Raw genomic sequence first — 115,343 nt, forward strand, 5'->3', positions numbered from 1 at the left:
ATTGCTACAGCATCAAGAAATGAATCAAAAGAATGGGTAAAATCTCTTGGTGCCGATTATGTTATAAACCATTTTGACAGTTTAGAAGAACAAATTCATTCTGAAAAAATACAGGCTCCTAAATATGTATTTTCCACATCTAATACAGATTCCTACTTAGATCAAATAGTTAATATTATTGAACCACAAGGGAAAATCGTACTCATTGATGATCCAAAATCATTGGATATTTTAAAGTTAAAAGGGAAAAGTTTGACGATTTGCTGGGAATTTATGTTTACTCGCTCCTTGTTCGAAACTGACGATATATCAAATCAGGGCAAAATATTAGATGAAGTAGCTATCCTTTTAGATAAAGGAAAAATAAAAACAACAAAAAATAAAGAATTTTATGGAATAAATGCATCTAATTTAAAAGAAGCACATCAAATAATAGAATCAAATAGAACCGTTGGCAAGATAGTTTTAAATAAGGATATTTAAGATAAATGGTTTTTTAATTCCTTGTTCGTTACATTAAGATATCTGGATAAAATAAATAGGGATCATGGTTCATTTATCTATGAAAATAGATAAAAGTTAATTAATGTCCTAAATAAATCAGAAAAAACTTATTAGATTTTTCAGCAATAAATGTGGCAAAGCTAGATACCTTTCATTATAAGGTTTTGTAGACTTTGAAAGTATCTAGCTGATCAACAGGAAGTATCCATTGATTAAAGTCATGGATACAACCAGCTAGGTTTAACTGATATATGGCATCGGGAGAATATCCTGAATTTTTTGGTATTCACCGCCTATCAGCAGCAAGTAAATTTGCTATCCACAGCTTGGTATCACTGATTTTGCAATATTGTTCAGCTAGAGGAGATTCACATGGCTTAGCCAATATGTAAAACTTGAATAATCGTTTGAGACGCCCATCACGAGTCGTATTTATGCGTCAATTCAAAGAGGGGTTTTTGTGCTAGTGTCAGATAACTTTTTATAGCCGCTAGCATGATTTGATTTGCAGGGAAAATCAAGAGCTTTCTATGACGACCAATATAGTCATGCTATAGTCTGCAAGACAGTCTGTAAGGGTGTGAATAAAAGAAGATCATTTACATATCATAATGATATAAAAAATCTTCTTTGTTATTCTTAAACCAATCTTCCATCGAAATAAAAATAGGGATAAGTTCCTCTCCATATTTAGAAAGAGTATATTTAATTCTCAATGGTTTCTCCTTGATAATAATCTTATTAATGATTCCTTTTCTTTCTAAAAAATCTAATTGTAAAGATAATGTCCTACGGCTTAATTTCTTATGTTTATTAATTAACTCAGAAAACCCTGCGCCATTGTTTTTAGCAATATGATATATTATTACTCCTCTCCATTTTCCTCCCAACAGTGAAATGGCAGCTTCTACAGGACAGCACAAAAAAAAGTCAAAATCAGTGTGTTTTTTCATGTGATTTAATATTAAACTTAATAATAACATTAGGAAATTTTCATACTATAAAAATTTCCTATTACCTTATATTACGCAACTACATTTATAATCACGTGATATTATACATTTTTTGTATTCATATCAATTCATAAGCATATACGCATTAAACTTTAAGTTGCAATTTACAACACGTTATGAAACCTGATTTTTCCCCGCTTTGCGGGGAAAAATCACAAGCATCTTGAAGTTAGATTGGTATATACATTATTTTAATAATCTTCATTGAATTAATAATGACGTTTCTCTTTTCTAGATACAGCAATGAATACCGAAGTCAACAACAGCAATGTCCCCGCTGCGATCAACACCGACAGGAATGAGTGATTGAAAGCCTGTTTTGCTGCCTGGAGCAGCGACAGTGCGATCTCTCCCTTTAGTCCTTCTGCGACAATAAGAGCCTCATCAATACTGTTTCGTGCCAGTACTGGGATGCCCCTATCCGCCGGAAGAGTGAATGAGGCAGAATAGACCGCTACCATTAAACTGCCGAGAGCGGCTATCCCGATTAAACTTCCCAATTCATAGGCGACTTCTTCGATAGAGGCGGCGGTGCCAGCGCTGCTTTCTGGGGCATTTAACATGATGGATGTGGAAGCGGCGGTCATTGCTGCACCAATACCAAAGCCAATGATGCAAAATGCAGTGATTTGCACAAAAAGCGATTGCAGGCCAGCGAGATAAACAAAGCTCCCCAGTCCGGCAAGGGCGAGCGAAAGCCACATGATCCGCTCAGAGCCAAATTTTGGTATCGCAATCCCGGCTAGGGGGCCAGCAATAAAAGAGGCCGCGGGAATAGGTAAAATAAATAATCCCGCCAGCAAGGGAGATAGACCCATAGCGAGTTGGAAGCGTTGACTAACAGCAAGCTCTATCCCGACTAGCGCTGCTGTGGAAACGAAAGCAACGACGATTCCCGCGGTGAACGTGTGATTACGGAAAAGCTTGAAGTCGATCATGGGGGTTGATGAACTTAACTGGCGACGAATGAAGAAGGCCGTGAAAATAATTCCTATGATGCCGACTATCGCGGTGGTCAGCAATGAAGGTGCTGGTTTGCTTAATTCTTTGATCGCATAGGTGATACTCACCAGGCCAATCAGGATTTGCACAGAGGCAATAAGGTCAAAAGAATGGCCTGGATTGTTTGGACTTTTAGAAATAACGACCAGTGCAAAACCAAAGGCAATGAGGGCAATCGGGACATTGATCAGGAAAACCGATCCCCACCAATAATATTCGAGCAGGAATCCGCCGATAACCGGGCCAAGCGCGGCGCCGCCTGAAGCTATGGCGGACCAGATACCAATGGCAAGTGCCCTTTCGTTTGGATCTGCAAATGCTTGCCGGACTATTGCGAGCGTTGCAGGCATCATCATTGCCGCGCCAAAAGCAAGCACCACACGCGCAGCAATCAGGGTCACAGGGGTGGGGGAAAATGCCGCCATCAGCGATGCCACACCGAAAATGGCTAACCCGTTAGTAAACAGTTTCTTTGCACCAAAACGGTCACTCAACGCCCCCATAGCGGGGAGTAACCCTGCAATAGCCAATGTATAAGCATTCATGATCCACAGTTTTTCTGAAGCAGAAGCATGTAAATCGTGTGTCAGCCGAGGCAAAGCGGTGTATAGCACGGTCATATCAATAACAACTAAGAAAAGTGCACTGGAAATAATAGCGAGCACAAGCCAGCGGATATTCAATTTCATAAGCAAATTCACCAATGCGGTTCGGCAACCTTGCCAAGCCTTGACTAAATTGTTGGCGATTATTATAAATACATACGTATTTAATTAAAAGGAGGTTCGCATGGGACGACGTAAAACAATTGATCGGGAAGTTCTGTTGGATGCAGCGGAACACATTGTCACAACACATGGTGCCGCGGCTCTCACGATTGATGCGCTGGCGAAGGCAGTTGGCATTACCAAGGGGGGGAGTGCAATACAGTTTTAGCACAAAAGATGGGCTTATTGATGCGATGTTTGAACGTTGGGAAGCGAGTTATAACGGACAATTTCATGAAATTGCTGGAGATAACCCCCACCCGCTAACGGCTGTGCGTGCGCATATTGAAGCGACCAGTCGGTTGGATGAAGCATCAACGGCAAAGGCGGCGGGTTTAATGGCTGCTTTATTACAAACACCGGAACATCTTGAATCGACCCGTATCTGGTATCGACAACGCATAGCAGGCTTGGATACAACGACGGAAGAAGGTCGTCAGGCACGTTTGGCGTTTTTAGCTACAGAAGGGGCATTTGTTCTGCGCTTTTTTGGCTTAATGGATATGACAGAGGATGAGTGGAGAGATATCTTTAACGACATTCTTGTTGCTATGTCACCCTGAATTGCTTTTGCCAGATTAATCACGGACAAATCGAATAAAATATCGTCACAAAATGAATTCCCTCAATAATCATGGCGTTATTTAACCTATTGATTACACGTATCGCAAACGTTTTCTTTTTTTGCCATTTCAGGGTAACGATTTATATAGGTTTCCTGTAGGATAAGCCGAAAACTTCGTTTTTTGGGAAACAATATACATGAGCACAATAAATTCTGGCTCTGCTCATCGTCAGGGCTTGCTTCAGCGCGTGTTTAAATTAGGGGAACATGGCACGACAGTTCGTACTGAAATCATTGCCGGTTTAACGACGTTTCTGACGATGGTTTATATCGTCTTTGTTAACCCGCAAATTCTGGCGGTGGCAGGTATGGATATTAAAGCCGTATTTGTCACGACCTGTTTAATTGCCGCCGTTGGCAGCATTATGATGGGATTGGTAGCGAATCTGCCTGTTGCCGTTGCACCTGCGATGGGATTGAACGCGTTTTTTGCCTTTGTTGTGGTCGGTGCGATGGATATTTCGTGGCAGGTTGCCATGGGAGCCATTTTCTGGGGGGCAGTGGGACTATTTATATTGACTCTCTTTCGTGTCCGTTACTGGATGATCGCCAATATTCCATTGAGCCTGCGTGTGGGTATTACTAGTGGTATCGGCCTTTTCATCGCCATGATGGGGCTGAAAAATGTCGGCATTATTGTGCCTAATCCCGACACGATTGTCTCAATCGGCAACTTTGCTTCCCATAATGTCTTGTTGGGGACATTGGGTTTTTTCATCATTGCCATTTTAGCGGCACGTAGTTTTCATGCGGCGGTGTTGGTTTCAATTATTGTGACAACGGGTATCGGCTTGCTGATGGGATATGTGGAATATCACGGTATTTTTGATCTGCCACCCAGTGTGATGAGCGTGGTAGGTAACGTTGATGTCAAAGGTGCACTGGATATTGCGTTGGCTGGTGTGATTTTCTCATTTATGTTGGTGAACTTGTTTGATTCTTCCGGCACATTGATTGGTGTGACGGATAAAGCGGGTATTGCCGACAGTAATGGCAAATTTCCACGCATGAAACAAGCCTTGTACGTAGACAGTATCAGTTCTATGGCGGGTTCTTACATAGGAACTTCTTCGGTTACCGCGTATATTGAAAGCTCGTCTGGCGTTTCTGTTGGCGGCAGGACTGGCTTGACGGCGATTGTCGTGGGTATTTTATTCCTGTTGGTGATGTTTATCTCTCCGCTGGCAAGCATGGTGCCTGCCTATGCCACAGCGGGAGCGTTGGTCTATGTGGGCGTTTTAATGACGTCCAGCCTGACAAGGGTGAAATGGAATGATCTGACCGAATCCGTTCCTGCTTTTATCACCGCGGTGATGATGCCATTTAGTTTCTCCATTACTGAAGGCATTGCACTGGGTTTTATCGCCTACTGTGCTATGAAATTGGGTACGGGCAAATGGCGTGAAGTTGGCCCATGTGTTTTTGCTGTGACACTATTGTTTGTATTAAAAATGGCGTTTGTGGATGCCCACTGAGCACGATTGAAACAGTGATTAAGAGAAAGCCTGACAGCAACTTATGTCAGGCTTGCTGATTATCATTGAATATTCTTAGGCGCGATAAAGCCAATACAAATAGTGTCTAACCCCGCACTGGGTTGGGCTTGGAAGGAAACCTCTTCTTTGTGACTGAGCACCAATGATGGCCATTGTGCAAGCGTATGCTGGAAACTTTCCTCCGCACAATTTTTTCCTCTCTCTCCCACTAGCAAGGCACCATATTTCACAATATTTTCCTGTTTGATATGGCGGTTATAGATATTCGGTGGCACACCTTTATCTAATTCCCAGGGTTGTATCGTTTTTGGGTGATAGTGGCTATAAAATGTCAGCCATTGATGCAGATATTCGCCACCCACATAACGCAATGGTGTTGGATACAGTTCATTCCAGCGTTGATCAAGCTGGCTGGCAAGGGTTTTTATGCCAACAAACTTTTGTCCTGCATCACGGACATTTGCCATCATCACACCGACATAACCGATCAATACGAATACACCAAACACGACCAGCCCTCGTAATGTGCCTCGTAGGGGTTTGTTGGGGAATACCGTTATTGAGCCTGCCAACAGCGCCGGTGAAACGACCATAAAAGGCTGTACCCATTCAGTCATACGCCCACCCTGATTGAAGGAGAACCAGCCGTAAATAATCAGCAGGGGCAGCAGGATCACGATATTAGCCAGCGCATTGGTTTGTTGCCTGGGCCAGCCAATCCGGCCACCCAACAGATAAATAATGACACTGACGATAATTAACGGGTAGAACACGGAAAGTAGGGCGCGCGTAGTATGTAAATTGAATCCTTTTTGAATTTGGGAACCGACCCATTTAAAGGCGGCGAAATCGTTATGCACCAGCCACCAAACGTTCGGCAGTATCAGCGCGAACCAGATGACAATAGCAAGATAAAACAGCGGTTCCCGATAGTTGCGGCGTATTTTAGGCACGAACAGGGAGAGCAAAAAGACCGAGCCAACAATAGAAAGCGAAGAATACTTTGCCATCGTTGCCAGCCCTGTAGAGAGGGCGAATGCCAGCCACCATTTGGGGTGATCGTCAATGGCACGCAGGAAAAACAGCAATGACCACGGCCAGAGCATCACTAAAAGGTAATTGTCATTATAAGGAATGATATCAAAATTGATGACACCGGATAGGTTCAAAGTCAGCATGGCAAGCCATGCGAGTACAATTTTGCCCGTCAGCCGGAAAGCCAGTTGCCAAACCCCAAGCATCCCGATGGCAATAGCAACAAAGTGGGTGAAATACCAATAAAAACTGAGAGAAATGTCGCTGATAGAGATAGCGGGTAGCATGATGGCTCCCACTAGCCACGGATTTTTGGGTGAACCCCATTCCCCATTAATCCCCCAGTTCAAGGCTTCTACGGCATCATAGGGAACAGTGGGATCAAGAAAGTAACTTGCTATTATCCACAAAACGGCATAACCAGTGACCCAAAGATACAATGGCATGCGATAAGAAGAGGTATCAAAAAAACGCATGGTAGCCTGAAAATATTATTTGAGTTAAATCTATCCATAATACTAGACGAAATTTAAACAATAAGTGAATGGCATTGGATGTTAAAGGGAGTTTCTGTTAGATTCCGCCGAAAATATCTTGATAAAAATGAGTTGAGTCACACGCTATGAGCCTGTTAAAGAAAAAATCACCGGCGAAACCTTCCGCTGGTAAGCAAAAAAGAAAAAGTCGTGCAGAGCTGGATGCTGAAGGTCGCGAACGTAAACGCCAGAAAAAACAACGTGGCAAACCGTCAGGCAGCCGCCATAACGGTCATGACAGTAATAAAAAGCATTCAGTAGCCAGACAGGAAAAAGATCCACGTATCGGCAGTAAAGTTCCGGTTCCTCTGATCGTCGGTGATCAAGAGAGGGTAGTGAAACCAACGGCTAAACCGGCTGTAGAGAAACAGAAACCGCGCCTATCACCGCAGGAAGAGCTGGACATGTTGGAAAATGATGAACGATTGGATGACTTGTTGGCACACCTTGAACAGGGGGAAAAACTGTCTCAGGAAGACAATGCTTATGTCGACAATATGCTCGATCGCATTGATACCCTGATGGAAGAGTTGGGTATTGCGCTGGAAGAAGAGGACGGCGAGGAAGGATCACAGGAAGATATCATGCAATTGTTGAAGGGTAAGTAACGCCTTCATCAATGAATTGTGATCGTAAAAGGCGGGTTCATTCTGATAACCATGATATTAATAACCACAATATCAGTATGTTATTTATTGTGGTTATTGGGTAAACTATGGCGGCTATCGCAACGTAAACGTCGGTTGCGTATTATCATCATGGCACGACGTTTCGATTCCACGAAAATGTTGCGTTTTGATGGGCGAAAACAGCGGAAGGAATAAGCATGTCAGAGCAAGCCATTGTTTGGGATCTGCCTTTGATCCAAAAATACAACTATTCAGGTCCCCGTTATACGTCGTATCCAACAGCATTGGAGTTTAACCAACACTACGATGCATCTGCTTTTGCTCAGGCTGCTGTCCGTTATCCTGATCGTCCGCTTTCCCTCTATATTCATATCCCGTTCTGTCATAAGCTGTGTTATTTCTGTGGTTGCAATAAGCTGGTTACGCGCCAAAAGCACAAGGCGGATGACTATCTGAATGTGCTGGAAAAAGAGATTACTGCCCGTGCCAAATTATTTTCCCAGCGGAAAGTCAGCCAGATGCACTGGGGCGGAGGTACGCCGACCTATCTGGACAAAACGCAGATCAGTCGATTGATGTCGATGCTGCGCAGCCATTTCCATTTTCTGCCTGATGCTGAACTTTCCATTGAAATTGATCCGCGTGAAATTGAACTCGATGTCATTGATCACTTGCATCACGAAGGCTTTAATCGCCTGAGTATGGGGGTGCAGGATTTCAATAAAGATGTACAACGTTTGGTGAATCGAGAGCAGGATGAAGCGTTTATTTTCGCACTGATCAAGCGCGCCCGTGAAACAGGTTTTACATCCACCAGCATTGATCTGATTTATGGCCTGCCGAAACAGACAGCCGAAAGTTTTGCCTTTACCTTGCAGCGGGTTTTAGCCTTGTCTCCTGATCGCTTAAGTGTCTTCAACTATGCCCACTTACCGAATTTATTTGCGGCACAGCGCAAGATTAAGGAGCAGGATTTACCCACGGCGACGCAGAAACTGGATATCTTGCAAGAGACGATTGCGACCCTGACAGGGAATGGCTATCAGTTTATTGGGATGGATCACTTTGCCCGTCCTGATGATGAATTGGCGATTGCGCAACGCCAAGGCATCTTGCACCGTAACTTTCAGGGATATACCACGCAGGGGGAATGCGATTTACTGGGTATGGGGGTTTCCGCGATCAGTATGCTGGGGGATAGTTACGCCCAGAACCAGAAAGACCTAAAAACTTACTATGCGGCGGTGGACGCACAGGGCCATGCTTTATGGCGTGGTTTATCCTTGACGCAAGATGATTGCATTCGCCGTGATGTGATTAAGGCATTAATCTGTAACTTTCGGCTGAATTTTGCGGATATTGAGCGGTGTTATGGGCTGAATTTCACGGATTACTTTGCCGAAGACCTGCAATTGTTAGCCCCGTTGGCAGCAGATGGGTTAGTTGAAGTGACTGAATCGCAGATCCAGGTATCCCCGAAAGGGCGATTGCTGATACGTAATATTTGTATGTGTTTTGATAGCTATCTGCGTATTCAGATGCGGCAGCGGCAATTTTCGCGGGTGATATGAGGATTAAGCAGCTTGATTAACATTTATCAAATAATTGGTTAAAATTAATTCAGAAATCCGACTACCTGAATAGGGGAGATTTATATGAGTGCTGAAATTAAGCTCCGTATTGCAGAGCTTCCTGAAGGACTGAGAGCGGTAATCAGGGAAGGGCAAGCCATTGTTATTAAAAATGCAGGTGAAGACACTATACAGGTAAGGACCTATCGGCGCTGGCGTCGTGAACAGATACCAGAAAAAGAAAATAATAAACCAGTAGTACAGAGACCCGTTGGTGTGTTGACCAAGCCGAAAAAAACATTGAGGCCGATTGGGGTTTTGACTGGAGAGTTACCCGTACCAACAGAAGAAGAGTTTGCTAAATATGATAGCGAAATCCTTTCAATGTTTGAGGGGAGAGATCAGGGCTGATGCGCTATTTGTTAGATACTCATATTCTGCTTTGGTATTTGGCTGCTCCTTCTAAACTAAAAAGGGAAATCAAGGAATTACTAAGAGATACAGATAATGACATTTATGGCTCAAGCCATATGTGAAAGTGTGGTATTAGTAACGAATGATGAAGCGATATTGACTCAGTTCGTTGATCTCTCGGAGTATTTACTCAGTAATAGGTAGTATTGTGGAGCCTGTTATAACCCCAATTCCTTCAATTTCCGCGTTATTGTATTTCTTCCCCAGCCCAGTAAACGGGCGGCTTCCTGTTTATGTCCGTTGGTATATTCCAGTGCGCAATTAAGCAAAGTGCGTTCCAGCAATGGTAAGGCATCGGCAAGGAGATCCGTTTTTCCCTCTTTTAAGGCATGTTGTGCCCATTCAGCCAACAGTTGTGGCCAGTTTTCAGGTAGCGTGGCGCGTGAAATCGGGGCGTTTCCTGTTTGTCCTGTCGATTGGTTGCTAATCAGGTCAGCGGGCAGATCTTGTACCAGTACTTCCTTACTTGCCGCCATCACGGTCAGCCAGCGACAAACATTTTCCAACTGGCGGACATTGCCTGACCATGGCAAGCGCATCAGGGCGAGTTCTGTATCAGGATGCAGCACTTTGGCTTCAACGCCCAACTCTTTGGCAGTTTGTTGCAGGAAATGGTATGCCAGACGAGGTATATCTTCGATTCTGTCCCGCAAAGGCGGTAGCTGGATGCGGATCACATTCAGACGATGGTAGAGGTCTTCCCTGAATTTACCTTCTGTAACGCGTTGCTCAAGATTCTGGTGAGTGGCCGCGATAATACGGACATCCACCTTCACCGGTGCATAGCCCCCGACACGATAAAATTGCCCTTCAGCCAGAACCCGCAGCAGGCGAGTCTGGATATCCAGCGGCATATCACCAATTTCATCTAAAAACAGTGAACCCCCATTGGCTTGCTCAAAACGACCGTGACGTACTTGATTGGCACCTGTGAACGCACCTTTTTCGTGACCAAACAGTTCGGATTCAATCAGATCTTTCGGGATTGCCGCCATATTCAGGGCAATAAAGGGTGCTGAGGCGCGTGGACTGTGGCGGTGAAGGGCATGGGCAACCAGCTCTTTTCCTGTGCCGGATTCACCATTGATTAACACACTGATGGAGGAGCGGGAAAGGCGGCCGATAATTCGGTATACCTCCTGCATAGCGGGGGCTTCTCCGATCATATCTGAAACCGATACCGGCAACCGTGGATTGGAGGCTGATTGATGTTGTTCCCGATAATGACTCAGTGCTCGTTCAACCAGCGCAACAGTTTCATCAATATCGAAAGGCTTTGGCAGATAATCGAATGCGCCATGTTGATAAGCACTGACAGCGGCATCCAGATCAGAATGGGCCGTCATAATGATGACCGGAAGCTGTGGGTAGTTCTGCTTGATCTGGTTGAGCAAACTTAGTCCGTCCAATCCGGGCATACGGATATCCGACAGAATAACTTCTGGATGACCCTGTCCTAGCGCGGCCAATACGGTATCGGCATTTTCAAAACTGATACACTCCATCCCCGCGCCACTCAACGCCCGTTCAAGTACCCAGCGGATAGAACTGTCATCATCAACGATCCAAACTTTTCCTCGTTGCATTGTCACCCCCTACTTAACGGTTATTTCTTGATCGGCAGGTAAATGGAAAATTCTGTATGCCCTGGCCAACTGGTAAATTCAATTTTGCCCGCATGTTGGTCGATAAGATTACGTGCTATGGATAAGCCAAGTCCAGTACCTCCTGCATATCCGCTGACCATCGGGTAAAAAAGCGTGTCCTGAATATTGGGTGGAATACCAGGCCCATTATCTGCAATATCAATTCGGGCTGCCAAGCGGTAACGTTCACCCTGTAAGGTAATCTGGAATGCAGTTCGCGTTCTCAGGGTGATAATTCCTCCTTTCTCATCCAGTGCTTGTAGGGCATTGCGGGTGATATTCAGCAATACCTGTTCAATCTGGTCAGGATAATGTGCCAGTTCAGGCAAACTCGGATCATAATCTTTAATCAGCGTAACATTGGCAGGCATTTCCAGTGAGACCAGTTGACAAACCCGTTCAACCACATGGTGAATGCTCTGGCGGGTTTGGAAGCCAGGGTGCTGTGGCCCCAGCAATCGATCAACAAGGTTGCGCAACCTGTCTGCCTGCTCAATGATCACTTGGGTATATTCCCTCAAGGATGGATCTGGCAGTGCCTTGGCAAGTAACTGTGCAGCGCCCCGTAGTCCACCGAGAGGATTTTTGATTTCATGTGCCAGCCCCCGAACCAGTTCCCGCGCAGCCGCCTGCTGTGCTTGTTGGATCTGCTCTTGGCTTAACCGGCGTTGACTGTCCATAGATGCCAGTTCCAGCAGGATAAACTGTTCGGAAATTGGTTGGGCACTGAGCGACATGACATGAGAGTGATTATTAATCACTAATATGACTTCGTTATCGGTAAAGCTATGACCGTTGATCAAACTGGAACGCATCAATTCTGTATCCAGTGAAATATAGCTAAACAGGATAGGAAGAGGCGTGCCGAATAATTTACGGGAACTTTGTGCCAGAAGTTGCATAGCAGAATGATTGGCGTAGCGAATAATCAAATCATTATCCAATACCAAGACGTTGTTTATCTGTGAGTCGAGAATCTGTTCTGCTTTGGGCAAACTAACCATGGTCATTCAGTTCCTGCACTTTTTTGGTGCATTGTAGCTTATTTAAGCATAGTTCGATGAATCCTTTTGCTCAGCATATATCGCTAATCATGATGTAGTTGTGTATATGCGAGGAAAAAAGCCCATCCAAAGATGGGCCAAAAGTTTCACGGCAACAAAAAACACGAGTAATGCCATCACGTTATGCAACATTACCTAATAAAGCACTACACACTGTAATACAGTTCAAATTCCAGGGGATGTGGTGTCATGCGGACACGTTCAATTTCCCCGTTCAATAAATTGATATAAGCATCAATCGTATCATCAGTGAAAACACCACCACGCGTCAGGAATTCGCGGTCGGCATCCAATGCGGCCAGCGCTTCTTCCAAAGAAGAGGCCACGGTTGGGATCTCTTGGGCTTCTTCTGCGGGCAGGTCATACAAGTTTTTATCCATCGCGTCACCGGGATGGATTTTGTTGATGATGCCATCCAAACCTGCCATCAACAGGGCAGAAAAGGCCAGATAAGGGTTTGCTGCGGGATCAGGGAAACGCACTTCAATACGGCGAGCTTTAGCGCTGGCGACCACAGGAATACGGATAGAGGCAGAACGGTTACGGGCAGAATAGGCCAGCATCACCGGCGCTTCAAAACCAGGTACTAGGCGTTTGTACGAGTTAGTTGTTGGGTTGGTAAAGGCGTTTAACGCACGGGCGTGTTTGATGACACCGCCAATATAGTAAAGCGCCATTTCGGACAAGCCACCGTATTTGTCACCTGCAAACAGGTTAGTGCCATTTTTGGACAGTGACATATGACAGTGCATACCTGAACCATTATCGCCCACCAACGGTTTTGGCATAAATGTCGCGGTCTTACCAAATTTATGGGCAACGTTATGAACCACATATTTATAAATCTGGGTTTCATCCGCTTTTTTGGTCATGGTATTAAAGCGGGTGGCCACTTCGTTTTGTCCGGCAGTTGCAACCTCATGATGGTGGGCTTCAACGACCAAACCCATTTTTTCCATGGTCAGGCACATGGCTGAACGCAGGTCTTGGGAAGAATCCACAGGAGGAACCGGAAAGTATCCTCCTTTAATACCAGGACGATGGCCTTTGTTACCCCCTTCATAGCGTGTGCCGCTGTTCCAGGCGGCTTCCGTATCATCAATATGGTAGTAAGAGCCAGAGATGGAGCTGCCGAAACGGATATCATCGAACAAGAAGAATTCGGGTTCTGGCCCGAATAAAACGGTATCAGCAATATCGCTTGCCCGCAGGAAATCTTCTGCGCGTTTCGCAATGGAGCGAGGATCGCGGCTATAGCCTTGCATGGTGCCAGGTTCGAGGATATCGCAGCGCAGGATGAGGGTAGCGTCATTAAAGAAGGGATCCAGCATCGCGGTGCTTGGATCTGGCATTAACACCATGTCGGATTCATTGATACCTTTCCAGCCACCGATAGATGAACCGTCAAACATTTTGCCATCTTCAAAGAAGTCTTCATCAACTTGGTGGGCGGGAATAGTGATATGTTGTTCTTTACCTTTAGTATCAGTAAAACGTAAGTCAATAAACTTCACCTGATGTTCTTCAATCATGGACAAAACATGTTCAGCGGACATACTGGCTCTCCTGGTTACATTGGCCTGATAAAACGGAGCGAGAAATAAACCGTTTTATCTTAAAAGTTAAGGGCAATTGTGGATCTCGGTATGATCAATTTTATAGAACCACTATTAGCAGAGATAAATGCGAAAAGTGTGCCAATATTTAAAAATCATTTAATATCAATGTGATAAAAATGTATGGCAGAAGGGAAGAGAAATAAGATGAATAATATAGCGTGTAGCTTTAGGTGTTTTGCACCAAGTTGGTGATTTTCCATAATGTGATCGCATTATTATGGTGCAACTGGCCGACTGAAATTTCACAAATTTGCTTATCACGTAATCAATTGATATGTTGTTATTATATCAATTGAATATTTGGAGGCTCGCATGGTCTTTACTATCAAAGAATATCAGGCCACTCGTGATACCAACACCAACTTATGGAAAGCCGTTGGAATACCTTCCCGTGGTGCAAAATTGCACCAAGCCTTACGGGAAGGAATGCCCTATGCTGTCTACACCAAACTCGCTGATGTAGCAGGTCTGGAACTCAAGGAACTCGCGAAGTATGTCGCCATTCCCCAGGCTACGTTGCAGCGCCGAGCTAAACTAGGCCGATTCAAAACGGATGAGAGCGATAGGCTGTATCGCTTTGCAGAAGTTCTGAAAGCCGCGGCTGCTCTGTTTGAAGGTGACACAGAGCGAGCTTGTCAATGGTTACTCAATCCTGCTCGTGGTCTTGGTGGTCGCAAGCCTGTAGAGATGATCGCTATCTCCGCTGAGGCGGAAGCTGTGTTGGACTTGATTGGCCGCCTGGAACATGGTGTCTTTGTATGAATGAGATTGTTGCTTACCGGCTTATCAAGAGGAAATGGCGGGGGACGGCTTTCGATGGTGAGGGAGCACGTCTTTACGGTGGTCGCTGGAATAGCCGAGGACGACCTTGTGTATATCTGGCGAGTTCGGAATCATTGGCATTGTTGGAAGTGATGGTTCACCTCAATGATTACAGCCTATTGCAATATTACGCGCTATTGGAAGTAAGGTTGCCCGCGGAGGCTGTTTTGCATCTTCCCTCTGAGCAATTACCGGAAGATTGGCGGGATGAGCCGGCTCCACCATCAACAGCGGAAATTGGGGATGGGTGGTTAGAAAGTGGTGAAAGCCTTGCTTTGGCTGTCCCCAGTGTTGTTGTCCCGCGTGAGTTGAACTACATCATCAATCCAGCTCATCCTCTGTTCGAGCAGGTCGCTGGCGATGCCGCTGAACTCGACTTCCAGCCAGATGGACGCCTATGATTTAGGTGTCCCCAACTTTTAATACCCGTGCAACCATCCAAAGTGTATAATGCTGCACTTTTGTTCGGCGGCGGCCAAGTAAAACAGAATTCTTTTTATGTACGTTTGAGTACATAAATGATTTTCGCGTTATCGGAATTTTTAAATGTCAAATGAAATTAGTAAGTTAAGAAATATAGCAATTATTGCTCACGTCGACCATGGCAAAACCACGTTGGTTGATAAACTCCTGCAACAGTCCGGTACTTTTGGAGAGCGTGCTGCAACAACTGAGCGCGTGATGGATTCCAATGATCTGGAAAAAGAACGCGGTATTACCATCCTGGCAAAGAACACAGCCATCAAATGGAATGACTATCGAATCAATATCGTAGACACCCCAGGCCACGCCGACTTCGGTGGTGAAGTTGAACGTGTAATGTCAATGGTAGACAGCGTCCTGTTGCTGGTTGATGCGATGGATGGCCCAATGCCACAGACTCGCTTTGTCACCCAGAAAGCGTTTGCTCATGGCCTGAAGCCTATTGTCGTGATCAACAAAGTTGACCGTCCGGGTGCTCGCCCTGACTGGGTAGTGGATCAGGTATTTGACTTGTTTGTGAATCTTGGTGCAACCGATGAGCAGCTGGATTTCCCAATCATTTATGCTTCTGCACTGATGGGCGTTGCGGGTAACGATCATACCGATATGGCTGAAGACATGACTCCGCTGTATCAGGCAATCGTTGATCATGTTGAGCCACCAAAGGTTGACCTTGATGGCCCATTCCAGATGCAAATTTCGCAGCTGGATTATAACAACTACGTTGGCGTTATCGGTATCGGTCGCATTAAGCGTGGTATGGTAAAACCAAACCAAAATATCACTATCATCGACAGCGAAGGTAAAACTCGCAACGGTAAAGTTGGCAAGGTCTTTAGCCATCTGGGATTGGAGCGCATTGAGTCTGATAAGGCGGAAGCTGGCGACATTATCGCTATTACCGGTCTGGGTGATCTGAATATTTCCGATACCCTGTGCGAAGTCAATGCGGTTGAAGCGTTGCCAGCACTGGCCGTTGATGAGCCTACCGTCAGCATGTACTTCTGTGTTAATACTTCGCCATTCTGTGGTCGTGAAGGCAAGTACGTAACTTCTCGCCAGATCCTTGATCGTCTGAAAAAAGAGCTGGTTCATAACGTAGCGTTGCGTGTTGAAGAAACTGAAGATCCAGATGCATTCCGTGTATCAGGCCGTGGTGAACTGCACTTGTCTGTTCTGATCGAAAACATGCGCCGTGAAGGTTTCGAGTTGGCGGTTTCCCGTCCAAAAGTGATTTTCCGTGAAATTGATGGCCGTAAGCAGGAGCCTTTTGAGCAGGTCACTCTGGATATCGAAGAGCAGCATCAAGGCGATGTCATGCAGGCATTGGGTGAGCGTAAAGGTGAAATGCGTGACATGCTGCCAGATGGTAAAGGTCGCGTTCGTCTTGATTATGTCATTCCAAGCCGTGGCCTGATCGGCTTCCGTACTGAATTCATGACCATGACTTCGGGTACGGGTTTGTTGTATGCCACATTCAGCCACTATGATGACATCCGCCCAGGTGAGATTGGCCGTCGTCTGAATGGCGTATTGATTTCCAATGGACAAGGCAAGGCGGTGGCTTACGCGCTGTATGGTTTGCAGGAGCGTGGTAAGTTGTTCCTGGGTCATGGTACTGAAGTGTATGAAGGCCAGATTATTGGTATTCACTCACGTTCAAATGACCTGACTGTTAACTGTCTGACCGGTAAGAAACTGACTAACGTGCGTGCATCAGGTACGGATGAAGCGACAACGCTGTCTCCACATATCAAGAAAACCCTGGAGCAGGCGTTGGAGTTTATTGACGACGACGAATTGGTTGAAGTCACTCCAGTGTCAATTCGCTTGCGTAAGCGTCATTTGACTGAGAATGATCGCCGTCGTGCAAATCGTAGCAAAGAAGTTTAATTTCTGGATTATGCATTGCATATGACAGTTTGAATATCAATAGCTTAGGGCATTTCGGTGCCCTGAGTTCTTTTATGATACCCCCCTTCCTGCCATTTTTTTATCAGGCGCGGTTTTCCGACTAACCTGGTGTTTTCTGCTGCTCGATGTATTGCCGGATGATCGAGATCGGCGCACCTCCGCAACTGCTTGCAAAATAGCTCGGTGTCCACAGAACGCCTTTGTAGTAATAGCGTAGAGCAATATCTGGACGGTCACGCCGAAGCAGCCTGCTGGAAACGCCTTTAAGACTGTTGACCAGATTCGATACTGCGAGCTTTGGCGGGTAGTTGATCAGCAAATGCACGTGGTCGTATTCGCCGTCCATTTCAACCAGTTCAACACCAAAATCAGCACATACGCTGCTAAAGTAGCTGCGTAGCTTTTCGATGGCATCAAGATCGAATATCTTTCGTCGATACTTGGCGACGAATACCAAGTGGACGTGCATCAGGAAAACACAGTGTCTTCCGCGTCGAATATCAGTTTCTTTTGTCATAGACCAAAGTATAATGATAGTCATGATACGACTTCAAGCCTTCAAATTCCAGTTAAGACCAAATGGTCAGCAGGAGCGCGATATGCGACGCTTCGCAGGGGCTTGTCGCTTCGTTTTTAACCGTGCACTGGCACTCCAGAATGAGAACCATGAAGCAGGGAATAAATATCTCCCCTACACCAAAATGGCTTCATGGCTGATTGAGTGAAAAACGTCACGGTCAGCCAGTCATGCGGCAAATGGTACGTCAGTATCCAGACTGAATACGAAGTGACTGACCCTGCTCACAATGCAGAATCAATGGTCGGACTGGATGCCGGAGTAACAAAACTTGCCACGCTTTCAGATGGCACGGTATATCAGCCAGTAAGCAGCTTCAAAGCAAACCAACGTAAGCTGGCAACACTCCAGCGGCAGTTGAGTCGCAAAGTAAAATTCAGCGCAAACTGGCAGAAACAAAAACGGAAAATCCAGGGTTTGCACTCACACATTGCCAATATCCGGCGCGACTACCTTCACAAAGTCACCAGTGAAATCAGCAAAAACCACGCGATGATCGTCATTGAAGACTTGAAGGTCAGTAACATGTCGAAATCGGCAAAAGGCACGGCAGAGAAGCACGGAAGAAACGTCAGAGGCAAATCAGGCTTGAACCGCTCGATACGGGATCAAGGCTGGCATGAAATGCGCCGTCAGCTTGAGTACAAGCAGCTCTGGCGCGGTGGTCAGGTACTGGCGATACCTCCGGCATACACCAGCCAGCGGTGTGCCTGCTGTGGTCATACGGCGAAAGAAAACCGTCAGACGCAAAGTCAATTCGTGTGTCAGGTATGCGGCTACACCGCGAACGCGGATGTAAACGCCGCACGTAATATTTTAGCGGCAGGACATGCCGTGCTTGCCTGTGGAGGGATGGTGCAGCCAGACCGCCCGTTGAAGCAGGAACCCACCGAGGTGAGTCAGGCTCCGGTCTGAACGCTGTAGGAATCCCCGTCCTTTAGGGCGGGGAGGATGTCAACTCTTCATTCTTTTTTCTTAATAAAAATATGATAAAAGAACTAAACAATGAACGTCAGTCAGGAGGGATTATGCTGTATATTTTCGATCTGGGTAACGTGATTATTGATATTGATTTTAAAAGAGTATTGGCTGTTTGGAGTAATCTGAGTGGGGCACCACTGGCAACATTGACCCCAAAATTTTCTCAGGGCGAGACGCTTGAAAAACATGAGTGCGGGCAAATAAGTGACACTGAATTTGCAGAAATGATGTGTGATGAAATGGCGGTTTCACTCAGTTTTGAACAATTTGCGGAAGGCTGGAATACAATCTTTATCGATGTCAGGCAGGAAGTCATTGAGTTAATGAATAAATTGCGTGCTAAAGGGCATCGTGTGGTTGTTTTGTCAAATACAAATCGTCTGCATATTGATTACTGCTCAGAGCATTATCCTGAGATTGCAGCATCAGCGGATTTCCTTTATCTATCCCACGAATTGGGGATGCGTAAACCAAATCTTGATATTTTTAACCATGTGCTTGTCGCGGAAGGTGTGGAAGCGGATCAAGCCATATTCTTTGATGATCTTTTAGAAAACGTCGAAGCAGCAAAAAAAACAGGCATCACTGCACTGCATGTGGCTGACAGGAACGTCATCCCTGATTATTTTAAGTCACATGACTTCTCACTCCCCGCAAAAAATTAACATTGTTAGCTTATTGCAACGGAATAACAGGCAAGAGAAATGATCGCATTAATTCAGCGTGTCACACAGGCAAAGGTTGTTGTTGAAGGCGAGACGATTGGCGAAATTGGACAAGGGTTGCTGGTGTTGCTGGGGGTGGAAAAAGACGATACCCCACAAAAAGCGCAACGTTTATGCGACAAGGTAATGGGGTATCGGGTATTCAGCGATGAGCAGGGAAAAATGAACCTTAATGTTCAGCAGGCTGGCGGTAGTTTGTTGGTGGTATCGCAATTTACATTGGCTGCGGACACCCAGAAAGGCTTAAGACCCAGCTTTTCTGGTGGTGCTGAACCACAAAAAGCAGAAGAGCTTTATCGCGATTTTGTTGAACAGTGCCATGTAACTGGTGTAAAAACAGCAACGGGAATATTTGCAGCAGACATGAAAGTCAGTTTGATCAATGACGGGCCGGTAACTTTCTGGTTGCAAGTATGATGTGTTTCAAGAAAGGGGTTGTTTCTATGTACCATCTGAGAGTACCTCAAACAGAACAAGAGTTAGAAACTTATTACCAATTTCGTTGGGAGATGTTGCGTAAACCGCTTCATCAACCTGTTGGATCAGAGAAAGATGGTTACGACTCAATGGCTCATCACCAAATGGTGGTGGATGAACAGGGCAATCCGCTGGCTGTTGGGCGCTTATATATCAATGCGGATAATGAAGGCGCTATTCGCTTTCTGGCTGTGCATCCCAGTGTGCAGCGAAAAGGCTTGGGTACGCTGATTGCGATGGCATTGGAATCGGTAGCCAGACAGGAAGGTGTGAAACGAATTGTTTGCAGCGCGCGGGAAGACGCCGTCGATTTCTTTGACAAGTTGGGTTTTCAAAACCGCGGTTTGATCAATGGTGCTAAGGCGTCGCCGATCAACCATTTCCTCATGATCAAACCGATAATAAGCCTTGATGATATCTTGCACCGTCCTGATTGGTGTGCGGAGTTGCAGCAGGCATGGCATAAGCAAATCCCTTTGAGTGAAAAGATGGGGCTTAGGATCAGCCAATATACTGGACAACGCTTCGTGACCACGATGCCGGAAGCCGGAAACCAGAATCCACATCATACTATTTTCGCAGGTAGCTTATTTTCTCAGGCCACCTTGACGGCATGGGGATTGATTTGGTTGTTGCTACAGGAGCGCCAGTTAGGGGGAGATATCATTTTGGTGGATGCCAATATTCGTTATCGCCAACCGATTACAGGACGCCCCTGTGCAACTGCGGATTTCAATAATATGAGCGGAGACCTTGCCCGTCTTGCCCGTGGCAATAAGGCGCGTGTAACGATAGAAGTGCAGGTTAGCGGTGAACACGGCGTAGGTAGTGTGTTCACCGGCACTTATATCGTCCTGCCTCCCGAACGTCTTACTAAAGCTTAATTTTCGCGCAGGTTTGACTCTCCGTAGCAGGATTATCTACGGAAGAGGGTGCGGTCTGGGGACAACGGCTCGTTGAGATCAAACCTTGCTCAATAGATTGTGACTCTTTGTTTGATGATTTATCTTCAGCAGCCAATGTGCCGTTTATTGTTCCCTTAACGTCGTCAGCGGAGAGATCTCCCGTGATAGCGAGTGTGAAATTGCCTTCTCCCTGAATATTAAGTGGTATCCAACCCCATTGTGGCAAGATATGCAAATCCGCGTTCATTCCTTTGAAGTTAAGGTTAAAAGGGGTATGAGCAGTTTGTTGTTCCACTGAGCCTGCCACTTGCAACAGCCCTTCACCGGTAAAGCCATTTAATTTATCAATGGTAGCTTTGCCATCTGTAGCGTGCAGTTGCAGATAAGGGCGGGTTATTTCGATTTTGTTAAATGTTCCCGCAGCCGCTTGCAGTGATGCCTGACCATTCCATAATCCCCACTTGCCATTTTTCAAGATATCCATGTTGTCAATATGGGCTGCAAGCGTGGTGAGCTGGAACGGGAAATTGGGATTGGTATCAATCAGCAGCGTATTATTGATAGTAATATCATTAAGTTTTACGCCTGAAATCCATTCCGGCGCAGGCTGTTTGAAATAATCGAGCCATGTTGCTGGCAGAACATAAAGCAGCCCTGTTACAGAACTTTCTTTGAGGGTAAGGAGCCGGCTTTTGCGATCCCACTGAGACTGGACATTGAACAATCCTTTTTGATAGTGGGTTGTCAGGTTTGCGATGGTAAGGGTATCACCAGAAAAACGGAATTTTCCAAGCGTGTCACTGAACTGTGCATTATCCAATGTCATGTTCATCGCGTTAAAATCTATCAATCCATCTTCAGCGTTCCAACTGCCATTGGCTAAGCCTAAGTTTTTGATGGTGCTATCTAGATAATCAACAGACCAGTTTTGCCCTTGCAGTTTGGCATTGGTGATATTGAAATCTTTGACATACATAGTTGGTAGATGACTGATTTTTCCTTTTAACTCACCCAGTGTCATCGGGGTTTGCCAGCGAATGTCACTGAGCAGGATATTGTTCCAACGCCAACTGCCGTCAGGCAATTGCTGACCATTGCCAGAAATAGCGCCTCGCAGAAATGTTGCGCCAAAAGAATCGATAGTCAGAGCCTTATCCTGGTAACTGCCTTGCATAACGGCATTTTCAACAGATATGTCATTTAAGCGGATCGTACTGGCACTGAATTGATATTTTCCATTACCAAATGGGTTGCCCACAGCAGGAGCCCAAGGTGTAATGCCGCCCGTGATATTCTCCCCCTGAATACGCGTATTGGGACTCTCTAGCTGAATATTCATCTGGTTCAGTTGCAGGATATCCGCTTGTAAAAGAGGGGGAGTTTGATTTTCAGGTAGTATCAATGTTCCTTGTTGCAATGTCAGACGACGGAGATTTTGGGGGGACAGTAAATGCTGCCATTTGAAATCGAGATCAATGGTATCGGCATTGAGTGAGAAAGGACTTTGTTTGTCACGAATGTTAATGTGGTTAAGTGATAGGGTAGCCGGTTGCAGCCAGCTATGGTCGATGCTTTCAATACTGACTTGGTAATGTCCTTGTCTGCTGAGCCATTGACTTAATTGTTTGGCTCCCCAATGCGTCTGGGCAACAACATAGATAACTATGATTGCCAAAATTAGTAATAGTAGAAGAGTGACAAAAAATTTCCCTAACCACCTCATTATTTCACCTCAACAGTGTAACCTTCCAATAGAAGCCCTTTTATGCCGTAAAATAGGGCAGCACTCAATAGATGATTTAGATAAAAAAGAAAACTCCCGCCGGTAAGGCGGGAGAGACGTATTATACAGAAATCTGACAACTATTTTTCTTGGGGAAAAATAAGGTTAAGCAGAATGGCGGTTAACCCACCTGCGGCAATGCCTGAAGAGAATAAGTTTTTCACCCAATCAGGGGCAAACTGTAAAATTAGCGGTTGTTGAGAAACGCCTAACCCCACTGCCAGAGACAGTGCGATGATCATAATGGCACGGCGATTTAGAGGTTCACGGGAAACTATTCTGACACCAGATGCAGCGATAGTGCCAAACATCACAATCGTTGCTCCGCCCAGAACAGGTTCAGGAATGTGTTGTACAAAACCAGCCACGGCAGGAAACAACCCCAATAGGATCAGCATTGCAGCAATCATGTAACCAACATGGCGACTGGCAACACCCGTTAGTTGGATCACGCCATTGTTCTGACCAAAACAGGAATTTGGAAATGTATTGAACACGGCTGACACCATAGAATTGAAGCCATTTGCCAGTACACCCCCCTTGATACGTTTCATGTAGAGTGGGCCGCTGACAGGCTGTTCGGAGACATCAGAGGTTGCTGTGATATCACCAATCGTTTCCAGTGATGTCACCATAAAAATCAGCATCAGTGGGATCAACAGATTCCAGTCAAAAGACAAGCCATAATAGAGTGGAGAAGGAACGGTGATGATTGGTGCATCTTCTTTCGGTGTTGAAACGGGTAACATATCCATGTACCAGGCCAGCAGATAACCCACTGTCATGGCGATGACCAGAGATGCAACCCGCAAGTAAGGGTTATTTTGGCGATTCAGCAATACGATAACGGCAAGAACAGTTCCAGCGAGCAGCAGGTTTTCTGGTGCACCAAATGTGCCGTTTTGAATCGCAGAATAACCACCCCCAATCGAAGTTAATCCCACTTGAATTAACGATAAGCCAATAATCATCACCACGATACCGGATACCAGAGGTGTGATGATCCGTCTTGCCAAATGTAACACGCGTGAGAGCAGCACTTCCGTCATTGAGGCGAGCATCAGTGTACCGAACAAGGCTGCCATCATCGTTGGAATATCCGCACCACCATTTTTCAACGCCAGGCCACCCATAATCAGTGGGGCAACGAAATTAAAACTGGTGCCCTGAATTGAAAGCAAGCCAGAACCGATTGGCCCCCAAGAGCGAATTTGAATAAGTGATGCCAAGCCAGAGGCAAACAGGGACATACTGATAATGCGTTGAGTATCCTGCTCTGGAAGCTCCAGAGCCTGGCAAATCAACATTGCAGGTGTAATAACAGCTACAAACATGGCCAGTAAATGTTGGGATGCAGCAAATAAGGTATGTGGAAGTGGCGGCTTATCTTCCAGACGATAGATCAGTTCGTTATTTGATTTATTGGGGACTTCTGATGAATTGGATCCACGGGGTAAATTGACCATGTTGTGAAATTTCAGATAGACAAAAAGTGCATTTTAATGATTCTCATCATTAAAGCAATCGTTTGCGTTAAGTTTTCATCATGAATTACGGCTTAATCCTGTCACATTTTTAAATGTTTTAACTTGTGTTTATGAGAAATTTTATTTCTAATCCAACCCTTACCTGCTCTTGGCGTTTTTACAGGATGATTATAACGTCACATTAAATTCACATAATATTAACAATGGGTGAGGTACATCGATGTATCATCTAGATATTTATGGCACGCTCGTTGCTGCCACGCTGGTTTTGCTACTAGGAAGAAAACTCGTACAATCAGTCCCATTCCTTGAGAAATATACGATCCCTGAGCCAGTCGCAGGTGGCTTATTGGTTGCGTTAGTTCTGTTGGCAGTTAAACAATCTGTAGGTTGGGAAGTTAGTTTTGATTTATCTCTCCAAGAGCCTCTTATGTTGATGTTCTTTGCCACAATCGGTTTGAACGCTAATCTTGCCAGCCTGAAAGCAGGCGGAAAATCTTTGGTCATTTTTGTCTGCGTGGTTGTTGGACTGTTATTTGTACAAAACACCGTCGGCATCGCCTTGGCGAAAATGCTTGGCCTTGATCCGTTAATGGGATTGCTGGCAGGCTCCATTACACTATCTGGTGGGCATGGAACAGGTGGTGCTTGGAGTAAGGTATTCACTGAGCGCTATGGTTTTGAAAATGCTACGGAAGTGGCAATGGCATGTGCAACATTCGGCCTGGTTTTAGGTGGCTTGATTGGGGGGCCAGTTGCCCGTATGTTGGTGAAAAATACCCAAACACCAGGGTTGGAGTCTGAGGATACCGAGCTGCCGACGGCATTTGAGAAACCTTATACTGGCCGGCTTATTACACCATTAGTGATGGTGGAAACTATTGCTATGGTTTCCATTTGCTTATTGGCAGGTAAGTTTATTGAGAAACTGTTACAAGGCACAGCCTTTGAATTGCCGACATTCGTGTGTGTTCTGTTTGTTGGTGTCATTCTTAGTAACGGACTCTCTCTGCTTGGTTTTTATCGGGTATTTGACCGAGCGGTGTCGGTCTTGGGTAACGTCAGCTTATCGCTGTTTCTGGCGATGGCTTTGATGAGCCTGAAACTGTGGCAACTGGCTTCCCTTGCGCTGCCAATGTTGGTCATTCTTGCCGTACAGACTTTGGTTATGGCGTTGTATGCTATTTTCGTTACTTACCGGATCATGGGTAAAAATTTCGATGCGGCAGTATTGTCAGCCGGCCACTGTGGTTTTGGCTTAGGTGCGACACCAACAGCCATCGCGAATATGCAAGCGATCACTGACCGTTTTGGACCATCGCATGTAGCATTCTTACTCGTACCTATGGTGGGGGCATTCTTTATTGATATCGTTAATGCTGCCGTCATCAAATTGTATCTGTTATTACCGATGTTCCCATCTATAGCAGGTTAAAGTAATACACTTTTGTCCTCGCCTAATATCTTGGCGAATATGCCGCTGAAATATTCAGCGGCTGGCACCTAAGCGCGGCTATATTGGGAACTATCCGGCAACCAGCGTTCAATCAGCGCTTTGGCGTGTTCAGGATAATTCTGGTGGATATAGTGGGCGATACGCTGAACTTCGGGCAGCATACCTTGGTCTCGCAATAAATCCGCGATCCTGAATTCTGCATTACCTGTTTGGCGTGTACCCAACAGTTCACCTGGTCCGCGGATCTCTAGATCTTTCTGGGCAATCACAAAACCATCATTACTATCCCGTAAAACTTGCAGACGAATTTTCGCTGTATTGGTCAGTGGAGTTTTATAGAGCAAGACACAATGAGAAGCAATGGCACCACGCCCGACGCGCCCTCGAAGTTGGTGCAACTGTGCCAATCCTAGCCGTTCGGGATTATCGATAATCATCAGGCTGGCATTGGGCACATCCACCCCGACTTCAATGACCGTAGTGGCAACCAGCAATTGTATTTCACCTTGCTTGAACGCCTCCATGACGGCTTGTTTTTCTGCTGGTTTCATCCGCCCATGCACTAAGCCAATTTTCAATTCAGGTAATGCCAGTGTCAATTCTTCACTGGTTGCCTGTGCGGCTTGCGCTTCCAGTACCTCAGAATCTTCGATCAGGGTACATACCCAGTAAGCCTGACGGCCTTCATCCAGACAGGCGCTTTTGATACGTTGGATAATGTCGTTCCGGCGAGTATCTGGGATGGCAACGGTGGTGACAGGCGTCCGGCCTGGAGGCAATTCATCAATGATAGAAGTATCCAGATCGGCGTAGGCGGTCATTGCCAATGTGCGTGGAATAGGGGTCGCTGTCATGATCAATTGATGGGGATGGAAGCCTTGGTCGCGCCCTTTCTCCCATAATGCCAGACGTTGGTGAACACCGAATCGATGTTGCTCATCAATGATAACCAGTGCCAATCCGGCAAATTTTACCTGCTCCTGAAACATGGCGTGAGTACCGACAATCATGCTCACTTGACCGTTTGCTATCGCCTCTTGCTGTGCCTGACGTGCTTTACCTTTCTGTTTGCCTGCTAGCCAACCGACCTGAATACCCAGTGGCTCAAGCCATTGACGGAAGGTATTGGCGTGTTGCTCTGCCAAAAGTTCAGTTGGTGCCATCAGTGCTACTTGCTTGCCGTGAACAATGGCACGGACAGCCGCCAGCGCTGCCACTAATGTTTTCCCTGAACCGACATCCCCCTGTATCAGACGCATCATGGGGATATTTTTTGCTAAATCGTGTTCTATTTCTGCTACGACACGGGCTTGTGCATCTGTGGGTGAGAATGGTAACTGGCTTAGAAGTTTCTGTTTCAGTGAATCATTTGCCATTAAGGGATATGCATGAAAGCGCTGGGCTCCCGCCCTGACTGCCAACATACTTAAATGATGCGCCAGTAATTCTTCCAGAATTAACCTACGCTGGGCTGGATGTTGGCCATTTTCTAAATCGGCCAGAGAAGTATCCGGCGGGGGATGGTGCAATGTACGCAGTGCGTCGGGCAGACTGATGAGCTTCCGGCTGAATTTTTCTGGTAGTAATTCATTAATGGCGCAGGTAGCCAATATTTCCAATGCCTGATCGATTAACTTGCGCAGCGTTGTTTGACGTACTCCCTCGGTCGTGGGATAGATGGGGGTCAACGTCTCTTGCAGTTGGATACGGTTGGCATGTTGTTGGATTTTATATTCAGGATGGATAATCTCTGGCCCTTGATTTCCGCGACGAATTTCCCCATAAGCAACAACGTGCTTTCCTGCGGCCAGGTTATTTTTCATGGTGGCAGTAAAATTGAAGAAACGCAGAGTCAAAATACCTGTGCCATCACTGATTTGGCAGGTCATGATGCGCCGACGCCCAAACGTCACATTGGTGCGTAATATTTCACCTGTTACCGTAGCATAAATACTGGGCAATAATTCATGAATGGTATACAGGCGGGTTTGATCCTCATAGCGGAGTGGAAAGTGAAAAAGTAGATCCTGTAGATTGACCAACCCTAACTTAGCGAGCTTAGTGACCTGATTGGCTCCAACGCCACATAACGTGGTTAAGGGAATGGCATCAAGTAGTTGGCCTTTCATACGATTTCTCCGTCAGTGTGATTTATTTCCTTGCTGATGGTGCAATTGTTTTTTGCGCGGCGGATGTTTCTTGCATCGCTGACCACCAGGATTCACTTGCGATGATTTGCCCTTGCTTATCTATCAAGGGTTGTTCCAAGCCCTTACGGCGAGAAACGGCAGCCAATACGGGATATCCTCCTTCGAACAGTAGCCTTTGCTGTTCCTCTTCCGGCAGAATGCTTTTCTGCCACTGGTACATGCCTGCCAATTGACGCTGCCGTTGTACTTCATACAAAATCAAGGCAGATGCAACAGAGACATTCAGTGACTGCACCATACCTGCCATTGGAATAATGATATCGTGATCTGCCAGGGCGATAGCTTGTTTTGAGATACCTTTTTTCTCCTGCCCCATAATGATGCAGGTAGGCTTAGTGTAATCAATTTGACGGAAATCGACGGCTTTATCAGAAAGATGAGTTGCCAGCACTTGCATTCCATCAGATTTAAATTGGTGAATCGCCTGTTCAATCGTGGAATGCGTTTTCACCTGAACCCAACTATTGCTACCTGCTGCCGAAGAAAGCTGGGTTCTTAATTGCTCAGTAGGCCAGATAGCATGGATTTGGTGAATACCCACAGCATCCGCTGTACGAATAACGGCAGATATATTATGGGGTTTGTGGACTTCTTCTAAACAGATTGTCAGGTCAGGTTGACGCATTGCCATCATCTGGCAAATGCGTGCGTAACGTTTAGGATTCATAACCTCTAGTTTCGGTTACGGCTGACTCGCATCACGTCTGGCATGATACGTATCTTACGCATGATATTCGCCAGCTGGATACGGTCTTTGGTCGTCAGCCTGATGAAAGCACAATAGACACGGCCATCTTTCTCTTCTGTATTCATACTTTGAATACTGGAGTTTACATCGTTAATGGCCGCAGTCAGATTTGCCAGTGCCCCCTGATGGTTAAACATATCGACTTTAATTTCAGCAATAAAATCGCTATTGATATCTTTATCCCACTCAACAGGCATGAATTTTTCCGGTTCTTTCTGGTATCCACGGATATTGCGACAAGATTCGTGGTGGATCACCAAACCTTTTCCTGGGCTGATATGGGCAATAATCGGATCACCTGGAATTGGGCGACAACATTTGGCAAAGGTAATCAAAATACCATCAGCACCCTTGATAGGGAGCTTACGGGAAGAATTGCTATTGTTGTTTGGTACTTTCTCTGGTGAACCCAATAATAAATTGCGGGCGACAACCACGCTCATGGCATTACCCAATCCGATTTCCGCTAACAAATCATCCAAAGCAGCGAGCTTCATTCTTGCCAGCTCTTTGTTGATATTTTCTTGTGGAATATCGGTAATTTTCGTGCCGTTACCAAGTGCATGATTGAGTAAACGGCGCCCCAAACTAATGGAATCATCCCGTTTTAGGTTTTTCAGTAACTGGCGAATTTTGGCGCGTGCTTTGGAACTAACGACAAAGTTCAGCCATGCAGCATTAGGGCGAGCCCCTGGTGCCGTAATAATTTCGACCGTTTGCCCACTACTAAGCGTTTGTGAAAGAGGATAAGGTAGTCGATCGACACGTGCACCCACGCAGGCATGTCCGATATCGGTATGGACGGCATAGGCAAAATCAACAGGAGTCGCGCCAGCCGGTAACTCAACAATTCGTCCTTCGGGGGTAAAAACGTAAATCTCATCAGGAAATAAATCAGATTTAACGCTTTCAATAAATTCAAAAGAGCTGCCGGCACTTTGCTGGAGTTCCAGCAAACTTTGCATCCAGCGCTGGGCACGAACCTGCGCAGTCGTACCGGATTCCCCTTGCTCTTTATAAGCCCAATGTGCGGCAACCCCCATTTCTGCCATTTGATCCATATCTTCAGTACGGATCTGAACTTCGACGGGCACTCCATGCGGGCCTATCAGGGAAGTATGGAGGGATTGGTAACCATTGGCTTTGGGGATAGCAATATAATCTTTCACTCTACCGGGGCGTGGTTTGTACAGACTGTGCATTTGCCCCAATACGCGGTAACAGGTATCAAGATTATTGACGATGACACGAAAGGCGTAAATATCCATGATAGAATGGAAACGCTGCTCTTTCAGGCGCATCTTACGATAGATAGAGTAGAGATGTTTTTCGCGGCCACTGACTGTGCATTTGATACCGGCATCCGTTAACCTGCCTTCAATCTCCGACAGAATTTTCTGGATCATCTCTTTACGATTACCGCGAGCGGCTTTCACAACTTCTTTAATGACGCGATAACGGTTCGGATACAGGGCCTCAAACCCAAGTTCTTCCAGCTCGGTTTTTAGGTGATGAATACCCAGACGATGAGCCAGTGGGCTATAAATTTCCAGCGTTTCCCTGGCAATGCGCCGCCGTTTATCGGGGCGCAGGGAGCCAAGGGTTCGCATATTGTGCGTACGGTCTGCCAGTTTGATCAAAATGACGCGGATATCCTGCACCATCGCCATGATCATTTTGCGGAAGTTTTCAGCCTGTGCTTCCTTTTTGTCGCGGAAGTTCAGTTTATCCAGCTTGGATACTCCCTCCACCAATCCGGCAACGGCCGTGCCAAATAACTGTTCTATATCCTGAAATGTTGCAGGGGTGTCTTCAATGACATCGTGCAAAAGTGCCGCCATCAGTGTTTCATGGTCAAGGCGCATTTCAGCCAGAATACAGGAAACGGCCACGGGGTGAGTGATGTATGGCTCACCGCTGGAACGGGTTTGCCCTTCGTGGGCATCCCGCGCAACCACATAGGCCTGTTTAAGCAGATCAATTTGATCTTCAGGCAAATATTTCAGAACCAGCTGATTCAGACTTTCAAACAGGTACAAGGCAGACCTACCGTAAAATTAACGACGACCTTCAGCGATGGCAGAAACGGCTTTGATTTCTGCGGCTTCTTGCTCTTGCTGTTCCTGGCGCTCACGAACATCGAGAATTTTGTTGTTAATGAGGCCTTGCTCGATTTCACGCAGGGCGATAACAGTCATCTTATCGTTTTCTTCTGGAACCAGGGGATCTTTGCCACCTACTTGCAATTGGCGTGCTCGGCGAGCAGCGACCAACACCAGGTCAAAACGGTTACCAATTTTTTCTACTGCGTCTTGAACAGTTACGCGTGCCATATGAGTGCTACTCCACAGATAAATAAATGACTGGGCATAATACTGAAACTTGGTTCAGTCTGCCAATAATTTGCTGATTAAGGCATCATGCCGCTGGGTCTGACGATCTAATCGTAGACGCTCTGTACGAATAATCGATTGTAAATCGGCCAGTGCCGTATTGAAATCGTCATTGATGATGACGTAATCATATTCGTTGTAATGTTCCATTTCCGCGACAGCCTGAGCCATGCGTTTGGCAATGATTTCTTCGCTGTCTTGACCGCGCCCACGCAGGCGGCGGAGCAACTCTTCCTTAGAAGGCGGAAGAATGAAAATGCTGCGAGCTATTGGCATTTTCTGGCGGATTTGCTGTGCACCTTGCCAGTCAATATCAAGAAAAACATCAACGCCACTGGCGAGTGTGTCTTCGATGACTTTTCGGGATGTGCCGTAATAATTACCAAAAACACAGGCATATTCCAAAAATTCATCATGGTTGATCATATTTTGAAACTCATCCACCGTGACGAAAAAATAGTGTTCACCATGATTTTCGCCTGGGCGAGCTTGCCGCGTTGTATGCGAAACGGAAACCTGAGTGTCATACAAGGGTTGGGTTTTTAATAAAGCCTGAATAAGGCTTGATTTTCCTGCTCCACTCGGCGCAGAAACAATATATAACGTTCCTTGGTTCATGATGATTTCTTGACTGATTGGGTATAAATAAATGCAAGCGCAGGAATATAATATCCCACATAGTATACACGGATACGTTAATCCATGTAGCGCTACAATACATGCCAACAGGTATTTCACCAAAATATTTTCTTAACAAACTGGCATTAATGAGATTTTTTGCGACACATTTTCAGCAAAAATAGCTGTTTGCAGAAATTACACATTTATTTTTCGAAACTTCTCTCAAACTTCTTTTTTGCCACTTGGTAAAAAATTTCCTGCTTTTTATCCTCTGCCCGTGTCTTGGCATCAATTTTTAGGAAGTCGTTTTAAGGAAACCAAGGAGCAGGGATGCTTAATTTTCTCATCAGTTTTTTAATAACAGTATGGATATTGCTATCTGGTATACCAATGGCATTTGCAAACAAGGCTCAGTGTCCTGACTGGCCACAAGAAAAATTTCAGAGTGAAATTAAGCGCTTGTCACAGCAGGTGGCTAAGTGGGATCATCTATACCGTCAGCAGGGAATTACTGAAGTCGATGATGAAATTTACGATCAATTATTGGATACCTTGAGAATTTGGCAAGGTTGTTTAAATCATGGGTCAGACCGCGCTTTACTCTCTGTTAGCCCGGTTGCCGATACTTCCGTGATTCCTGTGCTCTCTTCTGAACAGTCAGGGAAACAGCGTCATCCTGTCCAACATACAGGTTTGCATAAATTGAAGGGAATACAAAAAATTAGCCAGTGGTTACAGGGGCGCACAGGGGTGTGGTTGCAACCTAAAATTGATGGTGTTGCAGTTACTTTGGTGTATGAAAAAGGTCAATTAGTGCAGCTAATTAGCCGTGGTAATGGTATTGAAGGAATAGACTGGATGGATAAAAGCGCATTTATTCCCAGTATTCCTAAACGGATTAAAAATGCCCCTGAACATTTGGTATTACAAGGTGAGCTTTTCTGGCAGCAGGAACAGCATCGTCAGTTTGTTGCGGGGAGTCAGGGGGCGCGCAGTAAAGTTGCAGGTTTAATGATACGTAAAACTCCAGCACCAGAACTGGAACACGTTGGTATTTTTATTTGGGGCTGGCCGGATGGACCAAATGAAATGGCGGTGAAACTGGAAAAATTGGCAGTAATGGGGTTTCCCATCACACAGCAATATAGTCACCCCATTGCCACAGCAGAAGATGCCGAAAAAAGATGGAAAGATTATTTTGTCCAGCCCCTCCCTTTTGCGACAGATGGGGTTGTATTACGCCAAGAGATTGAACCGACAGGCCGACAGTGGCGCTCTGGATCAAACAGTTGGGCGATTGCATGGAAATATCCCCTGCGGCAACAAATGACAACCGTAAAAGGTATTAATTTCACAATAGGCCGGACAGGGAGAATATCCGTTGGATTAGAACTGGAAAAAGTAAAGGTAGATGATCGACAGGTCAGTCGAGTCAACATCGGTTCGATCAAACGTTGGAAGCAGTGGAATGTCTATCCTGGCGATAAAATTACGGTGGCGCTGGCGGGACATGGTATACCTAAACTCGATAAAGTGGTGTGGCGTATGGCGGAACGCCCTGATATTCAACCACCTAATGAGCAGGATTATCATTTCCTGAGTTGCCTGACATTCGATCATCAAAACGAAACTAATGCTGATCATTATTGCCAGCAACAGTTTATCGCTCGCCTGACGTGGCTTGGGGTAAAATTGAAAATGAAAGGCGTGGGACAAGGAACGTGGACAGTGTTGGTAAAACATGGGCTGGTGGCAAATTTAACGGCTTGGCTGGATTTGGATAAGGAGCAGCTTGGGGCAGTGACCAATATTGGAACTAAACGTGCGGAATTAATTTTCGCCCAGTTTCAACAGGCAAAGTTACAGCCACTTTCACTATGGTACGAAGCCATTGGCCTGCCTTATGCCAGGCACTTTACTGATGAACAAGCAGATAAACTGGGATGGCAATGGGAAACGATATTCTCTGACGTAAAAGCGAAACCCGCATTAACAGTAAAACAAAGAGAAAAAATCTTGGCCTTTTTACAGCATCCTGAGATTAAGACAGTAATTCATATTTTGTCTTTACGGGATATTGAGAAAACAAGAGATATTCAATGAATAGGGGCAAAAGGCGCCCCAGAAATTCATTACGGTATTAGTGGTCTGTGCCATCGTAATTGAAGATGGGTAAACCAAGGCGATAACGAATAGCTATTAATCGTGCAGCGAGTCCGGCAACAAGTGTAATCAAGATAACGCTGTTTGGGGGTAATGGCGTATACAGTAAGGCAATATAGAGCCAGGCAGCGGCAAAAGAGACACCGGCATAAATCTCTTTTTGGAATACCAGAGGGATGGTATTACAAAACATATCGCGCAATACACCACCAAAAACGCCAGTGATGACGGCGGCAATGGCGGCAATAATCGGGCTGTAGTGCATCTCTAACGCGATTTGTGCACCTATGATGGAGAAGACGATTAAGCCAATGGCATCAAGAATAAGAAACAGACGGCGTAGATGTTTCATCATAGGAGCAACCCAGATAGTGAGCACAGCAGCACAGGCAACGGTCACTATATACTCTGGATTTTTTACCCAGCCAAGGGGATAGTGCCCCAAAATAATATCACGGACAGTGCCACCACCAATGGCTGTCACGGAAGCAATAATGATAACGCCGAATACATCCATTTTTCGACGACCTGCGGCTAAGGCGCCTGTCATGGCTTCAGCCGTAATACCAATGATATAAAGGACACTGAGTAACATAAGTTTAATTACATGAAATATAACGTAGAAGTAAAGAGTACTGTTGGAATAATAACGTCTCGACTGAAATTTTTTAGCCGAATTTGAATAAAATTAGTTTTTATTATCCGAAACCTCGCAAAAGAAGGCAGCAAAATGGTTTTTAAGGAACGTCAGATTACATTCGATAGTCGTAGCCATCAGATAACTAATATAAATGTTTGGACGCCAGACAGCCAATGGTTAGTGTACGATGTTCGTCCCGATGGTGCCTCTTTTACCAGTTTAACGATAGAAAAAATTCATGTTGATCATGGACAAACTGAAATTATCTATCAGGCAAAGGATGGCGCTCATGTTGGCGTGGTGACTGTGAGCCCGCAAGAACCCGTTCGTTATGCCTTTATTCATGGCCCGGAAAAACCAGATGCACAGTGGCAATATGATTTTCATCATCGCCGTGGTGTCATGGTTTCCGATGTACAGCCCAATGTGGCAATTAACATTGATGCCATGGATATTACTCCACCTTATACCCCTGGCGCTTTGCGCGGTGGAACACATGTCCACGTTTTCAGCCCCGATGGTAGCCGTCTCAGTTTTACCTACAATGACCATGTGATGCACGAGTTAGATCCTGCGCTTGATTTACGTAATGTGGCGGTGGCTGTTCCTTTGCAAGCTGTAATACCAGATAAAAAACATCCAAGGGAATATGGTGGTAGCTATTTTTCGGTTGTGGTTAGCGAGACTACAGCCTGCCCGCGTCCCGGCAGTGATGACATCAATCGAGCTTATGAAGAAGGATGGATTGGGCAGCTAGGATATCGCAAAGATAATGGTCAATGGCAGCGTTGGGCACTGGCTTTTATTGGGAATACCTACGCCACCAATGGCGAAAAAATACCGGAAATTTATCTCGTTGATCTGCCAGAGCACAATGATGAATATGCCATTGCAGGCAGCCAACCTTTAGCGGGTACAGAAACAGCATTACCCGCGCCCCCAGCGGGAGTAAAACAGAAACGCCTGACTTTTACGCACGGTAATCGCTGGCCGGGAGTAGTGAATGTTCCACGTCATTGGCTAAGAACATCGCCAGATGGCAGTAAAATCTGTTTTCTGATGAAAGATGAACAGGGGATTGTCCAGCTATGGTATATCTCACCAAATGGTGGTGAGCCCATGCAGATAACTTACAACAAAAACGGTATACAATCCGCATTTAGCTGGGATAGTCGTGGGCGGTTTATTGCCTGTGTTTGTGACAATAGTGTTGTACTCTGTGATAGCCAGACTGGAAAAATTCAGCGTTTAACGGGGCGTACTGATGATGCACCTTCCGCTGATGCGATAGTGATATCACCGGATGATCGTTATGTCGCTTTTATGCGTGATATTGACGGTTACCGACAACTATTTGTGGTGGAAACAGGGATTAACTGAAAACAACAAATGTAGCAAAGTGAGCATCGCAGATTAATGGCGGTGCTTGAATACGCCGATATAGTGTATAGGTTCCTAAGTATCGTGGTCACCAGGTTCTGGTACAGGTAGTATGACGATTGGTTTTTTATCTAGCTGATCTATACGATGTTTAGGGGATTGTTTTGAGCTATCTTGATCGGAGCGAACATAATCGTAGGGAAGTAGAAGCGTGTCCAGGAAAGCAGAAAACGGCAGATCGATTGTAAGTAAGGGCTTCATAAACCATCCTGTTTGGTCATCTTTTAACATACCAATATTGGCTTTTGCCCCAGAATAATAACCTTGATAGGGGCCACTGTGGGTCATGATACTGGAACAGCCCGTAACAAGTGACCATCCTAATGCAGTAAATAGTAATAGAATCTCTTTACAATTTTTCATCATTTTCATGATCTCAATGAGCTAATTTGCCAATGTTTAAAGACCTTATTCGCTATTAATGCCATTTTTCCAACGCCTGACAAATATAGTTTTTTCATGATGTTTTACCGTTTAATTCTATTTACTATAGCTAGGTAATATTCAATTTGCTATAGCACTTATCGCTAATTTTGATAATTTTTTGTGATGTGAATTTAATTTCATTTTTTAAGTTATTTTTTGGGTAAGGGAGAGCATATATACCAATATAACTTCAATATGCGTGTGATTTCTCCCCGCTTCACGAGGGAGATATCAGGTTTCATAGCGTGTTGTAAATTGCAACTTGAAGTTTAATGCGTATAGTTGAAGAAAATAGAAGGAACAATTATTTCACTAAATTTATTGATAATGGTTATCAATTATTAAGAATGATATCGATTGGATATCACAGATATTTATTTTTTGAACATTAATCTTTTTCTTCCTGTTAAAAAATAAAAATTCCCCCTGCATAAAACTTGTCATATAAAAATATGTAAAGCACACAATATGTGGTTTAAAACACATAAATGACGGTTAATTCGTGCCAATATTTCATTGGTGGCAAGGCCATCATTTATGGGGAACAAGGGAAAATGACGAATTTTCTGGATGATCAATCTTTGGTAAAGGAAGCGGGTCATGAGTGATATTGCACTGACAATGAGCTTGCTGGCGCTGTCTGCCGCATTAGGGTTATGGATAGGCAATTGGCGAATACGGGGTATTGGTTTTGGAATTGGTGGGGTTTTGTTTGGTGGGATTATTGTTGGCCATTTTGCCCAGATGTATTCTTTGTCTCTCAGTAATGACATGCTACATTTTATTCAGGAATTTGGCTTAATTCTGTTTGTTTATACTATTGGTATTCAAGTTGGACCGGGTTTCTTTTCTTCCCTGCGGGTTTCTGGCCTTAAATTAAATGGTTTTGCTGTCCTGATTGTCATTATTGGTGGATTAGTTGCTGCCATTATTCACAAATTGTTTGGTATTCCTCTACCTATTATTTTAGGTATTTTTTCCGGTGCAGTGACAAATACACCATCTTTAGGGGCTGGGCAGCAAATTCTGGCAGATTTGGGATCTGACCCTTCGTTTGTCAGTCAAATGGGTATGGGATATGCAATGGCTTATCCCATGGGCATTTTCGGTATTTTATTGGTTATGTGGTTGGTTCGGCTCTTTTTCAGAGTAAGCATTGAACAGGAGGCTAGATCGTTTGATAACCAAAATAATCAGAGCCGAGAAGTACTCCAGACAATGAATATAGCTGTACGTAATCCAAATTTGAATGGATTAATGATGCAGGACATTCCTCTGCTCAATAATAATGATGAAGTGGTATGCTCCCGCCTAAAACGGAAGGATTTGTTGATGGTTCCTCAGCCTACTACCGTGATTCAGAGTGGTGATCTGCTTTATTTAGTTGGGCAGCATGAAGCGTTGAATCAGGTTAGGCTGGTCATTGGGGAAGAGGTTGATGTTTCCTTGTCTACTGCCAGTGATATTTTTCAATCCGTCAAGGTTGTGGTAACGAATGATGAGGTATTGAGTCAGAGGCTTGGGACGCTTAATTTAAAGCAAAAATATGACGTTGTTGTCACGCGCCTCAATCGTGCAGGAATTGAATTAGTTGCCAATAATAATGCCAGTTTACAGTTTGGCGATATTCTGAATATTGTTGGTCGTCCTGAAGCTGTAGAAGTTGTTACAAAGCTCTTGGGTAATTCACAACAAAAACTCCAGCAAGTTCAGATGTTGCCTGTATTTATTGGAATAGGATTAGGGGTTTTATTAGGTTCGATTCCTTTGTTTATTCCTGGTTTTCCAGCTGCGTTGCGTTTGGGGTTAGCAGGAGGGCCTTTGATTATTGCGTTAATTTTAGGACGGATTGGCACGATCGGTAAATTTTATTGGTTTATGCCTCCTAGTGCAAACCTTGCATTACGCGAACTGGGGATTGTTATGTTTCTGGCGGTTGTAGGGCTGAAATCTGGCGGTAATTTTATTAATACACTGGTGCATGGCGAAGGGCTGGCATGGATTGGTTATGGTGCATTGATAACGATAGTTCCCTTGTTAGTTGTGAGCCTGCTGGCACGTATTGTTGTAAAAATGAATTATCTCAGCTTATGCGGAGTACTGGCAGGTGCTATGACAGATCCTCCCGCCCTTGCTTTTGCCAATGGAATTCATAGCACCAGCGGGGCTGCGGCGTTGTCATATGCGACAGTTTATCCATTGGCGATGTTTTTGAGGATCATGACTCCCCAAATTTTGGCCGTGATTTTCTGGGCCTTATGATTTAGGTATTTATACCAATCTAACTTCATAGATGCATGTGATTTCTCCCCGTTTCGCGGGGAGAAATCAGGTTTCATATCGTGTTGTAAATTGCAACTTGAAGTTTAATGCGTATAAATTAACTTTATAATAGAAAATTTATTAATATATACTGCAAAAGCATGGAAAGTTTATTTTATTAAATGCCGTATACGAAATATTTAAAATCTGTGAAATAAACTTATTCTAGTTTCCATAATGGAAAATACTTCATTCTGCCTATATCCCGTCATCAAAACCAGAAACCCAACGTGCCATTTTTTCTCCGGTGGTGACTCGCGCAACATTTGAAGTAAAAGTGTTCCCACTCGTATGAAAGGTGAAAAAGCATGAAATCAAAACTGATTATCATCAATTCGTGCGTTATACTGGTATTGGGATTATTTTCTATAGACCTTTATAATCCGGCACTACCTATAATAAAAACTGTACTCGCAATTACTGACGATCAGTCACAAAGCCTTGTTGTTTATTATCTCGTTGGTTTCGCTGCATCTCAACTTTTTTATGGGCCTCTCTCCGATAAACATGGACGTGTTCCTGTCATTGTATTTTCTTTATTATTTTCTGCTATCGGTAATTATCTGACTTCTACGGCTGGATCATTTCACACACTATCTCTATTCCGGCTTTTGACCGGTATTGGTGCAGGTGGGTGTCCAGTTATTAGCAGAGCTATACTCAGTGATACTTTCCGGGATAAGACGGAGTTATCTAAATCTCTGGCTATTTTTTCGATGGCATCACAAATTTCACCTGCTTTTGCTCCTGTCATTGGGGGGTATATTACAGAATATCTGCCGTGGAAGTTTAATTTTATAGCCCTTACCATAATGATTCTGATAGGTGCATGTTTTGTAAAAATGACGTTGCCGGAAACATCACCAATGAAATCAACAGACAATCGCCGGATAACAGGTTTTCGAATTCTGTTATCTGATATTAATTTTGTTATATACAGTGTTGTTTCTGCCGTTTTGTTTGCTATTACCATTGGTTATTTTACTGCCAGTCCTTTTGTATTCCAGACACAATTTAAATTATCTTCATCACAGAATGGATATCTGTTTATGGTTTATTCTGCTGGGATCGTAATAGGTTCATTGTTGACAAAAAAAGGGTTGTCGCATTCCACACCTGAAAAAATTCTGAAAATTTCACTTCCGTTATTAGTGTTGTTTACAGCGGTGGCGCTCATTTCTATTTATTTTACTCAGATATTGTCGATTGAATTTATTATTATTTACAGTTTTGCAGTAGGACTGGGATGTGGACTGTCTTCTCCATTATTACTTGGGATAAGTTTGCATGGACATCCGGAATTGTCGGGAACAGGCAGTGCCTTACAAGGCGCATTAAAAATGGCTGGAGCAGCCATTGTGTTATGGTTTTTCTCTAATGGTCATACAACGACGGCAACAGGCTTAATGTGGGGACTTTTTTCCCTTGCTCTGATTTGTTTCATCTTAATTGCATCTACACAATATTGGATATCTAAAACAGCAAATAGACATTTGTAAAATAATTCATGTATGGAGGAAAGTTAAAGCACCTCAAAATGAATTGGGATTATCCAATGGAGCACGAGGTGTTAGAAAGAGTAAGAAATAGCTCAGGGGCGGCTTCAACGGAAGGTGAAGCCATCCATCGGTAAGAGTCGGGGCGGACGTTTGACCAAAATTTCATTTACCCGTATATAGTGACAGCTTGCCTATCTATTTTGAGTTGTCAGGTGGTCAAACGCATGACTCATTCTTACATGAAAAGAATCATTTTCTTCTGGCAAGATTTGTCCCTAAAACGCTTTTTGAGGGAACTTATCGTTGCAACGGGCGCCAAATCAGTATCCTGCTTCTTGATGCGCTATCTCAATCTCTTCAGACAGAATACGAATACCTTCTTCGATCTTTTCAATATCAGGAACATAGTTCATTCGCATACATTGATGGGCATGTGGCCAATCGTGTTCTAGTCCCGGAAAGAAGAAGTGTCCCGGCACCATCAGCACCTTGCGTTTCTTCAACCGCTGATAAAGTTCTTCCGTCGTGATGGGTAAATCTTTGAACCAGAGCCAGAGAAATATGGCACCTTCCGGTTTATGGATAAGGCAGCGATCTTCCGGTATATGGCGCCGAATGATGGTAATTACGTTTTCTACCCGCTGCTTATAAAACGGTTGAATAACATTTTGTGACAGGCGCAAGAGGTCGTTACGCTTAATCATTTCCAGGGCGATAGCTGGCCCAACACCCCCAGGAGCCAGGCTAATAATGCCATTCATGTTGCTAATAGCACTGATAATTTTTTCGTTAGCAATAATGATACCGCAGCGAGAGCCTGGCAGACCCAGTTTGGACAGACTCATGCACAAAATAATATTGTGATTCCACAACGGGGTAGCGTCGCTGAAAATAATACCAGGGAATGGCACACCGTAGGCATTGTCGATCAATAAGGGGATTTGGTGCTGTTGAGCCAGGCTATCCAGGCGCAGTAATTCTTCATCAGTGATTACGTTGCCTGTTGGGTTGGTAGGACGAGAGACGCAAATCAGGTTAATGTCTTCGGTAATATTCAGGTGATCGAAATCGACGTGATATTTGAATTGGCCGTTGGGCAGCAGTTCAATATTCGGCTTATTAGCGACAAATAACCCTTCATCCAAACCTGAATCTGAATAGCCAATATATTCTGGAGCAAGAGGAAACAAAACACGTTTCATTGAGCCGTCGTCAGCGCGACCTGCCAGTAAGTTAAACAGATAGAAAAAGGCGCTTTGGCTGCCATTAGTCAGGGCAATATTTTGTGGGTGGATGTCCCAACCGAGCTTTTCTCTCAATTCTTGGGCCAGCGCCGCTATCAAGGTGTTTTTTCCTTGTGGCCCGTCATAGTTGCATAGGGTTTCGCTTAATTGACCGTCTAACGCCATGTCAGTCAATATCTGCTGGAAATAGGCATCCATTTCCGGGATATGTGCAGGATTGCCACCGCCTAACATAATTGCACCAGGCGTTCTCAGACCTTGGTTGAGATCATTCATCAGACGGGTAATTCCCGAATCTTGTGTAAATTTGTTACCGAATTGCGAAAATTTCATATTGGCGTTTGCGTCTGTTTTTGTATGAGAAGAAAACACCATACCTTGCTCATTACGCGGGTGCAATGGGGCAAAAGTGGTATTTCCGCTTATTTTTATACATTAATTTAAATTTTTCATCACAGTAACCGATTTTCGACACAAACAATTTACGAGGTGATCATTTACCAGGCCTGCTGCTTGCATAAACGCATAACAAGTGGTGCTGCCGATAAATTTAAATCCCCGCTTTTTCAGTGCCTTTGCCAGTGCATCGGAAGTTGCAGTTTTGGCAGGAACTTCCGATAAATCTTGCCAGTGATTAATTTGTGGAGAGTTATCAACGAAACGCCAGATAAAAGCGCTGAAGTCTTCACCTTGTTCAGCCATTTTTAGGTAAGCGCGGGCATTGTGAATAATTGCATTGATTTTGCTACGATTACGCACGATGGTTGGTTCTTCCATCAGTCTTCCAACGTCTGTTTCATCCATTTTGGCTATTTTGACCGGATCAAAATGATGAAAACATTTTCTATACCCTTCCCGTTTTTTCAGGATAGTGAACCATGACAAACCCGCTTGTTGTCCTTCCAGACAAATCAGCTCGAAAAGTTGTTGGTTATCTCTTAAAGGGGTGCCCCACTCGTTGTCGTGATAGGCCAGATAATCAAGGTCGAATGTTACCCAACCGCAGCGCGTTATTTCCTGGCTCATAAACTGTATTTGCCTCAGATAATGGTTGATAATTACATCAATGTTAGCTGTATAAATATACAAGTAAAGAGACCTGATTAAGATTTTTTTATACTGCGATAAAATTGGGGGTGATCAGTGCTGTATATCTTACGTCCAAAGGGTATACTGGCCTCTTTCGTTTAAATTCATATGCATCGCGTGCGGGTTCAACATGCAAAAGTTTGATACCAAAACCTTCCAGGGGCTTATCCTGACATTACAGGATTACTGGGCGCGTCAAGGCTGTACCATTGTCCAACCACTGGATATGGAAGTCGGCGCAGGAACCTCTCATCCTATTACTTGTCTGCGTGCTTTGGGACCAGAGCCTATTGCAGCAGCTTATGTGCAACCATCCCGTCGTCCAACTGACGGTCGTTATGGCGAAAACCCAAACCGCCTCCAGCACTACTATCAATTTCAGGTTATCATCAAGCCATCTCCAGATAACATTCAGGAGCTCTATCTGGGGTCCTTGAAAGCATTAGGACTCGATCCGACTGTTCACGATATCCGCTTTGTTGAAGATAACTGGGAAAACCCAACTTTGGGCGCTTGGGGACTGGGCTGGGAAGTCTGGCTGAACGGTATGGAAGTGACTCAGTTTACTTACTTCCAACAGGTTGGTGGCCTTGAATGTAAGCCTGTGACTGGCGAGATTACTTACGGGTTGGAACGTCTTGCGATGTATATTCAAGGCGTGGACAGCGTTTACGATCTGGTATGGAGCGATGGCCCGCTGGGTAAAACCACCTATGGTGACATTTACCACCAGAATGAGGTTGAACAGTCTACTTACAACTTCGAGCACGCCGATGTGGATTTTCTGTTTACCTGCTTTGAGCAATACGAAAAAGAGGCACAGGAATTACTGGCGCTGGAAACTCCGCTGCCATTGCCGGCTTATGAGCGCATTTTAAAGGCGGGTCATACCTTCAATTTGCTGGATGCCCGTAAAGCGATTTCCGTGACTGAACGTCAGCGCTATATCCTGCGCATCCGTACCCTGACTAAAGCGGTTGCTGAAGCTTATTATGCCTCCCGCGAGGCGCTTGGCTTCCCTATGTGTAACAAGAAATAAGAGGCCATCATGATTCAACAGACTTTCCTTGTGGAAATCGGCACAGAAGAGTTGCCACCAAAGGCACTGCGTTCATTGGCTGAGTCTTTTGCGGCCAATTTTGAAGCTGAACTGAATAATGCCAATCTGGGTCATGGTGAAGTTAGCTGGTTTGCGGCACCTCGTCGTTTGGCGCTGAAAGTCGCCAATTTGGCGGCAGCACAGGCTGATCGTGAAGTTGAAAAGCGTGGCCCTGCGATTGCTCAGGCGTTCGATGCAGAAGGTAAACCGACCAAAGCCGCAGAAGGTTGGGCGCGTGGTTGCGGTATCACTGTTGATCAGGCTGAACGCATGGTAACGGATAAAGGGGAATGGCTGCTCTATCGCGCTCAGGTTAAAGGCCGTGAAGCAAAAGCGCTGCTGGCGGATATGGTGAGTAGTTCTCTGAGTAAGTTGCCGATCCCTAAGCTGATGCGTTGGGGCGATAAACAGACTCAGTTTGTTCGTCCGGTACATACGGTCACTATGCTGCTGGACAGCGAGGTGGTTGAAGGCGAAATTCTGGGGATTCAATCGGATCGCATCATTCGTGGTCACCGTTTTATGGGTGAGGCGGAGTTTACCATTGAGAATGCACAGCAGTATCCCGCTATTTTGCAGGAGCGTGGTCGGGTTATCGCGGATTATGAAGCTCGTAAGGCGATGATCAAGCGTGATGCCGAACAAGCCGCAATGCAGCTTGGTGGTATAGCGGATCTGAGCGACAGTTTGCTGGAAGAAGTGACTTCTCTGGTGGAATGGCCGGTTGTCTTGACGGCGAAATTCGAAGAAAAATTCCTGCAAGTTCCTGCTGAAGCGCTAGTTTATACCATGAAAGGTGACCAGAAATATTTTCCGGTTTACGACAAGGCCGGCAAATTAATGGCGAACTTTATTTTTGTCACCAATATTGAATCTTCTGATCCTCAGCAAATTATTTCAGGTAATGAAAAAGTGGTTCGTCCACGTCTGGCGGATGCGGAATTCTTCTTCAAGACTGACCGTAAACAACGTTTAGAAGACAATCTGCCGCGTTTGGAAACCGTGTTGTTCCAGAAACAATTGGGAACCTTGCGTGACAAAACAGATCGTATTCAAGCCTTGGCTGGTTGGATTGCGGAAAAAATCGGTGCAGATGTCAATCATGCGACTCGTGCGGGTCTATTGTCCAAATGTGACCTGATGACCAATATGGTGTTCGAATTCACCGATACGCAGGGCGTAATGGGAATGCACTATGCACGTCATGACGGCGAAGCGGAAGATGTGGCGCTGGCACTGAATGAGCAGTATCAGCCACGTTTCTCTGGTGATGCACTGCCATCAACGGGGGTTTCCTGTGCCGTTGCTATTGCAGATAAAATGGATACTTTGGCTGGGATCTTTGGGATTGGTCAGCATCCGAAAGGGGATAAAGATCCGTTCGCTTTGCGCCGTGCGGCCCTGGGGGTTCTGCGCATTATTGTTGAGAAAAAATTACCTCTTGATCTCCAAACGTTGACAGAAGAAGCGGTGCGTCTGTATGGCGACAAGCTGACCAACGAAAAAGCGGTGGATGATGTGGTTGAGTTTATGCTTGGTCGCTTCCGTGCCTGGTATCAAGAGCTGGGGTATAGCGTGGATACTATTCAGGCAGTATTGGCGCGTCGTCCGACTCAACCGGCAGATTTTGATGCCCGTATGCAAGCGGTTACCCATTTCCGCACCCTGGATGCAGCCGTTTCTCTGGCAGCGGCCAATAAACGCGTTTCCAACATTCTGGCGAAATCAGCAGAACCGTTGAATGACACTGTCCTCGCTTCCGTATTGAAAGCCGCAGAAGAGATCCAACTGGCGACACACTTGGTGGTGTTGAAAGAAAAACTGGCTCCTTTGTTTGCCGAAGGCAACTATCAGGATGCTCTGGTTGAATTGGCTTCCCTGCGTGAAGTGGTGGATGCGTTCTTCGACAATGTGATGGTTATGGATGAAGACAGCCAAGTCAGGATCAATCGCTTGACGCTATTAAGTGAATTGCGTGACCTGTTCTTGCGTGTCGCAGATATTTCTCTGCTCCAGTAATATCGGCCACAACAGCCATGTTGGATGGTTTATCATCAAACAATCACTTATCTTGAAAAAGGTATTGACGGTTTGTGGCTCTGGCAGTAAGATGCGCTTCGTTTTCGGCGAGTAGCGCAGCTTGGTAGCGCAACTGGTTTGGGACCAGTGGGTCGGAGGTTCGAATCCTCTCTCGCCGACCAGCATCTATAGAAACCCTGCTCTTATGAGCGGGGTTTTTTCTTATATATCAACCAAAATAGTTTAAGGGATTACCCTGGATAAGAATTAAATTCCCTTTAACTATCTGCAAAAAATAAAAAAATCACAATGGAAAATGTGCTAATTTTGGGATACAAGGTGTGGATTATCAGGTCAACATGCCTATAATTTTACACATAGCATAGTCTGTAAAAAAGTTTATTGTGAACAATAGGAATATAAAGATGAAACTATTATTTAGTATATTATCTATATTAGTAATAAGTGTTTCAGGTTGTGTGTCAACGCAAAAACCATTCTCTCTGGATTATAAAACAGATAGTGAGGCTTTTCACTTGACAAAATCATGTATAGAAAGCTTCTTCCCTGAAGAAAAAAATAATGCCATTTTCATAAAAATTAAAAACAATACTAATTGCAGTGAACCGTTCAATATTTTCTGGAAAAAAAGTGTAGGCAAAAAAACATCTGTCTTATTTAACAAGAATTTTATACTTAAAGATGTCTACATAAATACTCCAATACAAACTGAAAATGGCTTTTATCAAGCTGTTGATTCTAATTTATCACTCAAAAAAATAGTTGATGCATTGAATTAATATAAACCTATGGCTTACTTTTTTTCTAAAGAAGCCATAGGTTAATTATATTAAGAACTAATAACAATTAGTCTTAATATGTTACTTCAATTGTCTGCCCTATTGAATGGCTTTTGAAACGAATTCGATCCTGACCAGCGCCATCATTACCTCTGATTTGATATGAACCTGGCCCCATTGTAGTTACAGTCCTATAACCTTCGTTTGCTGCGTATTGAATTTCAACATCAAAAGAGGAGGGAGCTTGAGAAATAGTATCGAATGAAACGGTATATACGTAAGACCCTACATGACTTTCTAATCCAATCCATGGCCCCCATGTCAATGGAGGTGCCCAAGCTGTTGTTCTCATAATAACCTCTCATTTCATTTATAACACATGATAAAATATCAGAATTTTCTTTATGATATAGATTAAGGTGGAAAAAATTTATTAATAGAGCACTCAGGAGATTAATGTAACATGAAAAATAAAAGAAAACGCAGTTTGTTTGTAATAAATAACAAAATAAAGATATCAAATAAAATAATACCAAAATAAAATATCAGGTTAAAGGAATGAAATAATACATAAAAACTCTATAATATGTAATTTGAAAAATTTCAGGAATCATTTTAATTTCCTTGTTGTTTCTAGCTCCATTTATAGAAGTGGTTTTATTATACTAAAATAGATAGGTAAAAATAACTTATTATAATGTAGTTATTATCATTCCATTATTCCGTCAACGATGAATGAATAACCCAGAATATTAATTCAATATTTTAATAATTTCATCAATGGTAAATAAATGTGGAAATTATCTATACGTATTAAACTTCAAGTTGCAATTTACAACACTCTATGAAACTTGATTTCTCCCCGCGGAGCGGGGAGAAATCACACGCATCTTGAAGTTAGATTGGTATATACCTGTTAATTGAATAAGTAACTTGATGGGAACTTGCTTTTGTTGCTTGTTATTTAATCACTTGACTACAAATGAAAAATTCTCATCACAGAGATTAATTTGTTCTATTTGCTTAATTTTTGGTTTATTTGTCTATTTAATGTGCTTCTTGTCATGTTTTTTAACCATTATTGTTAATAATTCTTTTCTTTTGTGTTTTTCTTGTGTTTCTGGTGTTGTGTTTGATGATGTTGACGTCAGGCATAACAATTGATTAATTGATAAGCGAAAAACAATAAAACAAGCTAAATATCACAAACGGGGTTCAAGTAATGACAATTTCCAAGAAAAAACAGTTCAGTTTGTTAAAACTGGGTGTCGGTTTTGTCGCACTGGCTGTGACAGCTAGCATTCAAGCAAAAACGTTGGTTTACTGCTCTGAAGGCTCTCCTGAAGGTTTCAACCCACAGTTATTCACTTCTGGTACAACTTATGATGCAACTTCCAGACAGATTTATAACCGTTTGGTGGATTTTAAAGTAGGTACAACTAACGTCATTCCAAGTCTGGCCGAAAGCTGGGATGTGAGTGACGATGGTAAGGTTTATACCTTCCACTTGCGCAAAGGAGTGAAGTGGCATAGCAATAAGGAATTCAAACCTACCCGTGATTTTAATGCTGATGATGTGATTTTTACTTTTATGCGCCAGAAAGATAAAAATCATCCGTACCATCAGGTGTCGGGGGGCAGCTATGAATATTTCATCGGTATGGATATGGGGAATATCATCAGCAAAATAGAAAAAGTCGATGATTATACCGTTCGCTTTGTCCTGTCACGTCCTGAAGCCCCTTTTATCGCTAATCTGGCGATGGATTTTGCTTCTATTCTGTCCAAGGAGTACGCTGATGTGATGATGAAAGCGGGAACGCCTGAGAAAGTTGACTTGAATCCAATTGGTACAGGTCCATTCCAACTCGTGCAATACCAAAAAGACTCCCGAATTCTCTATAAGGCATTTAAAGATTATTGGGAAGGGCCAGCAAAAATCGACCGCTTAGTCTTTTCTATTACGCCTGATGCTTCTGTACGTTATGCAAAATTACAGAAAAACGAATGTCAGGTTATGCCGTATCCAAACCCTGCGGATATATCCCGCATGAAGCAGGATAAAAATATTGCCTTGATGGAACAGGCTGGTTTGAATGTGGGATATCTTTCTTTCAATGTCACCAAGCCGCCAATGGACAACGTGAAAGTACGTCAGGCATTGGCGATGGCAGTGAATAAAGATGCCATCATTGACGCTGTCTATCAGGGCGCTGGGCAGAAAGCGAAAAACCTGATCCCGCCTACCATGTGGGGCTATAACTCAGATATCAAAGACTACTCTTATGATCCCGCCAAGGCTAAGGAATTGTTGAAAGAAGCCGGTTTCGCGAATGGTTTCGAAACCGATCTGTGGGCGATGCCTGTACAGCGTCCATATAATCCGAATGCCCGTCGTATGGCGGAAATGATTCAGGCTGATTGGGCGAAAATTGGTGTCAAAGCCAAGATTGTCAGCTATGAATGGGGCGAATACCTGAAACGAGCCAAAGATGGTGAACCGAAGACCGTGATGATGGGGTGGACAGGAGACAATGGTGACCCTGATAACTTCTTCGCAACCCTGTTTAGTTGTGCAGCGAAAGATAACGGTTCTAACTATTCAAAATGGTGTTACAAGCCATTTGAGGATGTTATCCAACCCGCGCGTACAACCGCTGATGTTAACAAACGTACAGAACTTTATAAGCAAGCGCAGGTTGTCATGCATGAACAAATGCCTGCGTTGATCATTGCCCATTCCACGGTTTATGAACCAATTCGTAAGGAAGTGAAAGGATATGTGGTTGATCCACTAGGCAGACATCTTTTCTATGATGTTGATCTCAAATAATTCTTGCTGTTGAGCTGTTGTGATTAACCATCCCCCAGAGTTTTCTGTGGGGATGGTTTCGCTTCTCTGATGGACAAGTTGACTCTGTAAACACCAAGCGGTCCGAAGAGCTGCACTGGTATTTAAAAAGGGAACTCAGGATATGCTGCAATTTATCCTCCGACGTCTGGGATTAGTGATCCCGACGTTTATTGGTATTACGCTGCTGACTTTCGCGTTCGTACACATGATACCTGGTGATCCCGTGCTGATTATGGCGGGAGAGCGTGGGATTTCTGCTGAGCGTCATGCCCAATTACTGGCTGAAATGGGGTTAGATAAGCCTCTCTGGGAGCAATATTTTCATTACATCAATGGCGTATTACATGGTGATTTGGGGATCTCGTTAAAAAGCCGCATTCCAGTGTGGGATGAGTTTGTCCCGCGTTTTAAAGCGACTTTTGAATTGGGTATCTGTGCCATGTTATTTGCCATCGCTGTCGGTATTCCAGTCGGAGTATTGGCGGCCGTCAAACGGGGTTCTGTCTTTGACCATACAGCGATTGGTTTGTCATTGACCGGCTATTCTATGCCAATTTTCTGGTGGGGGATCATGCTGATCATGCTGGTTTCCGTGCATTGGAACTTAACCCCTGTTTCTGGCCGAATCAGTGATAGTGTGTTTCTTGATGACAGCAATCCTCTAACGGGTTTTATGCTAATTGATACACTGATTTGGGGTGAGGAGGGCGATTTCACTGATGCTGTCATGCACATGATCCTGCCTGCCATTGTGCTGGGAACGATCCCATTAGCCGTTATCGTGCGTATGACGCGTTCTTCCATGCTGGAAGTGTTGGGTGAAGATTATATCCGTACTGCCAGGGCAAAAGGGCTGAGCCGCATTCGTGTCATTATTGTCCATGCGCTGCGTAATGCGTTGTTACCTGTCGTCACGGTGATTGGTTTGCAAGTAGGCATCATGTTGGCGGGTGCCATTTTGACAGAAACCATTTTCTCATGGCCAGGATTAGGGCGTTGGCTGATCGATGCCCTGCAACGTCGTGACTATCCGGTGGTACAGGGCGGGGTATTGTTGGTGGCAACCATGATTATTCTGGTCAATCTGGTGGTTGATTTGCTGTATGGCATCGTCAATCCGCGTATTCGTCATAAGAAATAGGAGCACATGATGACTCAAACAACTGAGCCTGTGGTATCGGGTGCACCGAAATTAATGACGCCGATACAGGAATTTTGGCACTACTTTAAACGTAACAAAGGCGCAGTGATTGGCCTTGTCTATATTATCCTGATGCTGCTGGTTGCAGTATTGGCGGGGGTATTAGCGCCACATGGTCCAGCAGAACAATTCCGCGATTCCTTACTGATGCCACCGGTATGGCAGGAGGGGGGAAGCTGGCAATTTATTCTCGGCACTGATGATGTTGGGCGCGATATCCTGTCCCGTCTAATGTATGGCGCACGCCTTTCATTGTTGGTTGGCTGTCTGGTCGTGGTGATGTCACTCATCATGGGCATCATTCTGGGAGTATTGGCCGGCTATTTCGGTGGCATGGTGGATACCATTATCATGCGTATCGTCGACATTATGTTGGCCTTGCCAAGCCTGCTGCTGGCATTAGTGCTGGTGGCGATCTTTGGTCCATCAATTGTCAATGCGTCATTGGCACTGACTTTTGTCGCTTTGCCTCACTATATCCGTCTGACAAGGGCGGCGGTACTGGTAGAAGTTAACCGCGATTATGTGACGGCTTCCCAAGTCGCTGGTGCGGGAGCCATACGCCAGATGTTCATCAATATCCTGCCAAACTGCCTTGCGCCGTTGATTGTGCAAGCGTCATTAGGGTTTTCGAACGCTATTCTTGATATGGCGGCCTTAGGGTTTCTAGGTATGGGGGCACAGCCACCAACGCCAGAATGGGGAACCATGTTGGCCGATGTTTTGCAATTTACCCAAAGTGCGTGGTGGGTTGTGACCTTTCCGGGGCTGGCTATTCTGTTGACAGTATTGGCATTTAACCTGATGGGAGACGGGTTGCGTGATGCACTTGATCCCAAGCTCAAGCAGTAGGGGGATTGTGAAATGGCATTATTGAATATAGACCAATTATCGGTGCATTTCGGGGATGAAGATGCACCATTCCGCGCTGTTGACCGTATTAGCTACCGTGTTGAGCAGGGAGAAGTTGTCGGCATTGTTGGAGAATCTGGCTCAGGTAAGTCTGTCAGTTCATTGGCAATTATGGGGCTGATTGATTATCCGGGCAAAGTGATGGCCGAAAAAATGGAATTTGATGGCTGTGACCTGACCAAAATTTCAGAAAAAGAGCGTCGGCAGTTGGTGGGGGCGGAAGTCGCGATGATTTTCCAAGATCCCATGACCAGTTTGAACCCGTGCTATACCGTCGGTTATCAGATTATGGAAGCCTTGAAAGTCCATCAGGGCGGCAATCGAAAGACGCGACACCAGCGGGCAATCGACTTATTGACCCAAGTGGGTATTCCCGATCCAGCTTCTCGTCTGGATGTTTATCCGCATCAATTATCGGGAGGGATGAGTCAGCGCGTGATGATCGCGATGGCTATCGCGTGTCGGCCGAAGCTTCTGATTGCCGATGAACCGACGACGGCTCTGGATGTCACCATTCAGGCACAAATCATTGAGTTGTTGTTGGAATTGCAGCAACGGGAAAATATGGCCTTACTCTTGATCACCCATGATTTGGCGCTGGTGGCAGAAGCAGCCCATCATATTATTGTGATGTATGCTGGACAGGTGGTGGAAATTGGCAAGGCAACGGAAATTTTTCGTGCACCTCGCCATCCTTATACACAAGCATTATTGCGGGCATTGCCGGAATTTGCGGTGGACAAGTCTCGTTTGGCATCGTTGCCTGGCGTTGTTCCTGGAAAATATGATCGCCCAATGGGGTGTTTGCTCAACCCCCGTTGCCCCTATGCCAATGCGCATTGTCGTCAGGAGGAGCCACCATTGAAATCAATGAGTGGGCGTCAGGTTAAATGTCACATGCCACTGGATGATGAGGGGAGGCCAACAGTATGAACATTCAACAAAACAGAGAACAAGAAAAGGCGACAGCAATTTTACTGAAGGCCACGGAATTGAAGAAGTATTATCCGGTGAAAACCGGTTTATTCTCGCCTGAGCGTATGGTTAAGGCGTTGGATGGTGTCTCATTTGAGCTGGAAAAAGGCAAGACGTTGGCAGTTGTTGGCGAATCGGGCTGTGGAAAATCCACATTGGGTCGTCTGTTGACCATGATTGAAAAACCGACAGATGGGGAGCTTTATTATCTGGGGCAAGATCTCTTGGTGCCAAATAAAGAAGCAGAAAAACTTCGTCGCCAGAAAATCCAGATTGTATTTCAAAATCCTTACGCTTCCCTAAATCCGCGTAAAAAAGTGGGACAGATTCTGGAAGAACCATTGTTGATTAATACTTCACTGACCGCGAGCGAACGCAAGGAAAAAGTCTTGCAGATGATGGAGAAAGTGGGGCTAAAACCGGAACACTATGCGCGTTATCCACATATGTTTTCTGGTGGCCAGCGTCAGCGTATCGCCATTGCCCGCGGGTTGATGTTAAATCCGGACGTGGTGATTGCAGATGAACCCGTTTCAGCGTTGGATGTTTCAGTGCGGGCGCAGGTTCTGAACCTGATGATGGATTTGCAGCAGGAGCTGGGATTGTCTTATGTCTTTATATCCCATGATCTTTCGGTCGTCGAACATATTGCTGATGAAGTGATGGTGATGTATTTGGGACGCTGTGTTGAAAAAGGTAGTAAGGAAATGATTTTCAACAATCCGTGCCATCCTTACACACAGGCATTATTGTCGGCGACACCTCGTCTGAATCCTGAGTTACGCCGTGAACGTATTAAGCTGACGGGAGAACTGCCAAGCCCCATGAATCCGCCTGCGGGGTGTGCTTTTGCGGCTCGTTGCCGTCGTGCATTTAGCCTATGTACCCAATCCCAGCCTAAATTAAGACAATATGACGGACAACTGATCGCGTGTTTTGCGGTCGAGCAGGATCAAAATCCATCCACCTAACCCTACCTGACCGTGGTATAACGTATAAGCGTTGTAGCTCGGTCATTTTCTCTATTGCATCGCTATTCATCAAAATAAGACGACCGCAAGTAAAATCAAGTATACTCACTCACATTGTTAAGATGTGTTGGTCAGTGTTTTCATTATTAGTTGGTATTGGTTTGGATAAGATGAAATTGCGTGTCAAACGTTCGTTAACCATTAAACAGATGGCCGCAGTGACAGGAGTCACTTTGGTTACCATTGCCATTTTCATCACCATCCAGTTATCCCACCTATTGCAGCAGCGGAAAGATGACTATATTAGCCAGCTTAACAATGCAGCCGTACAGATCCAAACACCTTTGGCGGAAGCGTTGTTGAGTTCAGATCTCAATAAAGCGAAAACGCTGTTGATTGGGTTGAAGACCTCGGGCATTCTGGGTCGGGTCGATGTGTTATTACCTGATAACGTTCGGGTCATGAGTCTGGATTTTGCCACTCATCGTCCCATACCTGAACTGGCAAAGAAGGTTTTTGGTATTCCTGTTGAGGTCAATATTCCTCTCTATGTTTATGGTGTTGCGCCAAAAACAGCACAATCACAGGGACACCTTATGTTGCAGGTTGATTCCAATCGGGTATATCGTTTTGCCTTGAATACACTTGCATTAATGTTGACCACTTATTTATTACTCGCACTTATTCTTACGGTGTCGATAAGCTGGTGCGTAAATCGCATTATCATCCGTCCACTGCGCGATGTTGCATGGGAACTGAATGAAGAACAAGCGTCAGAGCCTATGCCTTGTCCTAAAAGCCATCAGGATGATGAGCTGGGGTTGCTGGTAAAAGGCTATAATCGTCAGGTTAATAAGCAGAAAACGTCATCAAAATGAAACCTGACAAGATGAATAATGGTCTAATTCTCGATGATAATATCCAAGGATGGCGGGTTGTCTTAGGTTTTGCAGAATAAAATTAAACAGGTAGGGGTAAGTGAAAATGCTGGGTAACAAAATTGGATATCTTATTGGTGGTGCGATCCTGGCTACGACTTGTTTGGTGCATGCTGAAACCTTGCAACCTGATCCAGCCTGGCAACAAGGCAAACTTGAAAATGGATTCAGTTGGCAAATTCTGCAAACACCACAGCGGCCTAATGATAGAATACAGTTACGATTATTGGTAAAGACTGGCTCATTGTCTGAGAAAAATCAACAACGGGGTTATACCTATCTTATTCCCAAAATCGTTTTATCCAGTAGCAAAGATTTATCATCGCAGAAGTTGGAAAACCTCTGGCACAATGTCATAGATACTAAAAATCCCCCTCCACCCGCCATTGTTTCCTATGATTTCACTCTTTATAGCCTGAGCCTGCCAAACAATCGCCCTGAACTATTGCAAGACGCATTGATATGGTTGTCTGACATTGCTGGTAGTGCGGTATTTACGTCTGAGACACTGGCACAAGCCATGAAAGGGGATGCACATCTTGTGACAACTTTTCCATTTGATATTCAAGATCCCGTGTGGCGTATGCGCTTACAAGGATCGACACTTATTGGCCATGATCCTGGTATGCCAGTATCACTGCCTGTGGATGTGAAAAAGATCGAAAATTTTTATCATCAATGGTACACGCCAGATGTGATGACACTATATATCGCGGGTCATGTTGACAGCCGATTACTGTCAGAGCGAATTAACCAGACATTCGCATCATTGGATGGAAAACGGCAGACGCCAGAGCCTGTTCCTACCTTGTTGCCGCTGAAAGTCGCAACGATTGGCGTAGTGAATGAGAAGGCTAAACAAGATCGTTTATCTTTGACCTGGAACCTGAACTGGTTGCCGATTAATGATTCGCAAACCTTGATTCAGTACTGGTTAAATGACCTGACGCGTGAAGCGCTTTACTATTACCTACAATTGGGGCTAAAAGACAAGGATGACATGCAATTAGGCCTGGATTGTCGTGTGCTGTACCAGCGGGCAAACTGCTCATTAAATTTGGATTCTTCTACGGATAAACTGATGGAATCCACACTTTATCTGGCTTCCCAACTGGCATCATTGCGAGAAAATGGATTGCCACAGGAACAATTTGATGAACTCTATGCTCAGAAGCGGAGTCAGCTCCAGCAGTTATTCGCCATGTATGCTCGTACGGATACCGATATTTTAATCAACCAACGTCTGTTGTCACAGCAAAATAATGTGATAGATATCGCTCCTGAACAATTCCAGCGGTTAAGGCAAGCGTTTTTATCCTCCCTGACACCACAACTTTTGAATAAAAAGCTGCAAGAGATGTTGTCTCAAGACATCTCTTTTATTCTGGTGCAACCAAAAGGTGAAGCGACGATTGATGTTAATCAAATCAAAAATAGCTTTAACCAAATTATGAGACCGGGGCCACAGCCGGAGAAACCGAAAGAGCCTAAAACAGTGAACGATGGGGAGTAAGAGGGTAAACAAGTGCTCTTGTTTCATTTCCCAGTAATATTTGGGCATTACCCTCGAGACTCTTTGCAGAACTCGTCTCAGGAGGTTAAAAACTTATGCCCGACTTTTCACGCAGAAAAATATTACAAGCAGCTGCGATCGGAGCTGCGAGTTCATTACTGCCCGCTTCGATTCGCAAGGCGCTAGCCATACCCGCCAATAACCGTACCGGAACTATAGATGATGTAGAACATGTGGTGATCCTGATGCAGGAAAACCGCTCCTTCGACCATTATTTCGGCACGTTACCTGGCGTACGCGGTTTTAGCGACCGTATCACCATTCCACTCTCCGGTGGGCGCAACATTTGGCAGCAGCAGGGAGTTGGGCGGCTGGTCTTGCCTTATCATTTAGATAGCCGACGCGGTAATGCACAGCGGGTTAAAGGTACGCCTCATTCCTGGAATGATGCACATTCCGCTTGGGATAATGGCTGTATGAGTGCTTGGCCAACCTATAAAACGACACACTCAATGGGTTATTACTGCCAGGCTGAGTTGCCGTACCAGTTTGCTTTGGCCAATGCCTTCACCTTGTGTGACGCATACCATTGTTCGATCCATGCCGGTACCGATCCCAATCGTTTGTTCCTCTGGACCGGCACCAACGGTCCCAGTGCCGCTAACGTTGCCGCAGTGGTCAACGAATGGGATTCTCCCGGTCTTCCAGAGGAAGGATATACATGGAAAACCTACCCAGAACGACTGGAGGAGAACGGCATTAGCTGGAAAATTTATCAATACCTGCCGGACAACTTCGGTGATAACCCGCTGGCTGGTTTCCGCCAGTACCGTGCCGCGAGCGTCGCGGCCGGTAATCCGGCACAGCCGCCGAAAGGTTTCCACGATTTTGTACCTTACAGTGATGAACTTAATGAGAAAATTCCATTGTATAAGGGTAACGGTAATACTCTGCCGGCTGTCATTGGCAACGAGCTGGAGATGATACTGGCTGGATTTCGCGCCGAGGTGAAGAAGGGTAGATTGCCGCAGGTAAGCTGGATTGTTGCACCGGAAGCCTATTGTGAGCATCCAGGGCCTTCCTGCCCTGTGCAGGGGGGCTGGTTCATTCAGGAGATCCTCAATGCGCTGACAGATGACCCGCAGGTGTGGAGCAAGACGGTATTGCTGGTGAATTTCGATGAGAATGATGGTTTTTTTGACCACATGCCTTCACCCTCCGCACCGTCGCTACGGAAAGATGGTAGTTTCGCTGGCAAGTCCACGCTACCCTTCGACACTGAAATTTTCCAACACGTAGCCCCAGAGGGATCGCATCAGCAGCCACCACCAGACGGGCGCATTTATGGTCCTGGGCCGAGAGTACCGATGCTGATCCTGTCCCCCTGGAGTCGTGGAGGTTGGGTTAATTCACAGGTATTCGACCACACCTCAGTTCTACAGTTTTTGGAAAAACGCTTCCGGGTACGCGAGCCGAATATCAGCGCCTGGCGGCGTGCAGTGTGCGGTGATCTCACTTCAGCATTCAACTTTGCCAATCCCAACAATGAAGTACCCCGTTTGCCTGCCATCACGCGACGGAAAGCAGACAACCTGCGTCTGAGCCAGGATGCGTTACCACCGGTGCCGTTACCGGAGGTTGGAAAGCAGCAGTTGCCGTATCAACAGCGCCAGAGTCGCCCGTCCCGTGCGTTACCTTATCGGCTTAATGTTGGAGTCTCGGCTTACCCTGACAAGGGGTTACTGACCCTGAGCTTTCACAACACGGGCGAACAGGGTGTGGTATTCCATGTTTACGATAAGCTACATCTGGGTGATATCCCGCGGCGTTATACCGTTGAAGCCGGTAAATCGCTCAGTGATGACTGGCAGGCGGCAGATAACTATGATCTCTGGTTGCTAGGACCCAACGGTTTTCACCGTGCACTGAGTGGTTCACTGACACAGCGGCAGCCAGAAGTGAGTCAAATCATGGATGATACTTGCCTGCAACTGGAACTGCACAATCCGGGTGACAAAACGGTAGAGATCATCATAAAACGCTGCCCTTATACATTGCAGGGACCGTGGCACATCAAAATGCCAGCAGGAAGCTGTCACAGCCAGATTTTTGGCACCCACACCAGTGGTGGCTGGTACGATATTTCGCTGGCGGGGCCGAAAGGATGGCATCGTCGCTTGGCCGGCAGACTGGAAAACGGTGAGCACAGCATCAGCGATCCGTTGATGGGAAAAGCGTAAGGTAACTGTGTGGAATAACAGGGCGGTTAACCCGCCCTGAATTAAATGATTAAATTGATTTAAGCTGACTGATATCGGTTTACAAAAGAAGAAACTGTCACTGAACATCTTCTGTTTAGGGAGAACTTATTTGCGGCAGTTTCAATAAAATTCGGGTTGATGATTTTATCGGTTAGCTATATTCAAAAGCAACCCTATTCCGAATATAACCATAAGTCCTCCTACAACTACATCAAGCCATTTTTTAATAGAGATCCTGGAAAACGAACTAGAAGCTAAGCTAGTTAGTCTTGCTAATGCTTGATGATATGCAAGATCAATAATGATAACACCTACAAGAATAATCAATTGGGCACCTAAGTTATCCGGATTTCCAGCTGCAGGTGCAAACAGCCCGAAAAAGAAAGCTGCCATCTTAGGATTACCGATGCTAACGTAGAATCCTTTGAGAAATGCTTTACTTATTGATTGATGAAATCCAAATGTCTGGAATTGCCTATTCTTTGTTTTCATATCCATTTCTACTGTCACTACTGCCTTATGCTGATTTTTTATATGTGTATGAATCAATATAAAGCCGAGGTAAACGAGATATCCTCCCCCTGCCATTTGGATTAAGGTTAGCATCCAGGGTAATGCGGCCAAAACAGTACTGAGGCCAAGCAAGGTTGCGACTGCATAAATTGCAACCCCTAATGTAGTGCCAAAAGCAGTTGCAATCCCTGCTTGAGAGCCTCCAGTGACACACATCCGAGAAATAATAACCATGCTTGGACCTGGAATCGGTACAGCCAAAGCATAAATAGCGAGAGCAACAAAAATAGAGCTTATATGAAATACTTCCATCTGAATAAGCACTCCAATACTATATTGCCGTTGATTAATATAATAAAACATAGAGTCGATTATTTATTTTTTTTATCGCCGCTATTTCATTCACATGACTATTAAATACCGAGACGCCACATGAAATGATTATCCATACCTTCCTCGAAATCCTCAAACAATTTGCGATCTTTCGATGTCATAGTGACTGCATAGTGTTGGTTTATTAAAGATTCGTAGTGCGGATCGCTATAATTCGGAAGCTGATCGCATCTATTTTTCGCGAAATCACTATAGAGGAAGTATGTTATTTCTTCCAGTCTCGCTAAACCTTGCTGAGTATATCGGATACCTTTTTCGTCAGGAATGGCCTCTATGAGACCAAGTTTCAGCAATGCATTGAATGTCTTTCCATATATTTTATCTAGGTCTACACCATAATGTTCGGAGATATCAACGAGGTTCTCAGTTTTTACGTTTGCTAATCCAAATATAACTTTCCGCCGGGCTCTTTCCGTGTTGTCATAGCGACCTAAACGCCAAATTGCGGGATATCCATTTTTAATTCGTTGAGCGTGATCTTTGGTATTGCAGAAGTTGAAGTATTGACCAGCCCATTCGTTATTCTTACCATTTAAATAACCAAACGATGATGGTTCAATCCCAATAAGATTAACACATTCAAATTTATCAGATTGTTGTTCTGGGCGGATTTCTGGTCGGTGAAGGTATGAAATTGGTCCATCCACAAAGCCTCGCTCATGTAGCATTGTACGTGCCATAATCCACATGCGATCCCGTGTGCGTGCATCATTGTAACCAGTTGGATTTTTTTCTAGCTTACGAGTAATTATATCAGTGTCTCTCATAATACAAGGAAAGACATTAATTACGTTCAATTCTTTAATCTTAGAAAGCTCATTGACTGTATTGTAGAGACTATCATAAGTTTCATATGGCAACCCTGCCATAAGTGCACTAATGAACGAATCAAATCCCTCAGACATACATATATCAATTAGCCGCAAATAATCATCAAGAGACGAGTTTCGACGATTTATGGCATCTAAAGATGTTTGGTTTCCGCTTTCCAAATCAATAACTAAGTCAGTAAATCCAAAAGATTTCAAGAGGCGTAATTTTTCTCGCAGCTGTGACTCATTATAAGACTTAGGATAAATTTCTGTTTTTATTTCAGCTCCATCCATCAAAATCATGTGTTTTTCACAACTATCGAGGAGGCGATGTAGACTACCATTGCTCATTAGCGATGGTGTACCGCCACCGAGTTGAAGCGATCTGGCTTTAATGGGTTCCCCCATAATGTCATGATTCAATTTTAGTTCTGCAATTAGCATATCTATCACTTCCTTTTCCTTTGCTAGATGTGAGTTAGTTTCACTTATACGTTGCTTGTGGAAATGGCAGAATGTGCAAATTTGTTCGCAGAAAGGATAATGTAAATAGGCTTCAAATGTTGAACCTGCTAACGACTCAATTGTAGATTTAGCTTCTTGTGGAGATATTTCATCCATCGCTCTCAAAGGATAATAATGAGAAATATAATAAAAACCATGATAGCTTCTGCGAAGACCATACTTATTAAATTTTTGTATATCTTGTTAAAATTCCGTTGCAATATCAACAAGTCGTTGAGCTTCAGGGTTTTTTATAATTAAAGATTCAGCATAGCTTTCGAATAGAATATTGCTATCAGTCAAGGCTTGTGCTTTACGCATATTAATACCTATTTAGTTTTATTTGGATATGAAATATTTCTATGTGTTCTTAGTGTGTTTTTTAATAAAAATAATAAGTTGCATGATTGGCTTTAGGTTTATTTTATATTCTCACTTATTGTTTTAAATAAACTTTCATAATAACGATACACTCATTTTTTTCATTCCCGGTTGTTGCCCGAATGAAAATGCAATCATAAATTCTTCAACGCACGCTAAGAGTTGCCACATATACTGACAGCAATGATTTCGGGTGACGGTTTCATGCAAGGATTGCCACAAGCGTTCAATCTTATTTAGCCATGGCGAATAGACCGGTAAAAATAACAGGTTAAATTGAGGATTTTGTTTTAGCCATTCCCTGACCTTATGGCTTTTGTGAATACCATAATTATCCAAAATCAACGTGATACTTTTGGCTTGACGATACTGACGATTAATTTTCTCTAACATATTGATAAATAAATCAGCGTTTTTCTTTATACCACCGACATAAGTCACTTGACCTGTTCGGACATCAAGGCAGCCTGCAAGGTAGTGCTTTTGGTTTTTCCCCGGTGTCATCACGCGTTTTTGTTGTCCTTTTAGACACCAGTCTGCCCCGATTTTAGGATTCAGATCGATATCGACTTCATCTTCATAAAAAACAAGATGTTGCTCTGATGCGTTGGCTAAGGCTTCGGTGATTTTTGCCATTTTTTCGTCATACTCCGGATCAGGCTTTTTGACAGTAGGCGCCGCTCTTCGCCAGACAATACCCACCTGACAAAAGTAACGATAAAGCGTACTTTTCGACAGTGATACCCCTAATAATTCATTGATTATCTGAGTGATAAGTTCAATACTCCAGCGTGAACGCAAACAGTCAAAATCCTGCGGGGAGTGTGATAATAAGAACGACAACAAGCTAAAAATCGGGGCTAAATTCCATCGAGTAGGCCTTCCTCTCGGTAAGCTTTTTAATCCTTCCAGCCCATATAACGTTAACCAATTTATCCAACGATGGACGGAAGAACGTGAACAATGAAGGGTTCTGGCGATGTAAGAAACGGTCTGACCTTCATGTAACATCAAGAGTGCCATGAGTCGGCGGGCGTAATCTTTATCCCGGGTTTTATGAATAAATTTTTTCATCTGACGTCGTTCATTTCGGGGTATTGGTGCTATGATTCGCATCACTCAGTCCATTTTGGGATTTTTTTGATTTGGCGATTAATCAGATCGCAAAAATTGGACTGAGTTCCCTTCAAGTGATCTACTATTTTGAAAGCTTATTTAAATTAAATAAGCCTATTTAATAAATATTAAATGAATTGTAAACGATATTTTAAAATGATTCTGATAGAAATTAATTTGATTTTTTAGTGGGTGATTGATTGTTATATCTATACCAACATAACTTCAAGATGCGTGTAATTTTTTCCCGCGAAGCGGGGAGAAATCAGGTTTCATATAGTGTTATAAATTGCAACTTGAAGTTTAATGCATAAAATCCATATTTTATATTTAAGTGTTTGTATGTATTTGTGCATATTTAAAAGGGCAGTTAATCTGCCCTGATTTAAATGATTAAGATTTTTTAAACCCTTAATTCACTTCTTCGCGGCAGCCCGTAACTCAGTCACGTTTTTACCGCCGATACCCCAGTTATCTGTTTCGACTTCATCAATGATGACAAAGGTTGTTGCCGGGTTTTTCCCAAGTACATCCACCAGCAATTGGGTTGCACCTTCAATCAGTTGTTTTTTCTGCTCAGCGGTGGCGCCTTCGCGGGTAATTTTGATGTTCACAAATGGCATAAAATGACTCCTTTTTGGGTTTGTTATAGATAGTGGGTACAGCAAAAAAACAGTCTTATTGATTGAGATATGGATGTTTATCTGGCTTCTTTTCTTCCGCAGTGGCGATCCAGGCAGCGCAGAACAGCGTCAAACGGGCGAAAAAATAGAAAAATGCCATTAAACCAATCACCGAACCAAAAGCAGCACCTGAAGGGGAGCTGGCAAGGCGGGGCAACATCATGGTCATAATAGATTTAATCACTTCAAATCCAATGGCGGCCATGAGTGTGCCTTTAAACAGCGCTTTTCTTTCAGGGCGATGACGCGGCAAGATCCATAATATCCAAAGGAATAACAAATAATTGGATGAAATGGAAATCGTCATACCAATTGATGTCCATGCCGGCCGGAGCCATTCTATCCCTTCCAGTCCGAGGGCGTGGACGATAGTGGCTTGGGCAGAGCCTGCTATGGAAGTCAGTGAAAGGGTAATGACCAACGCAAATAGCAGGCCAAATAAAGAGAAAAAGTCGCGAATATATTGAAAGTAAATTTTCTCCTTATCTTCATGATTGCGTTCCCAGACATCCCTGGATTGGGCGAGTATTGCCTCGCGTAAATTACCAACCCAGTTCATCCCTGAATAAAGGGCGATTGCCAAGCCTGTTAGTCCCACGGTTGTTCTTTGGTTGATTGCCGTGTCTACGCTGTTTTTCAGGGTGTTGGCGAGAGCGGGATCACTGATGCTATTAGCGATGCCATTAATCAAACGTGCCAGCAGGTCAGGATTGGAGGCCAACACAAAACCGGCGATGGCAAAAGAGAGCATCAGAATTGGGATTAAGGATAGAAACGAAAAATAGGTAATGGCAGCCCCAAATTGGCTACCCATGCGGTCGTTAAAACGTTGTGCCGCCCTAATAAAGTGGGCGATAAAAGGAATACGGCGGATAGTATTGCCAATACGGATGGTGACGGAAAGCGCTTTTCTACTGCCATATAGCCCCTTCTCTAATGGTGTAAGATCCTTCCCTGTATTGAGTTGTTCCCTTTTTTCATGGTTATCTGGCATTACATCCTCTAGCGAAAAAATATGTATGCGAAAAAAGAGTAACAGGCAAAATAGAAAAGGCAACTGGTGAAGGAATACGGTAGCCGTATATTGGCTACCGTACAGAAGATCAATCGATTAATCTCATTGATGACCCTTAACTTCACTGTAAACAGTTGGCAGTTCAGTATCGTGGCTCTCATTTTTCACAAAAGGCACTTTACCGGAGAAAATATCTTTTTGTGCGGAGGTTGCCAGACTGGTGAGGGAACCTGGTACATTAATACCTAGGTTTTTGCCTTTATCGTATCCAGTGACAGATTGTTGGTTAATTTGCTGGGTATTCAGCGAGACAGCACCTTGTGCGCTATCAATTTTGCTGCCCACTAAATAAGTTGTTCCAGAAACATCCAGATTAACCTCTTGGGTACCCGTCAAGGTTGTTTGCTTATCTACCGCTTCTCGATCGAGAGTATCGTAATTGCCTTTGAGTTTGCCATTGTAGCCCTTGAACGCCGCTTTCAACTGGTCTGTCAAACTTGGGGCTTTATCTCCGGTTTTAGCGTCGTCGGCCGCCGCAGTTTCCGTTGTGGCAGTTGTCGTGTTTTCTGGAATGTTTTCCGCTGCGTTAGGAACAGCCTGTTTAGAAGCGGCATCTCCTTTGACGGTTTTGCTATAACTCAAGCCAGCATCCAGACCCACATTCAGGCTATGGGTGCTGTCCTTGCGGCTTTCGACATTAAAGTTGCCACCAACTTTGCCCGTGATCTGATTAGCATCCACATTTGCACCTTTAAGTGAGGTATCTCCCGCACTGGTCAGGCTGACATTGCCACCGGAAACCTGTGCGTTATGGTGCGTGGTTTGTGCCAAGTTATTGACGCCAAATTTCACTTCACCACCAATATTATATTTGCTATCGATGATCCTGTTGGCCGGATCGGTTGTTGAAGCATCACCTGTCGCACCATCACCTCCTTCTTTGCGGGCAGTAGAAAACATGCCACCTTTAGCTTTAGCACCGACATTCCAACCATTGGCATTGGCAGTCTCCTGGGCTGAAGTCAGTTCGATTTTCCCACGCTGTGCGGTTAAATCTACCTGTTTGCTGGAAACGTTGGCACCTTGTAATGTCAGGTTATTACCTGCATTCAGATTTACGCCTTGTCCACCAGCGATATTGCTGGTTTGAGCGGTAGTATTGTTCTGATTGTCGGTGTTATAACCGCCACCAAGGCTACCACTGAAATTTTTGCCATCAGGATTGGTTCCCACGGTCAGGGAAATTTCCCCATTGTAACCACTGCCTTGTTTCTTATTGTGGTTGGTGGCCTGATTGAATTGAATATTTCCACCTGCATTAACGTTGGCCGTACCTTCACCTGCATTGATTGAAGTGCCTTGGTAGCGCGCATCTCTGGCCGTCTGAACGTTAACGCCGTTTTGAGCGTTGATGCTGCTGGTCACTGCGCTGCTGGTGCTGTTGGATGTTTTCTGATAGCTGCCACTGCCTTTGCCATTAACGGAGAGATCTGCACCGGTTGTGGTATAGACACGTAAGCTGGCATTGCCAGTCGTGTCAGCGGTATGGGCGTTTTGGCTGTTAGCTGCCGCTTCACTGGTATGGCTGCCTGCGGTCAGTGAGACACCATCTTTGTTGGCTTGGTATTGTGTCCCTTGGTCATAAATGTCACCGTTCGTTGTGACTTTGACATCTCCTGCTTTGATGTTAGTCACCACAGCATTGGATTGATGGTTATTGGTGTAACGGCTGTTACCATTTAGCGCCAGTTCAATACCGGCATTAGGCAAACCCGTATTTGTGATGGAAGTATCCAGTTTCTTATCTGCGGCAGCCTTGACGGTTTTTTCTACAGGACGGGTCGTTGCGCTGTAATCGGCAGTCCCACTGATCTCGCCACCTACCTGTAATTGACTGGTTGAGGTGGATTCAGTATTGGCTGTTGCCACATTTTTAATGCTGCCGGCATTAGCCTGATAGGAACCTTGCACTTGATGATCCGTACCCTGCTGCTTCAACTCACCCATTGCATTCAGCTCAAGGTTGCCAGTCACCTGAGTTTTGGTGACTTCTGCCGTTATTCGGCTGTCGGATTTTCCATTGCTGTTGTAAGTTCCTTCAACACCACTACCGAGTTTGTCCATACCGCCAGTGACAAACACACTGCTGCTCAATTTTTCCTGTGAGGTTGAGGTTGATGTGCTATTTTCGCCGGCCAGCAACGCAATGTTATTTCCGGTAATTTTCGCATCGCCTTGTGTGGTGACCAACTTAGAGCCGGTCACGGTAACATTTTGGCCGGCATTTACGGTGAGGTTGCCACCATTCAGTTCTGATGGGCGTTGCGTTATGCCTTCATCTTTCTGTTTATCGGTGGTGTGTTCAAAACCGACACCTGCACGGTATTGGTTATCTTTCACATCCTTGGCGTAGTATTGCCAGTCAAGGTTGGTTTTTTCCTGTTGATCCTGATTTTTCTCACCATAATTTAGGATATTGATATTGCCTGATGTATTCATTTGCAGCTCTCCGGCACTTTTTGCCAGACTGCCAATAACATTAATGTTTTTATTACTGAGTAATTTCAGTTCTGCATCAGAAACCAATTGACTACCGGAAGATTTTTGCTGCTGGTTGTGTTCTTGGTTAGTATTTTTGGTGATGTTGAAAATGGTGCCTTTTCTTTCATCCACCTCTTTAAAAGTATGGCTGACTGCATTATCGATAGTTAACTGTCCGTCATTGGCTTCAACATAAGCACCGTTTTGCGCTTTAACTTTACTGCCTGTAATGGTGACACCATTTGCTCCAGTCAGCAGTAAGTGCTCGCCAGACGTCACTTCGGAAATATGATGGGTTTCTGATTTATCGCGGTTATCTTTTTTGCTGCCACCGGCAATCCCGCCCCAATAGGTTTTATCCTTGGTAAGGATTTGATCATCAATGAGGGATTGGACAGTAATGTTAGTTTGCTGATCCGCAATAATAATCAGGTTCTTGCCTGAGTTAATCCGGGTTCCGATGATATCAATATTTCCTTTCGCTTTGATACCTAAGATCCCGCCTGCGCTTAATTCATTGCTGGTACTTCTTTGGGTGGTATTGACCTCATTCCAATTACCCGTTTGCAATGATGCACTATGGTTCTTTTTGTATCCCTTCTGTGAAGTTATTTCTGATTCCACCAAACTTGCTAGCTTCACATCTTTCCGGGCTGATACAGACAACTGATTGCCCGCTTTGATCTTACTGCCAAGAATTTCGGTATTGCCTTCACTGGCTAAATGGACATTTTCACGAGCATTGATGGTATTGCCTTCGTACTCGTATTTTTCACTCTCATTGGTGACATCATACTTCCAAGATAATTTCCGTTGATTATTCGTGTTACGGGCAAATTGGTGAAGCTGTTGCCCATTGAGTTTCAGATTGGTGCCAGCTAGTTGGACATTATCCCCTTCGATATCAGTTGCCATCACTTGGTTGTCTTGTTTGGCCACCAGCGTGATGTTCTTGCCTGCCAATTGGGTACGGGCGACAGATTCACTGATTTGCTTTTGTTCGGTATAAATGCCACTAAAAGTGCTATCGTGATTATCGCTGCCCATTTTGTCTGATGAAGATTGACTCAGGCGTCCTTGGGACAACACATTATTGCCGCGCAAGGTAATATCCCCGCCTTTTAGATCTGCAGCGTCCAATTTCACATCACCGTAGGATTCAACTTCAATGCCATCATTGGCGGTGACTTGGCCTTTTAAATTAACTCCGCTTCCTTCCGCCGTATTCAGCAGGCGAATGCGTCCTGCCCGCATACTGCCCAAATAATAGCTGTCGAGTGCATTGATATTGGCTTGCTGGGTATCCAGGATTTGGCCATCAGCCGAAATTTTGTTATTCCCCGTCGTGAGATTGAGGTTTTTTGCGGTGATCACCTGGCCGTTGATGTCAATTTTAGGGGCGATCAGATTCAGTACATCATTATGGGATAAGCCATTGTTTCTGATATTCAAGGCGTTCAAATTATCAAACGTATTGAAGCCTTGCAGGATCCCATTTTCTACCAGCGGATTACCGACAACCAATGACGCCTGATTGGTATTGATAAAACCACAGCCGTTACAAGTGATACCGTTAGGGTTTGCTAGCACATAATCGGCAGCGATACCAAATACTTCTTGTTCGCCGAGCAAAAGCGAAGGATTACGGCTAATAACCTCATTTAAGATCACACTGGCAACTTGTCCATTGAGGTTGCTGTTGGCAGATAATTCACCTGCCAATTGTGATGTTCCATTCTCCAGGGAGTTATTGAACACCGCACCCATTTGATTGACGTTAAAGTCTTGGTATTGGTTATGTGATAACCCTGATTCGGAAGGTGCAACGATATTGACCACTGTTGCGCCGGTATCCGCTTGCATAACATCTGGGCTGTGTGCGGCATCGCCACCAGGTGTAATATCATTGGCAAAACTGACTGAACAGGTTGCCAGAATAATTGCCATAGAGGCGGCAAGTTTTCCCGTTGGAGACAGTTTAAATTTTTTACTTTTCATATAATTTCCTTATTTGCATCTTTATTGCCATGTGCAGCGCTCTGGGGATTATTGTTCTAATAATCCCCACAACTGACTGCGGTTAAAAAATCAAATGGTTCAAAAAATTAAAAAGTGTAAGAGAAGCGAGTTAACAGTTGAATAGGTTCATCCGTATCCCTATTTGGGCGAGAAAGTAATTTGCCTCGGCTGATCTCAACATCTGCAAATAGTTGCTGATAGCGTAGTGTCAAACCTGCACTGAATCCGGCACTGCTTTTCCAGCTGTCCTGGCTGCGATAACTTTTAACCTGGCCGATATCCACGCCGGTGCGTAACGCAAGTGAGCCATTGGCAATAGGGATTGAGTGAGAAAGCGTATTTCTTAAATACCAGCCATTATCAGCCGACGACACATTTTTACTGAAGCCTCGCACTGCATTACGGTCAGTTACATTGAGCCACTCAACACCCGGTAGCCCATCTTTACTGTATTGGGCATAAAATTGACTGCTAAATTGGTAAGGCACAGCCAAGAGTGTGAAACGCTGTTGTAAATTTGCCGATAATTTCCCTTTGGTAAATTGCTTATTCAGACTGGTTTTAGTGGTTTGGGCACCAAACCACGGCATTCCCCGCTCAATACTCATATTGAGGGAGATCAACCCTGAAGGGATAATTTGTAAATGGTTAATACCCAGTTCGAGGACACTCAATGTCTGGCTACTGACAGTAATCCCGGCTTTTTGGATATGGTTAGTGTAATTCTTATAAACAAACTGGGTGTTTAATGTGCTAATTTGTGACTGGTTACGATGAAAAACCCAATCGGCACGAACGCCTTTTTGTTGTGAATTCCCGTTCAGTATGATCGAGTTCCTCTGTAAACGGGGATGGCTAGTGTATTGGGAATAACTGTTAAATCCACTCAAGGTTACAGCTCCATAGGCGAGCGAATAGAGTAGAGTATAGGCGCGATTATATTGGGTATTGGGTTTATCGACGGTACTGGCGCCGCTGAGGCTAACAAAGTCAGATAATCCCAATGGGCTATCGACACTGGCATTGAGTCGCGTGATCCATTTTCCTGTGCTTTTATGTCCATAATTATCGGTTGTAGTGGTTATTCTCCATGGGGAAGAATGCTGATTATGTAGCTTGACGATAGAACCACCATTAACAGTACCCGGTAGAATATCGAGTGTCGTTTTGTTTGATTGCAGGCGATTTGCCTGATCTAGCCCTTGATCAAGCTGATTTAGGTTGAGTGGTTTGTTTGTCAAACGAGGGAATAGTGTTTGGCTATTAACCCAGCGGTCACCTCCTTCTATCGCCTCGACAAAACCTTCAACGACATTGATCCCCAGTTCACCATGGGGATTTAGGGGAAGAAACTGAACGCGTGCCGTAATGTAACCTTTAGCAATATAAAGGTTGGTGATTTCCGCTGACAGCTTGTTGATATCATTGCTGGTGATACAGTTATCGGGCAGGGCACTGAGTGTATTTAGATCTCCTGGAGAGAGTAAGGTAATGCCTTGCAGATAAACCCCATTGATGGCCAAACATGGCTGCGCTTCCTTCACCACGGGTGAAACCGTTTGTGGTGAAACGCTATTTGAGCGATTAATCAATCCTTGATGGCGACGCTCTTCAATTAATTGGTCTATTTCCCGTGAACTGTCCTGTAAAGTTCTTCTTGCTTCATCTGTAGGGAAAGCAGGACTAAGCACGTCAGGGGATGCGCTTACCTGAAATGTAGAACATAATAAGATGAAGATTATTGTCCTTTTAATCATAGTAATACCCAAATGACAATAGTTGATGGGAAGTGTATAGTGTTGGGTTAGGTTTAAACATCCTGGTTTATTAATGAAGCATTAAAGCATAGAAAGTATTTTATGTTGTTCTGATTGATAATTATTTTTTGTTAAAAATTACATCTTAAATTTATAAATTTACCTTAGTTATTTATTATGATTCATTTTGGTTATGTGTCGTCTCAATATTAAGAGTTAAGTGAAATTTAATTTTGGTTTAAATATATCCATCTCTATCTCTTTTTATTTCATTTGTATAGGTGTGATTTTTTATCTGTTTGAATTTATGGTGTTTTTTTATTTTTCATTATTATAATGTATAAGGAAATATATAATTAATATTTAAATTATTTCATTTTATAATGGTAGGTAATGCTGATGAATAATGGATGTTTTCTATATTTATGATGCTATTGATACTGATGTGGTTTACAGAATTAATGCATCAGATATTGTCAGTGTGTCCACAAATAAAACTGGGTTTAAATATTATAGGGAGGTTGTTAATATCAATATTCTATTTTAAGAAATACTTTAAGATGGTTGTTGCCAAAATGCATGTGATGATATGGTGGTAATTCATGTAAAAAATAAACTTAAAATCATTTTATGCTTGTTTATTATCGTATTTTTGATTTTAAAAATATATTGAACGTCAAATTACATTGGTATGTATAAATTACCAGTGTTTCTTTCCCTTTTCTGATTGTTTCATGATGTAACAAATCGGATATACCTAATCACTCTAAAATAATCATAAAATCACGTTAGCAACTATTTATCTAGTTTATTATTTTATTACCATGTTTTTCTATTTGAAATCAAAAAAAACATGGGTACAATTACTATACTTTTTAGTCATCCAAAGTGTCCCTGTATGATACTGTTGATGCTAAGAATAAGAGATAGACATTAATTTTTATCTTGTAAACCGCACTTAGGATACTAAATAACAATTGTGTAACAATTGCTTGTTTTTAAGTAATAAGTGAGGTGGTGTTGTCTACACAATTCAAGATATACCTTCATGACATATTATAAAATCCAAAAAATACCAGTCTGCTGTTGGAAAGGCAGAGGGGGAGGTTTCTGTCTGTGTTTATCAGTGTCATGAGGCAAGGTACAGTGACAGAAATGAAACTGTATTGATTGGGTAATAATATTAGCTGTTTGATTTTAGAGGTGAAAATTCCAAGGCCGTTTTCTCATATCAGATTTGATTATGAAGGGGGGAATGATGTTTTTCCGTAATGTCGACAAAAGTAATATTATTATTTTCTCGTTAATGCTGGGAGTTATCATTTTATTTTTATCTTTTGGAAACAGCAGATTAGGAATTATTGATTACGCCGATAAGCATTGCCAGAAGAATACAACCTGCTTGATTGATATGAATAAGATTATTCCTTTTGACTGGGACAAAATGTATATCATCGACAAAGGCATAGCACCAGAGGATATTGAAAAAATTATCGGAACTAAGTTTGATTACGAAACGAGCCTTTTTTATAAGATTATTTTTGTCAGGGATCAGAAGGTGATTTATTCAGATGAATATCATCCACCTAATGAATCTTATATGAAAAAATTTATTAAGCCTAACTTTCATTATCCTTATGAAAGAGAGGGAAATTATTTTAGTCATTATGCTATTTCTAAAGATAACTCCATTCTTTCCGTGAAAATTGAAGATGAACCGCTTATGAGTGATAAAATCTATTACAATATTTTTCCCTCCAATGCGCAGCAAACTAGAGGGAGAGGGCTATAAAACATAAGATAAATACAGGATTGTATGCAGGCCATGGCTTTTACATGGCCTGTCTTTTTTATCTATTTTTTCTTAATGTCTATTTTGTTGCTTTTAGGGGTGATGTGGGACTGGCTTTTGCTACTTGGCTGTTTCAATTGTGGTGAATTGTTTTTATCAGCTAAATTCCTTGTCGTATTATTTTGTGCATTATCTTTTATGGTTTCTGGCTTATTGTTGTGTTCTTGCAGAAGTTCTTCCAGGGCACATGTGGCCTTTATATTTTCCAAAGTGCGAGTTAATCCTTTTATCAGACGCTCATCTTTATCTGCTTGAGCATATTGGAGTTGTTTTTCTAATGTTTTTTTCTTTATCTCACATCCTGCCTTACCTTGGTTTGCATAGGCAATACTCATACTGAAAACGATCAATACAGATGAAATCACTGTTTTCGACATCATGAACTATTCCTAAAATTTTGAGATTATTTATCTGGAATTTTATACGCTGATTTTGTTTTGATCCTGAAAATTCCTCTGGATCCACAACGAAGAGGGAGCATAAGGCAGCTTTTATCTTTTTTGTTGAGAATAAGGCTATAATGCCTCTTTAGTTGTCTGGTAGGGCATCAGGCAAGTTATTAATATTTTGCTTTCGGGGTTAAATCCAATGTTAAGTTATCGCCATTGCTTCCATGCCGGCAACCACGCTGATGTGTTAAAGCACGTAGTACAAAGCCTGATCATTGAGTCGCTTAAAATAAAAGAAAAACCTTTCCTGTATCTGGATACTCACTCTGGTGCAGGCCGCTATCATTTGAGTGGAGAACATGCCGAACGTACGGGAGAGTATCTGGAAGGTATTGCCCGTATTTGGCAGCGTGATGATATCCCCGAAGAATTGGCTGCATACATGGATGTTGTGAAAGCATTGAATCCACAAGGCACTTTACGTTATTACCCAGGCTCTCCGCTGATTGCCCGTCACTTATTGCGGGAGCATGATGAGCTTAATCTGAGTGAATTGCATCCCAGCGATTTTCCCCTGTTACGTACGGAATTTTCCCGCGACAGACGTGCCCGTGTCATGCGGGAAGATGGTTTCCAACAGTTGAAGTCAAAACTGCCACCAAAAAGTCGTCGTGGGTTTGTGCTGATCGACCCACCTTATGAATTGAAATCAGATTATCAGAATGTCGTTCAGGGTATTCAGGAAGGGTATAAGCGCTTTGCTACAGGTACTTATGCTCTGTGGTATCCCGTTGTTCTGCGTCAGCAGATTAAACGTTTGGTAAAGGGACTGGAAGCCACGGGTATTCGTAAGATTTTACAAATTGAACTTGGTGTGCGCCCTGACAGTGATCAACGGGGTATGACGGCATCAGGTATGATCGTCATTAATCCACCGTGGAAATTAGAACAACAGATGAAGGCCGTGTTACCGTGGTTGCATCAGGTATTAGTTCCTGAAGGCACAGGACATACATCAGTAGAGTGGATTGTCCCTGAATAAGGTAAAGGTTCAGCGTGGCGTCGTTATTAAAGGTTTGATGACGTCTGAATAAACTGTGACTCGATAGCCGTGGCCTATGGCAATAAGAGTTAGAATCGTCCACTGTGAGTGATAATTTTTTGTCACAATGACGTCAGGCTGAACTTTAGCAGTAACTTAATTGATTAGACGGAAGTGACCTAAGATGAGTAAACATTACGATTATATTGCAATTGGTGGTGGCAGTGGCGGTATTGCTTCCATTAACCGTGCAGCCATGTATGGGCAAACATGTGCCCTGATTGAAGCAAAGGCATTAGGTGGAACATGTGTTAATGTGGGCTGTGTACCAAAGAAAGTGATGTGGCACGCTGCTCAAATTGCGGAATCTATTCATCAATATGGTCCCGATTATGGTTTTGATACTACCGTCAATCATTTTGACTGGAAAAAACTCATTGCTAGCCGTACTGCTTATATTGATCGTATTCATCAGTCATATGAACGCGTATTGAATAACAATAAGGTCGATGTCATTCAAGGATTCGCCCGTTTTGTTGATGCACATACTGTTGAGGTTAATGGCGAAAAAATCACGGCTGACCATATCCTGATCGCGACAGGTGGTCGTCCTGTACGTCCAGATATTCCCGGTGCTGAATATGGTCTTGATTCAGATGGTTTCTTCGAACTAAATGAAATGCCGAAGCGTGTTGCTGTGGTCGGTGCTGGCTATATTGCTGTTGAAATCGCGGGTGTTTTGAATGCACTGGGTAGCGAAACACATCTGTTTGTCCGTAAGCACGCACCTCTGCGTTCTTTTGATCCCATGATTGTGGAAACACTGTTAGAAGTCATCAAAACTGAAGGGCCAATACTGCATACAGAAGCAATATTACAGTCTGTGATGAAAAATAGTGATGGCAGCCTGACTGTTAAATTGCAGGATGGTCGGGAGCAGGTTGTTGATACGCTGATCTGGGCGATTGGGCGTGAGCCAATGACAGATAAGCTGAATCTAGCTGCAACAGGTGTTAGGCTGAATGAAAAAGGCTATATCCAGGTCGATAAGTATCAGAATACCAATGTTAACGGTATTTATGCAGTGGGTGATAACACGGGTGCGGTGGAATTGACACCCGTTGCGGTAGCAGCAGGGCGTCGTTTGTCAGAGCGTCTGTTTAATAACAAACCTGATGAACATCTGGATTACACCAATATACCTACAGTGGTATTTAGCCATCCACCAATTGGTACGGTAGGTTTGACGGAACCACAGGCAAAGACTCAGTATGGCGAAGATCAGGTTAAGGTTTATACATCGTCATTCACCGCAATGTACACCGCAGTGACGCAGCACCGTCAGCCATGCCGTATGAAGTTGGTTTGTGTAGGAGCCAATGAGAAGATAGTTGGTATTCACGGTATTGGCTTTGGAATGGATGAAATACTGCAAGGTTTTGCGGTTGCGCTGAAAATGGGAGCAACGAAGAAGGATTTTGATAATACGGTTGCTATCCATCCGACGGCGGCGGAAGAGTTTGTGACTATGAGGTGAGAGATTTGATTATTTTATTGGCCTCACAATTCGAGGCCAATCAAAAATTACAGCCCCGGTGCCTTCCACAATGACGTCGTCAGCCCATCATCCACCAGGTGTAGTTGGTCTGCATATACCGCCTGCCAGTCTTTTTTCGCTTTTTGGTAAATTTCACGGTGGCTTAAATTCGGTTGATATTCCCGCTCCCAACGTACCAATCTTTCTCCTGTTGCGGGCATGGAATCATACAATCCAACACCAACCCCTGCTGCAATAGCACAACCCAATGCTGTTGCTTCTTTTACCACCGGTACGCGGACAGGCAGTCCCGTAACGTCAGACAGAATTTGGCTCCAGAGTTTGCCTTTTGAGCCACCGCCTGCGAAGACCAGCGATTCTGCTTGGACACCAGAGAAGGTCGAAACCATATCGAGATTACACGCCGAGACGATAGCGGCGTTTTCTTCCAATGCCCGGAATAGTGTTGCTTTGTTGCATTTTTCCGGATCAATCGAGAGATTAAGGAAAGATGGGGCAGCGTGATACCACGATTTAAAGCGCATAACATCGGAGAAAATCGGCATGACACCATAGGCACCGGCAGGAACTCGTGCCGCCATATCTTCCAGCAGATTGTAGGCATCAACGCCCAGTCGTTCTGCCAGCAGTTTTTCTTCTGCACAAAAAGCATCGCGGAACCAACGCATGGTGAGGCCGGTGAAGAAACTGATGGATTCTGCCTGCGCCATGCCGGGGATAACGTGCGGATTGATGCGGATATTCATGTTTGGATCGGTGATGGGTTCAGGCAGGTTGACGACTTGCTGCCAGAATGTTCCGCCGAGTACCGCAGTTTGGGCAGGTTTGACGACACCAATGCCAAGACAGCCGAGTTGAACATCGCCACCGCCCATAATCACGGGAGTGCCACTGTTCAGGCCGCATTCTGCTGCGGCTTTTTCCGTAATATAGCCGAGCAAGGTGCCTGTTTCTTTGACAGGAGAGAGGATATCCGCACGCAATCCTGCCATTTCCAACAGGCTTGGGCGCCAATCGCGGCTGGCTAAATCCAGCATTCCCGTTGTGCCCGCGTTAGAGGGATCAACCGCCAGCTCGCCACTTAGCATATAAGCCAGCCAATCACTGATCATGGTTAAGGTACTGGCTTGTTGATAGATATCAGGGCGGTGATGAGCAAGCCAAAGCAGGCGTGGCATGGCTCCTAATGCCAATGTTTGGCCGGAATAGCGGTAGACGTCATATTCAAAGGTATTATTGTAAAGCGCTTTCAGTTCGCTGACTTCATGACTGGAACGGGCATCTACGTTGGCACACGCCCAGATAGGATCGCCGTCACGATTATAAAGGACAATACCCTCCCGCATTGAACAGGCAGCAACGCCTTGAATCGCATTGGCGGGCAGTTCCGCCTTTTGCAGCGCCTGTTGAATACATTGGCAGGCCAGTTGCCAGTTATTTTTCAGATCAAACTCCATTGAACCCGCAACATTCGGTACGGGATGGTGTATCCATTCAGCTTGTCCAACGGCAACCTGATTCCCTTCGAGATCAAATATAACTGCACGGATACTGCCAGTTCCTGCATCAAGCGCCATCAAATACTTCCTTGATGGGTGAGCATGAGCGCGTTGATTCATGATACTATCCTCGTCTGTTGTTATCTTCTTTTTATTCGATATGGCACAGGGGATGGATAGAGATTATTCGTCGATCAAATTAACATAGCTTTCGCGGTCTGTTCTTCTGTCACCAGTGAATTAATGTAACCCCCTTTCAGTGCAGCAACGATAGCATCTGCTTTTTCGATGCCGCCTGCTACACCAATGACATTAGGAATGGTTTTCATTTCTGGCAATGAAATGCCGATCAGTTCCTGATGGATATCAATGTCGCTGATCAGCTCACCTTCCATATTGAAGAAGTAACCAAGAATGTCACCGATAGCACCTTTGCGGCCAAACATCAATTGTTCGCCATCGCTGATGTAGCCGGAACGCATGATAGTTGCATGTTGCTTCTGTTTGATGGCGCCGATCCCGACGATAGCAGTATCGGCCGCACAAGCTGCCAAAATCACGTCCCGTACACTGCGCTCTTCGCGAAATGTCGCCGCAACTTGATGGGTAGAGGCTCGCAGTGGTGCCGGAATGATGCTGACAGGACAGGCTGCATCAAGCTGGCCAATACCTGTCATATAAGGGCCAACACCGCCTGACAGCGTCACCAACCGAATTTGCTGAGATGAGATAAAACCGCTCAGATGCTGCAAAGTACACATCGGCGTTTCACCAAATCCAATAGCTAATAGCTGGTGAGGTTCAATCAGCGCCATTAACAGGTGAGCGGCTCCGATACCAAGACGCGCATTCAGATTCATGCCATCAAGGGTAGGTAATACGCGAACCTGTCTGAGATTAAAGCGTTTTTGCAAAGCACTTTCCAACTCCAAACACCCTTCATAGCGCGAATTGATCTGAACGCGGATCACGCCAGATTGCCGCCCTTTCTCTAACAGACGGGAAACTTTCAGGCGACTGAGGCCGAGTAATTCACCGATGTCTCCTTGCGTCAGACCATCGTGATAGTAAAACCAGGCAATGCGGGCCATTAGTTCTTCTTCACTCATGCTATTTCCTGGGTAGTTGTAGCTTGAATAGTCAATTTCCTCGGATAATACGCTTTTCCCTGAGACGGATTGTTTCTGATTTAATTTGGTCGACATAATAACTTCTTTATCCACGAGGAAAGAATAAGCATAAATATCTCTAATGTACTAGAGGCTTATCGCAAAATTTGAACATATTTTAATATGGATCTAAATTTTTCACAAAATGTGATCTGATTATTGAAAAAGTCTTAAGTTTTACATTAGAGTCTTGAACAAATGTTTTTAAATTAAATAAATGTTCAATCTCGCATCGGTGTCAGAAACGCAAACCCAAAATGCCATGAGGTACGTGATGTCACAGAGCAATATTGCCACTAATTCCCATGATCCGTTTTGCCTGAGCCCGACTAACAGTGCTCCGCTTTTAGTTGCCCGTGGGATCAGTAAGCAGTTTTCTGGTTTGATGGTGTTGAAGCAGATTGATTTCTTTCTGATGCCAGGGCAGGTTCATGCATTATTAGGTGGTAATGGTGCGGGTAAATCAACTTTGATGAAAATCATTGCGGGTATTGAACAGCCGGATGCCGGCACGTTGGTTGTGGATGGTGCTACTATCAGCTATCTGACACCGACGAAAGCGCATCAACTGGGCATTTATCTGGTTCCACAAGAACCTTTGTTATTTCCCAATCTTTCCGTTCAGGAAAATATCCTGTTTCGTTTGCCAAAACATCAAGCCAGTACAAGCCGAATGCACGAATTATTGCTTCAGCTTGATTGCCAAATTGACTTGAAGATGCCAGCCGGCGCTTTGAATGTAGCAGATCAGCAGTTGGTGGAGATTATGCGTGGCTTGATGCGTAATTCTCGTATTTTGATTCTGGATGAGCCAACTGCTGCATTGACGCCCGCAGAAACTGAACGTTTGTTTGCACGAATACGGGAATTACGGCAGCAACAGGTAGGGATTATTTTCATTTCCCACAAATTACCTGAAATTCGTGAGATTGCAGATTATGTCAGTGTGATACGAGATGGGGGCATCGCTCTTAGCGGCGAGATTGAGCGTTTTACAACGGAAGCAATAATTCAGGCGATTACACCTACGGTAAAATCAATTGCGTTGGCTGATAATCAAAAATTGAGCTTGAAAGCTAGTAGTAATGTATCGGATAACCTATCAGCAACTCCCGTTTTGGAAGTGACTTCTCTATGTGGGGAGGGATTTCGTGACATCTCTTTGACGCTACGGGCGGGGGAAATTGTTGGTTTGTCTGGTGTTGTAGGAGCAGGTCGTACGGAACTGGCAGAGACACTATATGGATTGCGCCCGATAGCGAGTGGTGAAATTCGTTTCCGACAACAAGTCATCAATAAACTCGATACCGCAGAACGTTTGCAACATGGGTTGGTTTATTTGCCTGAAGATCGGCAAGTTTTTGGATTATTTCTTGACGCCTTTTTGAGTTGGAATGTTTGTTCGCTAACGCACAGCCGAAGCACTTTCTGGACACGTTCCACCCACGATGTCGGAGTATTGGAACGATATCGTCAAGCGCTCAATATTCGATTCCACAATGTAGATCAATCTGTACGTACGCTGTCTGGCGGTAATCAGCAAAAGATCCTGATTGCTAAATGCCTGGAAGCCAAGCCTACCGTCTTGATTATTGATGAACCAACGCGGGGTGTTGATGTTGGAGCGCGTAATGATATCTATCAGCTTATTCACAAAATCGCCAGCCAACAAGTGGCGATTCTCCTGATTTCTTCTGATCTTGATGAAATTGTTCAGTTGGCTGATCGCGTGCTGGTCATGCATCACGGCGAGCTTTGTGGACAGCTTGATAAAGACCACATGAATGTGGACGAGATTATGCATCTTTCTTTTGGGGAACGTCACATTGAAATTCATCCAGAATAACCGAGAGGCTACAGTATTGATCGCCATTTTGGGACTGTTTGCTTTGCTAGGAAGTCTCGATAGCCATGCTTTCAGCCTCCAAACGATCACTATGATCTTCGGTAATGCCCAAATTCTTATTTTATTAGCAATGGGTGCCACGCTGGTCATGTTAACCCGCAATATTGATGTGTCTGTTGGTTCGACTACCGGACTATGTGCGGTAGTGTTGGGCATGTCGCTTAATACAGGGCTTCCACTGGCGATTGCCTGTTTAGTTACGTTGCTGGTTGGCATCATGGCGGGGTTTATTAATGGTGTGTTGGTGGCATGGTTAAAAATTCCAGCGATTGTTGCCACGTTGGGCACACTCTGTTTATACCGTGGATTAATGCTGTTGTTAACCGGTGGTAAATGGATCGAAGGTTTGCCCGCTGAGGTTAAAGAACTCGCCAGACCAATACTATTGGGTGTTTCACCAATTGGCTGGTTGTTGATGTTATTGATTCTGTCGATAGCGTGGATGTTAAAGAAAACTGAGTTTGGCCGTGGGTTTTATGCCACAGGTGATAACCTGCAAGGCGCTCGTCAGCTTGGCGCTCCCGTCAATGGCATTCGCATCACGGCATTCACCATAAATGGCGTGATGGCAGCATTGGCAGGTATTGTGTTTGTGGCTCAGATTGGCTTTATTCCGAATCAAACGGGGAATGGGCTGGAGATGAAAGCCATCGCTGCCTGTGTATTAGGTGGTATAAGTTTGTTGGGGGGCGTTGGAATTGTCTTTGGGGCGATCTGCGGAGCATATTTTTTGACGCAAATTGATAGTGTGTTGGTACTCCTCAAGTTATCGGCATGGTGGAATGATTTTATTGCTGGCCTTGTCCTGTTGATGGTGTTAGTGCTGGATGGGCGTTTACGTAATGTCGTTGGCAATAATTTACGCCAGCAACGTTACGCCCGTTTCCTTGAACCAATAAACAAAAACACACCGCAAGAAACGGGAGGCCATAATGAATAGGGTACAACGTTATGGTTGGGAAACGGCGCTTTTAATGTTGTTGGTGGCGGAAATTTTACTGTTTGGCATAGCTAATCCAAGGATGCTGGATATTAATGTGCTGTTGTTCAGTACCAGTGATTTTATCTGCATCGGCATTATCGCGTTGCCGTTAACGATGGTGATTGTCAGTGGTGGTATTGATATCTCTTTTGGTTCGATTATCGGCCTATGTGCTATCGCATTAGGTGTGATGTATCAAGCTGGTTTACCGATGATTGTGGCAATTCCTTTTACTTTACTTGTCGGGGTGCTGTGCGGCTTGATTAATGCGGCCCTGATTTTCTATACGGGTGTGAATCCGTTGGTCATTACGCTTGGTACGATGTACCTGTTTGGCGGTAGCGCCTTATTGCTGTCGGGCCTATCTGGCGCGACGGGATATGAAGGCATTGGTGGTTTTCCTGATACATTTACTGATTTTGCCAACCTGACGCTGCTCAACCTGCCTGTTCCTTTAGTCATCTTTATCCTTTTTGTATTGGTGTTCTGGCTATTTATGCATCGTACCCATCGTGGCCGTAATGTTTTTCTTATCGGGCAGAGTAGCTGTGTTGCTCGTTACAGTGCTATCCCCGTAAATCGAATTTTATGTTTTTTATACGCTTTGACCGGGCTGGCTTCGGCAGTGGCGGCGATTATTTTGGTTTCTTATTTTGGTTCGGCGCGTTCCGATTTGGGAAGTTCTTTTCTGATGCCCGCGATTACGGCTGTCGTGCTGGGAGGGGCTAATATTTATGGTGGATCTGGTTCGATTATGGGAACGGCACTGGCGGTTTTGCTGGTGGGTTATTTGCAGCAAGGATTGCATATGATGGGAATTACTAATCAGATATCCAGTGCGTTGTCTGGTGCCTTGCTGATTGTAACGGTGATAGGACGGTCTGTTTCACTGCATCGTCATCAAATCTGTGATTGGTGGCAACGTCGAAGAGCTTCTGTTTCGCAATAACATTTTCTGAAACATATACCAATCGCCTTTCAAGATGCGTCTTATATCTCCCCGCGTAGCGGGAGATATAAACAACACATTGATTTGCAAGCTGCAACTTGAAGTTGGATTGATATAAAAGATGATCTTGAAATAAAAATAAATGGAGATAAGCATGAAAGCACCAACAATGAAGAAGCTGGCTTTGGCTGCTGCATTAAGTCTGGGATGTGTTTCCTGGGCTCAGGCGGCAGAAAAGATAGCATTTATCCCTAAATTGGTCGGCGTTGGGTTCTTTACCAGTGGTGGGCAAGGTGCGGTGGAAGCAGGCAAGGCGCTGGGTATTGAAGTCACTTACGATGGTCCGACAGAGCCGAGTGTTGCGGGACAGGTTCAGCTTATTAATAGTTTTGTTAACCAAGGCTATGATGCGATTGTGGTTTCAGCCGTGTCACCGGATGGATTGTGCCCAGCTTTGAAACGTGCTATGAAGCGTGGTGTCAAAGTATTGACGTGGGATTCCGATACGGCGTCAGAATGCCGCTCTATCTATATCAATCAAGGAACACCAAAGCAGTTGGGGGGCATTTTGGTGGATATGGCCGCAAATCAGGTGAAGAAAGAAAAAGCGAAAGTAGCCTTTTTCTATTCCAGCCCGACAGTGACAGATCAGAACCAATGGGTAAAAGAAGCTAAAGCCAAGATTGCAGAGGAACATCCGAATTGGGAAATTGTCACCACCCGATTTGGCTATAACGATGCCACTAAATCTTTGCAAACCGCGGAAGGTATTTTAAAAGCGTGGGGGGACTTGGATGCGATTATTGCTCCAGATGCTAACGCTTTGCCTGCGGCGGCTCAGGCTGCAGAAAATCTGAAGCGTCAAGATGTCGCGATTGTTGGATTTAGTACCCCGAATGTCATGCGTCCTTATGTTGAAAATGGTACGGTCAAACAGTTCGCTTTATGGGATGTAGTCAAGCAGGGCAAGATAGCCATTCATGTTACCAATGAGATATTGCAAAAAGGCGAACTGAATGTGGGAGATAAATTGAATATTCCTGATATTGACAGTGTTGAAATCTCACCCAACAGTGTACAAGGATACCGTTATGAGGCGAAAGGCAATGGCATTGTTGTCATGCCGGAGCGGGTAATTTTCACCAAAGACAATATCAATCAGTACGATTTCTAATGCATGGGGCTGGTATGCAGTCCTGACACCTTTCTGGAGGGAGAAATGGCAGATTTAGATGATATCAAAGATGGTAAAGATTTTGGCATTAATACACCGCAACAGAACACGCTATTTGAACTGAAAGGCTGTGGTGCACTGGATTGGGGGATGCAGTCCCGTTTGTCACGGATTTTCAATCCCGTTACCAATAAAACGGTGATGCTAGCATTTGACCACGGTTATTTTCAGGGCCCAACGACAGGTTTGGAGCGTATTGATATCAATATCGCCCCGTTGTTTGAATACACCGATGTGTTGATGTGTACCCGCGGTATCCTGCGCAGTCAAGTTCCGCCTGCAACCAATAAACCTGTAGTCCTGCGTGCGTCTGGGGCTAACTCTATTCTGACTGAACTCTCCAATGAAGCCGTTGCGGTGGCGATGGAAGATGCACTGCGCCTCAACGTCTGTGCGGTTGCAGCACAGGTCTATATCGGTTCAGAATATGAACATCAATCTATCAAGAACATTATCAAGCTGGTGGATCAGGGAACACGTTATGGTATGCCAACAATGGCGGTGACCGGTGTTGGTAAAGAGATGGCGCGTGACCAACGTTACTTTTCGTTAGCGACTCGCATTGCAGCCGAAATGGGGGCAAACATCATCAAAACCTATTATGTTGATAGCGGTTTTGAGCGGGTTGTGGCGGGCTGTCCTGTGCCGATTGTGATTGCAGGTGGTAAGAAACTGCCGGAACTGGACGCGTTAAATATGTGCTATCAGGCGATTGATCAGGGGGCATCGGGTGTGGATATGGGACGTAATATCTTCCAGTCGGAAGCCCCTGTTGCGATGCTGAAAGCTGTGCAGGCCGTGGTGCATCACAATGAGAAACCTGCTCAGGCTTATGAGTTTTTCCTGAGTGAAAAAGCCAAGGGAGAATAATATGCACGTTACATTAGTGGAAATTAATGTTAAAGCCGACAAGATAGACGAATTTATTGAAGTATTTCGGGATAATCACCTTGGCTCTGTTAAAGAGCCAGGTAATTTACGGTTCGATGTATTGCGTGATGAGAATATCCCAACCCGCTTTTATATCTATGAAGCTTATGCTGACGAAGCGGCAGTTGCGGCACATAAGAAAACGCCTCATTACCTGCGCTGTGTCGAAAAGTTGGCAGCATTGATGACTGAACCTCGCAAAAAAACGACTTTTATTGGTTTGATGCCGGAAAGGAACTAAGGCAAAAGCGAATAACAGCTCGAATGACAGGAAATATTCTTATTGTTATAACCACTGTTATTGATGTAACCATTTGGTAATAAATGCCGCCACTTGTTCCGGTCGATTGATATCAAGCTGTGGAAGGGGAGTTGCCAGCGCAATATCGCTGGCAATTGCTATTACATAGGGATCGAGAAGCTCATCAACGGTGTGGTTGAGGCCATCTCGATAAAGAGCGATTTTGGGGATGGGTTCATGTTTGAATCCTTCAACCAAAATCAGATCCGACAAATTTGCATCAAATCGGCTGGCAAGATAGTCAAGATCCAGTTCCGGCAATTCTGGCGTTTCAGTCATCAAAGCCCAGCGTTGCTGGCTGGCAACCAACGTTTGTGCAGCCCCCGCTTTGCGTAGCTCGTAACTATCCTTGCCTGGCTTATCGACATCCATATTGTGGTGAGTATGCTTAATCAGCCCAACGCGGATATGTTGCTGGCGTAACAGTGGAATGACTTGCTTCAATAGCGTCGTTTTTCCGGTTCCACTATAAGCCGTGATACCCAAAATCGGCAGTTTTATGTCGTTGATGTTGTGGTTCATGCCGTCTCCTGAAGGTGTTCCCAATGATGGTATTCCCAGTGATGGCATTCTTCAGGGGTATTTAAGTTGGTGAATGCATTGGGATTGGGAAAATAGACCGTCTTTGCCTTAATCATTTGCATAAAGAACATCAGCTTTCTGTCCCCCAAAGCGAGATAGCTTTCCAGACGAGGGATGAGATTGCGGTGCATTAATACCAAGGTTGGGTGTGCGCGTTCGCAATCATGTGCATAAGCAGCCCAAGCGTCTTGTTTGTAGTGCCACAGTTTTTCGACCAGGTTTTCAGGAAAATTGGGGACATCGCAAGGGACAAATACCACCCACTCGTGGATAGCGTTTTTTAAAACCGCCAACATACCTGCCAATGGCCCGGAAAAATCGGCAATGATATCCGGTATGATGGGATAGCCACTTTGATGATAAATCTCCAGATTGCGATTGGCATTAATCAACAATTCATGAACCTGTGGCTGCAATCTTGTGGCAATGTGCTGGTATAGTGGTGCATTGTTAAATTGCAGCAATCCTTTGTCGTTTCCCCCCATGCGGGTGGATAATCCCCCAGCCAGAATTGCGCCACTGATTTTTAGATGCGTCATGTTAAACCACCTGATATTGGGCAATGAAATATTTAATGTTTGGTATACCCTTTGTCTTTCAATTGTGAATCAATATCTAACCATGCTGCTTGAGGTGGCAGTATAACTTTACGCTGATTGACAGACCAATGCTTTCTCAAAGTCATTAACCCTGCTAATTTGTATCGTGATTTATAAGGAACTAAAAATGAAGCATTACCGCCTCAATGAAGTCATCGAACTTTTACATCCAGTATGGAAGAATGAGCCGGATTTAAATCTGTTGGCGCTTTTGCAAAAACTGGCTGATGAAGCGGGATTCACAGGACAGTTGTCTGAATTAACGGATGATATTTTGATTTATCACCTGAAAATGCGCGGCATGGATAGCCATGCAGAAATCCCTGGCGTGAAAAAAGATTATGAAGAAGATTTTAAAACGGCGTTGTTGCGCGCCCGGGGCATTATTAAAGATTGATGAAGAGAGAACTGTGTTGTGATGGAATCGAAGGCTTTTAATTTTCAAAATATTACACCAGATTTAATCATGGATGCATTGGGGCAATCTGGCCTGTACCTTGATTCAGGTCTAACCGAACTGAATAGCTATGAAAATCGGGTGTATCAGTTCATGGATGAAAACCGTAAACGCTATGTTGTGAAATTTTATCGTCCCCTGCGCTGGAGTCAGCAGCAAATTCAGGAGGAACATGATCTTGCACATGAATTGCAGCAGGCCGATTTGCCCGTGGCCGCACCGTTGATATTTGATGGGCAGACGGTGCTGAATTATGGTGGTTTCTTTTTTGCCATTTTTCCCAGTGTGGGAGGGCGTCAGTATGAGTCAGATAGTTTTGACCAACTAGAAGATGTTGGGCGATTACTGGGAAGAATGCATCAAATTGGGGCAAAAAAAACATTTTCTGCTCGTCCTACACTTAACTTGAATGAATATTTATATCAGCCATATCAATGTTTGGCTGAATGTGAACTCATTCCCACGAGTCATAAACAGGATTTTTTGGTTGCATTAAATGAATTGAATCAGGCAGTCGCAAGCCAATGGCATGATAACTGGCAAGTATTGCGGCTGCATGGGGATTGCCATGCTGGTAATATCTTGTGGCGTAATGAAGCGTGGTTTGTGGATCTTGATGATGCTCGCAATGGCCCTGCTATTCAGGATTTGTGGATGTTGCTGAGTGGATCACGGCAAGAACGGTTGATCCAGTTGGATATCTTGCTTGAGTCATATGGTCAATTTATGGCATTTGATCCCAAGACCTTGGCATTAATAGAGCCTCTGCGTGCAATGCGAATAGTCTATTATTTAGCTTGGGTTGCTCGTCGCTGGCAAGATCCGGCTTTTCCAAAAGCGTTTCCGTGGATGGCTGATAGTGATTTTTGGCATAAGCAAGTGAGTCTTTTTTCTGAACAAGTCCGGCTGTTACAAGAGCCACCTTTACAGCTCAACCCGATGTATTAATTTTTTTGGAGACCATTATGAAGAAATTTTGGCTAGCACTGGTGGGAGCGTTTATGGCATTTAATGCATCTGCTTCTGGTTTTTCCGAAGGCAAACAGTATACCGAGTTAAAAAATCCGGTTGCGAATCAGCCCCAGGTGGTGGAGTTTTTCTCTTTTTATTGTCCTCACTGCTATCAGTTTGAACATATTTATCATGTTCCTACTACTGTTGAGAAAAATTTGCCAGCAGGTGTGACCCATGAACGTTACCATGTGGATTTTCTTGGGCCTTTGGGAAAAGCATTGACTGATGCCTGGGCTGTCGCCATTGTGATGAAGATTGAAGATAAAGTCACCCCTATTTTGTTTGATGGCATTCAGAAAAGCCAAACCATCATTAGCAAGGAAGATATCCGCAATGCTTTCATCAAAGCGGGAGTGTCTGGTGAAGAATACGATGCAGCCCTGAACAGCTTTATCGTGCAGTCGGTGGCCGCTAAAGAGCGTCAGGCGGCCCAGGATTTCAATTTGCGCGGTGTTCCGGCGATCTTTGTTAATGGCAAGTACTTGATTAACAATGGTGGAATTGATACTCGTTCAGCTTTGGATTACTCACAGAAATTCTCTGATGTTGTGAACTATCTGGTGAACAAAAAATAAGTTGCCAGAGGGTGGCGTAACGAAACAAAAACGCTAGTATTGATATAAAATGATATAGGTATTGTGTCGGCTATGAGAAAGTTGGCACAATACTTGCCAAAAAACACCTTTCATAACATAAATTCCGGTAATATCCACAAGTCAGTGATTTTAAAGCGGTTGTAATATTTATTTAATGTTCCGTGTAATTCATTGATTTTTCATCTTCTGTTTTCCACTCTTTGTGATAATAAACATCAATCTGTTTTATATGTCATTTTTTTGTGCACAAAGTTATCCACAGAGTACTTATCAGAATATTTGGCATAAAATGCAAGTTAGTACGAGAAAATTCCCGCAAAATTCGTCTATAACGGCACAATATGGCATTCTATTCTTTATTCATCAATCCATCCCACAGAACGACAAAGAAAATTTTATGGCACAGATAGCAGACAATCCCCTGATTTTGGTTGATGGTTCTTCATACCTTTATCGTGCATACCATGCGTTTCCTCCACTGACAAACAGTTCGGGAGAGCCGACTGGCGCCATGTATGGCGTTCTGAATATGCTGCGAAGTTTGATCATGCAGTACAAACCCAGTCATGTGGCGGTTGTGTTTGATGCCAAAGGCAAAACGTTCCGTGATGAGCTATTTGCTGAATACAAATCCCATCGGCCGCCTATGCCAGATGATTTGCGCTTGCAGATTGAACCGCTGCACAAAATGGTCAAGGCTATGGGACTGCCAATTCTGGTTGTGACAGGCGTTGAAGCTGATGATGTCATCGGTACATTAGCGTTGCAGGCTGCAAAAGAGGGCCGTTCGGTGCTCATTAGTACTGGTGATAAGGATATGGCTCAATTGGTGACGCCAAATATCACACTGATTAACACGATGACCAATACAATTTTGGGGCCAGAAGAGGTTAAGGAAAAATATGGCATTCCCCCTGAACTGATGATCGATTTTCTCGCCTTAATGGGGGATTCTTCCGATAATATTCCGGGGGTGCCGGGAGTGGGTGAAAAAACCGCTCTGGGACTATTGCAGGGTATTGGCGGATTGGATGAGATCTATGCCCGGCTTGATGAGATTGCCACACTTGGTTTCCGTGGAGCCAAAACTCTGGGTGGTAAAATGGAACAATATAAAGAAGTGGCTTATCTTTCCTACCAATTGGCGACAATCAAAACTGACGTTGAGCTGGATAAGACCTGTTTAGAGCTTTCTGTTATGCCACCGGATACGGAGGCGTTACTGGCACTGTTTAGTCATTATGAATTCAAACGTTGGATCAGTGACGTACAGAATGGCAGTTGGCTGGAAGGCAATGGGAAAAAACCTGCCTCAGCCAACGCTAAGTCAGAACCAGTGGCTGTTGCACCAGCTGGCGCTAAAATTTCACCGGAAAACTATCAAACTATCCTTGAACGCCAATCCCTTGATCAGTGGATTGAAAAGCTGAAACAGGCTCCGGCGTTCTCTTTTGATACTGAAACCGACAGTCTTGACACCTTAACAGCTAACCTGGTGGGGATGTCCTTTGCCATTGCCGTGGGGGAATCAGAAGTTGAAGCCGCTTATCTGCCATTGGGACACGATTATCTGGATGCGCCACAGCAATTGGAGCTGCATGAAGTGCTCGCCACCTTAAAACCGCTGCTGGAGGATGTTAATCTGCCTAAAATTGGTCAAAACCTGAAATTTGATCGTGGGGTTTTGGCACGTTATGACATTGCTTTAAATGGCATTGTTTTCGATACCATGCTGGAATCGTATGTTTTGAACAGCGTAGCAGGGCGGCATGATATGGATAGCCTTGCTGATCGTCATCTGGGTTATAAGACCACCACATTTGAAGAAATTGCCGGCAAGGGTAAAAAGCAACTCACCTTCAATCAAATCCCATTGGAGGAGGCCGCAAAATATGCAGCGGAAGATGCGGATGTGACTCTTAGGCTACATCAGGTCATGTATCCCCAGTTAGAAAATGTTCCAACTCTGCAAAAAGTTTTCCAGAAGATCGAAATGCCGCTGGTGCCGGTGCTATCCCGTATGGAAAGAACAGGGGTGTTGATCAACGCCCAAACATTGGCAGAACATTCAAGAGAAATCACGGCGCGTTTGGATGAGTTGGAAAAATCCGCTTATGGATTAGCAGGGGAAGAATTCAATCTGTCGTCACCAAAGCAGCTACAAGTCATCTTATTTGAAAAAATGAACTTGCCTGTCTTGAAAAAAACGCCAACTGGTGCGCCATCAACGAATGAAGAAGTGTTGGAAGAGTTGGCAGAAGACCATGAATTGGCAAGGGTGATTTTGGAACATCGTGGCCTGGCAAAATTGAAAACCACTTATACTGATAAATTGCCTCAGATGGTGCACCCACTGACGAATCGCGTTCATACCTCTTATCATCAGGCGGTAACGGCGACGGGACGTCTCTCTTCTCGTGATCCAAATTTGCAAAACATCCCTGTTCGCAATGGTGAAGGGCGTCGCATCCGTCAGGCATTTGTTGCACCAGAAGGTTATCGCATTATGGCGGCGGACTATTCACAGATTGAATTGCGCATTATGGCGCATTTGTCACAGGACAAAGGCCTGTTGGAAGCATTTGCCCAAGGTAAGGACATCCACCGTTCGACGGCTGCGGAAGTGTTTGGTGTTCCATTGGAGCAAGTGACTAGCGAGCAGCGTCGCAGTGCTAAAGCGATTAACTTTGGCCTGATTTACGGCATGAGTTCGTTTGGTCTGTCCCGCCAGTTAGGCATTCCGCGTGGTGAAGCACAGCGCTATATGGATCTCTATTTTGAACGTTATCCAGGGGTGTTGGCTTATATGGAACGTACACGGGCGCAGGCGGCTGATCATGGATTTGTCGAAACGCTGGAAGGCCGTCGGTTATACCTGCCGGATATCAAATCGCGTAATGCCATGCGCCGCAAGGCGTCAGAGCGTGAAGCTATCAATGCACCGATGCAGGGAACGGCAGCGGATATCATCAAATTGGCTATGATTGCGGTAGATAACTGGATTGTCAGTGAACAGCCAAATGTGCGCATGATCATGCAGGTTCACGATGAATTGGTATTTGAAGTCCATGAATCAGAGCTGGAAACCGCAGGACAGAAAATCAGGGAGCTGATGGAACAAAGTATGCAGCTTGCTGTGCCGTTAAAAGTGGATGTTGGGATTGGTGATAATTGGGATCAGGCACATTGATGTACCGTTTATTTTAGAAGCTGAAAAAGAGCCGCAAAAATGCGGTTCTTTTTTATTGAATGATTTTTATGAAAATGCAGCTCATTTAATGAACTAAAATGATTTCAATTACGCCGTGAAGGGGCGTGTGGCAAGAATTTCAGTTAGGTTTTAGATTAGATCTAGATCTCACAATTATGTAATTAAACTACATTAATGGTGTCATAATAACCTGATTTGCTTAAATGTTAACAGCTGAATCGAGGTAATTGGTGAAAATTAATTACAAAAAAGTCTTTTTTTGATTAAAAGAATAGGTTAAAGTTATCGGCGTAGGGTACAGAGGTAAGATGTTCTATCTTTCAGACCTTTTACTTCACGTAATCGGATTTAGCTGAATATTAGCTGCCCCAGTCATCTCTTTTGACTGGGGCGTTTTTTTATACCCGATTTATGGCAGGGAAGGGTTCGGAGTTATTCCGCTTCAAGGGCAGGTTGATTGAACCAAAGGTTGAGTTTTTGCTCTAGTTTATCGATGCCGATTTTTTTCAAGGCGGAGAAGTATTCAATCTGAATATCACCACCCAAAGAGGTCAATTCCTGACGAACTTTTGCCAATTGGCTTTTACGGGCACCGGAAGCCAGTTTATCGGCTTTAGTTAGCAATACCATGACGGGGACTTGCGTCACGACCGCCCATTCAATCATTTGCCTATCCAGATCTTTCAGCGGATGGCGGATATCCATCAAAACCACCAGCCCTAACAGGCATTCGCGCTTCTGGAGATACTCTCCCAACGCCTTCTGCCATTTACGTTTCATCTCTTCCGGGACTTCAGCGTAACCATAGCCCGGCAAGTCGACCAGACGGATCCCTTCTTCAACTTCGAACAGGTTAATTAATTGGGTACGGCCAGGGGTTTTACTGGTTCGTGCAAGGCTTTTTTGGCGGGTCAGCGCATTCAGGGCGCTGGATTTACCCGCATTTGACCTACCGGCAAACGCGACCTCAATGCCCACATCTTGAGGCAGGTGGCGAATGTCAGGTGCACTCGTAATAAAGTGGGTCATATGATAGTTGTAGTTTTTGATGGTCAAAATGGTTATCTCCCTGAGGAATACACAAAAATAGCCCGGTGATTATACCGAGAGCAACCGCTTGTGGACAGGCGTAACTTTATGCCGACATTTATACCGACATTTCTTCCGACAACGAATGGCGCAGGTAGTCTGCAAATAATGTGTATAACTCACCTTGGGCCGTCACATGTAAAACCAGCTGAATGGCAGGAACATTAGGGACACCATGTTCGGAAGATAATACACATAGAGCATCGGTTAATGAGTGGCGTGGCAATAACCCAATGCCCAAACCGTGTGCTATGGCACTTTTCACATTTTCAAATGAAGCACTGACATACGCGAGAAAATAAGGTTTACCCACATGTTCCAGTGCGTTTATGGCACATTGGCGAATGACGCAGCCATCAGGAAAAATAACCAGTGGAATTTCTTGTAGGTTATTGAAGTACTTGTTTTCTACAGCAACCCAATGTAGCGGTTCAATTCTCAAGATGCTTTTATGATTGGCATTGATGGGTTGTCCCGCTATTTCTTTAGTGATGGCCATATCTAATTGCTGTTTTTCTAATAAGGCAGAAAGTACCGGTGATGAAGCGGCGGTAATTTCTATTTTTAATTCAGGATGTTCTTCCAGACAGCAGGAGATCGCTTTATGCAGGTTTCTAATGCTGAAATCATCAGGGACACCAAGTGCAATTTTGCCTCTCAACTGGAATTTTCTTACCGATTGTAGCGCTTGGGTCATGCGGAAAAGAATATCTTTGGCAGCGGGTAATAGCTGTTTACCTTCATTGGTTAATCCAATAATAGTGCCTTGGCGTCGATCAATTAAACGACATCCGATATCTTCTTCAAGTCGTTTAATACTTAGGCTAAGCGTTGGTTGTGTGCGGCCCAACTCTTCCCCAGCTTTAGCAAATCCACCATGTGTCGCTACGAATACAAACGCGCGTAGTTGCTCAAGCGTTATACCACGCCCATCAAAACGATCAGTACGAATATCCAGTTTCATAGTACCGCCTTTGTTGTCATCATTAATAAATTTAATGATAAGAAAGGAATTATTTATTTAACAGAATTAAATGATTACAGCAATATCATCAAAAAATAGCCAATATTTATTCTGAATAATGACAGCAAGTCTAATACACCAGGGAAATTTTCGGGATGTTTTATCAACACTCATGTGGAATTAATCTAAATGTTTATGATAGTTGCCCCCATATTTCTGGTTATTTTTATCGGATATTGTTTTGGTCGTTTGCGTCCTGATAGTGGACATTCCGATACATTAATCAACGATTATGTGCTTTATATTGCACTCCCTGCCTTATTGTTTCTGGCTATTGCACGTGCAGATGTGAGTGAACTTCAATCATGGGGATTTATTGCTGCTAGTTTGGCCGGCATTGGGGTCGTGTATGTTTTAGGTGTGTTAGTAGCCAAAATTATGGGGATTGGTTTGCCTCAATCTTCTCTTTTAGGCATGGGAGCATGTTATGGCACTACCGGATATATGGGAGTTCCAATCCTAATCTCTGTCTATGGTGAATCTGCTGCGCTTCCTGCCGCTATAGCTACGATCCTGCATAATATCCCAGCCATTATAGCTGTCATTATTACCTACGATGTTCTTTCTACTCGTCAATCGGGTAGCAACATATCCATCAGCCGGAGTCTGGTTAGGTCATTAAAGGTGACATTGAGTAACCCCCTGACTATTTCAGTCATCGCAGGTTTAATCTTCGTCTATTTCGAGATTCCCGTACCAAAATTTTTGCAATCATTGGCGGCATTTCTTGGTAATGCCGCAGGCCCAACGGCATTATTTGCTTTAGGACTGGGATTATCGCGGCTTAAGGTTAAAGATCATATTAATGCGGAAGCATTAAAATTGGTTGTACCGATGTTGTTACTCAAACTAGGGATACAACCGTTGGTTACGTTTATCTGCGCTTATTATCTGTTTGGTATGCAGCAAGCTGACAATATTTGGTTGATTGCCGCAATTATTATGGCTGCGCAGCCTATCGGTGCAGGCGTGTATGTTTTTGCTAATAAGTATGGTTTCAAACAGGAAACCATTTCCCTTTCTATTATTATTTCTCTATTTATCGCACTAGTGACAATACCAATCGTTCTGCAATTGTTGTCCAGCTGAATTTGGATGGAAAATTTAATTTCCTGTATTCAATGCTGGATGAATATACGCATTAAACTTCAAGTTGCAATTTACAACATGATATGAAACCTGATTTCTCTCTGCGATGCGGGGAAAAATCACCCGCATCTTGAAGTTAGATTGGTATAGATGCTTATGCGCTTTGACATGGAAAGCGTATTAATATGGGGGTTATTCTCAAAATAACGCCTGTTTAAATATGCGAATATAAAAGTCATATGACTCGTAAATGTAGGTAAATCTTTGGAACTTCACTCCATAGGGAATTACACTTAATGAGTTTTGTTGTTATGAGTTTTATTGTTGACCTCAAAAATAAAGGAATCATCAATGTTTAAACGTATTTTTGTGTCGCTTATGACTGCATGTGCTATCAGCGCGATAGCTGTCCCAGCATTAGCCGCTGAAACTCACGTGAAGCTGGTAACATCGGCTGGAGAAATCGAACTTGAGTTAGATAGCAATAAGGCACCAATGACTACCAAGAATTTCGTTGAGTATGTCAATGAGGGATTTTATAACAACACTATTTTTCATCGTGTTATCCCGGGCTTTATGATCCAGGGCGGTGGCTTTACAAAGGATATGAAACAAAAAGCGACCAAAGAGCCAATCAAAAATGAAGCAGATAACGGTCTGCGGAATCTGCGGGGTACTATTGCTATGGCACGTACCGCAGATAAGGACAGCGCAACCAGTCAGTTTTTTATTAACGTGACCGATAATGCTTTTCTTGATCACGGGCAGCGTGATTTCGGTTATGCAGTCTTTGGCAAAGTCGTCAAAGGCATGGATGTAGTTGATAAAATTTCTCAAGTCAAAACAGAAAATGTTGGCCCTTACCAAAATGTACCGGTAAAACCTATTGTGATCTTGTCTGCCAAGGTTGAACCTTAACAGCCCGGACCGACATATTACGCGTTATCTTTCAAGTTGCTCATTATAAGACAACATAACTCATTGTTTCTCCCCGCGAAGCGGGGAGAAACAATGAGTATCTTGAAAGGTGATTGGTATAATACGGTATTCGGATAATCATAACTGGTTGTTTGAGTACCGTTTGCATTCCCCCTTCTCTCTGCCATTTCTACGTTGTTACATCATGTTGCATTATGGTAATGCGGTCGCCGTACCACTATTTTAAAAGTGCTTCTGTGGTATGATTAGTTCCCCATTGTTGTTAATACTGCTTTACCTGATTTTACTGTTATACAGAATGCATAATACCCCAACGGGGTAGGGCAACTTATAAGACTATAATAATCAGTAGGATATACTCCTATGTTACTAATAATAGATAACTACGATTCTTTTACATTTAATTTATACCAATATTTTTGTGAGTTAGGGACAGAGGTTTTAGTTAAGCGTAATGATGAAATTCAGCTTGAAGATATCGAAGATTTGGCACCTACTCATTTAGTCATTTCTCCGGGGCCTTGCACGCCGAATGAAGCAGGGATCTCGTTGGAAGCGATTTCACATTTTGCAGGGAAATTGCCCATTCTGGGGGTGTGTCTGGGGCATCAGGCAATAGGTCAGGCTTTTGGTGCCAAGGTTGTGAAAGCTCATGAAGTGATGCATGGAAAAACCAGTCTGATCCACCATATCCAGCAAGGGGTATTCAAAGGATTAGATCGTCCATTGACGGTCACGCGTTATCACTCTCTGGTCATTGCCGCAGAGACGCTGCCGGCTTCATTTGAAGTGACGGCCTGGAGTCAGCATAATGGCGACGTAGATGAAATCATGGGAATACGTCACCGTACTTTGCCACTGGAAGGGGTGCAATTTCATCCAGAAAGCATTCTTAGTGAGCAGGGACATGAATTGTTGAATAATTTCCTCAAATATTAGTCAGATACCTCCATACCCCTCATTCTGTTGTTTTTTTATTTGTCATTAATTGATTTTTTATTCATATTTTATGATTATTATTTCATTTCGAAATGGCAGATATAAAAATAAGGTGAGGGAAATGGTAGAAAATAAAGCAACAAACCGAAATACCTATGATCAAGTGATGTTGCCTATTTATGCGCCGGCGAATTTTATTCCTGTCAGAGGGCAAGGAAGTCGAATATGGGATCAACAGGGTAAAGAATACATTGATTTTGCTGGGGGGATTGCTGTTCTGGCTTTGGGACACTGTCATCCGGCTTTGGTGAACGCCCTGAAACAGCAAGGTGAAAAATTGTGGCATATCAGCAATGTTTTTACCAATGAGCCCGCCTTAACCTTAGCGCAAAAGTTGATTGATGCGACTTTTGCCCAAAAAGTCTTTTTCGCTAATTCGGGAGCTGAAGCCAATGAAGCGGCATTTAAATTGGCGCGTCGTTATGCGATTACCCGCTATCATCCGAATAAAACCAAAATCATTGCATTCCATCAGGCGTTTCATGGTCGTACCTTTTTCACGGTTTCGGTAGGAGGACAGCCGAAATATGCCGAAGGATTTGGACCTAAGCCTGCTGATATTGTTCACGTGCCTTTTAACGATTTGGATGCCGTCAGGGCGGAAATCGATGATCACACTTGTGCTGTTGTTTTGGAGCCAATTCAGGGAGAAGGGGGAGTGACTCCTGCGACGATGGCGTTTCTGCATGGGGTGCGGGAATTGTGTGATAAACACCAGGCTTTGTTGGTCTTTGATGAAGTCCAGAGTGGAATAGGGCGCACGGGTCAGTTATATGCTTACCAGCATTATGGCGTACAGCCGGATATCCTGACGACGGCAAAAGCGCTGGGGGGCGGTTTTCCCATCAGTGCAATGTTAACGACAGATAAAATCGCGGCGGCAATGGAAACGGGCGCCCATGGAACGACTTATGGTGGAAACCCATTGGCTTGTCGTATCGGTTGTGTCGTACTGGATATTATCAATACGCCAGAAGTGCTGATGGGCGTGGAGAAACGGCACGACATGTTCATTCGTGCTTTGGAAAAGATAAACCAAAAATATGGTATCTTTCAGGAAATTCGAGGAAAAGGCTTGCTTATTGGGGTCGTATTGAAAACTGAATATCAGGGTAAGGCTAAAGAAATATTGCAGCAGGCGGCGGAACTGGGATTGATGTTATTAAGTGCAGGAGACAGCATCTTGCGCTTTACACCATCACTGATCATTCCTGAAGAAGAAATCACGGAGGGTATGGTGCGGTTGGAAATGGCGATATCTCGCTGGTTAAATAAATAGCAGTAAAAAGCCAGTGCGAAGTAACGGATTGCACTGGCTGAGTTTCTGGTTTATAGGAAATTAACGTGTCCCATAAACGACGATGGTTTTGCCATGTGCAGAGATCAGGTTTTGATCTTCCAGCATTTTCAGAATACGCCCAACCGTTTCACGGGAACAACCCACAATCTGCCCAATTTCCTGACGTGTGATTTTGATTTGCATACCATCAGGGTGAGTCATTGCATCAGGTTGTTTGGCCAAATTGAGTAATGTCTGGGCGATACGGCCTGTAACGTCCAGAAAGGCTAAGTTACCTACTTTCTCAGAAGTGGTTTGTAGGCGACTAGCCATCTGAGCAGATAAACGCATCAGAATATCAGGATTGACCTGAATTAACTGGCGAAATTTTTTATAGGAAATTTCAGCCACCTCACAGGCACTTTTGGCTCGTACCCATGCCGTACGTTCTTGCCCCTCTTCAAACAATCCAAGTTCACCAATGAAATCCCCCTGATTTAAATAAGAGAGAATCATTTCCTTACCTTCTTCATCTTTTATTAGAACAGCAACGGAACCTTTAACAATGTAGTAAAGCGTTTCTGCTTTCTCACCTTGATGAATAAGCGTGCTCTTGGATGGATATTTGTGAATATGGCAGTGTGACAAAAACCATTCAAGAGTAGGGTCTGTTTGTGGCTTGCCGAGAACCATTCGCTTTATCCTCTGTTGTTATTTCTGCCTTTATGATATGAGAAACTGTTGTTCCTCTTCAGGCTGGCTTTATAAAGTCAATAGCTTAACATATTAACCTGCTAAAAACTGACAAGTGGGAATTTTATATGGATTATAAAGATGCCAAGATTTGGGCATATTGATTTTAACCCACACATCTTGCATCCACACTTGTAACCTTGTTTGTAACACAGGAAAGCGTTTCTGTCTTCTCCTGTATCGCTTCAGCATATTGAACTGGCTGCCAGATTACCAGAAATCAGGCTGAAGAGTTGGTTTTATTGATTTTACATTTATAAAAGGAAAAAAATTTTGTCATAAAAAATGGCCTATTTATTTAAATAAAACAGGTAACATTATTTTTGTTACCTGCCTTATTAAAAATTAAATAAGGATTAAATTACGAGATTTTTTTGCCTTCCAGTAATTGTTTAACAAGCGGTGCCATAATTAATTCCATTGCCAGCCCCATTTTTCCACCTGGAACAACGATAGTATTTATGCTGGAAATGAATGAACCCTGAAGCATAGCGAGTAAATAAGGAAAATCGATTTGAGTGAGGCCACGGAAACGGATCACGATAAAACTTTCATCCAGAGAGGGGATCGCTTTGGCAGAAAAGGGGTTGGAGGTATCAACGGTAGGGACACGTTGGAAATTGATATGGGTACGTGAAAACTGAGGGGTAATGTAGCGGATATAGTCATCCATTGAGCGAACAACGGAATCCATAACCGCTTCTCTGGAATGCCCTCGCTCACCTGTATCACGGATGAGTTTTTGTATCCATTCTAAGTTGACGATCGGTACAACACCAATCAGCAGATCAACATGACTAGCGACATTGTGTTGTGGCGTGACAACACCACCGTGCAGTCCTTCATAAAATAGGACATCCGTATTTAATGGCAGGGGTTCCCACGGTGTGAAAGTACCTGGTGATTGGTTATAGGGAACGGCTTCATCATAGGTATGAAGATATTTTCGACCGCGGCCATTGCCCGTTTCCCCATATTCAAGGAATGTTTTTTCCAACATACCGAAATCATTGGCTTCTGGCCCAAAATAGCTGATATGTCTGCCTTGTTCTCTTGCTTTCCGTATCTCGGCATCCATTTCAGGACGAGTATAACGATGGAAACTATCCCCTTCTATCAGTGCAGCTGTTACGTCAAATTGCTGGAAAATCTTGCGAAAGGCGATACTGGTAGTGGTTGTTCCTGCTCCACTGGAGCCAGTGATTGCAATAACGGGGTGTTTGGCAGACATGAACAGACTCCTTAAATCAATAAAATTGGCGAATCAGTCAATTAGAATGAATCAAACAAGCTGAGTTTTACGGGCGGAACATCTCTTTAGGCAAGATATTAACGGTTCCATGTAGTTCAGACCATACTAACAGAACTTCACCTCGTTCAAGTTGGCGTTTGACGTCTTGCACTTTTTGCTCGAGCGTTTTTTCCTGTTCGCCGTAATCAGTACCTTCCCGCAGGACAAAACTTTCAATTAAGTTTTGGAGTGTATCGGCTTCCAATTGTTGCCACGGGATAATCATTGTGATTGCTCCTGAAAATACTGTCATTCATCATCGGGTAAACATGGTCGTTGCTAATGGAGTTGTAGTCTACGATTCATAATGAATTTGAATTGATTTCATGATTAGTCATCTTGTATGTGAAATAACATACTGTTATTTTTATTGAAAATAATTGTTAACTACCAGGGTGGGAGGGGAATCTACCCATGACTTTAAGCCTAATATTCTCGCTTAGTATATTTATGTTTATTTCCGCTGTCACACCGGGTCCAAACAATTTGTTACTGACATCATCGGGAGCTCATTTTGGTATTCGCCGTTCTACCCCGCTTTGTCTGGGTATTATTCTGGGAATGCAAACCATTTTGCTACTGTCTGCATTTGGTGTTGCCGCGTTACTGCTGATTTATCCTGCTTTACATATGGGGCTGAAAATACTCGGATGCCTGTATTTATTATGGCTAGCTTGGAAGACAGCTACTTCGCACTATAAGCGGCTGGACACCACAGCGTCGGTAGGGGAGCCAATCAAAATTTATCAAAGCTGGCTATTGCAGTTCTTAAATCCCAAAACCTGGTTGATGGGATTGGGCGCAATCAGTAGTTACAGTCTGGCTGGAGAGCTGTATAACTATTCCATTTTTGCCATCAGTATAGTGATGTTAATTGTCAATATCCTCGCTAGTGTAATCTGGCTGGTTCTCGGTTCACTGATTGGTCAGTTACTGAAAAGCCGTCGCGCGTGGTTTACATTCAATATCGTAATGGGTGTTCTGACTGCCGCTTGTGTGCCTTTAATCTGGTTAACTTAAGTCGATATTTTTGCACCCGAAGAATAGCGTTAGCGTGAAACCAACCTGAACCCTACATATACCAATCTAACTTCAAGATGCATATCATTTCTCCCCGCGAGGCGGGGAGAAATCAGGTTTCATAGCGTGTTGTAAATTGCAACTTGAAGTTTAATGCGTATATTATTTTTCAGTGAAAAAATAATACAAAAAACCAAATTAATAATAAACATCTAATAAAAAGCGAGTGCGTATACCATAGAATAGTTATTCTAAAAATAAAATTGCATTTTTAATGTATGTATTGAATTTATGATTTGAATATAAGATACTGTCAAAAAGTAAACAGACAGGATTTTAAATTTAAAGAAATTAAGGATAAGGTAATTACTGGTTAAAATTGTAACATAAAATAAAAATCAATCAATATGATTGTTGAGAAAAAATAAAGATAATTGTGGAAAATAACGTTCCGCTAAAGTAAATGCCTATTCTATTATTATGAGATTCGTTGTTGATAGTTATAAATCAAAAAATGAAACCTAAACCAGGTTAATAGAAAGGAAAATTTAAAAATGGTATCTAATACTCAAAAAATAACGGTAGTAACAGATAAGGGAACAGACTTATCTAAAAATCCAATATTAATTTCTGATCAATATTTGAAATTAACAATTAATTTATCAGGAGGAGCGAAAGATTTTAAAAATACAGATACGATAACGCTTAATCCAACCGATGATTGGATAACAGTTATTAGAGAAGGTCAAGTTAAAATTATGCCTACACATGCTAGTATTGAGGTTTTTATTAAAGTTAGTAAAGACAAAAAATTTTTCAATATTCCACAGTCTTTTACTATAAACACATCAAATACAGGTTATAAACCCCAGAGTTTCAGTTGTAAAGTCTCAGATATAAGTCCGGATACTTTATCATTAACAATAGATAAATTTTCTATCAAAACACCTTCTGGTGAAAACAAGCCAGATCTAACAAATCTTAATAGAGTAAAAATAACAACGACTGTGAGAGACAATTCAGGAGCAGTAATTCCAAATTTAAGTGTTAACATATCAGCAAATAGTCTTGATAGTTTATCAAGAGTTGCTTTAATGGATATTAAAGGTCATCCATTACAGATTAATATTAATAACCCTGCGAAATATCAACAGATTACCTTAACCACAGATTCTCAGGGTAATTTGCAATTTTATGCATTTCCTCAAGAAAGTCAGTCAGTTGTATTAGCTTTCTATAGTTCAATCGAAGGTTTACCTATTGAACGGCAATCTAAAAATCTTTTATTTATTTTAGACTTAGTGGGTGCTGAGTTTGAAGAATATCTAGTAGCTCCCGATATAGCAGAATTACGTGATGATGTCTTAAAGCCACTAAATAATGAAGAAAATTTCAATATAAAAATACCTCCTTATGATGGCGCAAAAAAAACAGATTATATCTTGTATCTTGTTAATGGTAACGTAGTAGGAAACTATGTTGAAATTTCGGATTTATCAAACTTAGATAATTATTCTTATCAGTTGCCATACTCAATATTCCCTGTGTCAAAGGAAAATGAATTTAGTTATCTTATTGCAAGGGAAAACTCAAATATTAGATATTCAGATAGTATTATTGTTAATTATGTTGGTTATCAGTATGGCCCACCAGACTCTGATAAAAATAGAGTTTTTGATCTTCCTAAAGTATATTCAAGCTATGGAATTAATCCAGAATTTATTTTAAATCCAGGATATGAGATTAATTTCACTACAATTAATCAATATAGATTTAATGGGGGAGATACCCTTTATGTGGAAATTGAAGCTGACTCAGCAGATAACCAGAAAGTAAATCCTGGAGATACTGTTGCGATTGAGGTATTCATTAAGTCCTCAAATAGAGGTGATATATCCTATAAGAAGGCAATTCAATTACCGAAAGCAACTTCTCCTGCTACAACATCGAAAGGGCATATACCTATCCCTATTTCTATAACAGGAGATGTTGATTCAAGGATATCCGGCGGGAGCGCTGTTATTTATATTTTATATTATAAAGTGGATGTAGATAATGTTAAATATAGTCATAATTGGCAGGGATATATAGACACTGTTCTGCCAGGAGGAGGAATTAATTAACATTTAAATATAAATTATTCTTTTTAATTATAAATCAGGCCGTAACTCATTTTTAATAAATATATATACGGCTAATAAAATACTTCCAATAACTGAAAAAAAGGGTAAATGCTGAAAATTATGAGAAAATTCATATAAATGGGATGCATTTACATACTAAATATGACATATGAATATAAATTAAATCCACCCTCCTATCCACAAGCGTCAGGAGGTGTGATTGATATAGATGCTCAAAAAACTGAAGGGGCTAGATACATAACAATGCTAATTCCAGGTTATGGTGATGAAAAATCTGGCGACAGAATTGTTGGTTACTTTACCGACAACAAAGGTAATACTATACCTTCATTTCCTTATTCTGTTAATATTAATATTATTCCCTCTAATTTCTTTGAAGTTGTCTTTTCTATAGACGATTTTTCAACAGATGGAGAATATACAGGATATTATACTGTAACAAAACTATCGGGTAATACGGCACAATCTAAAATAGCAATGGTAAATATTGAAACAGTGTTATCCAGTTTGCCTGATTATTTTCCTGCCGTTCCAGAAGCCACAGGTAATCATGGGACATTATTAGAAAAAAGCGATTATTATAGGTTGGATAATTTAAAGATAATTGTACCAGTCTATACCGGCATGGCTTCAGGACAAACTGTTCAAGTTTTATGGCAAGGTCGTAATAATATACCGCCTTACTCTACGCCATCACAAGAAATAGATGAAATTATGCCGCTGACATTTCATATTCCCCGGATGGAATTTATTAATAGTATTGGTAATACAGCAAAAATCCGGTTTAAAGTTGGCGGATTAAACCAAAATGCCTCTGTATACTCAGGGACTTTATCCCTGGATATTGCAGGGCAAAAACTTAATTTACCAGCCCCCAGACTTTTCTATCGAGGTGATGGAACTGTTCACGTAATCATTGAATACCCTAATATGACACCAGATCAAACTGTAGAAATACGTGCAGTTGGAAAAACAATGATACAAACTTCTTATAAACCCGTTGATGATGTACAACAAATGGGTGCACGGCTTTCAGCTGATTGGGTAGAAGAAAATAAGGGACAAATTGTACTGGTTGATTATGCGGTAGGTAGTATTTATCCGGGAGTAGAGTATGATTTTTCTGAGGTATTAAGGCAAGTTCTATAACAAGTAACATACTTTTAAAAAAATATAATATTTTTAATAAGACGTTGGTGCATAATAAAGGGAATATTGGGATTGATAGACATAATTATTGCTTTAATTATCTATATTCCTATGCGCCAATGTCTTTTAAAATATTGACTTATTTCATCAGAATTGAAAAAACATAGGCGAATGTTATGGAAAGAGTAAACTTAATTATTAGATTATTTTTGTATATGGCATTTCTTATACCTATCGCTAATGCTAACTCAGATACAGGGTACGATGTTGCGCAAAAAATAACTCAAAGGTATTTTGATAATCAAAGATATTGTGGGGATGATGGGCTTCCGGTATTTTTATGCTCCGGAGTGTTAATAAGGGGAACTGTTGTGTCAGATAAATATCACTCATGGAACCCTAGCCCAACTTCTCAAAGAAAGGGAAGTGTTTCATTTTCTTATCTAAGATCTGACGTTAAAATTATTGAATTAGCTATTGAGCATCATAATGGTTATATTTTTTCTCCTTACCTTGAACTTTTTGATAATTCAGATAATCCTAAAATCAACCCTGAAATCCTTTGTTATTTTCCTATTGATGGCGGCACAGATGCTAGAAATGATAAAGGATGTGGTTCTTATTCAGGGTATCCCGATAGAGGATCTTGCCAACAACAAAATATTACTACAGCAGAGCAATGGGTTAATAATTACGTAAATATCAATAATTATGATCGTGATGCTCAATGTGGTTTTGATGTGACTGGTGATGGCAGTGCAGATATCTTTATGCAGGCTATAAAAGTTAACTCACTGATTGATTTACCATTAAACAATGAATTGGTTTTAGCTGTTTGGGACCAAGATATTCCTGAAAAATTACCTATAGAAGCTTTTTTTTATCAAAATGATGGATTACAAGATGCACAGCATGATCAAAAAGATTATTATCAATCTACCGGTATACTGCTACCTATCATAAAAATAACCTTCCCCAGGGATAAGAATGGAGATGTTCGTTTTACTTATGACCAAGAAGATCAGATTAATATAAATTAATGACAGATTCTACAGTATTAAAGATAGATATATTTAGCTTTTGTTGCACTAATGATATATTTCATTAGTGCAACAAACTATCAACATTACTTAACTACACAAAGTAGGTATCCTCCTCCTGAACTAGCCAGAATTGTACTATGATCAGTCGAGTTATAGATTAGATAATTATAACCATCAAAAACTAAAAAGAATACAGTCTGACTAGACGTAGGATCAACAGTGCTATTATCATTCGTTAATACCAAATTCCATATACTAATATCTGGAAACTCTGTCGATAACACTGTGGGGTCATTATTATTAAAAATGTCTGCTTTTAAGTTTGGTGTAACAAGGCCACTACTTTCACAGTTTTTCCTACCACTCCATTCTAAATCATAATCATTTGGATCTTGTTCGAAATATCTTTTAACTTTTGTCGTATAAACATATAACTCTTTTATGCCATTTTTTGTGTTTGTTATTGTAGCAGACAATGTCGCGTCACCTGGCTTATAAAAGGATATTTCACCAGTATCTGCATCAATAGAAGTTATATCTGGGTTGGTTGAAGTAAAAATAACTGAGTGTTTGTCTGATTTGGTGATTTTTCCCCCATTCGAATTTCTTAATGCCCCACTTAAAGAACTAAAAGCATTAACAGGCGAGTGTGCACTAGAAAAGATTATGTTTTTATTATCACTATTAACCGAGGGATTCTGGTTATTATATAGAAATATTGTTGCTTTTTTGGGGGAAGGGTTAAAAGTTCTTTTATCGCTAGTTTTGCTTATTTTTTTATTGAGGGTCAATTTCACGCTAAAATCATCAATGCCTACATGACTTTTTACTCTTGCAACTAAATTCCCTTGTGGATCAGTAACGTTTGAGTCTTTGGTTACAACTATTTCTGATATATTTTCTGATACAACCCATTCTACTGAATCAAATGTGTAATTTGATAAATTACTATTTGTTTTTTTATCAGTAATTGTGGCGGTATAAATATATGTATCAGAATTATTAGCCATTAATGGTCCTGTCCGAGATATATTGATATTGATAGCTAAATCTTTTTCATCCAGTATGAATTGAACTGGCTTAGCTGGAATGGGAGATGTCTGCTTTTCCACCGCCAGCGAAACCACCACATTATCAACCACTTCTATACTGCTCAGTGTTGCCGTGAGTGTGCCTCCCGGCCCTGTCTTGTCCTCCCCGTTCTTGAACGTGAATTTCAGCCCCGGGTGATTATTGTCCTTATGCCACCGGACGTTGGAAACGGTCTGGCCTTCGGCTACCGGGTTATCGTCCTGATCTGTGAGATAGGCCGTATAGGTATAGGTATCTTCACTGTTGGCAATCAGCGGACTTGCCTTATCAATCTTAATGTGTTTCACACGGTACTGTTTAGGATCAACAACAAAAGACACCGCTGTTGCCGGAGTGGGTGAGTCCTGCTCTTCCACTGACAGTGAAACCACCACATTATCGACATCGGCTGCACTACTCAGTGTTGCCGTGAGTGTGCCTCCCGGCCCTGTCTTGTCCTCCCCGTTCTTGAACGTGAATTTCAGCCCCGGGTGATTATTGTCCTTATGCCACCGGACGTTGGAAACGGTCTGGCCTTCGGCTACCGGGTTATCGTCCTGATCTGTGAGATAGGCCGTATAGGTATAGGTATCTTCACTGTTGGCAATCAGCGGACTTGCCTTATCAATCTTAATGTGTTTCACACGGTACTGTTTAGGATCAACAACAAAAGACACCGCTGTTGCCGGAGTGGGTGAGTCCTGCTCTTCCACTGACAGTGAAACCACCACATTATCGACATCGGCTGCACTACTCAGTGTTGCCGTGAGTGTGCCTCCCGGCCCTGTCTTGTCCTCCCCGTTCTTGAACGTGAATTTCAGCCCCGGGTGATTATTGTCCTTATGCCACCGGACGTTGGAAACGGTCTGGCCTTCGGCTACCGGGTTATCGCCCTGTTCTGTGAGATAGGCCGTATAGGTATAGGTATCTTCACTGTTGGCAATCAGCGGACTTGCCTTATCAATCTTAATGTGTTTCACATGATATTTAACAGAGTTAAATTTCACGGTATCTATTTCCTGCCGTGGAGCACCATCTAGTTGTATGTAAACTTTAACTTCTTTATGTGGCTTTTTGCTGACTAAAATATTAGGCATTAATTTCCCTTCCTTATTTGTTAATACTCCTTTTTCATTCGTTTGGGCAGGTTTATCATTCCATTTGAAACTTAAGCCAGATTCATCCCCTAAAGCAGGCTCCGTTGTCCAGGCCACTTTGGTAATTTTGGCATTCTTAACAAATTTTCCAGCGGGTGAACCCTGATAAGTAATAATAGGGTCACTAAACGTATATCCACTTTTTTCATTACCTGTAATATTCACTTCTCCATCAATCAAAAAAGGCAAAACTTTTATAGTGGTCTGAATAGTTTTTGTTTTCCCCTGATTATCAGTGATTAATATATCCAATTTGTAACCGATTTTATGCGTTTCCTGATAGCTAGGAAGCGTAATAACAATACTCCTACCTGAATCAGAAGAGAGTTTCCCGTGATTATCTTTAAATGCGTTATCTGGTACAGCCCAACTAATATGTTTGATATTTGTATAAGAGCGGATAGGGGCATTAACGAGTATTTCTTGCTGGCCATATCCAATAATTGGCCCTAACTCTAACAGTTCGTCTTTTTCTCTTTTTTGATGATCCATAACAATATCATTATTTCTTTCGACAAAATCGTAACGGCTTCCTGCCAATGTTCGCATTGATGCGACATTAGCAGGTGATAATTGAGTACCCAGCGGAATTCCGAATTTATAATTTAAATTTGCCAGAAACTGGGTATTAGTATGACCTTCTTTGCCTTGCCGATAACCTACCCCGATAGTAACCAGAGGAATTGGAGTATACGTCAGGTCTAATTTCGCCTGGTGGGGATTTTTCTGTTTCGTATCACGGTTGAATAACGCTACGTTATCACCAAAATATTGCTCATAGGTTATTTTTGCGCCTAAGTTAGGATAAACTGGCAAGAAAAATTCGCCATTAATGTCATAACCTGTGGCTGGACGTTCATGATAACCCCGAAAGTTTCGAGATTCTTGCCAATCACTTAAGCGATAATAAGCATTGGCTGAAAATTTAATATAATCTCCCCAAATTTCCCCACCTAGTCCTAATCTTTGATTTCTTACGGTCAGTTCATGGTCATAAAAAGTATTTAAGCCATACATCCAGTTGTTATCAAAATAGCGGCTACCTAAACCTAGGTTAACCGTATCTCTTCTGTCTTTATGACGATAACCCAATTGGGAAAAAAACAACCAATCTGCTTTGTTATCATAAAGCGGTAGTAAGATATCGAGTGAATTATTCTTCAGCTTCAATTCCCGGTCTAAGCCAAAGTTAATTCTCACCGCCCCAAACTGAGATAACCATTTTTGAGCTTCGGAAGATACAGTATTATTAAATTTACCTAACGCATAGGATTTTGCTTGTTCAGCAAGGTTCGAAGGTGATGATAAAACATTACTCAATGTTTTGATATAACCAGTAACGTTATGTGATGTATCAGCTGTAGTAGTATTATTCGTTTGTTTTAAATGTGTAACTGGTTTCTCTGGGTTTATATTATGAACTTCTGAAGCATTACTCATTGAGATAATCATAAATAACGCAAAAAATAAATTTGTTTTTCTGATATATGAAGACATATATAAATACCTCATGAGGATTCATATCAATTGATGGTTATCGCCTAATTTTTTTCTCACAACGTTTATTAATAATTAATAATAGCTAAGCAATAGAAATTTACATTTTTTCCCAGAGATAATGTTGGGCTTGTGTAAATCTATCTGGCACCAATATGGGCAGAGATGCCCACACCTGCTGCGCCTAAAAAAGTGTTTGGCTTCAAAGAGCCATTTTTATGCTTAAGTTATCATCAGGCTGTTCATATCTCGTCCATAATCAGTTTTTGCAAAACCAGATGGGTAATTTGTTTAAACCAACGGTAAAGTTGCTGCTTAGGGTAACTGTGTCATTATCTTTCAAACACGGTTTGTCGTGTTGTTATAGCCAATCTTATATGTGCTAACTTGTTGGCCAGCGCACAGGCAATATGTATATTCACAAAGTTTACAGATTTGTGGGTTCTTCCACTGGATCCGAACAGCCATGCTCGTGAAGATGTCGCTGTTGGATATCATCAACGGCAGGGCTGCCTGTTTAATCCGATAAGGCTAATCCCATCAGACAATAAGACCGATAAAAAACGCCGTCGGGGCAGGTCGTGACAAAAGGTTTAATTCTGGGAAGTGTGACGCCATTTAGCCCCTTCTAAAGAGGCAATGATTATCGGTTTGTTGAGATAGCTGGCCGGATAAGTCCATGATGTTTTGCCAATAATGCGTTGGCTTCTTCAGCGTTAATACCCGATAGGATCATGACGATTGCGGTCTTGCAATGCCCACCACAGGCGTTTAACGCCTGTTCTGCCATTTCTCTGCTGCACTCCGTGGCGGCCATGACAATATTTTTCTGGCGTTCAATTAATTTGGCATTGGTGGCTTCTACGTCAACCATCAAATTACTATATACCTTGCCAATACGGATCATGGCGCCTGTCGTGATCATATTCAGTATCAATTTTTGTGCCGTGCCTGCCTTCATGCGGGATGAGCCTGTTATCACTTCTGGCCCCACAACGGGCGTGATAGCAATATCGGCCAGTTGTACCATTGGGCTATCTGGGTTACAACTGATACAGGCAACAGTAGCACTCACTGATTTGGCATATTCCATTGCACCTAATACATAGGGTGTCCGGCCACTGGCGGCAATCCCTACCAGAACATCTTTTTGATTAAAGTGTAGTACCTTAAGATCTTCTATACCTAATTGCCGATTATCTTCCGCATTTTCGATAGCTTTCAGAATGGCTTGATGTCCTCCAGCAATTAAACCGATTACCTGTTCTGGTTTTGTACCATAAGTCGGTGGACATTCACTGGCATCCAAGATACCTAAGCGCCCGGATGTGCCAGCGCCACTATAGATTAAGCGTCCACCTTGACGAAATGCCTCGGCAACTTTATCAACCACATTGGCAATTTGAGGCAGTGTTTTCTCAACGGCAATAGCCACTTTTTTATCTTCATCGTTGATAACGCGTAGCATATCGAGAGTTGAAAGTTGATCAATGTGGGTACTGGCGGGATTACGACTTTCTGTTATCATATTGCTCAAGTCGATTTTCATCATTTTTCTGCCATATTTTAACGAAACTAAGAAGTGATTTATGTGCGTCAGCTTATCTTACTGAGAATTTAATAAAAAATATACACAAAAATAGATTAAAAACACTATCTTCCGCTTTCTCCTTTATATCGGAAAATTGTTGATATTATGCTTGAATATGATTTTCATATCATTATGCGGTTGGAGATAAAATAAAGTTATATACGCATTAAACTTCAAGTTGAAATTTACAACACTGTATGAAACTTGATATCTCCCCGCGAAGCGGGGAGATATCATACGCATCTTGAAGATAGATTGATATATACTATATTGGTTATCAATTAGGTTCTGTTTTTTTAGATAAAAATCAACATGTTTTATCCATAAAACGATATGCCAATACAGAATATTCTGATATAAAAAATATTAAAAATTTGTTAGTAATAAATATACATTCTCACTGAAAACACACTATAAATCTTGTAATTATCATATTAATATTTTTTGATATCATATTTTATAATGGGTATCTTTTACTCGTTTTATGGTGGTGGTTATCATTGTTGTTGTATTTAATATATCACCTTGAATTAGAATATCCCTTCTTAACACGTAATGAGAGTAAATATTATAATGACCAGAAAATTAAAGTGTAAATGGATCGTTAATAATATAATGGATGTGGATTTCCCGCTGTTTTTTATATTGTACGGTCAAGCTAGATATATGATTTTCATTATGTTGGTTAATTAAATTTTTTACAAAATAGTTTAGTGATGTGATGTTTTAACTTTTATGATGACTAGCGTTTGCTTTTGTTGGTTGCCAATAAAGAAGAGTTATCAGTTGATAACTTGGTGTTTATTGTTGATTGCCCTAATTTTATGACAGGTAAAGTAATCAGATATGGATTTGTTTGTATGCTATACCGTGAGCGTTTTTAAATTGAGGAAATATTAACAATTCTGTATTTAAAAACAAAAGATAGTATTTAACTGTATCTGTAATAAGGAGGTGTAGGCTGTGTTTGCGGGATAATTCCCCTAAATTAATTTCTTTTTGGAATTATTTTAATTTGAAATTAAAGCGTGTTAATAATAAATTTTTGCGAATTTTACCCTTATTAACTAACATTTTATTAGTTAACATTTTGACCATTTGACCTGATAAAATCTTTGGCAAAACACTAAGTTAAAATGCTATCACCATGAATCTGTAATGTTTTGTAGTTATTCAACAATCATTGGGCTAAAGAACATGGATATACGCAATCTTGAAGCTTTTATCGTTTTGGCTGAAACTCTTAATTATCATAAGGCTTCTAAAAGGCTTTATCTTTCTCAGCCTGCCTTGACAAAGAAAATCCATGGATTGGAAGATATTTTTGGTGCATCACTCTTTACAAGAGGACCAAATGGAACAAGATTGACAGATTTTGGGCAGAAGACATTGGAAAATGTCCGAAAGTTTTTAACTCACTATGAAAATTTCAAAAGTCGGGTTCATTTCGATTCAAAAGAGGATATGGTCAGGCACTTATATGTTGGCTCTTGTTTTCCTATCCATAATTATTCACAAATAGAGAGGCAGGTTGTGGAAAAAAAAGGGAATATAGTGTTGTCATTGGTGACTGGATTATCAGTTGAGCAGCAGCTAAATTTACTGAATGTTGGGATGCTGCATGTTGCAGTGATGCCGTTATCATCTATTATTACTCAGTTGAAACCCAAAAAGGTGTTTACGGAAAGATTGGTCTATATCTTTAAGAAAGGGAGTCATCTGGTATCTAAATTTAGAACAGTTTTACATCAGATTGAAAATGGGGTGATTCAGACAAATTCATCAGAAGAAAAAGAGATAAGAGAGTTAACAGGCTTTCTTAATGTTTTTCCTATTTATACTGGTAACGATATGCATTTGTTATTAAAAACAAATGATATTATGTTGATAATAGAGATGATTACAAAAAATAGTGCTTATACCTGTGTGCCTAAACGGATTATTAGCTCTATTCCTGAGTACTATATGAATTTTTTAGAAATTATTGAAACGGATAGAAAAATTGATCTTGGTGTCGTATGGGCAAAATCTATAGATGAATCTTTGATTGAAGATGCTGAAAACTTTTCTGCTTTAGTGGCTAATGTCTAGATTAGCGATTATCATTTGTTTTATATGGAATATTTTTATTTGGTCTCTTATGATAATCAAACTTGAGGTGTAACTTGTAACAGTTTTCTCAGTAAGGAGAGAAAAATGAGAGTGAACATCTTGAGCATTTTTCCACTATAAATAATCTTCTATATAATAGATGAATTATTATTTTTTACGCGAGTATTCTGATTGTTTGCAAACAATTTTATATTCTGTTGTGAACAGAAAGCACTATTTTTAGTGCTTGAAAAAAAATTGATGGGATAAGAGAATAGGAGATAATCGGGCATTTGATGTCAATACCCGATTATCCCCACCAGCTTACATTTGAAAGATTAGCTGACCCCTTGACTCATATTAAATTCTGTAGTCATGTGTTCGAGCTGTTCCTGAATGTCTAACCATTCCATTTCAATATCTTCCAGTTTGGATTTTGTTTGCGTTTGCTGATGCAGGCATTCAGTCAGTTCAGTTTTACGATCATGGTCGTAAAGTGTGTTGTCTGACAGCTTCTCTTCTAATTCCATCAATGCCGTTCCCAGTTTTTCCATCTGTTTTTCAAGGGTAGCAAGCTGTTTACGCAATGGCTGCGTTTGATTACGGAATTCAGCTTCACGCCGTTTTTGATCTTTACGCTCTTGGGCACTGTAATTTTGAGTGCCATTCGTTGAAGATTCGGTTTCTGATTTTTCTTTCTCCTGACTATCCCGCATTTGCTGGCGTTGCAGTTCAGTGAGCCATTGCTGATAATCTTCTAAATCGCCTTTAAAAAGTTCTACTTTGCCATCATGCACTAAATAAAGCTCGTCTGTTGTAGAACGCAGTAAATGTCTGTCATGCGATACGACGACCAGCGCACCTTCGAAATCAATCAATGCTTCAGTCAATGCCTGTCTCATGTCAAGATCAAGGTGGTTGGTTGGTTCGTCAAGCAAAAGGAGGTTTGGGCGTTGCCAGACAATCAGAGCCAGTACCAAGCGCGCTTTTTCACCACCGGAAAAACGTCCGCTTGGATCGATCACTTGATCGCCTTTGAAGCCAAATCCTCCCAGATAATCCCGAAGCTGTTGCTCCGTTTCTTGGGGGGCGATTCGGGACAAATGTTGTAATGGAGATTCATCTGCCCGCAAGTATTCCAGTTGGTGCTGTGCGAAGTAACCCAATTTAATGCCTTTTGATAAGGCAATTTCTCCGTGCTGAGGTGCCAGTTCTCCTGCCAGCAACTTGATCAATGTGGATTTACCCGCACCATTGCGACCTAGTAGGCCGATCCGTGAACCTGGCACCAGATTTAATTTGATTGAATTCAATACCGTTTTTTCACCATAGCCAGCACTGACTTTATCCATGTTTAAGAGTGGATTTGGCAGGTTGTCCGGCTGGCGGAAGCTGAAATGGAAAGGGTTATCGACATGCGCGGGCGCGATAAGCTCCATACGTTCCAGCATTTTGATGCGGCTTTGTGCCTGTTTCGCTTTAGAGGCTTTGGCGCGGAAACGGTCAATATAACTTTGTAAATGGGCCACTTTTTCCTGTTGGCTTTGGTATAGCGCCTGTTGCTGGGCAAGTTTGGCCGCGCGTTGCCGTTCGAAGGAAGAGTAGTTACCGGTATATTCGTATAGATCCTGCTGCTCAATGTGCAGGATTTTATCGATGATTGGATCGAGAAAATCGCGATCGTGGGAAATTAGGATCAAGGTGCCGGTATAACTCTTTAACCATTTTTCCAGCCAGATAACCGCGTCCAGATCAAGGTGGTTGGTCGGTTCGTCGAGTAATAGCAAATCAGAACGGCAGATCAACGCTTGTGCCAGGTTGAGGCGCATACGCCAACCACCAGAGAATGAACGTACCGGCTGTTCTAGCTGAACCTGGGAAAAACCTAATCCGTGCAACAAACTAGCGGCGCGGGCGCGGATTGTCCATGCCTGAATAGTATCAAGTAAACCATGAAGATGAGCGATAGCATGGCCGTCATTTTGTTCGTTGGCGATTTTGAGTTTTTGCTCCAGTTGTCGGAACTCACGATCACCATCGATGACATATTCCAATGCTGATGTTTCCAGGGCTGGCGTTTCCTGATTAACCCAAGCCAGTGCCCAGTTGTTAGGGAAGGTAACAGAGCCATTTTCAGCTTGAAGTTCATCTTTCAGTAATGCAAGCAGGGTAGATTTACCACAGCCATTTTTACCAACTAATCCGACTTTTTGTCCAGGATTGATGATTGCGTTGGCGTTATCCAGTAGGACGCGAATGCCACGACGGATTTGCAGTGAAGAGAAAACAATCATAGATGCCGTCTATATATAATGTGTTAAGTTAATTAATATACCCATCTCACTTCAAGATGCACATTGTTTCTCCCCGCTTCGCGGGGAGAAACAATGAGTTATGTTGTCTTATAATGAGCAACTTGAAAGGTAACGCGTATAGTTAGATTTATATATCCTTCGTCTTTCAAGTTGCTGCTTTGTTGACTGCATTCCCCATACCAATCGTATATTGATATGCATAGTGGCCGTTGATGCGTATAGTGATCGATGTGCCGCAATTTGAAAGCTATTGGGTATATGTATGTAATTTTAAGTGTCTGGTGTGCATGGTAGCGGAAAATAGGGGTTCTGACACGTCTTAGGGGGAATTATGTCAATCAGTCGTAAGCGTTTTATTGCAGGAGCGGTTTGTCCAAAATGTCAGTCACAGGATACGCTGGCAATGTGGCAGGAAAATAAGGTTGATGTTGTTGAGTGTGTCCATTGTGGCCATATACAGCGGCAGACGGATGAAGCTGTCACCTCTCATGTCAGAGATCAGGAACAGGTCATTGGCATCTTTACACCACAGTAACCCAATACATATACAACGAATTGTGGATAAATTTTGCTATTGCCTAGGTACAGTAACGTAGAATTCCGTTACAATTGGCAGCATTTTTTAAGCAGTAAAAATTTTCCCTCACGGGTTTTTCCCCTCGGGTATGTAGGAGTTGTCATGAAAGTAGCAAAAGACTTGGTGGTCAGCCTGGCTTATCAAGTAAGAACAGAAGACGGTGTTTTAGTTGATGAGTCCTCGGTGAGCGCACCGTTAGACTATCTGCATGGCCGTGGTTCTCTGATCAGCGGATTAGAGAAAGCACTGGAAGGCCGTGAGGTGGGTGAACGTTTTGATGTGAGCGTAGAAGCAGCAGATGCATACGGTCAGTATGATGACAACCTGGTTCAGCGTGCACCAAAAGATGTGTTTGTTGGTGTTGATGATCTTCAAGTTGGTATGCGTTTCCTGGCTGACACAGATCAGGGGCCTATCCCAGTAGAAATCACTGCGATAGAAGGTGATGAAGTAGTTGTTGATGCGAACCACATGCTGGCTGGCCAGAATCTGAAATTCAATGTTGAAATTGTTGCTATCCGCGAAGCAACCGAAGAAGAATTGGCTCATGGCCATGTACATGGTCAGGGTGGCTGTGGTGATCACCACCATGATCACGATCACGGTGACCATGGATGCTGCGGCGGTAGCTGCCATTAAGATTTAAGTAGAAAAAGGGAAGCGGGTTTTAAGCTTCTCTTTTTTATTTTGCGTTTAGCCTTCCTTGGCAGCGAACTTCCCTGATGAATATCAGTAATGGGGGGGCGGTGTTTCTTCAGAAAGTGGTGCAATGATGGATGTTTGGTGGTTTTTTAGACGCTCAGCAATTAATTTGAGTTGTTCTTTCAATCTGTCAGTTTCGATCTGTTGCTTTATCACTTCCTGATTCAATGCTTCAATGGTGGCTTCTTGATAAGCTAGCTTGGTTTCTAGTTGTACAAATCTTCGTTCAAATTCAGATAACTCCATTATCTTTCCTCCTGCCTCTGAATCAATTAATTTAAATGACGAACCGATAATTCGGTCAAGATGCCACTATAATGCACATATATCCAATGAAATAGGATCTCACGAAACCTCTTTGCTTTAATGTTGTCTCAACGATTTTTATGGCAAGGTATAGCAAATATTGTCATTGGTTTCCTTAGGCGGTTATAGTAAACGTTATGACCTATGCTGATGGTAACCCCACCCAAACTTATTGGAGAATAGGATGAAATCATTGTTTAAAACAACTCTGCTGGCAACAACTCTAGCGGTGGCATTTAGCGTACCTTCGGTTTTGGCTGCTAACACCGAAACCAAAGACGAAG

General features: G+C 43.3%; 92 protein-coding genes, 1 tRNA gene and 3 pseudogenes (2 of these 96 cut by a window edge). 56 read left to right on the forward strand and 40 right to left on the reverse strand.

What is annotated here, in order from left to right; translation table 11 throughout:
- On the forward strand, positions 1-483 hold the final stretch of the coding sequence (locus WDV74_RS00720; RefSeq protein ID WP_338884045.1) for a zinc-binding alcohol dehydrogenase family protein. The gene continues 522 nt to the left of window position 1, outside the view; 483 of the gene's 1,005 nt are visible here — the last part of the coding sequence; its start codon lies off the left edge, out of view; its stop codon occupies positions 481-483.
- A gap of 620 nt (positions 484-1,103) precedes the next feature.
- Here WDV74_RS00720 and WDV74_RS00725 read toward each other — a convergent pair.
- Positions 1,104-1,487: a helix-turn-helix domain-containing protein gene (locus WDV74_RS00725; protein WP_338884046.1), complete on the reverse strand. Its 384-nt coding sequence runs from the start codon at positions 1,485-1,487 to the stop codon at positions 1,104-1,106.
- 239 nt (positions 1,488-1,726) lie between these two features.
- On the reverse strand, positions 1,727-3,208 hold the full coding sequence (locus WDV74_RS00730; RefSeq protein WP_338885500.1) for an MFS transporter: 1,482 nt from the start codon (positions 3,206-3,208) through the stop codon (positions 1,727-1,729).
- Between the two features lie 100 nt (positions 3,209-3,308).
- Here WDV74_RS00730 and WDV74_RS00735 point away from each other — a divergent pair.
- Both WDV74_RS00735 and WDV74_RS00740 read left to right on the forward strand, forming a co-directional pair.
- Positions 3,309-3,849: pseudogene (locus tag WDV74_RS00735) on the forward strand (TetR family transcriptional regulator).
- Positions 3,850-4,048: 199 nt separating this feature from the next.
- The gene (locus tag WDV74_RS00740; RefSeq protein ID WP_338884047.1) at positions 4,049-5,386 is read left to right on the forward strand and encodes an NCS2 family permease; all 1,338 of its coding nucleotides are present in this window, start codon (positions 4,049-4,051) and stop codon (positions 5,384-5,386) included.
- A gap of 62 nt (positions 5,387-5,448) precedes the next feature.
- Here WDV74_RS00740 and WDV74_RS00745 read toward each other — a convergent pair whose 3' ends face one another.
- Positions 5,449-6,918 (reverse strand): glycosyltransferase family 39 protein, encoded by a 1,470-nt coding sequence (locus WDV74_RS00745; protein WP_338884048.1) that lies wholly within the window; start codon positions 6,916-6,918, stop codon positions 5,449-5,451.
- A 146-nt stretch (positions 6,919-7,064) separates the two neighbouring features.
- On the opposite strand from WDV74_RS00745, the gene yihI reads away from it, so the two are divergent.
- The 3 genes from yihI to WDV74_RS00760 all read left to right on the forward strand — a co-directional run bounded on the left by yihI (position 7,065) and on the right by WDV74_RS00760 (position 9,589).
- Positions 7,065-7,586, forward strand: coding sequence for a Der GTPase-activating protein YihI (gene yihI, locus WDV74_RS00750; protein ID WP_338884049.1), 522 nt, complete (start codon positions 7,065-7,067; stop codon positions 7,584-7,586).
- 218 nt (positions 7,587-7,804) lie between these two features.
- A complete protein-coding gene (hemN, locus tag WDV74_RS00755) occupies positions 7,805-9,178 on the forward strand; it encodes an oxygen-independent coproporphyrinogen III oxidase (protein WP_338884050.1) in 1,374 nt (457 codons plus the stop codon).
- An 84-nt stretch (positions 9,179-9,262) separates the two neighbouring features.
- Positions 9,263-9,589, forward strand: a complete 327-nt coding sequence (locus tag WDV74_RS00760) for a hypothetical protein (protein ID WP_338884052.1) — start codon at positions 9,263-9,265, stop codon at positions 9,587-9,589.
- Between the two features lie 221 nt (positions 9,590-9,810).
- Here the strand turns inward: WDV74_RS00760 and glnG are convergent, their stop codons facing one another.
- The 3 genes from glnG to glnA form a co-directional block, all read right to left on the reverse strand.
- Positions 9,811-11,238 (reverse strand): nitrogen regulation protein NR(I), encoded by a 1,428-nt coding sequence (glnG, locus tag WDV74_RS00765; protein ID WP_338884053.1) that lies wholly within the window; start codon positions 11,236-11,238, stop codon positions 9,811-9,813.
- A gap of 20 nt (positions 11,239-11,258) precedes the next feature.
- On the reverse strand, positions 11,259-12,308 hold the full coding sequence (gene glnL, locus WDV74_RS00770; protein ID WP_338884055.1) for a nitrogen regulation protein NR(II): 1,050 nt from the start codon (positions 12,306-12,308) through the stop codon (positions 11,259-11,261).
- 200 nt (positions 12,309-12,508) lie between these two features.
- The gene (gene glnA, locus WDV74_RS00775; protein WP_189759863.1) at positions 12,509-13,918 is read right to left on the reverse strand and encodes a glutamate--ammonia ligase; all 1,410 of its coding nucleotides are present in this window, start codon (positions 13,916-13,918) and stop codon (positions 12,509-12,511) included.
- Between the two features lie 375 nt (positions 13,919-14,293).
- On the opposite strand from glnA, the gene WDV74_RS00780 reads away from it, so the two are divergent.
- The 3 genes from WDV74_RS00780 to typA all read left to right on the forward strand — a co-directional run bounded on the left by WDV74_RS00780 (position 14,294) and on the right by typA (position 17,179).
- On the forward strand, positions 14,294-14,743 hold the full coding sequence (locus tag WDV74_RS00780) for an antitoxin Xre-like helix-turn-helix domain-containing protein (protein ID WP_338884056.1): 450 nt from the start codon (positions 14,294-14,296) through the stop codon (positions 14,741-14,743).
- Positions 14,740-15,204: an RES family NAD+ phosphorylase gene (locus WDV74_RS00785; protein WP_338884057.1), complete on the forward strand. Its 465-nt coding sequence runs from the start codon at positions 14,740-14,742 to the stop codon at positions 15,202-15,204. The genes WDV74_RS00780 and WDV74_RS00785 overlap by 4 nt, the downstream gene beginning before the upstream one ends.
- Before the next feature lie 145 nt (positions 15,205-15,349).
- Complete coding sequence (gene typA, locus WDV74_RS00790) at positions 15,350-17,179, forward strand: ribosome-dependent GTPase TypA (protein ID WP_189759866.1); 1,830 nt, start codon at positions 15,350-15,352, stop codon at positions 17,177-17,179.
- A gap of 121 nt (positions 17,180-17,300) precedes the next feature.
- Here typA and tnpA read toward each other — a convergent pair whose 3' ends face one another.
- Positions 17,301-17,717, reverse strand: coding sequence for an IS200/IS605 family transposase (tnpA, locus tag WDV74_RS00795; protein ID WP_338885501.1), 417 nt, complete (start codon positions 17,715-17,717; stop codon positions 17,301-17,303).
- A 22-nt stretch (positions 17,718-17,739) separates the two neighbouring features.
- Between tnpA and WDV74_RS00800 the strand changes: the two are divergent.
- The 4 genes and pseudogenes from WDV74_RS00800 (at position 17,740) to fabY (ending at position 20,844) form a co-directional block, all read left to right on the forward strand.
- A pseudogene (locus WDV74_RS00800) lies at positions 17,740-18,692 on the forward strand (transposase).
- Between the two features lie 113 nt (positions 18,693-18,805).
- Positions 18,806-19,423 carry a glucose-1-phosphatase gene (yihX, locus tag WDV74_RS00805; RefSeq protein ID WP_338884059.1) on the forward strand — a complete coding sequence of 206 codons (618 nt, stop codon included), beginning with the start codon at positions 18,806-18,808 and terminating at the stop codon, positions 19,421-19,423.
- A 39-nt stretch (positions 19,424-19,462) separates the two neighbouring features.
- A complete protein-coding gene (gene dtd / locus WDV74_RS00810; RefSeq protein ID WP_338884060.1) occupies positions 19,463-19,900 on the forward strand; it encodes a D-aminoacyl-tRNA deacylase in 438 nt (145 codons plus the stop codon).
- Between the two features lie 26 nt (positions 19,901-19,926).
- Positions 19,927-20,844 (forward strand): fatty acid biosynthesis protein FabY, encoded by a 918-nt coding sequence (gene fabY / locus WDV74_RS00815; protein ID WP_189759869.1) that lies wholly within the window; start codon positions 19,927-19,929, stop codon positions 20,842-20,844.
- Here the strand turns inward: fabY and WDV74_RS00820 are convergent.
- Positions 20,834-22,588, reverse strand: coding sequence for an AsmA family protein (locus tag WDV74_RS00820; RefSeq protein ID WP_338884062.1), 1,755 nt, complete (start codon positions 22,586-22,588; stop codon positions 20,834-20,836). The genes fabY and WDV74_RS00820 overlap by 11 nt on opposite strands.
- Positions 22,589-22,728: 140 nt before the next feature.
- On the reverse strand, positions 22,729-24,114 hold the full coding sequence (locus WDV74_RS00825) for a uracil-xanthine permease family protein (RefSeq protein ID WP_338884063.1): 1,386 nt from the start codon (positions 24,112-24,114) through the stop codon (positions 22,729-22,731).
- A 241-nt stretch (positions 24,115-24,355) separates the two neighbouring features.
- Between WDV74_RS00825 and gltS the strand changes: the two genes are divergently transcribed.
- Entirely contained in the window at positions 24,356-25,570 is a 1,215-nt protein-coding gene (gltS, locus tag WDV74_RS00830) for a sodium/glutamate symporter (protein ID WP_338884064.1), read from the forward strand.
- Between the two features lie 68 nt (positions 25,571-25,638).
- Here gltS and recG read toward each other — a convergent pair whose 3' ends face one another.
- The 5 genes from recG to gmk are packed head-to-tail and all read right to left on the reverse strand — an operon-like array spanning position 25,639 to position 31,560.
- Complete coding sequence (gene recG, locus WDV74_RS00835; RefSeq protein ID WP_338884065.1) at positions 25,639-27,720, reverse strand: ATP-dependent DNA helicase RecG; 2,082 nt, start codon at positions 27,718-27,720, stop codon at positions 25,639-25,641.
- A 22-nt stretch (positions 27,721-27,742) separates the two neighbouring features.
- Positions 27,743-28,468 carry a tRNA (guanosine(18)-2'-O)-methyltransferase TrmH gene (trmH, locus tag WDV74_RS00840; RefSeq protein ID WP_338884067.1) on the reverse strand — a complete coding sequence of 242 codons (726 nt, stop codon included), beginning with the start codon at positions 28,466-28,468 and terminating at the stop codon, positions 27,743-27,745.
- A gap of 5 nt (positions 28,469-28,473) precedes the next feature.
- Positions 28,474-30,588 (reverse strand): bifunctional GTP diphosphokinase/guanosine-3',5'-bis pyrophosphate 3'-pyrophosphohydrolase, encoded by a 2,115-nt coding sequence (gene spoT, locus WDV74_RS00845; RefSeq protein ID WP_338884069.1) that lies wholly within the window; start codon positions 30,586-30,588, stop codon positions 28,474-28,476.
- 18 nt (positions 30,589-30,606) lie between these two features.
- Complete coding sequence (gene rpoZ / locus WDV74_RS00850) at positions 30,607-30,882, reverse strand: DNA-directed RNA polymerase subunit omega (RefSeq protein WP_074020086.1); 276 nt, start codon at positions 30,880-30,882, stop codon at positions 30,607-30,609.
- Positions 30,883-30,936: 54 nt separating this feature from the next.
- Entirely contained in the window at positions 30,937-31,560 is a 624-nt protein-coding gene (gmk, locus tag WDV74_RS00855) for a guanylate kinase (RefSeq protein ID WP_338884070.1), read from the reverse strand.
- 393 nt (positions 31,561-31,953) lie between these two features.
- Between gmk and ligB the strand changes: the two genes are divergently transcribed.
- Positions 31,954-33,666, forward strand: a complete 1,713-nt coding sequence (gene ligB, locus WDV74_RS00860) for an NAD-dependent DNA ligase LigB (RefSeq protein WP_338884071.1) — start codon at positions 31,954-31,956, stop codon at positions 33,664-33,666.
- Positions 33,667-33,703: 37 nt separating this feature from the next.
- On the opposite strand, the gene WDV74_RS00865 is transcribed toward ligB, so the two are convergent.
- Complete coding sequence (locus tag WDV74_RS00865; protein WP_338884072.1) at positions 33,704-34,321, reverse strand: trimeric intracellular cation channel family protein; 618 nt, start codon at positions 34,319-34,321, stop codon at positions 33,704-33,706.
- A 135-nt stretch (positions 34,322-34,456) separates the two neighbouring features.
- On the opposite strand from WDV74_RS00865, the gene WDV74_RS00870 reads away from it, so the two are divergent.
- The gene (locus tag WDV74_RS00870) at positions 34,457-35,746 is read left to right on the forward strand and encodes a DUF3748 domain-containing protein (protein WP_338884074.1); all 1,290 of its coding nucleotides are present in this window, start codon (positions 34,457-34,459) and stop codon (positions 35,744-35,746) included.
- Positions 35,747-35,821: 75 nt separating this feature from the next.
- Here the strand turns inward: WDV74_RS00870 and WDV74_RS00875 are convergent, their stop codons facing one another.
- Positions 35,822-36,169, reverse strand: coding sequence for a YceK/YidQ family lipoprotein (locus WDV74_RS00875; RefSeq protein WP_338885502.1), 348 nt, complete (start codon positions 36,167-36,169; stop codon positions 35,822-35,824).
- Between the two features lie 663 nt (positions 36,170-36,832).
- On the opposite strand from WDV74_RS00875, the gene WDV74_RS00880 reads away from it, so the two are divergent.
- The 3 genes and pseudogenes from WDV74_RS00880 to WDV74_RS00890 all read left to right on the forward strand — a co-directional run.
- Entirely contained in the window at positions 36,833-38,494 is a 1,662-nt protein-coding gene (locus WDV74_RS00880; RefSeq protein ID WP_338884076.1) for a putative transporter, read from the forward strand.
- A gap of 368 nt (positions 38,495-38,862) precedes the next feature.
- On the forward strand, positions 38,863-40,053 hold the full coding sequence (locus WDV74_RS00885; protein WP_338884077.1) for an MFS transporter: 1,191 nt from the start codon (positions 38,863-38,865) through the stop codon (positions 40,051-40,053).
- Between the two features lie 83 nt (positions 40,054-40,136).
- A pseudogene (locus WDV74_RS00890) lies at positions 40,137-40,282 on the forward strand (IS5/IS1182 family transposase); the annotation flags it as partial.
- Between the two features lie 91 nt (positions 40,283-40,373).
- On the opposite strand, the gene WDV74_RS00895 reads toward WDV74_RS00890, so the two are convergent.
- Positions 40,374-41,630: a valine--pyruvate transaminase gene (locus tag WDV74_RS00895; RefSeq protein ID WP_338884078.1), complete on the reverse strand. Its 1,257-nt coding sequence runs from the start codon at positions 41,628-41,630 to the stop codon at positions 40,374-40,376.
- Positions 41,631-41,732: 102 nt separating this feature from the next.
- Positions 41,733-42,323, reverse strand: a complete 591-nt coding sequence (locus tag WDV74_RS00900; protein ID WP_338884080.1) for a DNA-3-methyladenine glycosylase I — start codon at positions 42,321-42,323, stop codon at positions 41,733-41,735.
- Between the two features lie 193 nt (positions 42,324-42,516).
- On the opposite strand from WDV74_RS00900, the gene glyQ reads away from it, so the two are divergent.
- From glyQ to WDV74_RS00920, 4 genes are all read left to right on the forward strand, one after another.
- The gene (gene glyQ / locus WDV74_RS00905; RefSeq protein WP_193849885.1) at positions 42,517-43,425 is read left to right on the forward strand and encodes a glycine--tRNA ligase subunit alpha; all 909 of its coding nucleotides are present in this window, start codon (positions 42,517-42,519) and stop codon (positions 43,423-43,425) included.
- A 9-nt stretch (positions 43,426-43,434) separates the two neighbouring features.
- Positions 43,435-45,504 (forward strand): glycine--tRNA ligase subunit beta, encoded by a 2,070-nt coding sequence (gene glyS, locus WDV74_RS00910; RefSeq protein WP_338884081.1) that lies wholly within the window; start codon positions 43,435-43,437, stop codon positions 45,502-45,504.
- A gap of 105 nt (positions 45,505-45,609) precedes the next feature.
- Positions 45,610-45,686: transfer RNA gene (locus WDV74_RS00915), tRNA-Pro, on the forward strand.
- A 243-nt stretch (positions 45,687-45,929) separates the two neighbouring features.
- On the forward strand, positions 45,930-46,304 hold the full coding sequence (locus tag WDV74_RS00920; RefSeq protein WP_338884082.1) for a hypothetical protein: 375 nt from the start codon (positions 45,930-45,932) through the stop codon (positions 46,302-46,304).
- A 73-nt stretch (positions 46,305-46,377) separates the two neighbouring features.
- Here WDV74_RS00920 and WDV74_RS00925 read toward each other — a convergent pair whose 3' ends face one another.
- Positions 46,378-46,656, reverse strand: a complete 279-nt coding sequence (locus WDV74_RS00925) for a colicin Z C-terminal domain-related protein (protein WP_338884084.1) — start codon at positions 46,654-46,656, stop codon at positions 46,378-46,380.
- Positions 46,657-47,526: 870 nt separating this feature from the next.
- On the opposite strand from WDV74_RS00925, the gene dppA reads away from it, so the two are divergent.
- From dppA to WDV74_RS00965, 8 genes are all read left to right on the forward strand, one after another.
- Positions 47,527-49,137, forward strand: a complete 1,611-nt coding sequence (dppA, locus tag WDV74_RS00930) for a dipeptide ABC transporter periplasmic-binding protein DppA (protein ID WP_273557491.1) — start codon at positions 47,527-47,529, stop codon at positions 49,135-49,137.
- 142 nt (positions 49,138-49,279) lie between these two features.
- A complete protein-coding gene (gene dppB / locus WDV74_RS00935) occupies positions 49,280-50,299 on the forward strand; it encodes a dipeptide ABC transporter permease DppB (RefSeq protein ID WP_189759244.1) in 1,020 nt (339 codons plus the stop codon).
- Between the two features lie 9 nt (positions 50,300-50,308).
- On the forward strand, positions 50,309-51,211 hold the full coding sequence (gene dppC, locus WDV74_RS00940; RefSeq protein WP_273557560.1) for a dipeptide ABC transporter permease DppC: 903 nt from the start codon (positions 50,309-50,311) through the stop codon (positions 51,209-51,211).
- A gap of 12 nt (positions 51,212-51,223) precedes the next feature.
- The gene (gene dppD / locus WDV74_RS00945; RefSeq protein ID WP_338804248.1) at positions 51,224-52,204 is read left to right on the forward strand and encodes a dipeptide ABC transporter ATP-binding protein; all 981 of its coding nucleotides are present in this window, start codon (positions 51,224-51,226) and stop codon (positions 52,202-52,204) included.
- On the forward strand, positions 52,201-53,217 hold the full coding sequence (gene dppF, locus WDV74_RS00950) for a dipeptide ABC transporter ATP-binding subunit DppF (RefSeq protein ID WP_338884086.1): 1,017 nt from the start codon (positions 52,201-52,203) through the stop codon (positions 53,215-53,217). The genes dppD and dppF overlap by 4 nt, the downstream gene beginning before the upstream one ends.
- 170 nt (positions 53,218-53,387) lie before the next feature.
- Positions 53,388-54,095, forward strand: coding sequence for a HAMP domain-containing protein (locus tag WDV74_RS00955; protein ID WP_338885503.1), 708 nt, complete (start codon positions 53,388-53,390; stop codon positions 54,093-54,095).
- Between the two features lie 106 nt (positions 54,096-54,201).
- Positions 54,202-55,668, forward strand: a complete 1,467-nt coding sequence (locus WDV74_RS00960; protein ID WP_338884088.1) for a pitrilysin family protein — start codon at positions 54,202-54,204, stop codon at positions 55,666-55,668.
- Between the two features lie 95 nt (positions 55,669-55,763).
- Complete coding sequence (locus WDV74_RS00965; protein WP_338884090.1) at positions 55,764-57,908, forward strand: phospholipase C, phosphocholine-specific; 2,145 nt, start codon at positions 55,764-55,766, stop codon at positions 57,906-57,908.
- 165 nt (positions 57,909-58,073) lie between these two features.
- Here the strand turns inward: WDV74_RS00965 and WDV74_RS00970 are convergent, their stop codons facing one another.
- From WDV74_RS00970 to WDV74_RS01000, 7 genes are all read right to left on the reverse strand, one after another.
- Positions 58,074-58,754, reverse strand: a complete 681-nt coding sequence (locus WDV74_RS00970) for a LysE family translocator (protein WP_338884092.1) — start codon at positions 58,752-58,754, stop codon at positions 58,074-58,076.
- Positions 58,755-58,855: 101 nt separating this feature from the next.
- Positions 58,856-60,268, reverse strand: a complete 1,413-nt coding sequence (locus WDV74_RS00975) for a radical SAM protein (protein ID WP_338884094.1) — start codon at positions 60,266-60,268, stop codon at positions 58,856-58,858.
- 339 nt (positions 60,269-60,607) lie between these two features.
- A complete protein-coding gene (locus WDV74_RS00980; RefSeq protein ID WP_338883023.1) occupies positions 60,608-61,648 on the reverse strand; it encodes an IS630 family transposase in 1,041 nt (346 codons plus the stop codon).
- Between the two features lie 416 nt (positions 61,649-62,064).
- The gene (locus tag WDV74_RS00985; protein ID WP_086109733.1) at positions 62,065-62,271 is read right to left on the reverse strand and encodes a 4-oxalocrotonate tautomerase family protein; all 207 of its coding nucleotides are present in this window, start codon (positions 62,269-62,271) and stop codon (positions 62,065-62,067) included.
- A gap of 55 nt (positions 62,272-62,326) precedes the next feature.
- The gene (yhjD, locus tag WDV74_RS00990; protein WP_338884096.1) at positions 62,327-63,325 is read right to left on the reverse strand and encodes an inner membrane protein YhjD; all 999 of its coding nucleotides are present in this window, start codon (positions 63,323-63,325) and stop codon (positions 62,327-62,329) included.
- 123 nt (positions 63,326-63,448) lie between these two features.
- Positions 63,449-67,885 (reverse strand): hemagglutinin repeat-containing protein, encoded by a 4,437-nt coding sequence (locus tag WDV74_RS00995; RefSeq protein WP_338884098.1) that lies wholly within the window; start codon positions 67,883-67,885, stop codon positions 63,449-63,451.
- Positions 67,886-67,992: 107 nt separating this feature from the next.
- A complete protein-coding gene (locus WDV74_RS01000; RefSeq protein ID WP_338884099.1) occupies positions 67,993-69,663 on the reverse strand; it encodes a ShlB/FhaC/HecB family hemolysin secretion/activation protein in 1,671 nt (556 codons plus the stop codon).
- Between the two features lie 1,255 nt (positions 69,664-70,918).
- On the opposite strand from WDV74_RS01000, the gene WDV74_RS01005 reads away from it, so the two are divergent.
- Entirely contained in the window at positions 70,919-71,455 is a 537-nt protein-coding gene (locus WDV74_RS01005) for a hypothetical protein (RefSeq protein ID WP_338884100.1), read from the forward strand.
- A gap of 62 nt (positions 71,456-71,517) precedes the next feature.
- On the opposite strand, the gene WDV74_RS01010 is transcribed toward WDV74_RS01005, so the two are convergent.
- Positions 71,518-71,895 carry a DUF1090 family protein gene (locus WDV74_RS01010; RefSeq protein ID WP_338884101.1) on the reverse strand — a complete coding sequence of 126 codons (378 nt, stop codon included), beginning with the start codon at positions 71,893-71,895 and terminating at the stop codon, positions 71,518-71,520.
- 208 nt (positions 71,896-72,103) lie between these two features.
- On the opposite strand from WDV74_RS01010, the gene WDV74_RS01015 reads away from it, so the two are divergent.
- Both WDV74_RS01015 and gorA read left to right on the forward strand, forming a co-directional pair.
- On the forward strand, positions 72,104-72,946 hold the full coding sequence (locus WDV74_RS01015; protein WP_338884102.1) for a 23S rRNA (adenine(2030)-N(6))-methyltransferase RlmJ: 843 nt from the start codon (positions 72,104-72,106) through the stop codon (positions 72,944-72,946).
- 184 nt (positions 72,947-73,130) lie between these two features.
- The gene (gene gorA, locus WDV74_RS01020; protein ID WP_338884103.1) at positions 73,131-74,483 is read left to right on the forward strand and encodes a glutathione-disulfide reductase; all 1,353 of its coding nucleotides are present in this window, start codon (positions 73,131-73,133) and stop codon (positions 74,481-74,483) included.
- Positions 74,484-74,530: 47 nt separating this feature from the next.
- Here gorA and lsrK read toward each other — a convergent pair whose 3' ends face one another.
- A complete protein-coding gene (lsrK, locus tag WDV74_RS01025; RefSeq protein WP_189759354.1) occupies positions 74,531-76,123 on the reverse strand; it encodes an autoinducer-2 kinase in 1,593 nt (530 codons plus the stop codon).
- 74 nt (positions 76,124-76,197) lie between these two features.
- Positions 76,198-77,112, reverse strand: a complete 915-nt coding sequence (gene lsrR / locus WDV74_RS01030; protein WP_338885504.1) for a transcriptional regulator LsrR — start codon at positions 77,110-77,112, stop codon at positions 76,198-76,200.
- Between the two features lie 334 nt (positions 77,113-77,446).
- Here lsrR and lsrA point away from each other — a divergent pair, with 334 nt between their 5' ends.
- From lsrA to lsrG, 6 genes are all read left to right on the forward strand, one after another.
- Positions 77,447-79,018, forward strand: a complete 1,572-nt coding sequence (gene lsrA / locus WDV74_RS01035) for an autoinducer 2 ABC transporter ATP-binding protein LsrA (protein WP_338884104.1) — start codon at positions 77,447-77,449, stop codon at positions 79,016-79,018.
- Positions 78,957-80,018: an autoinducer 2 ABC transporter permease LsrC gene (gene lsrC / locus WDV74_RS01040; RefSeq protein ID WP_338884105.1), complete on the forward strand. Its 1,062-nt coding sequence runs from the start codon at positions 78,957-78,959 to the stop codon at positions 80,016-80,018. Before lsrA ends, lsrC begins: the two co-directional genes overlap by 62 nt.
- The gene (gene lsrD, locus WDV74_RS01045; RefSeq protein WP_338885505.1) at positions 80,008-81,009 is read left to right on the forward strand and encodes an autoinducer 2 ABC transporter permease LsrD; all 1,002 of its coding nucleotides are present in this window, start codon (positions 80,008-80,010) and stop codon (positions 81,007-81,009) included. The genes lsrC and lsrD overlap by 11 nt, the downstream gene beginning before the upstream one ends.
- Before the next feature lie 154 nt (positions 81,010-81,163).
- Positions 81,164-82,183, forward strand: coding sequence for an autoinducer 2 ABC transporter substrate-binding protein LsrB (gene lsrB, locus WDV74_RS01050; RefSeq protein WP_338884106.1), 1,020 nt, complete (start codon positions 81,164-81,166; stop codon positions 82,181-82,183).
- A 45-nt stretch (positions 82,184-82,228) separates the two neighbouring features.
- The gene (gene lsrF / locus WDV74_RS01055) at positions 82,229-83,113 is read left to right on the forward strand and encodes a 3-hydroxy-5-phosphonooxypentane-2,4-dione thiolase (RefSeq protein ID WP_338884107.1); all 885 of its coding nucleotides are present in this window, start codon (positions 82,229-82,231) and stop codon (positions 83,111-83,113) included.
- Between the two features lies 1 nt (position 83,114).
- Positions 83,115-83,414 carry a (4S)-4-hydroxy-5-phosphonooxypentane-2,3-dione isomerase gene (gene lsrG / locus WDV74_RS01060; RefSeq protein ID WP_338884108.1) on the forward strand — a complete coding sequence of 100 codons (300 nt, stop codon included), beginning with the start codon at positions 83,115-83,117 and terminating at the stop codon, positions 83,412-83,414.
- Positions 83,415-83,471: 57 nt separating this feature from the next.
- Here the strand turns inward: lsrG and mobB are convergent, their stop codons facing one another.
- Together mobB and mobA are read right to left on the reverse strand one after the other, a co-directional pair.
- Complete coding sequence (mobB, locus tag WDV74_RS01065) at positions 83,472-83,996, reverse strand: molybdopterin-guanine dinucleotide biosynthesis protein MobB (protein ID WP_338884109.1); 525 nt, start codon at positions 83,994-83,996, stop codon at positions 83,472-83,474.
- Positions 83,993-84,595, reverse strand: coding sequence for a molybdenum cofactor guanylyltransferase MobA (mobA, locus tag WDV74_RS01070; protein ID WP_338884110.1), 603 nt, complete (start codon positions 84,593-84,595; stop codon positions 83,993-83,995). The genes mobB and mobA overlap by 4 nt, the downstream gene beginning before the upstream one ends.
- Before the next feature lie 187 nt (positions 84,596-84,782).
- Between mobA and WDV74_RS01075 the strand changes: the two genes are divergently transcribed.
- From WDV74_RS01075 to polA, 4 genes are all read left to right on the forward strand, one after another.
- A complete protein-coding gene (locus tag WDV74_RS01075) occupies positions 84,783-85,052 on the forward strand; it encodes a YihD family protein (RefSeq protein ID WP_273557540.1) in 270 nt (89 codons plus the stop codon).
- A 21-nt stretch (positions 85,053-85,073) separates the two neighbouring features.
- Positions 85,074-86,060, forward strand: a complete 987-nt coding sequence (locus tag WDV74_RS01080; protein ID WP_338885506.1) for a serine/threonine protein kinase — start codon at positions 85,074-85,076, stop codon at positions 86,058-86,060.
- 17 nt (positions 86,061-86,077) lie between these two features.
- Positions 86,078-86,701, forward strand: a complete 624-nt coding sequence (gene dsbA / locus WDV74_RS01085; RefSeq protein ID WP_273557541.1) for a thiol:disulfide interchange protein DsbA — start codon at positions 86,078-86,080, stop codon at positions 86,699-86,701.
- Between the two features lie 418 nt (positions 86,702-87,119).
- On the forward strand, positions 87,120-89,912 hold the full coding sequence (polA, locus tag WDV74_RS01090; RefSeq protein WP_338884112.1) for a DNA polymerase I: 2,793 nt from the start codon (positions 87,120-87,122) through the stop codon (positions 89,910-89,912).
- Between the two features lie 453 nt (positions 89,913-90,365).
- Here polA and yihA read toward each other — a convergent pair whose 3' ends face one another.
- Complete coding sequence (gene yihA, locus WDV74_RS01095; RefSeq protein WP_273557543.1) at positions 90,366-90,989, reverse strand: ribosome biogenesis GTP-binding protein YihA/YsxC; 624 nt, start codon at positions 90,987-90,989, stop codon at positions 90,366-90,368.
- Between the two features lie 91 nt (positions 90,990-91,080).
- Positions 91,081-91,986: a LysR family transcriptional regulator gene (locus WDV74_RS01100; RefSeq protein ID WP_338884113.1), complete on the reverse strand. Its 906-nt coding sequence runs from the start codon at positions 91,984-91,986 to the stop codon at positions 91,081-91,083.
- A gap of 189 nt (positions 91,987-92,175) precedes the next feature.
- On the opposite strand from WDV74_RS01100, the gene WDV74_RS01105 reads away from it, so the two are divergent.
- The 4 genes from WDV74_RS01105 (at position 92,176) to WDV74_RS01120 (ending at position 96,352) form a co-directional block, all read left to right on the forward strand.
- The gene (locus WDV74_RS01105) at positions 92,176-93,135 is read left to right on the forward strand and encodes an AEC family transporter (protein WP_338884114.1); all 960 of its coding nucleotides are present in this window, start codon (positions 92,176-92,178) and stop codon (positions 93,133-93,135) included.
- A gap of 351 nt (positions 93,136-93,486) precedes the next feature.
- Positions 93,487-94,053: a peptidylprolyl isomerase A gene (gene ppiA / locus WDV74_RS01110; RefSeq protein WP_273557548.1), complete on the forward strand. Its 567-nt coding sequence runs from the start codon at positions 93,487-93,489 to the stop codon at positions 94,051-94,053.
- 384 nt (positions 94,054-94,437) lie between these two features.
- Positions 94,438-95,013, forward strand: a complete 576-nt coding sequence (locus tag WDV74_RS01115; RefSeq protein WP_338884115.1) for an aminodeoxychorismate synthase component II — start codon at positions 94,438-94,440, stop codon at positions 95,011-95,013.
- A gap of 121 nt (positions 95,014-95,134) precedes the next feature.
- Positions 95,135-96,352, forward strand: a complete 1,218-nt coding sequence (locus WDV74_RS01120) for an aspartate aminotransferase family protein (RefSeq protein WP_338884116.1) — start codon at positions 95,135-95,137, stop codon at positions 96,350-96,352.
- 60 nt (positions 96,353-96,412) lie between these two features.
- Here the strand turns inward: WDV74_RS01120 and crp are convergent, their stop codons facing one another.
- From crp to WDV74_RS01135, 3 genes are all read right to left on the reverse strand, one after another.
- Positions 96,413-97,045: a cAMP-activated global transcriptional regulator CRP gene (gene crp, locus WDV74_RS01125; protein WP_004240730.1), complete on the reverse strand. Its 633-nt coding sequence runs from the start codon at positions 97,043-97,045 to the stop codon at positions 96,413-96,415.
- A 421-nt stretch (positions 97,046-97,466) separates the two neighbouring features.
- Positions 97,467-98,336 carry a phosphoribulokinase gene (locus tag WDV74_RS01130; RefSeq protein ID WP_338884119.1) on the reverse strand — a complete coding sequence of 290 codons (870 nt, stop codon included), beginning with the start codon at positions 98,334-98,336 and terminating at the stop codon, positions 97,467-97,469.
- Between the two features lie 67 nt (positions 98,337-98,403).
- Positions 98,404-98,622, reverse strand: a complete 219-nt coding sequence (locus tag WDV74_RS01135) for a YheU family protein (protein ID WP_338884120.1) — start codon at positions 98,620-98,622, stop codon at positions 98,404-98,406.
- Positions 98,623-98,810: 188 nt separating this feature from the next.
- Here WDV74_RS01135 and WDV74_RS01140 point away from each other — a divergent pair, with 188 nt between their 5' ends.
- The 4 genes from WDV74_RS01140 to WDV74_RS01155 all read left to right on the forward strand — a co-directional run bounded on the left by WDV74_RS01140 (position 98,811) and on the right by WDV74_RS01155 (position 103,749).
- A complete protein-coding gene (locus tag WDV74_RS01140; RefSeq protein ID WP_338884121.1) occupies positions 98,811-99,416 on the forward strand; it encodes a LysE family translocator in 606 nt (201 codons plus the stop codon).
- Positions 99,417-99,970: 554 nt separating this feature from the next.
- Positions 99,971-101,539 (forward strand): hypothetical protein, encoded by a 1,569-nt coding sequence (locus tag WDV74_RS01145; protein ID WP_338884122.1) that lies wholly within the window; start codon positions 99,971-99,973, stop codon positions 101,537-101,539.
- Positions 101,540-101,755: 216 nt separating this feature from the next.
- Complete coding sequence (locus WDV74_RS01150; protein WP_338884123.1) at positions 101,756-102,709, forward strand: hypothetical protein; 954 nt, start codon at positions 101,756-101,758, stop codon at positions 102,707-102,709.
- Positions 102,710-102,885: 176 nt separating this feature from the next.
- Positions 102,886-103,749 (forward strand): N-acyl homoserine lactonase, encoded by an 864-nt coding sequence (locus tag WDV74_RS01155; protein WP_338884124.1) that lies wholly within the window; start codon positions 102,886-102,888, stop codon positions 103,747-103,749.
- A gap of 86 nt (positions 103,750-103,835) precedes the next feature.
- Here the strand turns inward: WDV74_RS01155 and WDV74_RS01160 are convergent, their stop codons facing one another.
- Positions 103,836-107,477, reverse strand: coding sequence for an inverse autotransporter beta domain-containing protein (locus tag WDV74_RS01160; protein WP_338884125.1), 3,642 nt, complete (start codon positions 107,475-107,477; stop codon positions 103,836-103,838).
- Positions 107,478-108,120: 643 nt separating this feature from the next.
- Complete coding sequence (murQ, locus tag WDV74_RS01165) at positions 108,121-109,026, reverse strand: N-acetylmuramic acid 6-phosphate etherase (RefSeq protein WP_338885507.1); 906 nt, start codon at positions 109,024-109,026, stop codon at positions 108,121-108,123.
- A 1,239-nt stretch (positions 109,027-110,265) separates the two neighbouring features.
- Here murQ and WDV74_RS01170 point away from each other — a divergent pair.
- The gene (locus tag WDV74_RS01170) at positions 110,266-111,159 is read left to right on the forward strand and encodes a LysR family transcriptional regulator (RefSeq protein ID WP_338884126.1); all 894 of its coding nucleotides are present in this window, start codon (positions 110,266-110,268) and stop codon (positions 111,157-111,159) included.
- A gap of 338 nt (positions 111,160-111,497) precedes the next feature.
- On the opposite strand, the gene WDV74_RS01175 is transcribed toward WDV74_RS01170, so the two are convergent.
- Complete coding sequence (locus tag WDV74_RS01175) at positions 111,498-113,453, reverse strand: ABC transporter ATP-binding protein (RefSeq protein ID WP_338884128.1); 1,956 nt, start codon at positions 113,451-113,453, stop codon at positions 111,498-111,500.
- 352 nt (positions 113,454-113,805) lie between these two features.
- On the opposite strand from WDV74_RS01175, the gene WDV74_RS01180 reads away from it, so the two are divergent.
- Together WDV74_RS01180 and slyD are read left to right on the forward strand one after the other, a co-directional pair.
- Positions 113,806-114,009, forward strand: coding sequence for a YheV family putative zinc ribbon protein (locus WDV74_RS01180; protein ID WP_338884130.1), 204 nt, complete (start codon positions 113,806-113,808; stop codon positions 114,007-114,009).
- Between the two features lie 144 nt (positions 114,010-114,153).
- Positions 114,154-114,690, forward strand: coding sequence for a peptidylprolyl isomerase (gene slyD / locus WDV74_RS01185; protein WP_189759331.1), 537 nt, complete (start codon positions 114,154-114,156; stop codon positions 114,688-114,690).
- Between the two features lie 90 nt (positions 114,691-114,780).
- Here slyD and WDV74_RS01190 read toward each other — a convergent pair whose 3' ends face one another.
- A complete protein-coding gene (locus tag WDV74_RS01190) occupies positions 114,781-114,999 on the reverse strand; it encodes a SlyX family protein (RefSeq protein ID WP_338884133.1) in 219 nt (72 codons plus the stop codon).
- Positions 115,000-115,243: 244 nt separating this feature from the next.
- Here WDV74_RS01190 and fkpA point away from each other — a divergent pair, with 244 nt between their 5' ends.
- Positions 115,244-115,343, forward strand: the start of a protein-coding gene (gene fkpA, locus WDV74_RS01195; protein WP_338884135.1) for an FKBP-type peptidyl-prolyl cis-trans isomerase. 665 nt of this gene lie beyond the right edge of the window; only the first 100 of its 765 coding nucleotides appear in the window; it begins with the start codon at positions 115,244-115,246; its stop codon lies beyond the right edge, outside the window.

Source organism: Xenorhabdus sp. TH1, assembly GCF_037260955.1.
Lineage (GTDB): Bacteria > Pseudomonadota > Gammaproteobacteria > Enterobacterales > Enterobacteriaceae > Xenorhabdus > Xenorhabdus griffiniae.

Bases quoted from the DNA above. Each gene is read 5' to 3' on its own strand.
- WDV74_RS00725 (WP_338884046.1), bottom strand. From the start codon at position 1,487: ATGTTATTATTAAGTTTAATATTAAATCACATGAAAAAACACACTGAT.
- WDV74_RS00730 (WP_338885500.1), bottom strand. From the start codon at position 3,208: ATGAAATTGAATATCCGCTGGCTTGTGCTCGCTATTATTTCCAGTGCA.
- WDV74_RS00740 (WP_338884047.1), top strand. From the start codon at position 4,049: ATGAGCACAATAAATTCTGGCTCTGCTCATCGTCAGGGCTTGCTTCAG.
- WDV74_RS00745 (WP_338884048.1), bottom strand. From the start codon at position 6,918: ATGCGTTTTTTTGATACCTCTTCTTATCGCATGCCATTGTATCTTTGG.
- yihI (WP_338884049.1), top strand. From the start codon at position 7,065: ATGAGCCTGTTAAAGAAAAAATCACCGGCGAAACCTTCCGCTGGTAAG.
- hemN (WP_338884050.1), top strand. From the start codon at position 7,805: ATGTCAGAGCAAGCCATTGTTTGGGATCTGCCTTTGATCCAAAAATAC.
- WDV74_RS00760 (WP_338884052.1), top strand. From the start codon at position 9,263: ATGAGTGCTGAAATTAAGCTCCGTATTGCAGAGCTTCCTGAAGGACTG.
- glnG (WP_338884053.1), bottom strand. From the start codon at position 11,238: ATGCAACGAGGAAAAGTTTGGATCGTTGATGATGACAGTTCTATCCGC.
- glnL (WP_338884055.1), bottom strand. From the start codon at position 12,308: ATGACCATGGTTAGTTTGCCCAAAGCAGAACAGATTCTCGACTCACAG.
- glnA (WP_189759863.1), bottom strand. From the start codon at position 13,918: ATGTCCGCTGAACATGTTTTGTCCATGATTGAAGAACATCAGGTGAAG.
- WDV74_RS00780 (WP_338884056.1), top strand. From the start codon at position 14,294: ATGGTCTTTACTATCAAAGAATATCAGGCCACTCGTGATACCAACACC.
- WDV74_RS00785 (WP_338884057.1), top strand. From the start codon at position 14,740: ATGAATGAGATTGTTGCTTACCGGCTTATCAAGAGGAAATGGCGGGGG.
- typA (WP_189759866.1), top strand. From the start codon at position 15,350: ATGTCAAATGAAATTAGTAAGTTAAGAAATATAGCAATTATTGCTCAC.
- tnpA (WP_338885501.1), bottom strand. From the start codon at position 17,717: ATGACAAAAGAAACTGATATTCGACGCGGAAGACACTGTGTTTTCCTG.
- yihX (WP_338884059.1), top strand. From the start codon at position 18,806: ATGCTGTATATTTTCGATCTGGGTAACGTGATTATTGATATTGATTTT.
- dtd (WP_338884060.1), top strand. From the start codon at position 19,463: ATGATCGCATTAATTCAGCGTGTCACACAGGCAAAGGTTGTTGTTGAA.
- fabY (WP_189759869.1), top strand. From the start codon at position 19,927: ATGTACCATCTGAGAGTACCTCAAACAGAACAAGAGTTAGAAACTTAT.
- WDV74_RS00820 (WP_338884062.1), bottom strand. From the start codon at position 22,588: ATGAGGTGGTTAGGGAAATTTTTTGTCACTCTTCTACTATTACTAATT.
- WDV74_RS00825 (WP_338884063.1), bottom strand. From the start codon at position 24,114: ATGGTCAATTTACCCCGTGGATCCAATTCATCAGAAGTCCCCAATAAA.
- gltS (WP_338884064.1), top strand. From the start codon at position 24,356: ATGTATCATCTAGATATTTATGGCACGCTCGTTGCTGCCACGCTGGTT.
- recG (WP_338884065.1), bottom strand. From the start codon at position 27,720: ATGAAAGGCCAACTACTTGATGCCATTCCCTTAACCACGTTATGTGGC.
- trmH (WP_338884067.1), bottom strand. From the start codon at position 28,468: ATGAATCCTAAACGTTACGCACGCATTTGCCAGATGATGGCAATGCGT.
- rpoZ (WP_074020086.1), bottom strand. From the start codon at position 30,882: ATGGCACGCGTAACTGTTCAAGACGCAGTAGAAAAAATTGGTAACCGT.
- gmk (WP_338884070.1), bottom strand. From the start codon at position 31,560: ATGAACCAAGGAACGTTATATATTGTTTCTGCGCCGAGTGGAGCAGGA.
- ligB (WP_338884071.1), top strand. From the start codon at position 31,954: ATGGCATTTGCAAACAAGGCTCAGTGTCCTGACTGGCCACAAGAAAAA.
- WDV74_RS00865 (WP_338884072.1), bottom strand. From the start codon at position 34,321: ATGTTACTCAGTGTCCTTTATATCATTGGTATTACGGCTGAAGCCATG.
- WDV74_RS00870 (WP_338884074.1), top strand. From the start codon at position 34,457: ATGGTTTTTAAGGAACGTCAGATTACATTCGATAGTCGTAGCCATCAG.
- WDV74_RS00875 (WP_338885502.1), bottom strand. From the start codon at position 36,169: ATGAAAAATTGTAAAGAGATTCTATTACTATTTACTGCATTAGGATGG.
- WDV74_RS00880 (WP_338884076.1), top strand. From the start codon at position 36,833: ATGAGTGATATTGCACTGACAATGAGCTTGCTGGCGCTGTCTGCCGCA.
- WDV74_RS00885 (WP_338884077.1), top strand. From the start codon at position 38,863: ATGAAATCAAAACTGATTATCATCAATTCGTGCGTTATACTGGTATTG.
- WDV74_RS00895 (WP_338884078.1), bottom strand. From the start codon at position 41,630: ATGAAATTTTCGCAATTCGGTAACAAATTTACACAAGATTCGGGAATT.
- WDV74_RS00900 (WP_338884080.1), bottom strand. From the start codon at position 42,323: ATGAGCCAGGAAATAACGCGCTGCGGTTGGGTAACATTCGACCTTGAT.
- glyQ (WP_193849885.1), top strand. From the start codon at position 42,517: ATGCAAAAGTTTGATACCAAAACCTTCCAGGGGCTTATCCTGACATTA.
- glyS (WP_338884081.1), top strand. From the start codon at position 43,435: ATGATTCAACAGACTTTCCTTGTGGAAATCGGCACAGAAGAGTTGCCA.
- WDV74_RS00920 (WP_338884082.1), top strand. From the start codon at position 45,930: ATGAAACTATTATTTAGTATATTATCTATATTAGTAATAAGTGTTTCA.
- WDV74_RS00925 (WP_338884084.1), bottom strand. From the start codon at position 46,656: ATGAGAACAACAGCTTGGGCACCTCCATTGACATGGGGGCCATGGATT.
- dppA (WP_273557491.1), top strand. From the start codon at position 47,527: ATGACAATTTCCAAGAAAAAACAGTTCAGTTTGTTAAAACTGGGTGTC.
- dppB (WP_189759244.1), top strand. From the start codon at position 49,280: ATGCTGCAATTTATCCTCCGACGTCTGGGATTAGTGATCCCGACGTTT.
- dppC (WP_273557560.1), top strand. From the start codon at position 50,309: ATGACTCAAACAACTGAGCCTGTGGTATCGGGTGCACCGAAATTAATG.
- dppD (WP_338804248.1), top strand. From the start codon at position 51,224: ATGGCATTATTGAATATAGACCAATTATCGGTGCATTTCGGGGATGAA.
- dppF (WP_338884086.1), top strand. From the start codon at position 52,201: ATGAACATTCAACAAAACAGAGAACAAGAAAAGGCGACAGCAATTTTA.
- WDV74_RS00955 (WP_338885503.1), top strand. From the start codon at position 53,388: ATGAAATTGCGTGTCAAACGTTCGTTAACCATTAAACAGATGGCCGCA.
- WDV74_RS00960 (WP_338884088.1), top strand. From the start codon at position 54,202: ATGCTGGGTAACAAAATTGGATATCTTATTGGTGGTGCGATCCTGGCT.
- WDV74_RS00965 (WP_338884090.1), top strand. From the start codon at position 55,764: ATGCCCGACTTTTCACGCAGAAAAATATTACAAGCAGCTGCGATCGGA.
- WDV74_RS00970 (WP_338884092.1), bottom strand. From the start codon at position 58,754: ATGGAAGTATTTCATATAAGCTCTATTTTTGTTGCTCTCGCTATTTAT.
- WDV74_RS00975 (WP_338884094.1), bottom strand. From the start codon at position 60,268: ATGGATGAAATATCTCCACAAGAAGCTAAATCTACAATTGAGTCGTTA.
- WDV74_RS00980 (WP_338883023.1), bottom strand. From the start codon at position 61,648: ATGCGAATCATAGCACCAATACCCCGAAATGAACGACGTCAGATGAAA.
- WDV74_RS00985 (WP_086109733.1), bottom strand. From the start codon at position 62,271: ATGCCATTTGTGAACATCAAAATTACCCGCGAAGGCGCCACCGCTGAG.
- yhjD (WP_338884096.1), bottom strand. From the start codon at position 63,325: ATGCCAGATAACCATGAAAAAAGGGAACAACTCAATACAGGGAAGGAT.
- WDV74_RS00995 (WP_338884098.1), bottom strand. From the start codon at position 67,885: ATGAAAAGTAAAAAATTTAAACTGTCTCCAACGGGAAAACTTGCCGCC.
- WDV74_RS01000 (WP_338884099.1), bottom strand. From the start codon at position 69,663: ATGATTAAAAGGACAATAATCTTCATCTTATTATGTTCTACATTTCAG.
- WDV74_RS01005 (WP_338884100.1), top strand. From the start codon at position 70,919: ATGATGTTTTTCCGTAATGTCGACAAAAGTAATATTATTATTTTCTCG.
- WDV74_RS01010 (WP_338884101.1), bottom strand. From the start codon at position 71,895: ATGATGTCGAAAACAGTGATTTCATCTGTATTGATCGTTTTCAGTATG.
- WDV74_RS01015 (WP_338884102.1), top strand. From the start codon at position 72,104: ATGTTAAGTTATCGCCATTGCTTCCATGCCGGCAACCACGCTGATGTG.
- gorA (WP_338884103.1), top strand. From the start codon at position 73,131: ATGAGTAAACATTACGATTATATTGCAATTGGTGGTGGCAGTGGCGGT.
- lsrK (WP_189759354.1), bottom strand. From the start codon at position 76,123: ATGAATCAACGCGCTCATGCTCACCCATCAAGGAAGTATTTGATGGCG.
- lsrR (WP_338885504.1), bottom strand. From the start codon at position 77,112: ATGAGTGAAGAAGAACTAATGGCCCGCATTGCCTGGTTTTACTATCAC.
- lsrA (WP_338884104.1), top strand. From the start codon at position 77,447: ATGTCACAGAGCAATATTGCCACTAATTCCCATGATCCGTTTTGCCTG.
- lsrC (WP_338884105.1), top strand. From the start codon at position 78,957: ATGTGGACGAGATTATGCATCTTTCTTTTGGGGAACGTCACATTGAAA.
- lsrB (WP_338884106.1), top strand. From the start codon at position 81,164: ATGAAAGCACCAACAATGAAGAAGCTGGCTTTGGCTGCTGCATTAAGT.
- lsrF (WP_338884107.1), top strand. From the start codon at position 82,229: ATGGCAGATTTAGATGATATCAAAGATGGTAAAGATTTTGGCATTAAT.
- lsrG (WP_338884108.1), top strand. From the start codon at position 83,115: ATGCACGTTACATTAGTGGAAATTAATGTTAAAGCCGACAAGATAGAC.
- mobB (WP_338884109.1), bottom strand. From the start codon at position 83,996: ATGAACCACAACATCAACGACATAAAACTGCCGATTTTGGGTATCACG.
- mobA (WP_338884110.1), bottom strand. From the start codon at position 84,595: ATGACGCATCTAAAAATCAGTGGCGCAATTCTGGCTGGGGGATTATCC.
- WDV74_RS01075 (WP_273557540.1), top strand. From the start codon at position 84,783: ATGAAGCATTACCGCCTCAATGAAGTCATCGAACTTTTACATCCAGTA.
- WDV74_RS01080 (WP_338885506.1), top strand. From the start codon at position 85,074: ATGGAATCGAAGGCTTTTAATTTTCAAAATATTACACCAGATTTAATC.
- dsbA (WP_273557541.1), top strand. From the start codon at position 86,078: ATGAAGAAATTTTGGCTAGCACTGGTGGGAGCGTTTATGGCATTTAAT.
- polA (WP_338884112.1), top strand. From the start codon at position 87,120: ATGGCACAGATAGCAGACAATCCCCTGATTTTGGTTGATGGTTCTTCA.
- WDV74_RS01100 (WP_338884113.1), bottom strand. From the start codon at position 91,986: ATGAAACTGGATATTCGTACTGATCGTTTTGATGGGCGTGGTATAACG.
- WDV74_RS01105 (WP_338884114.1), top strand. From the start codon at position 92,176: ATGTTTATGATAGTTGCCCCCATATTTCTGGTTATTTTTATCGGATAT.
- ppiA (WP_273557548.1), top strand. From the start codon at position 93,487: ATGTTTAAACGTATTTTTGTGTCGCTTATGACTGCATGTGCTATCAGC.
- WDV74_RS01115 (WP_338884115.1), top strand. From the start codon at position 94,438: ATGTTACTAATAATAGATAACTACGATTCTTTTACATTTAATTTATAC.
- WDV74_RS01120 (WP_338884116.1), top strand. From the start codon at position 95,135: ATGGTAGAAAATAAAGCAACAAACCGAAATACCTATGATCAAGTGATG.
- crp (WP_004240730.1), bottom strand. From the start codon at position 97,045: ATGGTTCTCGGCAAGCCACAAACAGACCCTACTCTTGAATGGTTTTTG.
- WDV74_RS01130 (WP_338884119.1), bottom strand. From the start codon at position 98,336: ATGTCTGCCAAACACCCCGTTATTGCAATCACTGGCTCCAGTGGAGCA.
- WDV74_RS01135 (WP_338884120.1), bottom strand. From the start codon at position 98,622: ATGATTATCCCGTGGCAACAATTGGAAGCCGATACACTCCAAAACTTA.
- WDV74_RS01140 (WP_338884121.1), top strand. From the start codon at position 98,811: ATGACTTTAAGCCTAATATTCTCGCTTAGTATATTTATGTTTATTTCC.
- WDV74_RS01145 (WP_338884122.1), top strand. From the start codon at position 99,971: ATGGTATCTAATACTCAAAAAATAACGGTAGTAACAGATAAGGGAACA.
- WDV74_RS01155 (WP_338884124.1), top strand. From the start codon at position 102,886: ATGGAAAGAGTAAACTTAATTATTAGATTATTTTTGTATATGGCATTT.
- WDV74_RS01160 (WP_338884125.1), bottom strand. From the start codon at position 107,477: ATGTCTTCATATATCAGAAAAACAAATTTATTTTTTGCGTTATTTATG.
- murQ (WP_338885507.1), bottom strand. From the start codon at position 109,026: ATGAAAATCGACTTGAGCAATATGATAACAGAAAGTCGTAATCCCGCC.
- WDV74_RS01170 (WP_338884126.1), top strand. From the start codon at position 110,266: ATGGATATACGCAATCTTGAAGCTTTTATCGTTTTGGCTGAAACTCTT.
- WDV74_RS01175 (WP_338884128.1), bottom strand. From the start codon at position 113,453: ATGATTGTTTTCTCTTCACTGCAAATCCGTCGTGGCATTCGCGTCCTA.
- WDV74_RS01180 (WP_338884130.1), top strand. From the start codon at position 113,806: ATGTCAATCAGTCGTAAGCGTTTTATTGCAGGAGCGGTTTGTCCAAAA.
- slyD (WP_189759331.1), top strand. From the start codon at position 114,154: ATGAAAGTAGCAAAAGACTTGGTGGTCAGCCTGGCTTATCAAGTAAGA.
- WDV74_RS01190 (WP_338884133.1), bottom strand. From the start codon at position 114,999: ATGGAGTTATCTGAATTTGAACGAAGATTTGTACAACTAGAAACCAAG.